The 115,110-nt window shown below is 70.4% G+C and carries 101 protein-coding genes and 1 tRNA gene (1 of these 102 only partly in view); 33 read left to right on the top strand and 69 right to left on the bottom strand.

Annotation, left to right across the window (positions count from 1 at the left end):
- Both LMI96_RS15470 and LMI96_RS15465 read left to right on the top strand, forming a co-directional pair.
- Positions 1-1,230, top strand: partial view of a molybdopterin-dependent oxidoreductase gene (locus LMI96_RS15470; RefSeq protein ID WP_228362118.1) — the 3' portion only. It extends 369 nt beyond the left edge of the window; only the last 1,230 of its 1,599 coding nucleotides appear in the window; its start codon lies off the left edge, out of view; the stop codon is at positions 1,228-1,230.
- Positions 1,231-1,375: 145 nt separating this feature from the next.
- Positions 1,376-3,487: a S9 family peptidase gene (locus tag LMI96_RS15465; protein ID WP_228362117.1), complete on the top strand. Its 2,112-nt coding sequence runs from the start codon at positions 1,376-1,378 to the stop codon at positions 3,485-3,487.
- Between the two features lie 178 nt (positions 3,488-3,665).
- Here the strand turns inward: LMI96_RS15465 and LMI96_RS15460 are convergent, their stop codons facing one another.
- The 5 genes from LMI96_RS15460 to LMI96_RS15440 form a co-directional block, all read right to left on the bottom strand.
- Positions 3,666-4,586, bottom strand: a complete 921-nt coding sequence (locus tag LMI96_RS15460; RefSeq protein ID WP_228362116.1) for a hypothetical protein — start codon at positions 4,584-4,586, stop codon at positions 3,666-3,668.
- Between the two features lie 491 nt (positions 4,587-5,077).
- Complete coding sequence (locus tag LMI96_RS15455) at positions 5,078-6,106, bottom strand: 6-phosphofructokinase (RefSeq protein ID WP_223723389.1); 1,029 nt, start codon at positions 6,104-6,106, stop codon at positions 5,078-5,080.
- 128 nt (positions 6,107-6,234) lie between these two features.
- A complete protein-coding gene (locus LMI96_RS15450) occupies positions 6,235-8,388 on the bottom strand; it encodes a DEAD/DEAH box helicase (protein ID WP_223723388.1) in 2,154 nt (717 codons plus the stop codon).
- Positions 8,389-8,555: 167 nt separating this feature from the next.
- The gene (locus LMI96_RS15445) at positions 8,556-9,197 is read right to left on the bottom strand and encodes a hypothetical protein (RefSeq protein WP_228362115.1); all 642 of its coding nucleotides are present in this window, start codon (positions 9,195-9,197) and stop codon (positions 8,556-8,558) included.
- A 71-nt stretch (positions 9,198-9,268) separates the two neighbouring features.
- Complete coding sequence (locus LMI96_RS15440; RefSeq protein WP_228362114.1) at positions 9,269-11,608, bottom strand: cation-translocating P-type ATPase; 2,340 nt, start codon at positions 11,606-11,608, stop codon at positions 9,269-9,271.
- A gap of 102 nt (positions 11,609-11,710) precedes the next feature.
- Here LMI96_RS15440 and LMI96_RS15435 point away from each other — a divergent pair, with 102 nt between their 5' ends.
- Positions 11,711-13,093, top strand: coding sequence for an MFS transporter (locus LMI96_RS15435; RefSeq protein ID WP_223723385.1), 1,383 nt, complete (start codon positions 11,711-11,713; stop codon positions 13,091-13,093).
- Positions 13,094-13,129: 36 nt separating this feature from the next.
- On the opposite strand, the gene LMI96_RS15430 is transcribed toward LMI96_RS15435, so the two are convergent.
- The 4 genes from LMI96_RS15430 to truB all read right to left on the bottom strand — a co-directional run bounded on the left by LMI96_RS15430 (position 13,130) and on the right by truB (position 15,853).
- Positions 13,130-14,089 (bottom strand): bifunctional riboflavin kinase/FAD synthetase, encoded by a 960-nt coding sequence (locus LMI96_RS15430; protein ID WP_223723490.1) that lies wholly within the window; start codon positions 14,087-14,089, stop codon positions 13,130-13,132.
- The gene (locus LMI96_RS15425; protein WP_228362113.1) at positions 14,086-14,514 is read right to left on the bottom strand and encodes a hypothetical protein; all 429 of its coding nucleotides are present in this window, start codon (positions 14,512-14,514) and stop codon (positions 14,086-14,088) included. Before LMI96_RS15425 ends, LMI96_RS15430 begins: the two co-directional genes overlap by 4 nt.
- A 62-nt stretch (positions 14,515-14,576) precedes the next feature.
- On the bottom strand, positions 14,577-14,945 hold the full coding sequence (locus LMI96_RS15420) for a hypothetical protein (protein ID WP_223723383.1): 369 nt from the start codon (positions 14,943-14,945) through the stop codon (positions 14,577-14,579).
- Positions 14,942-15,853 carry a tRNA pseudouridine(55) synthase TruB gene (truB, locus tag LMI96_RS15415; protein WP_228362112.1) on the bottom strand — a complete coding sequence of 304 codons (912 nt, stop codon included), beginning with the start codon at positions 15,851-15,853 and terminating at the stop codon, positions 14,942-14,944. The genes LMI96_RS15420 and truB overlap by 4 nt, the downstream gene beginning before the upstream one ends.
- Positions 15,854-15,906: 53 nt before the next feature.
- Here truB and LMI96_RS15410 point away from each other — a divergent pair, with 53 nt between their 5' ends.
- On the top strand, positions 15,907-16,773 hold the full coding sequence (locus LMI96_RS15410; protein WP_228362111.1) for an A/G-specific adenine glycosylase: 867 nt from the start codon (positions 15,907-15,909) through the stop codon (positions 16,771-16,773).
- Positions 16,774-16,858: 85 nt separating this feature from the next.
- Here the strand turns inward: LMI96_RS15410 and rbfA are convergent, their stop codons facing one another.
- The 5 genes from rbfA to LMI96_RS15385 all read right to left on the bottom strand — a co-directional run bounded on the left by rbfA (position 16,859) and on the right by LMI96_RS15385 (position 23,504).
- Positions 16,859-17,287 (bottom strand): 30S ribosome-binding factor RbfA, encoded by a 429-nt coding sequence (gene rbfA / locus LMI96_RS15405; RefSeq protein ID WP_223723380.1) that lies wholly within the window; start codon positions 17,285-17,287, stop codon positions 16,859-16,861.
- A gap of 146 nt (positions 17,288-17,433) precedes the next feature.
- Positions 17,434-20,226: a translation initiation factor IF-2 gene (gene infB, locus LMI96_RS15400; RefSeq protein ID WP_228362110.1), complete on the bottom strand. Its 2,793-nt coding sequence runs from the start codon at positions 20,224-20,226 to the stop codon at positions 17,434-17,436.
- Positions 20,227-20,285: 59 nt separating this feature from the next.
- Positions 20,286-20,558: a YlxR family protein gene (locus LMI96_RS15395; RefSeq protein WP_223723378.1), complete on the bottom strand. Its 273-nt coding sequence runs from the start codon at positions 20,556-20,558 to the stop codon at positions 20,286-20,288.
- Between the two features lie 28 nt (positions 20,559-20,586).
- Positions 20,587-21,573 carry a transcription termination factor NusA gene (gene nusA / locus LMI96_RS15390; protein ID WP_223723489.1) on the bottom strand — a complete coding sequence of 329 codons (987 nt, stop codon included), beginning with the start codon at positions 21,571-21,573 and terminating at the stop codon, positions 20,587-20,589.
- A gap of 92 nt (positions 21,574-21,665) precedes the next feature.
- Positions 21,666-23,504: an alpha/beta fold hydrolase gene (locus LMI96_RS15385; RefSeq protein ID WP_228362109.1), complete on the bottom strand. Its 1,839-nt coding sequence runs from the start codon at positions 23,502-23,504 to the stop codon at positions 21,666-21,668.
- A gap of 65 nt (positions 23,505-23,569) precedes the next feature.
- Between LMI96_RS15385 and LMI96_RS15380 the strand changes: the two genes are divergently transcribed.
- Both LMI96_RS15380 and LMI96_RS15375 read left to right on the top strand, forming a co-directional pair.
- A complete protein-coding gene (locus LMI96_RS15380; protein WP_228362108.1) occupies positions 23,570-24,370 on the top strand; it encodes a DUF1206 domain-containing protein in 801 nt (266 codons plus the stop codon).
- A 103-nt stretch (positions 24,371-24,473) separates the two neighbouring features.
- Positions 24,474-25,106: an acetate uptake transporter family protein gene (locus tag LMI96_RS15375; RefSeq protein ID WP_223723375.1), complete on the top strand. Its 633-nt coding sequence runs from the start codon at positions 24,474-24,476 to the stop codon at positions 25,104-25,106.
- A gap of 49 nt (positions 25,107-25,155) precedes the next feature.
- Here LMI96_RS15375 and LMI96_RS15370 read toward each other — a convergent pair whose 3' ends face one another.
- The 3 genes from LMI96_RS15370 to ispG form a co-directional block, all read right to left on the bottom strand.
- Positions 25,156-26,910, bottom strand: coding sequence for a proline--tRNA ligase (locus LMI96_RS15370; protein ID WP_228362107.1), 1,755 nt, complete (start codon positions 26,908-26,910; stop codon positions 25,156-25,158).
- A 417-nt stretch (positions 26,911-27,327) separates the two neighbouring features.
- Positions 27,328-28,503, bottom strand: a complete 1,176-nt coding sequence (locus LMI96_RS15365) for a benzoate/H(+) symporter BenE family transporter (RefSeq protein WP_228362106.1) — start codon at positions 28,501-28,503, stop codon at positions 27,328-27,330.
- A 201-nt stretch (positions 28,504-28,704) separates the two neighbouring features.
- Positions 28,705-29,835, bottom strand: a complete 1,131-nt coding sequence (gene ispG / locus LMI96_RS15360) for a flavodoxin-dependent (E)-4-hydroxy-3-methylbut-2-enyl-diphosphate synthase (RefSeq protein WP_223723488.1) — start codon at positions 29,833-29,835, stop codon at positions 28,705-28,707.
- Positions 29,836-30,058: 223 nt separating this feature from the next.
- On the opposite strand from ispG, the gene LMI96_RS15355 reads away from it, so the two are divergent.
- Positions 30,059-31,966: an anthranilate synthase family protein gene (locus tag LMI96_RS15355; protein WP_228362105.1), complete on the top strand. Its 1,908-nt coding sequence runs from the start codon at positions 30,059-30,061 to the stop codon at positions 31,964-31,966.
- A 24-nt stretch (positions 31,967-31,990) separates the two neighbouring features.
- Here the strand turns inward: LMI96_RS15355 and LMI96_RS15350 are convergent, their stop codons facing one another.
- Positions 31,991-33,355, bottom strand: coding sequence for a site-2 protease family protein (locus LMI96_RS15350; RefSeq protein ID WP_228362104.1), 1,365 nt, complete (start codon positions 33,353-33,355; stop codon positions 31,991-31,993).
- 86 nt (positions 33,356-33,441) lie between these two features.
- Here LMI96_RS15350 and LMI96_RS15345 point away from each other — a divergent pair, with 86 nt between their 5' ends.
- From LMI96_RS15345 to pflA, 3 genes are all read left to right on the top strand, one after another.
- Positions 33,442-35,055 (top strand): Mur ligase family protein, encoded by a 1,614-nt coding sequence (locus tag LMI96_RS15345; RefSeq protein ID WP_228362103.1) that lies wholly within the window; start codon positions 33,442-33,444, stop codon positions 35,053-35,055.
- 491 nt (positions 35,056-35,546) lie between these two features.
- Positions 35,547-37,823, top strand: coding sequence for a formate C-acetyltransferase (gene pflB / locus LMI96_RS15340; protein WP_228362102.1), 2,277 nt, complete (start codon positions 35,547-35,549; stop codon positions 37,821-37,823).
- Between the two features lie 31 nt (positions 37,824-37,854).
- On the top strand, positions 37,855-38,736 hold the full coding sequence (pflA, locus tag LMI96_RS15335; RefSeq protein WP_374197494.1) for a pyruvate formate-lyase-activating protein: 882 nt from the start codon (positions 37,855-37,857) through the stop codon (positions 38,734-38,736).
- A gap of 3 nt (positions 38,737-38,739) precedes the next feature.
- On the opposite strand, the gene dxr is transcribed toward pflA, so the two are convergent.
- Positions 38,740-39,825: a 1-deoxy-D-xylulose-5-phosphate reductoisomerase gene (gene dxr, locus LMI96_RS15330; protein ID WP_223723365.1), complete on the bottom strand. Its 1,086-nt coding sequence runs from the start codon at positions 39,823-39,825 to the stop codon at positions 38,740-38,742.
- Between the two features lie 16 nt (positions 39,826-39,841).
- Positions 39,842-40,786, bottom strand: a complete 945-nt coding sequence (locus tag LMI96_RS15325) for an FKBP-type peptidyl-prolyl cis-trans isomerase (protein WP_223723364.1) — start codon at positions 40,784-40,786, stop codon at positions 39,842-39,844.
- A 121-nt stretch (positions 40,787-40,907) separates the two neighbouring features.
- Here LMI96_RS15325 and LMI96_RS15320 point away from each other — a divergent pair, with 121 nt between their 5' ends.
- Entirely contained in the window at positions 40,908-41,732 is an 825-nt protein-coding gene (locus LMI96_RS15320; RefSeq protein ID WP_374197492.1) for a lysophospholipid acyltransferase family protein, read from the top strand.
- Between the two features lie 48 nt (positions 41,733-41,780).
- On the opposite strand, the gene LMI96_RS15315 is transcribed toward LMI96_RS15320, so the two are convergent.
- A complete protein-coding gene (locus tag LMI96_RS15315) occupies positions 41,781-42,254 on the bottom strand; it encodes an OsmC family protein (protein WP_223723363.1) in 474 nt (157 codons plus the stop codon).
- A gap of 72 nt (positions 42,255-42,326) precedes the next feature.
- Here LMI96_RS15315 and LMI96_RS15310 point away from each other — a divergent pair, with 72 nt between their 5' ends.
- Positions 42,327-43,313, top strand: coding sequence for an asparaginase (locus LMI96_RS15310; protein ID WP_223723362.1), 987 nt, complete (start codon positions 42,327-42,329; stop codon positions 43,311-43,313).
- A gap of 82 nt (positions 43,314-43,395) precedes the next feature.
- Here the strand turns inward: LMI96_RS15310 and LMI96_RS15305 are convergent, their stop codons facing one another.
- From LMI96_RS15305 to prmC, 17 genes are all read right to left on the bottom strand, one after another.
- On the bottom strand, positions 43,396-44,937 hold the full coding sequence (locus tag LMI96_RS15305; protein ID WP_228362101.1) for an APC family permease: 1,542 nt from the start codon (positions 44,935-44,937) through the stop codon (positions 43,396-43,398).
- Between the two features lie 62 nt (positions 44,938-44,999).
- Positions 45,000-47,837 carry an FtsK/SpoIIIE domain-containing protein gene (locus LMI96_RS15300; protein ID WP_228362100.1) on the bottom strand — a complete coding sequence of 946 codons (2,838 nt, stop codon included), beginning with the start codon at positions 47,835-47,837 and terminating at the stop codon, positions 45,000-45,002.
- Between the two features lie 91 nt (positions 47,838-47,928).
- Positions 47,929-48,699 (bottom strand): PP2C family serine/threonine-protein phosphatase, encoded by a 771-nt coding sequence (locus LMI96_RS15295; protein WP_228362099.1) that lies wholly within the window; start codon positions 48,697-48,699, stop codon positions 47,929-47,931.
- 154 nt (positions 48,700-48,853) lie between these two features.
- Entirely contained in the window at positions 48,854-49,576 is a 723-nt protein-coding gene (locus tag LMI96_RS15290; protein WP_228362098.1) for a large exoprotein, read from the bottom strand.
- Between the two features lie 99 nt (positions 49,577-49,675).
- On the bottom strand, positions 49,676-50,437 hold the full coding sequence (locus LMI96_RS15285; RefSeq protein ID WP_228362097.1) for a YaaA family protein: 762 nt from the start codon (positions 50,435-50,437) through the stop codon (positions 49,676-49,678).
- Positions 50,438-50,512: 75 nt separating this feature from the next.
- The gene (locus LMI96_RS15280) at positions 50,513-50,773 is read right to left on the bottom strand and encodes a F0F1 ATP synthase subunit epsilon (protein ID WP_223723356.1); all 261 of its coding nucleotides are present in this window, start codon (positions 50,771-50,773) and stop codon (positions 50,513-50,515) included.
- 2 nt (positions 50,774-50,775) lie between these two features.
- Positions 50,776-52,233, bottom strand: a complete 1,458-nt coding sequence (gene atpD / locus LMI96_RS15275; RefSeq protein ID WP_223723355.1) for a F0F1 ATP synthase subunit beta — start codon at positions 52,231-52,233, stop codon at positions 50,776-50,778.
- Between the two features lie 16 nt (positions 52,234-52,249).
- A complete protein-coding gene (locus tag LMI96_RS15270) occupies positions 52,250-53,149 on the bottom strand; it encodes a F0F1 ATP synthase subunit gamma (protein WP_223723354.1) in 900 nt (299 codons plus the stop codon).
- Positions 53,150-53,168: 19 nt separating this feature from the next.
- Positions 53,169-54,809, bottom strand: coding sequence for a F0F1 ATP synthase subunit alpha (atpA, locus tag LMI96_RS15265; protein WP_223723353.1), 1,641 nt, complete (start codon positions 54,807-54,809; stop codon positions 53,169-53,171).
- 76 nt (positions 54,810-54,885) lie between these two features.
- Entirely contained in the window at positions 54,886-55,677 is a 792-nt protein-coding gene (locus LMI96_RS15260) for a F0F1 ATP synthase subunit delta (protein WP_223723352.1), read from the bottom strand.
- Positions 55,677-56,234, bottom strand: a complete 558-nt coding sequence (locus LMI96_RS15255; protein ID WP_223723351.1) for a F0F1 ATP synthase subunit B — start codon at positions 56,232-56,234, stop codon at positions 55,677-55,679. Before LMI96_RS15255 ends, LMI96_RS15260 begins: the two co-directional genes overlap by 1 nt.
- Positions 56,235-56,260: 26 nt before the next feature.
- Complete coding sequence (gene atpE, locus LMI96_RS15250) at positions 56,261-56,497, bottom strand: F0F1 ATP synthase subunit C (RefSeq protein WP_077050257.1); 237 nt, start codon at positions 56,495-56,497, stop codon at positions 56,261-56,263.
- 41 nt (positions 56,498-56,538) lie between these two features.
- A complete protein-coding gene (gene atpB, locus LMI96_RS15245; protein ID WP_223723350.1) occupies positions 56,539-57,351 on the bottom strand; it encodes a F0F1 ATP synthase subunit A in 813 nt (270 codons plus the stop codon).
- A gap of 102 nt (positions 57,352-57,453) precedes the next feature.
- Positions 57,454-57,960 carry a hypothetical protein gene (locus tag LMI96_RS15240; protein WP_228362096.1) on the bottom strand — a complete coding sequence of 169 codons (507 nt, stop codon included), beginning with the start codon at positions 57,958-57,960 and terminating at the stop codon, positions 57,454-57,456.
- Positions 57,957-59,159: an MraY family glycosyltransferase gene (locus tag LMI96_RS15235; protein WP_228362095.1), complete on the bottom strand. Its 1,203-nt coding sequence runs from the start codon at positions 59,157-59,159 to the stop codon at positions 57,957-57,959. Before LMI96_RS15235 ends, LMI96_RS15240 begins: the two co-directional genes overlap by 4 nt.
- Positions 59,156-59,854, bottom strand: a complete 699-nt coding sequence (locus tag LMI96_RS15230) for an L-threonylcarbamoyladenylate synthase (protein WP_223723347.1) — start codon at positions 59,852-59,854, stop codon at positions 59,156-59,158. Before LMI96_RS15230 ends, LMI96_RS15235 begins: the two co-directional genes overlap by 4 nt.
- 39 nt (positions 59,855-59,893) lie before the next feature.
- Complete coding sequence (prmC, locus tag LMI96_RS15225; protein WP_228362094.1) at positions 59,894-60,790, bottom strand: peptide chain release factor N(5)-glutamine methyltransferase; 897 nt, start codon at positions 60,788-60,790, stop codon at positions 59,894-59,896.
- Positions 60,791-60,894: 104 nt separating this feature from the next.
- Between prmC and cysK the strand changes: the two genes are divergently transcribed.
- The 3 genes from cysK to LMI96_RS15210 are packed head-to-tail and all read left to right on the top strand — an operon-like array spanning position 60,895 to position 63,836.
- Positions 60,895-61,833, top strand: a complete 939-nt coding sequence (gene cysK, locus LMI96_RS15220) for a cysteine synthase A (RefSeq protein WP_223723345.1) — start codon at positions 60,895-60,897, stop codon at positions 61,831-61,833.
- The gene (gene epsC, locus LMI96_RS15215) at positions 61,833-62,411 is read left to right on the top strand and encodes a serine O-acetyltransferase EpsC (RefSeq protein WP_228362093.1); all 579 of its coding nucleotides are present in this window, start codon (positions 61,833-61,835) and stop codon (positions 62,409-62,411) included. Before cysK ends, epsC begins: the two co-directional genes overlap by 1 nt.
- Before the next feature lie 27 nt (positions 62,412-62,438).
- Positions 62,439-63,836 (top strand): amidase, encoded by a 1,398-nt coding sequence (locus tag LMI96_RS15210; protein ID WP_228362092.1) that lies wholly within the window; start codon positions 62,439-62,441, stop codon positions 63,834-63,836.
- Positions 63,837-63,943: 107 nt separating this feature from the next.
- On the opposite strand, the gene prfA is transcribed toward LMI96_RS15210, so the two are convergent.
- From prfA to LMI96_RS15160, 10 genes are all read right to left on the bottom strand, one after another.
- Positions 63,944-65,020 (bottom strand): peptide chain release factor 1, encoded by a 1,077-nt coding sequence (gene prfA, locus LMI96_RS15205; protein ID WP_223723486.1) that lies wholly within the window; start codon positions 65,018-65,020, stop codon positions 63,944-63,946.
- A 26-nt stretch (positions 65,021-65,046) separates the two neighbouring features.
- Complete coding sequence (rho, locus tag LMI96_RS15200; RefSeq protein WP_228362091.1) at positions 65,047-67,173, bottom strand: transcription termination factor Rho; 2,127 nt, start codon at positions 67,171-67,173, stop codon at positions 65,047-65,049.
- 185 nt (positions 67,174-67,358) lie between these two features.
- On the bottom strand, positions 67,359-68,294 hold the full coding sequence (thrB, locus tag LMI96_RS15195; RefSeq protein WP_228362090.1) for a homoserine kinase: 936 nt from the start codon (positions 68,292-68,294) through the stop codon (positions 67,359-67,361).
- Positions 68,291-69,376: a threonine synthase gene (gene thrC, locus LMI96_RS15190; RefSeq protein WP_223723340.1), complete on the bottom strand. Its 1,086-nt coding sequence runs from the start codon at positions 69,374-69,376 to the stop codon at positions 68,291-68,293. The genes thrB and thrC overlap by 4 nt, the downstream gene beginning before the upstream one ends.
- A gap of 1 nt (position 69,377) precedes the next feature.
- On the bottom strand, positions 69,378-70,700 hold the full coding sequence (locus LMI96_RS15185; protein WP_223723339.1) for a homoserine dehydrogenase: 1,323 nt from the start codon (positions 70,698-70,700) through the stop codon (positions 69,378-69,380).
- A complete protein-coding gene (gene lysA, locus LMI96_RS15180) occupies positions 70,697-72,109 on the bottom strand; it encodes a diaminopimelate decarboxylase (RefSeq protein WP_223723338.1) in 1,413 nt (470 codons plus the stop codon). The genes LMI96_RS15185 and lysA overlap by 4 nt, the downstream gene beginning before the upstream one ends.
- A 151-nt stretch (positions 72,110-72,260) precedes the next feature.
- Entirely contained in the window at positions 72,261-72,686 is a 426-nt protein-coding gene (locus LMI96_RS15175; RefSeq protein WP_228362089.1) for a GNAT family N-acetyltransferase, read from the bottom strand.
- Between the two features lie 23 nt (positions 72,687-72,709).
- Positions 72,710-73,528 carry a DUF2993 domain-containing protein gene (locus LMI96_RS15170; protein WP_228362088.1) on the bottom strand — a complete coding sequence of 273 codons (819 nt, stop codon included), beginning with the start codon at positions 73,526-73,528 and terminating at the stop codon, positions 72,710-72,712.
- A gap of 7 nt (positions 73,529-73,535) precedes the next feature.
- The gene (locus tag LMI96_RS15165; protein WP_228362087.1) at positions 73,536-75,218 is read right to left on the bottom strand and encodes an arginine--tRNA ligase; all 1,683 of its coding nucleotides are present in this window, start codon (positions 75,216-75,218) and stop codon (positions 73,536-73,538) included.
- Between the two features lie 210 nt (positions 75,219-75,428).
- A complete protein-coding gene (locus LMI96_RS15160) occupies positions 75,429-76,235 on the bottom strand; it encodes a transglutaminase family protein (RefSeq protein WP_223723499.1) in 807 nt (268 codons plus the stop codon).
- 91 nt (positions 76,236-76,326) lie between these two features.
- On the opposite strand from LMI96_RS15160, the gene LMI96_RS15155 reads away from it, so the two are divergent.
- Positions 76,327-77,097, top strand: a complete 771-nt coding sequence (locus LMI96_RS15155) for an SGNH/GDSL hydrolase family protein (RefSeq protein WP_223723500.1) — start codon at positions 76,327-76,329, stop codon at positions 77,095-77,097.
- A 15-nt stretch (positions 77,098-77,112) separates the two neighbouring features.
- On the opposite strand, the gene LMI96_RS15150 is transcribed toward LMI96_RS15155, so the two are convergent.
- The 5 genes from LMI96_RS15150 to LMI96_RS15130 form a co-directional block, all read right to left on the bottom strand.
- Positions 77,113-78,567: an NAD(P)/FAD-dependent oxidoreductase gene (locus LMI96_RS15150; protein WP_223723501.1), complete on the bottom strand. Its 1,455-nt coding sequence runs from the start codon at positions 78,565-78,567 to the stop codon at positions 77,113-77,115.
- A complete protein-coding gene (locus LMI96_RS15145; RefSeq protein ID WP_223723502.1) occupies positions 78,564-79,094 on the bottom strand; it encodes an SRPBCC domain-containing protein in 531 nt (176 codons plus the stop codon). The genes LMI96_RS15150 and LMI96_RS15145 overlap by 4 nt, the downstream gene beginning before the upstream one ends.
- 48 nt (positions 79,095-79,142) lie before the next feature.
- Positions 79,143-80,156, bottom strand: a complete 1,014-nt coding sequence (locus LMI96_RS15140; RefSeq protein ID WP_228362086.1) for an SDR family oxidoreductase — start codon at positions 80,154-80,156, stop codon at positions 79,143-79,145.
- A 201-nt stretch (positions 80,157-80,357) separates the two neighbouring features.
- Positions 80,358-80,430, bottom strand: a tRNA-Arg gene (locus tag LMI96_RS15135).
- Between the two features lie 62 nt (positions 80,431-80,492).
- Positions 80,493-81,842, bottom strand: a complete 1,350-nt coding sequence (locus LMI96_RS15130) for a hypothetical protein (protein ID WP_228362085.1) — start codon at positions 81,840-81,842, stop codon at positions 80,493-80,495.
- Positions 81,843-82,032: 190 nt separating this feature from the next.
- On the opposite strand from LMI96_RS15130, the gene LMI96_RS15125 reads away from it, so the two are divergent.
- The 3 genes from LMI96_RS15125 (at position 82,033) to LMI96_RS15115 (ending at position 84,677) form a co-directional block, all read left to right on the top strand.
- Positions 82,033-82,533 (top strand): SgcJ/EcaC family oxidoreductase, encoded by a 501-nt coding sequence (locus LMI96_RS15125; protein ID WP_228362084.1) that lies wholly within the window; start codon positions 82,033-82,035, stop codon positions 82,531-82,533.
- A 70-nt stretch (positions 82,534-82,603) separates the two neighbouring features.
- Complete coding sequence (locus LMI96_RS15120; protein ID WP_308015781.1) at positions 82,604-83,296, top strand: response regulator transcription factor; 693 nt, start codon at positions 82,604-82,606, stop codon at positions 83,294-83,296.
- Positions 83,286-84,677, top strand: a complete 1,392-nt coding sequence (locus tag LMI96_RS15115) for a HAMP domain-containing sensor histidine kinase (RefSeq protein ID WP_228362082.1) — start codon at positions 83,286-83,288, stop codon at positions 84,675-84,677. The genes LMI96_RS15120 and LMI96_RS15115 overlap by 11 nt, the downstream gene beginning before the upstream one ends.
- Positions 84,678-84,712: 35 nt before the next feature.
- Here LMI96_RS15115 and LMI96_RS15110 read toward each other — a convergent pair whose 3' ends face one another.
- From LMI96_RS15110 to LMI96_RS15100, 3 genes are all read right to left on the bottom strand, one after another.
- Complete coding sequence (locus LMI96_RS15110; RefSeq protein ID WP_223723508.1) at positions 84,713-85,582, bottom strand: CPBP family intramembrane glutamic endopeptidase; 870 nt, start codon at positions 85,580-85,582, stop codon at positions 84,713-84,715.
- 1 nt (position 85,583) lies between these two features.
- Entirely contained in the window at positions 85,584-86,246 is a 663-nt protein-coding gene (trmB, locus tag LMI96_RS15105; RefSeq protein ID WP_223723566.1) for a tRNA (guanosine(46)-N7)-methyltransferase TrmB, read from the bottom strand.
- 135 nt (positions 86,247-86,381) lie between these two features.
- Positions 86,382-87,215, bottom strand: a complete 834-nt coding sequence (locus tag LMI96_RS15100; protein WP_228362081.1) for a DUF3097 family protein — start codon at positions 87,213-87,215, stop codon at positions 86,382-86,384.
- 132 nt (positions 87,216-87,347) lie between these two features.
- Here LMI96_RS15100 and LMI96_RS15095 point away from each other — a divergent pair, with 132 nt between their 5' ends.
- The 4 genes from LMI96_RS15095 to LMI96_RS15080 are packed head-to-tail and all read left to right on the top strand — an operon-like array spanning position 87,348 to position 91,563.
- The gene (locus LMI96_RS15095; RefSeq protein ID WP_228362080.1) at positions 87,348-89,378 is read left to right on the top strand and encodes a TPM domain-containing protein; all 2,031 of its coding nucleotides are present in this window, start codon (positions 87,348-87,350) and stop codon (positions 89,376-89,378) included.
- 52 nt (positions 89,379-89,430) lie between these two features.
- Complete coding sequence (locus tag LMI96_RS15090) at positions 89,431-90,228, top strand: PspA/IM30 family protein (RefSeq protein WP_223723511.1); 798 nt, start codon at positions 89,431-89,433, stop codon at positions 90,226-90,228.
- A gap of 52 nt (positions 90,229-90,280) precedes the next feature.
- Positions 90,281-91,102, top strand: coding sequence for an arginase family protein (locus LMI96_RS15085; protein ID WP_228362079.1), 822 nt, complete (start codon positions 90,281-90,283; stop codon positions 91,100-91,102).
- Positions 91,099-91,563 carry a Fe-S oxidoreductase gene (locus tag LMI96_RS15080; protein ID WP_223723513.1) on the top strand — a complete coding sequence of 155 codons (465 nt, stop codon included), beginning with the start codon at positions 91,099-91,101 and terminating at the stop codon, positions 91,561-91,563. Before LMI96_RS15085 ends, LMI96_RS15080 begins: the two co-directional genes overlap by 4 nt.
- Before the next feature lie 717 nt (positions 91,564-92,280).
- Here the strand turns inward: LMI96_RS15080 and LMI96_RS15075 are convergent.
- The 3 genes from LMI96_RS15075 to LMI96_RS15065 all read right to left on the bottom strand — a co-directional run bounded on the left by LMI96_RS15075 (position 92,281) and on the right by LMI96_RS15065 (position 94,052).
- A complete protein-coding gene (locus tag LMI96_RS15075; RefSeq protein WP_228362078.1) occupies positions 92,281-92,748 on the bottom strand; it encodes an SIP domain-containing protein in 468 nt (155 codons plus the stop codon).
- 111 nt (positions 92,749-92,859) lie between these two features.
- Positions 92,860-93,585, bottom strand: a complete 726-nt coding sequence (locus LMI96_RS15070) for a tyrosine-protein phosphatase (RefSeq protein WP_228362077.1) — start codon at positions 93,583-93,585, stop codon at positions 92,860-92,862.
- Complete coding sequence (locus LMI96_RS15065) at positions 93,582-94,052, bottom strand: carboxymuconolactone decarboxylase family protein (protein ID WP_223723516.1); 471 nt, start codon at positions 94,050-94,052, stop codon at positions 93,582-93,584. The genes LMI96_RS15070 and LMI96_RS15065 overlap by 4 nt, the downstream gene beginning before the upstream one ends.
- An 84-nt stretch (positions 94,053-94,136) precedes the next feature.
- On the opposite strand from LMI96_RS15065, the gene LMI96_RS15060 reads away from it, so the two are divergent.
- The 6 genes from LMI96_RS15060 (at position 94,137) to LMI96_RS15035 (ending at position 100,221) form a co-directional block, all read left to right on the top strand.
- Positions 94,137-95,153 (top strand): alpha/beta fold hydrolase, encoded by a 1,017-nt coding sequence (locus LMI96_RS15060; protein ID WP_228362180.1) that lies wholly within the window; start codon positions 94,137-94,139, stop codon positions 95,151-95,153.
- Positions 95,154-95,266: 113 nt separating this feature from the next.
- Entirely contained in the window at positions 95,267-96,775 is a 1,509-nt protein-coding gene (locus LMI96_RS15055) for an ABC transporter substrate-binding protein (RefSeq protein WP_228362076.1), read from the top strand.
- Positions 96,772-97,722: an ABC transporter permease gene (locus tag LMI96_RS15050; RefSeq protein ID WP_228362075.1), complete on the top strand. Its 951-nt coding sequence runs from the start codon at positions 96,772-96,774 to the stop codon at positions 97,720-97,722. The genes LMI96_RS15055 and LMI96_RS15050 overlap by 4 nt, the downstream gene beginning before the upstream one ends.
- Entirely contained in the window at positions 97,719-98,621 is a 903-nt protein-coding gene (locus LMI96_RS15045) for an ABC transporter permease (protein WP_223723519.1), read from the top strand. Before LMI96_RS15050 ends, LMI96_RS15045 begins: the two co-directional genes overlap by 4 nt.
- Positions 98,618-99,421 (top strand): ABC transporter ATP-binding protein, encoded by an 804-nt coding sequence (locus LMI96_RS15040; protein WP_228362074.1) that lies wholly within the window; start codon positions 98,618-98,620, stop codon positions 99,419-99,421. The genes LMI96_RS15045 and LMI96_RS15040 overlap by 4 nt, the downstream gene beginning before the upstream one ends.
- Positions 99,418-100,221, top strand: coding sequence for an ABC transporter ATP-binding protein (locus tag LMI96_RS15035; RefSeq protein ID WP_228362073.1), 804 nt, complete (start codon positions 99,418-99,420; stop codon positions 100,219-100,221). Before LMI96_RS15040 ends, LMI96_RS15035 begins: the two co-directional genes overlap by 4 nt.
- 523 nt (positions 100,222-100,744) lie before the next feature.
- Here the strand turns inward: LMI96_RS15035 and LMI96_RS15030 are convergent.
- Genes LMI96_RS15030 through LMI96_RS15020 form a run of 3 tightly spaced genes read right to left on the bottom strand, consistent with a single transcriptional unit; the run spans position 100,745 to position 102,544 of the window.
- Positions 100,745-101,356, bottom strand: coding sequence for a GNAT family N-acetyltransferase (locus LMI96_RS15030; protein ID WP_228362072.1), 612 nt, complete (start codon positions 101,354-101,356; stop codon positions 100,745-100,747).
- Between the two features lie 10 nt (positions 101,357-101,366).
- The gene (locus LMI96_RS15025) at positions 101,367-102,080 is read right to left on the bottom strand and encodes a uracil-DNA glycosylase (RefSeq protein WP_228362179.1); all 714 of its coding nucleotides are present in this window, start codon (positions 102,078-102,080) and stop codon (positions 101,367-101,369) included.
- 20 nt (positions 102,081-102,100) lie between these two features.
- Complete coding sequence (locus LMI96_RS15020) at positions 102,101-102,544, bottom strand: phosphoribosyltransferase (RefSeq protein WP_374197946.1); 444 nt, start codon at positions 102,542-102,544, stop codon at positions 102,101-102,103.
- 188 nt (positions 102,545-102,732) lie between these two features.
- Here LMI96_RS15020 and LMI96_RS15015 point away from each other — a divergent pair, with 188 nt between their 5' ends.
- A complete protein-coding gene (locus LMI96_RS15015) occupies positions 102,733-104,223 on the top strand; it encodes an MFS transporter (RefSeq protein ID WP_223723523.1) in 1,491 nt (496 codons plus the stop codon).
- Positions 104,224-104,253: 30 nt separating this feature from the next.
- Here the strand turns inward: LMI96_RS15015 and LMI96_RS15010 are convergent, their stop codons facing one another.
- The gene (locus LMI96_RS15010; RefSeq protein WP_223723524.1) at positions 104,254-105,033 is read right to left on the bottom strand and encodes an SDR family oxidoreductase; all 780 of its coding nucleotides are present in this window, start codon (positions 105,031-105,033) and stop codon (positions 104,254-104,256) included.
- A gap of 137 nt (positions 105,034-105,170) precedes the next feature.
- Here LMI96_RS15010 and LMI96_RS15005 point away from each other — a divergent pair, with 137 nt between their 5' ends.
- Positions 105,171-106,493: a bifunctional o-acetylhomoserine/o-acetylserine sulfhydrylase gene (locus LMI96_RS15005; RefSeq protein ID WP_223723525.1), complete on the top strand. Its 1,323-nt coding sequence runs from the start codon at positions 105,171-105,173 to the stop codon at positions 106,491-106,493.
- Positions 106,494-106,548: 55 nt separating this feature from the next.
- Here the strand turns inward: LMI96_RS15005 and LMI96_RS15000 are convergent, their stop codons facing one another.
- Both LMI96_RS15000 and LMI96_RS14995 read right to left on the bottom strand, forming a co-directional pair.
- On the bottom strand, positions 106,549-108,102 hold the full coding sequence (locus LMI96_RS15000; RefSeq protein ID WP_267060066.1) for a glucose PTS transporter subunit IIA: 1,554 nt from the start codon (positions 108,100-108,102) through the stop codon (positions 106,549-106,551).
- A 45-nt stretch (positions 108,103-108,147) separates the two neighbouring features.
- Complete coding sequence (locus tag LMI96_RS14995) at positions 108,148-108,606, bottom strand: PTS transporter subunit EIIB (protein ID WP_228362069.1); 459 nt, start codon at positions 108,604-108,606, stop codon at positions 108,148-108,150.
- Positions 108,607-108,794: 188 nt separating this feature from the next.
- Here LMI96_RS14995 and LMI96_RS14990 point away from each other — a divergent pair, with 188 nt between their 5' ends.
- A complete protein-coding gene (locus LMI96_RS14990) occupies positions 108,795-109,997 on the top strand; it encodes a homoserine O-acetyltransferase (protein ID WP_228362068.1) in 1,203 nt (400 codons plus the stop codon).
- A 15-nt stretch (positions 109,998-110,012) separates the two neighbouring features.
- Here LMI96_RS14990 and LMI96_RS14985 read toward each other — a convergent pair whose 3' ends face one another.
- The 4 genes from LMI96_RS14985 to LMI96_RS14970 form a co-directional block, all read right to left on the bottom strand.
- On the bottom strand, positions 110,013-111,227 hold the full coding sequence (locus LMI96_RS14985) for an MFS transporter (RefSeq protein ID WP_267060064.1): 1,215 nt from the start codon (positions 111,225-111,227) through the stop codon (positions 110,013-110,015).
- Positions 111,228-111,306: 79 nt separating this feature from the next.
- A complete protein-coding gene (locus LMI96_RS14980; protein ID WP_223723529.1) occupies positions 111,307-111,621 on the bottom strand; it encodes a thiamine-binding protein in 315 nt (104 codons plus the stop codon).
- A gap of 23 nt (positions 111,622-111,644) precedes the next feature.
- Positions 111,645-112,913 carry a hypothetical protein gene (locus tag LMI96_RS14975; protein WP_228362066.1) on the bottom strand — a complete coding sequence of 423 codons (1,269 nt, stop codon included), beginning with the start codon at positions 112,911-112,913 and terminating at the stop codon, positions 111,645-111,647.
- Between the two features lie 117 nt (positions 112,914-113,030).
- The gene (locus LMI96_RS14970; RefSeq protein ID WP_228362065.1) at positions 113,031-113,897 is read right to left on the bottom strand and encodes an ADP/ATP-dependent (S)-NAD(P)H-hydrate dehydratase; all 867 of its coding nucleotides are present in this window, start codon (positions 113,895-113,897) and stop codon (positions 113,031-113,033) included.
- 35 nt (positions 113,898-113,932) lie between these two features.
- Here LMI96_RS14970 and LMI96_RS14965 point away from each other — a divergent pair, with 35 nt between their 5' ends.
- Positions 113,933-114,997 carry an NADH:flavin oxidoreductase/NADH oxidase gene (locus tag LMI96_RS14965; RefSeq protein ID WP_228362064.1) on the top strand — a complete coding sequence of 355 codons (1,065 nt, stop codon included), beginning with the start codon at positions 113,933-113,935 and terminating at the stop codon, positions 114,995-114,997.
- The last annotated feature ends 113 nt before the right edge of the window (positions 114,998-115,110 follow it).

Below are 115,110 nucleotides of genomic sequence, written 5' to 3'. Positions count from 1 at the left end.
AACGCCCTCCCCGCTCTCACCGGCGGGATCGCGGCCGTCGTCCTGCTGCGCTTCCTCGTTCGGGCGCTCCGCCGCTGGCGGGATGCCCGGGTGGCGCGCACGGCGGCGACCACTCCCGCAGCGGCGGGCGACGCCGCATCCGGAACCGCGCCGGGCGCACTGCCCGGTCGTCGCGCCTTCCTCACGCTCGCCCTGGTCAGCACGGTGGCCGCGGCGGTCGTGGGCACCGGCTCCCGCATCATCAACGGGGCCACCTCGTCGATCGCCTCCATCCGCGACGTGCTCCGGCTGCCGTCGCCGCGGTCGCGGGTCACGATCCCCGCCGGCGCCGAACTCGATGTTCCCGGCATCTCGCCGCTGTACACGCCCAACGCGGACTTCTACCGCGTCGACACCGCGCTGACGGTGCCGCAGATCGACCCGTCGACCTGGCGCCTCGTGATCGACGGGATGGTGGACCAACGCATCGAGCTCTCGTTCGACGATCTCGTCGCCCGTGGCCTCGACGAGTACTCCGTCACCCTGACCTGCGTCTCGAACGAGGTCGGCGGCGGACTGGTCGGCAACGCGATCTGGCAGGGCATCCCGGTGCGCGATCTGCTCGCGCTCGCCGGCCCCGCATCCGACGCCGACATGGTGCTCTCGCGGAGCTTCGACGGCTTCACCGCGAGCACACCGCTCGAGTCCCTCACCGACGACAACCTCGATGCGATTCTCGCCGTCGCGATGAACGGCGAGCCCCTCCCCCTGCAGCACGGATTCCCCGTGCGGATGGTGGTCCCGGGACTCTACGGTTACGTGTCGGCGACGAAGTGGCTGACCCAGCTGACCGTCACCCGGTTCGATCGGGACGAGGCCTACTGGACCCCGCGCGGCTACAGCGACAAGGCACCGATCAAGATGTCGTCGCGCATCGACACCCCGCGTGTCGACCAGCCCGCGACCGCCGGAACCCTCGCCCTCGCCGGCGTCGCCTGGGCTCAGCCCATCGGCATCGGCAAGGTCGAGGTCAAGATTGACGACGCCGACTGGCAGGAAGCGACCCTGTCGAGCCCCGTCAGCACGAACTCGTGGGTGCAGTGGATGCTGCCCTGGGAGGCGGCCGCGGGGGTCTACACCGTGACGGTCCGCGCATACGACCTCGACGGCAACCAGCAGGTCGAAGACCGTGCCGCCATCGCACCCAACGGCTCCAGCGGCTGGCAGCGATCGCTTATCACCGTGCGCTGACCCGCACGGCCGCGCACGGCGCTCGTCTGCTCGGCCTGGTCGGCCTGCTCGCCTGTTCGGCCTGCTGGCCCTTCGGCCTGCTGGCCCCTGCTCGCCCTGAGCGGAACGGCGGGCGGGCGGGCGTCATCGCCGTTAGCGTGGAACGGTGACCGACACTGCCGCATCCGCCCGTCCGCCCGTCGCCGCCCGAGACCCGCGTCCTCGCCGTCACCACGGTGACGAGTTCGCGGATCCGTACGAATGGATGCGGGCCAAGGATGACGCGCGCGTCACCGCGCACCTCGAGGCCGAGAACGCGTACACCGACGCACGCACCGCGCATCTGGAGCCGCTGCGCGAGCAGATCTTCCAGGAGATCAAGGGCCGCACCCGCGAGACCGATCTGTCGGTGCCGACCCGTCGCGGCGACTGGTGGTACTTCTCGCGCACGGTCGAGGGCCAGCAGTACGGCATCCACTGCCGCGCCCCCATCGCCGACCCGACGAACTGGACGCCGCCCGAGCCGACAGAGGGCGAGACGCTTCCCGGCGAGCAGGTCCTGCTCGACGGCAACCTCGAAGCCGACGGAGAGGAGTTCTTCTCCCTCGGCACGTTCGAGGTCTCGAACGACGCACGACTGCTGCTCTACGGCGTCGACACCGACGGCGACGAGCGGTACACCCTGCGCGTGCGGAACCTCGACACGGGTGAAACCCTCCCCGACGTGATCGATGGGACGTTCGCCGGGGCGTCGCTCTCCCCCGACGGCCGGTTCATCGTCTACTCGACCGTCGACGACGCGTGGCGGCCCGACACCGTGTGGCTGCACGAACTCGGCACACCCACCGCATCCGATCAGAAGCTCTTCCACGAACCCGACGAGAAGTACTGGGTCGGGGCGGGCTTCACCCGCAGCGATCGGTTCCTCGTCATCGGCCTCGGATCGTCGATCACGTCGGAGGAATGGCTCGTCCCCGCCGACGATCTGCGGGCCGAGCCCCGCGTCGTCTGGCCGCGCCAGGAGGGGGTGGAGTACGACTCGGAGCACGCGATCGTGGACGGCGAGGACGTGCTGTACATCCTGCACAACGACGGTGCCCTCGATTTCGAGCTCGTTCGCGTTCCGGCATCCGACCCCCGCGCGTCGCGCGAGATCGTCATCGCCCACCAGCCCGGTCAGCGCCTGCTCGGCGTCTCGACGTTCCGCGACTGGGGCGTCGTCGGGTACCGTCGCGACGGCATCGCGCGGATCGGGATGCTGGACTACGCGACCTCCGACGTGCGGGAGATCGCCTTCGACGAGCCGCTGTACTCGGTCGGCACGGCGGGCAATCCCGAGTGGGCCCCGCCCCTCCTGCGTCTCGGCTACGGGTCGTTCGTGACGCCCTCCACCGTGTACGACTACGACCCCGCCACGGGAGACCTGCAGCTGCGCAAGCAGCAGCCGGTGCTCGGCGGGTACGACGCCGCGGACTACGCCCAGGCCCGCGTCTGGGCCACCGCCCACGACGGCGTCCGCATCCCGATCTCGCTCGTCTGGAAGCGCTCGTTCGGCGAGATGGGCGAGAACCCCCGGCCCGTACACCTCTACGGATACGGCTCGTACGAGCACTCGATCGAACCCGCGTTCTCGATCGCGCGGTTGTCGGAACTCGATCGCGGTGTCGTCTTCGCCGTCGCTCACGTGCGCGGCGGGGGCGAAATGGGCCGCCAGTGGTACGAGGACGGCAAGCTGCTCGCCAAGCGCAACACGTTCACCGACTTCGTCGACTGCGCACGGCACCTCGTCGACGGCGGATACACGACGCCCGCGACGCTTGTCGCGGAGGGCGGATCGGCCGGCGGATTGCTCATGGGTGCGGTCGCGAACCTCGCCCCGGAGCTGTTCGCCGGGATCGTCGCCGACGTCCCCTTCGTCGACGCGCTGACCACGATCCTCGATCCGTCGCTGCCGCTGACGGTCATCGAGTGGGACGAGTGGGGCGACCCGCTGCACGACCCCGAGGTCTACGCGTACATGAAGTCGTACTCGCCGTACGAGAACGTGCGCGATGGCGTCGCCTACCCCCGCATCCTGGCCGTCACCTCGTTCAACGACACCCGCGTCCTCTACGTGGAACCGGCAAAGTGGGTCGCCCGCCTGCGCGACGTCGGCGCCGATGCGCTGCTCAAGTGCGAGATGGTCGCCGGTCACGGCGGCGTGAGCGGCCGGTACAACGCCTGGCGCGAGCGCGCATTCGAGCTGGCCTGGCTGCTGGACGTGCTCGACCTGGCCTGAGCCCGCCGCGGCGGGTGGGTGGGTGCGGGCGGGGGTGGGTGCGCTGCATCCGCCTCTCCCCCCCCCATGTCCCACTTTTTGCACTCCGTGTCCCACTTTTTGCCGTTACGAGCGGCTCATAGCGGCGAAAAGTGGGACATGGTGAGGCCGAGATCTCCTCCGCTCAGAGACATTCCGACTAGTGCCCGGGGCGCCATCCCGCATCGACGAGCGCGCGGCGCACCTTTGCGACGGCGAGCTGTGCGCCGCCGCTCATGTGGTGATTCATCACTCTCACGTGCTGCCAGCCTTGGGCGCGTACCCGATCCCATCTGTCGGAATCCTTCGCGAACTGCGACGAATCCATCTCGTGCACGCGGCCGTCGTACTCCGCCGCCACCCTCCAGCGAGGGAAGGCGAGGTCCAGCTCGGCCACGGCGCGCCCCGCCCGATCGCGGAGCACCCAATTGACTTCGGGGACAGGAAGGCCGCCGCGCACGAGAACGAGGCGCAATTTGGTCTCACGCGCTGACCGCACCCCGACCCTGATCTCTGACAACGCGCGCGAGAGAAGCCTCGACCGCAGGTCCCCCATGACCTCGATCTCCTCGGCGAGCTCTGCGATAGAAGCCAGGGGACGAGCGCCGGACACCAGATAGTCTCCGGCGGCGATCAAGTCATCGAGCCGCCACGTCGTACCGGCCTGGCGCCAGGCGCGAACGGGGTGTTCGACGGGGAGGCCTCTGATGCCTGCCTGAGTGGCCGGCTCGCGCAATTGAAGCCGATGGCCGCGGATGCCGGGCACCCGGGGCTCTCGGGTCGGTCGGTGTGCCGAGACGTGCAGCTCGGGGCGGTACGGCCACTCCGGCATCGGCGCACCGTGTAAACCCAGCGCCGTTTCATGGCTGAAGAACTGCCAGTCCGCGAGGCGCGGGGCATACTCGGCGCATCGCTCGGAAAGCGAGGTTCCCACAGGGTCGACGATCCGTGCGCGGATGCCCGAGTAGGGCGCTCTGAGGTCGCTCCGCCGCACCCGCGCCCACCCGAGCCCGCGTTCCCGCGCATCGGTGACGGAGAAGTACGACGGCAGGTCGGACGGCAGCTCTTCCGGAGTGCGCATCGACACACCGTGCCCGATGTGGGATCTCCGGCCGCGCGCGCGAGGCGGATCCGGGACGGATTCAGCGACCGGTTCGACTGTGGAGGATCAGTCAAACCACGGAGTCTTCTGCATCCGTGTCCCACTTTTTGCCGCTATGACGGTCACTTAGCGGCAAAAAGTGGGACATGAACAGCGAAAAGTGGGACATGCCACCGTTGGAGGGGAAGCGTCAGCACGCGGCAGCAGCAAGAGAGCCGGATGCGGACGCGCCCGGCGGATGCGGACGCGCCCGGCAGATGCGGACGCGCCCGGCAGATGCGGACGCGCCCGGCGGATGCGGTCGCGCTGCCGGGCGGCGCACGGCGGATTCGCCCGGCAGATGCGGATGCGGCCGGCGGACGCGCCCGGCAGATGCGGATGCGCACGGCAGATGCGGATGCGCCCGGCAGATGCGGATGCGGCCGCGGCCGCGCACGGCGGATGCCGCCAGCGCCGCCGGGCGGCGGGGCTCAGCCGAAGAGGGCCGCGGCTTCTTCGTAGCGGTACAGCGGCACGGTGTTGAGCTCGCCGAGCGCTTCGGCGAACGGCACCCGCACGATGTCGGTGCCGCGCATGGCGACCATCTGACCCCACGCGCCCTCGATGACCGCGTCCGCGGCGTGCAGCCCGAGCCGGGTGGCGAGCACGCGGTCGAAGCCGGACGGCGAACCGCCGCGCTGGATGTGACCGAGGACGGTCGCACGGGTCTCGATGCCGGTGATCCGCTCGATCTCGGGCGCCAGCACCTCGCTGATGCCGCCCAGACGCGGGCGGTTGAACGCATCCAGACCCTTGTCGCTGAACGCCTCGTCCATGCCGGTGAGCGTGAAGCCCTCCGAGACCACGACGAGCGGTGCGCGGCCACGATCGTGAGCGCGGGAGACCTGCGAGACGATCTCGTCGATCGACATCGGCACCTCGGGGATGCAGATCACGTGCGCGCCGGCGGCGACGCCCGCGTGCAGCGCGATCCAGCCGACGTGGCGGCCCATGACCTCGGCGACCATGCAGCGCTGGTGCGAGTCTCCGGTCGTGCGAAGCCGGTCCATCGCGTCGGTCGCGATGTTCACCGCGGTGTCGAACCCGAACGAGTAGTCGGTCGCGCGCAGATCGTTGTCGATCGTCTTCGGCACACCGAGCACGTTGATGCCGTCGTTCGCGAGACGGTTGGCGGCCGCGAGGGTGCCCTCACCGCCGATCGCGATGATGCCGTCGATCCGGTGCCGTTCGAGGGTCTTCGCGATGTTCTCGGCGCCGCCGCGGGGACCCTCGTAGGGGTTCGTGCGGCTGGTGCCGAGGATCGTGCCGCCGACCTTCGACAGACCCTTCACCTCGTGCCGGGTGAGCGGGAAGAAGTCGGCGTCGACGAGACCGCGCCATCCGTCGCGGATGCCCACGAATTCGAGGTCGTAGGTGGTCGTGCCCTTGAGGATCACACCGCGGATGACCGCGTTGAGTCCGGGGCAGTCGCCGCCGCTGGTGAGGATGCCGATCTTCATGCTGGAGTCCCTGCTTCCGGGTGTAGCTTCTCCGTGGAATGGGGCGACGCTGCCTCCCCGACACTATCGCGCCGGAGCGCTCCGGCGCACCCGGACCCTCCCGGAAGAAATACCGGGAGGGCGTCGGATCAGCCGCCGAGGGCGACGCGGGTGAGGTGCATGAGCGCCGACAGCTGCACGGAATCGCTCGTGCCCGGTTCGACGACCTGACCGTCCAGCGCGCGCAGCGAGAGTCCCTGCTTCGCGTCGATGAGCTCCGCGATCTTCGTGTCGATCGTGTGCGCGGCGATGATGCGCCACGCGGTCACCGGCTCACCCTGACCGATGCGGTGCACGCGGTCGATGGCCTGGGTCTGCTCGGCAGCCGTCCAGGAGAGCTCCGCGAGGACCACGTTCGACGCCGCTTGCATGTTGACGCCGACACCGGCCGCCGTGAGCGAGCACACCGCGATCGCCACGCTGGGATCCGAATTGAACGCGTCGATCGCGTCCTGCCTGACCGCCGTCGTCTGGTCTCCGCGCAGCGAAACGGTCTTCAGCCCGGATGCGGCGAAGTGCGCCTCCGCAGCATCCATGACGTCGATGTGCTTGGCGAAGAAGACGACCTTGCCCACCGAGCGCTGCAGCTGCACGGCGTAGTCGGCGGCGAGGTGCGCCTTCGCCTGACCGATGCGTCGCACCATTGAGAAGACGTTCTCGCTTCCGGATGCGGCGCTCTTGGACTCGTCGAGTTCGTGCTGCGAAACGAGGCGCACGATGTCTTCGTCGAGCTCGCCGGCAGCGAGCCCGCGGTCGCCGCGGGCCTCGAGGATGCGGCGGTACTTCGCGGCCAGCCGGTCGCCGAGCTCCCGCTCGGCCTGGCGGATCGATCGACCGAACTCGTCGTCGAGCTCCACCGGAAGGTCGGCGATGAGCTTATCGGGCAGGTCGGCGGCGACGTCGGTCTTGCGACGTCGCACGATTCCCATCGAGATGACCGCGCTGCGTGCTTCGGGGTAGAACGACTTGTCGGCCGGCGTGAGTCCGGTCGCGTCGAGCTTCTCCATCAGCTCGAGACCGGGCTTCTCGCCGTTCGTCCAGCCGAGGAAGCGCCAGATCGCGTCGAAGTCCTCGACGTCGTTGATCAGCGGCGTCCCGGTCAGCGCGAGCAGCAGCGGGTTCCGCAGGCGGTCGCGGATCTGCGCCGCCAGCGCCAGCACGTTGCGCGATCGCTGCGAGGTGAGGTTCTTGATGAAGTGCGCCTCGTCGACGACCATTCCGCGCAGCCCGAGTGAGCTCAGCCAGGTCAAATGCCGGTCGAGGACCTCGTAGTTCACGATGAACACGTCGGCGAACGCGTCGATGTTCTCGCCGTCGCCCTGGATGACCGTGGCACGTCGCTGGGGAGTCCACCGCTCGACCTCGCGCGCCCAGTTCATCTTCACGACGTTCGGCACGACGACCAGAAGCGGGTAGGCCCCGGCGACGGATGCGGCCAGCACCGACTCCGCGGTCTTTCCGAGGCCCGGCTCATCGGCGAGCAGGAAGCTCCGGTGCCCCTCGCGAACGGCTTCGAGGAACCGCGACTGGTGCGGCATGACCTCGAGCCCCTTGGGCGAGAGCCGGTCGTACTCGGGGACGGGCGGCAGCTCCATCGTGGCTGCGCCTCCGCCGGCACCGGTCTCGAACGCTTTGTACAGCGGCCCCATCAGCTCCCAGCCGTCGAGCCGACGCCGCGGCGTCTGAGCGGGAGCGTGCGGGCTGAGGTCGGGCGCGAGGAACGGGTTCGACAGCTGACGCGCCTCGAACTGCGGCGGGATCACCTGACGTGCGGAGCTGGAAGCAGAGACGACCGGCGCGGCGGCGGGAGCCGCATCCGTGATGATGAGCTCGTCCGGCGCCAGCTCGGCACCCGATTCGATCAGCCAGTCCCGGCGCATCCGCTTGGCCACGGGCGACGTCGCCTGATCGACCTCGAGCAGCTGGATGAGCGAGGTGTCGCGCGCCGCCGTCTTGGCGAGGATCGTCGCGACACCGTCGAGCCGCTTGAGCAGCTCGGCGCGGACGCCGTCGGTGAGCTCGGTGTCGGACTTCACCCGCGCGCGCTCCTCGCGCACGAGGAATGCGATCACCTGGAACTTCACCCGGTTGGTGGGGCCGAGCTTGCCGCGCTGCGACTTCGCCTCGACCTCGCGCACCTTGCGGGCGAGGATCGGGATGACGGGTGCATCCTCGTCACGGCGGGGGGACGAGGTCTTCCTGCGTCGCTGCGCGGAGTGCGCGGCGGAAGCCGTAGTCGGCATGCTCCTCCTGAGCGTCGGGTCCGAACGGACCAGCGACCGGTGGTCAGAGTCCCGCGGGCGGCTCGGTGCCGGAACGGACGCGGGGAGATCGATTTGCGTGCGACACGATGCACGACCGGAACGATCGAGTGCAGTTTACGCCATTCCCCGCCCCGTGGCGGCACGAGTCATCCCCAGAGCGTCGCGGCGATGTCTTCCGTGTATCCCTGCGGCGGCAGGCCCACCCAGGCCGTCGACACCCAGCCGTTGCCGCGCAGGAAGTGGGCTTCGCCCTCGGCTGCGGACTGCGACCCGGCAGCGGCCGAAGAGCAGAGGATGCCGCCGTCGACATCGGTGCACGGCAAACCGTTCGTGGCCAGCAGATCCTGCACACGCGGCACGTCCTCGGACGCGAGGATCGTCACCGTGGTCGACAGGCTGCTCGCGCCGCCGGTTCCCCACGTGCAGTGCAGGGTGGGGACGCCCGAATCGATGAGACCGCCTGCCGCCTCGATCCGCGTCGATGCGAACGTGACCGCGGAGTCGTTCAGCGGCGGGACGTCGGCGTCGAGCGTGGCGCGCATGGCATCGGAGTACAGCGCGTCACAGGAACCCGGCAGGGAGATCTCGAGTGCCTGCGGGCGGTCGCTCGCGGGCGCGGGCGGTTCGGGTGTCTCCGCCGGCGTGCTCGTCGCCGACGAACTCGGCGAGCTCGTTGGGGTCGCGGTGGTCGCCGACGGTTCGGGCACGCAGGCGGCGAGCGCGAAGGCCGCGGCGGCGACCGCGGTCACGGCCAGCAGGGTGCGGGTTCGGGGACGGAAGGTCGTCACGGATGCCTCCGGAAGTCGGTGTGATCCGACCCTAACCGCCGCCCCCGGCGTGGCGAGCCAGGCGCGCGGCGTCAGCCCGCGCGCCGCAACCGCAGGCTGTTCAGCACTACGAACACGCTCGAGAACGCCATCGCCGCGCCCGCGATCATCGGGTTCAGAAGCCCCAGCGCGGCCAGCGGCAACGCCGCGACGTTGTAAGCGAAGGCCCAGAACAGGTTCTGCCGGATCGTGCGCATGACGCGGCGGCTGAGCCGCACCGCGACGACCGCCTGGCCGGGCCGGGACCCCGTCAGGGTGATGTCGCTCGCGTGGCGCGCCGCATCCGTTCCCCCACCCATCGCGATCCCAAGATCCGCGGTCGCCAGCGCCGCGGAGTCGTTGACGCCGTCGCCGATCATCGCGACCCGGCGGCCCTCGCCGCGGAGCCGCTCGATCTCGGCCACCTTCCCTTCGGGGGTGACGCCGGCGACGACCTCGTCGATTCCCGCCTCGGCGGCGATGCGCTCGGCGATCGACGCGGTGTCGCCGGTGACCAGACGCACCCGGATGCCGGCGGCCCGGAGGCCGGCGACCGCATCCGCGGCATCCGGTCGCAGAGTGTCGGAGACGATGAACACGGCCCGGGCGCGCATCGGCTCGTCGGCGGCGTCCCAGCCCGCGATGACGGCGGTGCCGTCGGCCGCGTGGTCGCGGAGAGCGGCGGTCAACGCGAACGGCAGGATCACACCCTGCGCCGTCGCGAAGGCGAGGTTTCCCGCGAACGCGCGGCGCCCCTCCACCACGCCGGTGACGCCCCGTCCGGGCTCCGCGCGGAAGTCCTCGACGCGCGGAGCGTCGGCGACGGCGAGGGCACGGGCGACCGGATGCTCGGACCGCGCCTCCAGCGCTCCGACGATCCGGCGTGCCTGGTGCTCGTCTCCGCCCGGCGCCGTCACGACCGCGGCGAGCGCCATCCGGCCCTCGGTGAGGGTTCCCGTCTTGTCGAAGACGACCGTGTCGATGCGGTCCGCGTTCTCGAGCGCGTCGGGTCCGGTGATCAGGACGCCCAGTTGCGCACCGCGCCCCGTGCCGACCAGAACGGCGATCGGGGTGGCCAGTCCCAGAGCGCACGGGCAGGCGATGATGAGCACCGCGACCGCGGCGGTGAATCCGTCGGCCGGCGAGAACCCGAGGGCCATCCACCCGACGAACGTGAGGACGGCCAGCGCGATGACGATCGGCACGAAGACGCCCGAGATTCGATCGGCGAGCCGCTGCACGCGGCTCTTGCCGAGCTGGGCGTTCTCGACCAGACGCGCGATCGCCGCGAGACGGGTGTCCGCCCCGACGGCGGTCGCTCGCACCGTGATCGCGCCGTCGCGGGCGATCGTGCCGCCGGTCACGGTGGACCCCGGGCTCGCCTGCGAGGGCACGGACTCACCCGTCAGCATGCTCTCGTCGACGGCCGCGCGCCCCTCGATGACGACGCCGTCGGTGGCGATCGCCTCTCCCGGACGCGCGATGAACTCATCGCCGACGCGCAGCTCGGCCAGCGGCACGACGCGACCGTCGGCGCGCAGCACATCGGTCGCGACGAGCTCGCCGAGGGCACGCAGCGCGGCGCCGGCGCGGCGCCGGGAACGCTGCTCGATGAAGCGGCCGAGCAGGAGGAAGACGGTGACGGCCGCCGCCACTTCGAAGTAGACGAGGGACGTCGCATCGTGCACCCGGCCGAACAGGGCGACCTCGTGGGTCACCCCGATCGTTCCGGCCGAACCGAAGAGGAGCGCCCACAGGCTCCAGCCGAATGCCGCGCCGGTTCCGAGGGTGATGAGGGTGTCCATGGTCAGCGCGCCGTGGCGGAGATTCGCGAACGTGGCGCGATGGAACGGCCACCCGCCCCACGCGACGATCGGAGCGGTGAGCACGAGCGACACCCACTGCCATCCTGCGAACTGCCAGGCCGGCACCATCCCGAGCGCGACGACCGGCACGGCGAGGACGATACTCACGATCAGACGCGTCCGCAGACTCGTCGTTCCGGGCGCATCCTCGACATCGTGCACGTGACCGCCGTGGTCGTGCTGGCCGTCATCATCGGCCCGCACCGCGTGCTCGTGAGCGCTGTGGTCATGAGCGCTGTGGTCATGAGCGCTGTGGTCATGGGCGCCGTGGTCGCTGTGGTCGTGCGCCGGCGGCGTCGCCGATCGCACCCGCGCGGTGTATCCGGCCTCGGCGACCGCGGAGACGAGCCGGGCAGGTTCTACGTCGTCGGGGAACGACACCCGAGCGGTCTCGGTGGCGAGGTTCACCGCTGCCGAGACGCCGTCAACGGCCTGCAGCCGCTTCTCGACACGCGCCACACAGCTCGCGCACGTCATGCCCTGGATCTCGAGGACCGCCTCTCGGCCGCCCATCGGGTGTTCGCTCATCGACATCTCCTTCGTTCTGCTATCCCCAACCGTATACCCCCCTGGGGTATTCCGCAGGCTGTCGACCGAACGAATGTCGACGGGCAGGGATAGCGTGCAGACATGGACACCGCACGCCGCACCGACCGCGTCGTGCTGACGGTCGCCATCCTCGCCTCGTTCGTCTCGTTCCTCGATGCCACGGTAGTGAACGTCGCTCTTCCCGCCATCGAACGCGATGTCGGCGGCGGCCTGGCAACGCAGCAATGGGTCGTCGACGCGTATCTCCTGACCCTCGGCGCATTCATTCTCGTCGCCGGTTCCCTCAGCGACGTCTTCGGTCGCGTCCGCATCCTGCGGGTCGGGCTGGTGCTGTTCGGCGTCGCCTCTCTCGCCATCGCGGCGAGCTCCGATCCGCTGACCCTGAATCTGCTCCGCGGTGTGCAGGGCATCGGCGGGGCACTGCTCGTTCCGAGTTCGCTGGCGCTCATCACCGCCCAGTTCCAGGATGCGGCCCGCGCCCGCGCGATCGGCATCTGGACCGGGGCGACCACCGTCGCGACCCTGGTCGGCCCCGTCGCGGGCGGACTCTTCGTCGATCTGCTCTCCTGGCGCTGGGTGTTCGTGATCAACGCTCTGCCGATCGCGCTGACGCTCGTCCTGCTCGCGCGCGGGGGCCTTCGCGACGAGCGCGTCCCGGGAGCCCGGATCGACATCCCGGGCGCCGCGCTCTGCACGCTCGGGCTCGGCGGAACGGTCTTCGCACTCATCGAGCAGCCGCGGCTCGGCTGGTCCTCCCCCGCCGTCTGGCTCACCGCGGTCATCGGTATCGCCGCACTGATCGGGTTCGTGTTCCGGCAGCGAGTCGCCGCGTCGCCCCTCATGCCGCTCTCGCTGTTCCGTGCGCGAAACTTCTGGGCCGGAAACCTGACGACGTTCTTCGTCTACGGTGCGCTGTCGCTCAACGGACTCGTGCTCGCCCTCTACCTCCAGGAGGGTGCCGGGCTCTCCGCCACGGAGTCCGGGCTCGCGAGCCTGCCGGCCACCCTGCTCATGATCCTGTTCAGCTCCCGGATCGGCGGCCTCGCCGGCCGCTTCGGTCCTCGCCTCTTCATGACGCTCGGGCCCGTGATCATGTCGATGGGCATGCTGTACTTCCTCTTCGTGGGCGAGGACTTCAACTACCTCACGCAGGTGCTCCCCGGAATCCTGCTCTTCGGCGCCGGACTCACCCTGACGGTGGCTCCCCTCACGGCGGCCGTACTCGGGGCCGTGCCGACGGACCGGAGCGGCATCGCATCGGCCGTCAACAACGCGGTCTCCCGTGTCGCAGGTCTCGTCGCCGTGGCGCTGCTCGGCGTCGTCGTCGCCGGAGATCTGGATCTCGACGGCTTCCACGCGGTCGCCATCGTCACGGCCGCCCTGATGGCGGCGGGTGCCGTGGCATCCTTCTTCGGCATCCGCAACACCACCGCATCCGCCTCCCCCGCGCCCGCCCAGAGCTGAGCGACCGCCCGCCCGCGGAACCGACCGGCGGTCTGCCTACGCGCGGCTGAGGATCGCGCGGACCTCGTCGACGTCTTCGGCCATCCGAACCATGAGCGATTCGATGTCGGCGAACGCGACCATGCCCCGCACCCGGCGCACGAACTGCACCTCGACCTCGTGGCCGTACAGGTCGAGATCGGTCTCGTCCAGCACGTAGGCCTCGACCTGTCGGACGGCGACGTCGTCGAAGGTGGGGTTGGTTCCGACCGAGATGGCCGCCGGGTAGCGGATGCCGGAGCGGAGCCCCGGCGCCTCATCCACGAGCCATCCGGCGTAGACCCCGTCGGCCGGCACGAAGCCCTCCAGCGCGGGCGAGAGATTGGCCGTCGGGAACCCGAGCTCGCGTCCGCGCTTGAGCCCGTGCACGACCTCTCCCCACACCGATGTGGGCCGGCCGAGGAGCTTCGACGCCGATGCGACGTCGCCCGCCGCGAGCAGCTCGCGTACCCAGGTCGAGGACACGCGGCGCCCCTCGTGGATGCCGCGTACCTCGTCGATGACATCGACACGGAACCCGAACTCGTCGCCCAGCTCTCGGAGGGTGTCGGGTGTGCCGGCTCCGCCGCGCCCGAACCGGAAGTCCGCGCCGACGAGCACGGTCGACACGGCCAGCGGACGCACGAGCGTGTCGACCACGAAGTCGCGGGGAGCGAGCGCGGAGAGCTGCTCGTCGAAGGTGAGCACCAGAGTCGCGTCGATGCCGGTCTCGGCCAGGAGCCGCAGCTTCTGCGGGAGGCTCACGAGATCCGTCGGACAGCGGTCGGGGCGCAGCAGCGCAAGCGGATTGCGATCGAACGTCACGGCGACGACCTTCGCGCCGCGCGTTGCTGCGTCGACCTTCGCTCGTTCGAGGATCGCGCGATGACCGGCGTGCACGCCGTCGAACTTGCCGATCGCGACGACCGACGGCCCGAACCCCGCGGGAACGTCATCGGGCGAGCGGAAGACCATCATCGCGGTGACCCCGCGAGGGCGGCGCTCCGGTGCGCCCACAGCCACCAGAGTCCGAAGAACGGCAGGATGAGCGGGATGAAGAGGTAGCCGATGCCGTAGAGCGACCAGACCGTCGGATGCTGGAACAGCGCCGGATCGAGCAGGCTCAGGGTGCCGACCACGAGGACGCCGACCAGCTCGAACCCGATGGCGGCCCAGGCGATGCGGTACCAGATCGTGCGGCCGGCGAAGACGAGCGCCAGGGTGGCCACGATGTAGACCACCGCCGCGACGGCGGAGAGGGTGTAGGCGACGGGCGCTTCGTCGAACTCGCGCACGATCTGCACGAACGAGCGGCCGGTGGCGGCGAGGGCCATGATCGCGTAGACGACGACGAGAACGCGGCCGATGCCGCTCATGCGGCGGCGGGGAACGGGCTGTGACATGTCGCATCCATCCTAGTTCGGCGGCGACCGTGCGCCTCTCGAACCGTCGACGATCGCGGCGCTCAGGTCAGCTGAACCGTCCAGATGACGTGCATGCGCCACGTCATGACCGCGACGGCGAGGGCGGCGATCCCCATGATGACGGTGCTCCACCGGCTCCGCTCCAGCAGCGCCCATGCGACGCCGGCGGGCGGCAGCAGCACGGCCGACACCAGGTAGACCCAGTACTCGAGCAGACTGCCGCTGGCCGCGTTGCCGACCGCGGGAGCGATCAGTGCCGTCACGACCTGGGCGATGAGGAGAACCTCGACGAGCGCGAGAGATCCGACGCTCAGGTCGCTCGGTCGACGCCCGGCGAGGCCGAGCACGATGCAGAGCACACCTGCCCCGACCGCGACCGCGACCTGCACGAGGGTGAACCACAGGATCATGCGCGCTCCTCCGGCATGTTCATGGCGCTCTTCAGATCAGCGCCGCGACGTTCGAGGACGCCGATGAGGCGCCCCTCCGGATCGACCGCTGCCGCGCGCGATCCGCCCAGCCGCGCGACCGCCCCGATCAGACGCTTTCCGTGGCGCAGGTCTCGGGCTTCGTCCGCCGTGACGTCGAGGCGAGGCATCACCTGAGACGCGGCCGCGACGGGATCGAGCAGCTCGCCCTCCGCGATCGCAGACACGGCCGCCGCGTGCGCCACATCGAATGCACCGATCCGCGTGCGCCGCAGGGCGGTGAGGTGGCCGCCGGTGCCGAGCGCTGCACCCAGGTCGCGTGCGAGCGCCCGGATGTAGGTGCCGCTCGTGCAGTCCACGACCACGTCCAGGTCGATCGCGTCCGCGCTCCGGCGCGTCTCGAGCACATCGAAGCGCGCCACCGTGACGCGGCGTGCGGTCAGCTCGACCGCCTCCCCCGCCCGCGCGAGGTCGTAGGCTCGGCGCCCCGCGACCTTGATCGCCGACACGATGCTCGGCACCTGGTCGATCTCGCCCGTCAGGGGCCGGATGCGGTCGGCGATCTCCGCATCCGTCACCGCACCCAGACGCTGCGGATCCGCGCGCGAGGTTTCCTCGCCGTCGGCGTCGTCACTGTCGGTCGAGACCCCCAGCCGGATGGTCGCCGAGTAGGTCTTGTCGAGGCCGACGATGTAGGTGAGCAGGCGCGTCGCGGGCCCAACGCCCAGCACGAGCAGGCCCGTGGCCATGGGATCGAGCGTGCCGGCATGACCGATCTTCCGCGTCTGGAGTGCCCGCCGCGCGCGGGAGACCACGTCATGGCTCGTCATCGCGCCGTCCTTGTCGACGAGCAGGATCCCGTTCGGGGCGGCAGCCTTCTCGTCGCGCATCCTCCCAGCCTACGGCGGCCGGGCGACCGTCTTCGCGCGCATACGCTGTCGGGGTGTCCGATCTCGTCACCCCGTTGAACGCCTGGTTCCGTGCTCACTCGCGGCCGCTGCCCTGGCGGGCACCCGGGTACGGCGCGTGGGGTGTGCTGGTGAGCGAGTTCATGTTGCAGCAGACCCCGGTCGCCCGCGTCGTTCCACTGCTGGAGGCCTGGCTCTCGCGCTGGCCCACCCCCGCCGACCTCGCCAGCGCACCTCCGGCCGAGGCGGTGCAGCACTGGGCGAACCTCGGCTATCCGCGGCGCGCGCTCTGGTTGCACCGGGCGGCCGTCGAGATCCGGGACCGGCACGATAACGTCGTGCCCCGCGACGTCGAGGCGCTCCTCGCCCTCACCGGCGTCGGCGACTACACAGCGCGCGCGGTGGCGGTCTTCGCGTACGGCGACCACCACCCCGTGGTCGATACGAACACCCGGCGCGTCATCGCTCGCGTGATCGGCGGGCGGTCTCAGCCCGGTCCGGCGGCGCGCAGGGACCTCGACGAGATGGCGGCGCTCCTGCCATCGGATCGCACGGAGGCCGCGACCTTCAACGCCGCGACCATGGAGCTCGGGGCCGTCATCTGCACGGCGCGCACGCCACGCTGCGCGGAGTGTCCGATCGCGCAGTCCTGCGCGTGGCGGGCCGCGGGGTATCCCGACACGGGCGACACGCGCCGCCGACAGGCACGCTACGAGGGCAGCGATCGTCAGGCGCGGGGCGCAGTCCTGCGGGTGCTGCGGACGGCGAACGGCCATGCCGCCCCGATCGACGGGGTCGCCGCTGATTGGCCGGACCAGGCTCAGCGCGATCGGGCGATCGACTCGCTGATCGCCGATGGCCTGGCCGAGGCATCCGACGGCATTCTGCGCCTGCCCCGGTAACGCACGCTCACCTCGGTGATGCACAGCCGAGACGAAGAACGGGGACCGGCCGCAGCCGATCCCCGTTCTCGTTCGCGTTCGTCGCTCAGTCTTCGAGTTCGCGCGGCTTGACGTAGGGGTCTTCTTCTCCCGCGTAGTCGGCGGATGCGGCGAGCCCTGCAACGGACTTGTCGCGTTCGCGCGCCTCGCGGAGGAGGTGCTCGATGTGGCCCGCGTTCTCCGGGATGCCGTCGGCGATGAACTCGAGCGTCGGCGTGAGCCGGATCGCCAGCTGACGGCCGACCTCGCTTCGGAGCATGCCGGTGGCGGCGGTCAGCGCCGCGGCGGAGTCGTTCCGCTCCTGTTCGGTGCCGAGCACCGTGTAGAAGACCGACGCGTGCTGCAGGTCGCCGGTCACTCGCACATCGGTGATCGTGACGAACCCGAGCCGCGGGTCGCGGAGCCCTTTTTCGAGCCGCTCCGCGATGAGCACGCGGATGCGGTCCGCGAGGCGTGCCTGACGTTCGCTGGCCATACCTTTTCCTTTGTTTCTTTTCCGGATGAGAACGGAGGTCGCGGCGGAGGCGGAGGTGATGGACGCCTCTGAGGCAATCGGGGTAGGGGCCCCGCTCTTGCCGAAGAGGCGTCCATCACCGCAGCCGGAGCCGCGACCGGACGGTGTCAGCCGCGCGGCTTCTCGATGAGCTCGGTGGTCTCGATCTCGTCGCCGATCTGGATGTCGTTGAACTTACCGAGACCGATACCGGCCTCGAAGTCCGTCCGCACCTCGGTGACGTCGTCCTTGAAGCGACGCAGCGACTCGATGGCCAGACCATCGGCGAGCACGACGCCGTCTCGGATGACGCGCGCCTTGGCGTTGCGCGTGATCGTTCCGCTGCGGACGATGACACCGGCGATGTTGCCGAACTTCGAAGAACGGAACACCTCGCGGATCTCGGCCACACCCGACTGGATCTCTTCGTACTCCGGCTTGAGCAGGCCCTTGAGCGACTGCTCCACGTCGTCGATCGCGTTGTAGATGACCGAGTAGAACCGGACGTCCACACCCTCGCGGGCGGCACGCTCGCGTGCCTTCGTGTCGGGGCGGACGTTGAACCCGATGACGATCGCGTTGTCGATCGTTGCGAGGTTGATGTCGGACTCGGTGATCGCACCGACGCCGCGGTGGATGATCCGCAGCTGCACCGAATCGTCGACCTCGATCTTGAGGAGCGACTCCTCGAGCGCCTCGACGGCACCGGACACGTCGCCCTTGATGATGAGGTTGAGCGACTCGACCTTGCCCTCTTCGAGCGCACGGGTGAAGTCCTCGAGCGAGATGCGCTTGCGAGCCTTGGCCAGAGCGGCGTTGCGCTCTGCAGCTTCACGCTTCTCAGCGATCTGACGCGCCATGCGGTCCTCGTCGGTGACGATGAAGACGTCACCGGCACGGGGCACGGAGTTCAGACCCTGCACCTGCACGGGACGCGACGGGTAGGCCTCGTCGACGGCATCGCCGTTCTCATCGATCATGGCGCGGACGCGGCCGTAGGCCGTGCCGGCGACGATCGCGTCACCGACGCGCAGCGTTCCGGACTGGATCAGGACGGTCGCAACCGAACCGCGGCCCTTGTCGAGGCGCGCCTCGATGGCAACACCGCGAGCGGCCTTGTTCGGGTTCGCCGTGAGGTCGAGGCCGGCATCCGCCGTCAGCAGCACCGCATCCAGAAGTTCCTGGATGTTGATGTTGTTGCGCGCGGACACGTCGACGAACATGACGTCTCCGCCGTACTCCTCGGCGACCAGGCCGTACTCGGTCAGCTGCTGGCGCACCTTGGCCGGGTTGGCGTCGGGCTTGTCGATCTTGTTCACCGCGACAACGATCGGCACACCGGCGGCCTGGGCGTGGTTGAGCGCCTCGACCGTCTGCGGCATGATGCCGTCGTCTGCGGCGACCACGAGGATCGCCAGGTCGGTCACCTGGGCACCACGTGCACGCATGGCGGTGAACGCCTCGTGACCCGGGGTGTCGATGAAGGTGATCGCGCGGTCGATGCCCTCGTGCTCGGTCCACACCTGGTAGGCACCGATGTGCTGGGTGATGCCACCGGCCTCGCCCGCCACGACGTTCGTCTGACGGATCGCGTCGAGGAGCCTCGTTTTACCGTGGTCGACGTGACCCATGACGGTCACGACCGGCGGACGGATCTCGAGGTCGTCTTCGCTTTCGGCTTCCAGCTCGGCGTCGAGGTTCAGACCGAAGCCCTCGAGGAGCTCCTTGTCTTCGTCCTCAGGCGAGACCATCTGGATCTTGTAGCCGAGCTCCTCACCGAGGACCTCGAAGGTGGCCTCGTCGAGCGACTCGGTCGCCGTCGCCATCTCCCCCAGGTTGAAGAGGATGGTCACGAGCGTGCCGGGCTGCACCGTGTAACCGGCGATGGCCTCGATCTTGTCGGCGAAGTCCGCGATCGATGCGCCGCGGCGCATCCGAATGATCTGGCCGTTGCCCTTCTGGACGTTGACGCCACCGACGATCGGCGCCGACCGCATTTCGAATTCCTGCCGCTTCGCCCGCCGCGACTTGCGCTGCTTGGACTTGCCGCCGCCCTTACCGAAGGCACCCGCGGTGCCACCGCCGGGCCCACGACCACGACCGCCGCCGCCGCCGGGACGACCGGCGAATCCGCCGGCCGGGGCAGCACCGGGAGCACCGGGACGCTGGAAGCCACCGGCACCGCCGGGACGACCGGGACCGCCGGGACGCTGCTGGAACGGAGCGCCGGGACGACCGCCGCCACCGGGGCGACCTGCGCCACCGGGACGCGGAGCACCCGGACGCGGAGCGCCGGGACGCGGAGCCTGCGGACGCGGGATGTTGCCGGGGCTCGGGCGCTGGCCCATGCCCTGCGCGCTCGCGAACGGGTTGTTGCCCGGACGCGGACCGGCGGGACGCTGGCCCATGCCCTGCGCGCTGGCGAAGGGGTTGTTACCCGGACGCGGTGCGCCACCCGGACGCGGCGGTGCGGGGGTTGCCCCGCCCGGCTTCGGGGCGTCGCTCGCGGAGTCGGAGGCGGTCGGTGCGTCGACCGCGGGAGCAGTAGCTGCCGCGGGCTCTGCCGCGGGTGCGGGAGCAGGTGCCGCCGCTGCAGCGGGCTCGGGAGTCGCGACCGGCGCGGGCTCCGGGGCAGGAGCGGGGCTCGGCGCGGGCGCCTTGGGGCGGGCCGGGCCGGGACGCGCGGGACCCGGGCGTGCGCCCGAGGCCGGCTTCGGTGCCGACGAGGTCGCGGCGGGAGCGGACCCGCCGGATGCTGCGCCCTCCGCCTCGAGGGCGGCGCGGAGCTTGCGAGCCACGGGGGGCTCGATGGTGGATGAGGGGCTCTTGACGAATTCGCCGAGCTCCTTCAGCTTCGCGAGGGCGACTTTACTGTCGACGCCGAGCTCGGAAGCAATTTCGTGCACGCGTGGTTTTGCCACAATTCTCCTGTCTGAGGGCCTACCCCAAGACAGGGCAGACCGTTAGTCGCGGACGGGTCTCATTTCGAGCCGTTCACTTTTCGTCCATAGCCGTTCAGCCGTTTCTCGATGGTCTGGGTGTCAAGGGGACCTGACACGCGCAATGCCCGCACGAAGGCACGTCGCCGGATGGCGGCTTCCATGCACTCCCGCGTCTCGTGCACCCACGCGCCCCGCCCCGGCATCGACGCTCGCTCGTCGGGGACGAGGAGGGAATCGATGGCGATCACTCGAAGGAGATCGTTCCGGGAGGCACGCGTGCGGCATCCGACGCACGTTCGTACGGGTTCCATCCTACACCGGTCGTCGCGAGGACGCGGATCAGCCTTCGAGGATGCTGTCGGGCTGGATGTCGATCTTCGCGCCCGTGAGCTTCGCGGCGAGACGAGCGTTCTGCCCCTCTTTTCCGATCGCGAGCGACAGCTGATAGTCCGGCACGAGGGCGCGGACGGCCTTGGTGGACGCGTCGAGGATGAACGAGGAGGTGACCTTCGCGGGCGACAGCGCGTTGGCGACGAAGGCTGCCAGTTCACTGTTGTAGTCGACGATGTCGATCTTCTCGCCGCCGAGCTCTTCGGTCACGGCGCGCACGCGGCGCCCGAGCTCGCCGATGCAGGCGCCCTTGGCGTTGATGGAGCTGTCGTCGGTGCGCACGGCCATCTTGGTGCGGTGGCCGGCCTCGCGGGCCAGCGACACGATCTCCACGACGCCGGATGCGATCTCCGGCACCTCGAGCGCGAAGAGCTTCCGAACGAGGCCCGGGTGCGTGCGCGAGACGGTGATCTGCGGACCCTTGGTGCCCTTGGACACCGACGTGACGTACACGCGGATGCGGGTGCCGTGCGTGTAGTTCTCGCCCGGGACCTGCTCTTCGGGAGGCAGGATCGCCTCGACCGAACCGAGATCGACGTGCACCATCCGGGGGTTCGGACCCTGCTGGATCACGCCGGCGACGATGTCGCCCTCCTTGCCGCGGAACTCGCCCAGAACGGCGTCGTCGGCGATGTCGCGCAAACGCTGGTTGATGACCTGCTTCGCGGCGAACGCGGCGATCCGGCCGAAGTCGTCCGGGGCGCTCTCCTCCTCACCGACGACCGCACCCTCTTCGTCGAGAAGGGGCACGAACACGGCGACATGACCGGTCTTCCGGTCGAGGTGCGCACGCGCACCGGCCGGCAGTTCGCCGTCGGGCGAGGTGTGCTTGGCGTAGGCGGTCAGAATCGCCTGCTCGATGATCGAGACGAGTTCCTCGAAGGGGATCTCCCGCTCGCGTTCCACAGTGCGCAGCAGTCCGAGATCGATATCCACGGTGCCCTCCATATTCAGATCTTCGCGGGGCTCAGAGCGTCCGCATCCCGTCTACGTTACCCGATGCCGGCAGCACTCAGCTGGCGCTCCGCTCAGCGAGCGCAGTCGTCGACGACGGATGCGGGCGGCACTTCGGCGAGCAGCAGAGTGTTCGTCCAGCGGGCAAGATCGTGGAGCAGCGCCGACTTCGGCTGCAGCATGTCCTGGTGCCCCCGGCGCGGCACCGGAACCGCCCGCACCCGCTCGCCTTGGCTGCACAGTTCTTGCACGAGGCGCTGCTGAGCGGTGATCGGGATGACCTCGTCGCGGGTGCCCCAGGCGACCAGGATCGGCGTGCCCCACGGCCCCGTCGGCACGTTCTCCTCCAGCCGTCGCCCGAGCGCGCCGGTCGTCAGGTTGCCGGTGTCGAACGGGCTGTCCTCGCTCAGTCCCAGCGCGGTGAGGGCCGACACCATCACACCCGGTTCGCTCAGACAGCGTTGCGTCATCTCCCGCACGATCGGACGCGCACCCGTCGCGACGTAGTCGTTGAGCTCGACGTCGGGGTAGGTGTCGGCGTAGGGCACCAGCACCCACGCGACGAGCACCGTGAGCATGGCTCCGGCATCGCCGGACGTGAGCTCCTGGGCGAGCTCTGCAGGGTCGGCCGCCGGCGCGAGGGCCGCCGTGCCCAGGATGTCGATGCCGGGCGTGTACTCCGGGGCGATCTGCGTCGTCCAGAGCGCGGCGTGGCCTCCCTGGGAATGACCCCACACCACGGTCTGGGGTGAGAGCACGAGGTCGTCGATCTCGCCCGCCGCGAGCACCGCGTCGAGCGCCGACCGGGCCTCGCCCGTACCGATCAGGTACGGGAAGTCCCCCGGTGCGCCCTGGCCGCTGTAGTCGGGCGCGACGACGACCCACCCGCGCGCCAGCATCCGTTCGAGGTCCGGAATCGCCCACTTCGTCGCCGTGCCATCCGCGAGGCTCGGCGCACAGCCCCGTGCGACGCCCGTCGTGCCGTGGTTCCAGATCAGCACCGGACGCGGGCCGGGCGGCGGGTCCTTCGGGACGATCACCATGCCGCTGCCGGCGGCCGGGCGACCGCGCGCGTCCTCGGTCGTGTACAGGATGCGGCTCACCGTTCCGCGGGCGGGTTCACGCCCGAGGTAGTCGCCGGTGCGGATGAGGCGGCCGTGCCCGCTCGGCAGGGTGTCGGGCGGGTCGTAGAAGCCGTCGACGACCGGCGCGCCGTCGCTGAGCCAGTCATCGAGCCCGACGCCGCCGACGACGCCGAGCACGAGCACGAGCGACAGCGCGTAACGCCCGAGCGCGGTCCCCCAGCGCACACGGTCGGACGGGCGGTCCGGCGCATCCGTCGCCCCGGATCGCCCCGTGCGAATCGCCCCGATGCCGCGAACCAGAAGCGTCACGCCAAAGATCACGGTTCGCACCCCGAAGACCACGGCCACCACCAGCAGCGTCAGATCCGGCCAGGTCAGCGAGAGCGCGCCGAAAGCGATCTGCGCACCGCCCCACGCGACCGCGAGAACCCGCGCGCTCCGCACTCCGCCGGCCATCGCCTCGCCCAAGGAGGCCAGCCCACCCACGATCAGCAGAAGCGCGAGAGCGGGAGGCAGCAACTCGATGCTGCGTCCGAGCCAGACGAGGATGACGAGGCCTCCGGCGATCCACGCAATGGCCAACGCCCGCGCCCACCACGAGGGAGCGCGGCGGGGAGCGAGTTCGAGAACGCCCGACACGATCGCGCTGGCGCCGACGTAGACGCCGAGGAGGACGAGCGATGTCAGCGGCCGGATGACGATGAGCGCGCCGAGCGCCACGATGATGACGCCGAGCAGCACGGTCACGCGCGGCGGGGCGGCCGCGACGAGGCCCGGCAGGGCGCTCAACCGCAGCGAGCGCCGCGGGCGCGTCGGGCTCTCGGGCATCCGCACATTCTAGGCAGCACCGGCCGCCCGTCCGCGCCGTCCGGGGCCCGCCGTAGAGTGCCCCCATGACGGTGGCGAAGGGTGCGGCGCGAGCCGCGACAGACAGCACGGCGTTCCGCGCTCTCGCGCGGACGGGATATGCGGCCAACGGCGTCGTGCACGCGTTGATCGGGGTGATCGTCGTGGCGATCGCCGCGGGCGGAGACGGCGAGAGCGATCAGGCGGGCGCCTTCAAGGCGATCGCCGATGCGCCCGCAGGATTTCTCGCCCTCTGGGTTCTGGCGGTCGCGCTCGGCGCTCTGGGCGTGTGGCACGTGGCGGGGGCCGTGATCGCGCAGGGATCGAGCGACACGCGGCGGTGGGTCGCCCGGCTCTCCGAAGCGGGTCGGGCCGCGGTCTACCTCGCGCTCGCAGCCGTGTCGGTCACCGTGGCGCTCGGATCCCGCCCCGACAGCGAGAGCAGCGCGCAATCGGCCAGCGGCGGCGTCCTGTCGCTCCCCGGCGGGTCGTTCCTCCTGGGCGCCGCGGGGCTCGCGATCGGGGGTGCCGGAGTCGCGTTCGTCGTGATCGGCATCCGACGTAGCTTCCGCAAGAAGCTTGCGCTCCCCGCGGGTCCGGCCGGGCGCGCGATCATGATGCTCGGCAGCATCGGGTACGCCGCGAAGGGCGTCGCCCTCGCGGCGGTCGGTGTTCTCCTCGTCGTCGCTGCCGTCCGTGTCTCTCCGGAGGAGGCCGGGGGGCTCGACGGGGCCATCAGCGCTCTCCGCGAGCTTCCGTTCGGGCCGTGGATCATCGCGGGGGTGGGCGTCGGGTTCATCGCCTACGGCATCTTCTGCGGGTTCCGCGCGCGATTCGCGCGCCTGTAGGGTGCCTCGGTGACGGTTCCCCCACCCCCGCCCCGACGCCGCGTCGGAAATTTCACCGGCGTCCGATCGAGACAGTCGCGGCGGCATCGGCCAAGCTGGACGGGTGCCCCCCGAATCGAGTGAGACCTCCGCATCCGCCAGCCTGCGCGGGTACCCGTTCCAGCCCGCCGATCCCGGCCTCATCGGCCTGCTCGGCTTCGTCATCGCCACGGTGACGGCACAGCTCGCCCATCTCGGCCTGCAGGACGAGAGCGCCGTCTTCTGGATCGGCGCCGCGTTCGGCGGAATCGTGCAGGTGACGGCCGGGATGCTGTCGTACTTCGTCGGCGACGACTTCCACTTCATCGTCTACAACGCGTTCGGCTGGTACTGGATCGTCGTTCCCGGTTTCCTGCTCGGTGAGGAGCTGGGCTTCTTCGAGGTGACGGCGCAGGCCCGCGGCGTGTTCGCGCTGATCTTCGCGTTGCTCGCGCTCGGCTTCGCGCCGGCCGGGGCGATGCACAACTCGGTGCTCCCGGTGACGCTGCTGTGCGTCTCCGTCGGCCTCGGACTGCAGTCGGCGGCCGCTTTCACCGGTGTGGAGGCACTCGCCGTCGCCGGGTCGCTCACGCTTCTGGCCGCATCCGCGCTCGCGCTCTACCTGCTGGCCGAAAAATTCTGCTGGCGCACGATGCACCGCCGGGTGATTCCGATCGGCCCGCCGTGGATCTCGGGGAGCACCGACCCGGAGGCGTGAACCACCGGGTCGGGCACGCCGCGCACCGGCCAGGAGCGCGGCGCAGCGGTCAGCGGCGGAGGCGCTCCACGACGTCGGCGAGGGCGACCGTGTCGCGCTCACCCGAACGCCGGTCCCACAGCTCCACCTGGCCGTCGGCGGCACCGCGGCCGACGATGACGATCCAGGGCACGCCGACCAGCTCGGCGTCGCCGAACTTCACGCCCGGCGACACCTTGGGGCGGTCGTCGTAGAGCACGTCCAGGCCTGTGGCCTCCAGCTGCTCGCTGAGGGTCGCAGCCACCTCGAAGGCGACAGCATCCCGGCCCGCGGCGACCACGTGGACGTCGAAGGGGGTCACCGATTCCGGCCAGATGAGGCCCTTGGCGTCGTTGTTCAGCTCCGCGATGATCGCGAGGATGCGGGTCACGCCGATGCCGTACGAGCCCATCGTGACCGTGACAAGCTTGCCGTTCTCGTCGAGCACCTTCAGCCCCAGCGCTTCGGCGTACTTGCGTCCGAGCTGGAAGACGTGTCCGATCTCCATGCCCCGAGCAAGCGAGACCGGACCCGATCCGTCGGGCGCCGGGTCGCCGGGTCGCACGGTCGCGACCTCGACGAACCCGTCGGCGACGAAGTCCCGACCGGCAACGAGCGAGTGCACGTGCTTCTGGTCGATGTTCGCGCCGCTGATCCACGACGTGCCGTCGACCACGCGCGGGTCGAGGACGTAGCGGATGCCGGTCGCGGACTCTTCGCCGAGCACCGCGCCGGTCGGCGACCACGGACCGATGTAGCCCTTCACGAGCAGCGGGTTCTTCGCGAAGTCCGCTTCGGTCGCGGGCTCGACCGCGGCGGGTGCGAACGCGACTTCTACCCGCTTGTCGTCGACGTCCCGGTCGCCCGGGAGTCCGACGACGACGAGCTCCCGCGTGCCGTCGAGGTGGGTCAGGGCGAGCACGACGTTCTTCAACGTGTCGGCCGCGGTGTACTCCCCCTCGAGCACCTCATTGCTGTGCGCGACGAGACTGGCGATGGTGGGCGTGTTCGGCGAATCGAAGATGACCGGGTCAGGCAGGCCGTCGAACGGAACGGAATCCGGCACCAGGGTCGTGAACGCCTCGACGTTCGCGGCGTACCCGCCGTCGGAACGCACGAAGGTGTCTTCGCCGACCGCGGTGGGGTGCAGGAACTCCTCCGAACGCGAACCACCCATGGCGCCCGCATCCGCCTGCACGATCACGTACTCGAGGCCGAGTCGCTGGAAGATCCGCTCGTACGCGTCGCGCTGCGCCTGGTACGACGCCTCGAGTCCTGCGTCGCTCGCGTCGAAGGAGTACGCGTCCTTCATCGTGAACTCGCGCCCGCGCAGCAGGCCCGCGCGGGGACGCGCCTCGTCGCGGTACTTGTCCTGGATCTGGTAGATCGTGAGGGGCAGGTCCTTGTACGACGAGTACAGGTCCTTCACGAGCAGCGTGAAGACCTCTTCGTGGGTCGGCGCGAGGAGGTAGTCGGCGCCCTTGCGGTCCTGCAGGCGGAAGAGTGCGTCGCCGTACTCCTCCCAGCGCCCGGTGACCTCGTAGGGCTCCCGGGGCAGGAGCGCCGGGAAGTGCACTTCGAACGCACCCGCGTTCGCCATCTCCTCGCGGACGATCTGCTCGATCTTCCCCTTCACCCGCAGGCCCAGCGGTAGCCAGGCGAACACGCCCGGCGCCTGGCGGCGGATGTAGCCCGCGCGCACGAGCAGGCGATGGCTCGCCACCTCCGCGTCGGAGGGGTCTTCACGGAGCGTGCGGAGGAAGTACTGCGACAGACGAGTGACCACGATCGTCAAGTCTACGGATGCAGCGGGCGCCGCAGTGTCAGCCGCTGTTCGCCGCGGTCGCAGACACCGCCGCGGCGGCCGCTCGGTGTCCGCCGCAGCAGGCCGCCAATGCTCACCAGCCCGCGATCGCGTTCATCTGCTCCGCAGTCGTCGGAGCGGCAGAGCTTTCGCCACCTCACCCGCCCCACGCGTGCACATCAGCCCCAGCGATCCGACGACTGCGGAGCAGATCGGCGCTCCGGGCGGCGGGAGGGGACGGGCGAAGGGTCGGGGCGCCGGCAGCTGCAGCCGGGCGACCGGCGCCGGCAGCTGCAGCCGGGCGACCGGCGCCGGCAGCTGCGGCTGGGCGACGGGCGCCAGGCAGTTGCGGCCGGGCGGGGGCCGCCGGGGCAGGGTCCCGATCGACGGGAGGCAGCGTCAGGTGCGGCGGTGGGTCACGGCGCGCACGAGGAGTCCGGCCAGCAGAGCCCAGAACGCCGCGCCGACGCCGAACACGGCGATGCCCGATGCCGCCACCAGAAAGGTCACGACCGCCGGAAGCCGTTCGCCGGGGTCATCGATGGCCTGCTGCACGGCCGCACCGAACGCGCCGAACAGCGCGATTCCGGCGACAGCGGGGATGAGCGCCTCGGGCGCCACCACCACGAGCGCCACCAGCGCCGCCGACAGCCCGCCGAGCACGATCCCCGACACCCCCGTCGAGACGCCCGCGATCCAGCGCCGCCGCGGATCCGGTTCCGCATCGGGGGCGGCGGCCAGCGCAGCACTGATCGCGGCCAGGTTGATCGCGTGTCCGCCGGCGGATGCACCGAGCGCGGTCCCGATCCCGGTCGCGAGCATCGCGGGCCGCCACGGAACCTCGTAGCCGAAACTCCGCATGATCGCGACGCCGGGGACGTTCTGCGAGGCCATCGTCACAAGGAACAGCGGCAGCGCGATGCCGAGCACCGCACCCCACGACAGCGTCGGCGCGGTGAACTGCAGGCTCGGAACGAGAGACGTCGCCTCCGCGTGCCCGCCGGTCGACACCGCGTACACGCCGACGACGGTAGCCGCCGCGACGAAGGCCAACGGCACCGCCCAGCGCGGCGCCCAGCGGATGCAGGCGAGCCAGACGACCACGACCGGCGCCACGGCCCACGGCTGGGTCACGAGCCCGGTCACCGGGGCGACGCACAACGGCAGCAGCACGCCTGCCAGCATCGCCTGCGCGATCGACGGCGGGATGCGCGCGATCAACGCGCCGAGCCGCGGCCACAGGGCGGTCAGCAGGATGAGGCCCGCGCTGAGCAAGAACGCCCCGACGGCTGCCGACCAGCCACCGTCGACCAGCCCGGTCGTCGCGAGCACCGCGGCGCCCGGAGTCGACCAGGCCACGGTGATCGGCATCCGGTAACGCCAGGCGAGGAAGATCGAGGCGAGCCCCATCGTGAGGCACAGCACCAGCAGGCCGCTCGCCGCCTGCGCCGGAGTCGCCCCCACCGCCCCCAGACCCGTGAGCACGACCGCGAAGGTACTGGTGACGCCGACAAGCGCCGTCACGATTCCCGCGACGATCGGGCGGGTCGCGGAAGGACGAGGAGTGCCGGTCATGAGAACCCCGACGCTAGCGGATGCGGACACCGCGCCCCGCAGGCCACGTCGCTCCCCGTGGCACGATCACCCTCGCACCCCGCATCCGGCGCGCGCCTCTTTTCTGCTGCCGCGCCACAGATCGGAAGCGCGCGCACAGAAAAGTGGCGCGCGAGCCGGATGCGGCCGGAGAGCGCGCGGAGAAGTGGCGCGCGCCGCGGGTCAGGCGGTGACGACCTGCGCGGTGCCGAGGGGGGCATTCGGACCCATCTCGGCGGCGAGACGGTTCGCCTCCGCGATCAGAGTCGCGACGATATCGGCCTCGGGCACCGTCTTCACGACCTCGCCCTTGACGAAGATCTGCCCCTTGCCGTTGCCGCTCGCGACTCCGAGGTCGGCGTCGCGGGCCTCGCCCGGTCCGTTCACGACACAGCCCATGACGGCGACGCGCAGCGGGACGGTCATGTCCTTGAGCCCCTCGGTGACGTTGTCGGCCAGCGAGTACACGTCGACCTGCGCACGCCCGCACGACGGGCAGGAGACGATCTCGAGCTTGCGCTCGCGAAGGTTCAGCGACTGCAGGATCTGGTGGCCGACCTTCACCTCTTCCGCCGGCGGCGCCGACAGCGAGACGCGGATGGTGTCGCCGATCCCCTCGGAGAGCAGGATGCCGAACGCCGTCGCGGATTTGATCGTGCCCTGGAACGCGGGACCCGCCTCGGTCACACCGAGGTGCAGCGGCCAGTCCCCTCGTTCGGCGAGCAGCCGATATGCCTTCACCATGACGACGGGGTCGTTGTGCTTGACCGAGATCTTGAAGTCGTGGAAGTCGTGCTCCTCGAAGAGGGACGCCTCCCAGACGGCGCTTTCCGCGAGGGCCTCCGCGGTCGCCTTGCCGTACTTCTCCAGCAGACGTCGATCCAGCGAACCCGCGTTGACGCCGATGCGGAGCGAGACTCCGGCGGCCTTGGCGGCGGCGGCGATATCGCCGACCTTGTCGTCGAACTGGCGAATGTTGCCGGGGTTCACTCGCACGGCCGCGCAGCCCGCGTCGATCGCCTGGAAGACGTACTTCGGCTGGAAATGGATGTCGGCGATGACCGGGATCTGGCTCTTCTTCGCGATGATGTGCAGCACATCCGCGTCATCCTGGCTCGGTACCGCGACGCGCACGATCTCGCAGCCGCTGGCCGTCAGCTCGGCGATCTGCTGAAGGGTCGCGTTGATGTCGGTGGTCTTCGTCGTCGTCATCGACTGGACGCTGACCGGCGCATCGCCGCCCACCAGCACTTTGCCGACGCGGATCTGCCGACTCTTCCGGCGCGGGGCGAGGGTTTCCGGGATGCGCGGCATCCCGAGGTTCACGGCTGGCACGCACTCAGCCTACGCCGCCGCGTTCGGGCCGGGCCCGAATGCGCGGCGCCGGATGCTCGGCTCCGTGTGGTAATTTCAGCCCCATGCTCGCGAACCGCTCCTGGTGGCTCACCGTCTAGGCGGTGTGCGCGCGTGCGACACGGACCGCTGATGAGCGGTCCTTTTTTCGTGAGGCTGCCGCTCCCCCGATAAAGGATCGACCATGACCGCTACCGCTGCGGACCTCTTCTCCTCGCTGGCTGCCGCCGACGCGCCGTTCGCGCTGATCGCCCGCGACGACGCGTGGGTCGAAGTGCTCACCGGCGACGTCGTCGACGTCGAGCTGCTCGCCGACATCCCGTTGCTGGATGCGGACGGCACCGCTCGCGAGGTGCTCGCGCTCGTTCCGTACCGCCAGGTGCGCGAGCGCGGTTTCGTCTGCCACGACGACGGCGCCCCGCTCCGCTGCCTCGTCGTCACGGGGCACGAGCGCGTCTCCCGTGCGGACGCGCTCGAGGCGCTTCCGACCGCGCCGCTTCCGCTCGGCGACCCGGGCTTCGACATCAGCGACGACGAGTACGCCGACATCGTGCGCACCGTGATCGCCGATGAGATCGGGCGCGGCGAGGGCGCGAACTTCGTCATCCGGCGCGACTTCACCGCATCCGTCGCCGCAGACGAGCGGGTCGCGGCGCTCACCTGGTTCCGCGCACTTCTCGCGCAGGAGCGCGGCGCGTACTGGACGTTCGCGGTGGTCACCGAAGGACACGTCGCCGTCGGCGCGAGTCCCGAGGCGCACGTGAGCGCGCAGAGCGGCGTCGTCACGATGAACCCCATCTCCGGCACCTTCCGGCACCCGGCGGGCGGCGCAACCGTCGACACGCTGCGGACGTTCCTCGAGTCCACCAAGGAGACCGAGGAGCTCTTCATGGTCGTCGACGAGGAACTGAAAATGATGAGCGCCGTCTGCTCCGACGGCGGACGCATCACCGGCCCGCATCTGAAGGAGATGTCGCGCCTCACCCACACCGAGTACATGCTGCGCGGGCGGTCGCAGCTGGATCCCCGCGACATCCTGCGCGAGACGATGTTCGCGCCGACCGTCACGGGCTCGCCTATGCAGAACGCCTGCACCGTGATCGCCCGGCACGAGACCTCACCACGCGGGTACTACTCCGGCGTGGCCGCGCTCTTCACCCCGAACGGCGCCACCGAGGGCGTCACGCACGACCTGGACGCGCCGATCCTGATCCGCACGGCGTACCTGCAGGACGGTCGACTCCGTGTTCCGGTCGGCGCGACCCTCGTGCGCCACTCCGACCCCGCCGGCGAGGTCGGCGAGACGCACGGCAAGGCCGCGGGCGTGCTGGGCGCGATCGGGGCGGTCCCTCGCGACACCGTGCCCGCCGCCGACCCGGACGCTCCGGTCATCGAGCGCGCTCCGCTCGCGGACGATCCGGAGATCGCGGTGCTGCTGCAATCGCGGAACTCGCGCCTGGCCGCGTTCTGGCTCAACCCGCAGGGCGGCGACAGCGACGGCCCGTTCGCCGGTCGCACCGCGGTCGTGGTCGACGCCGAGGACCGGTTCACCACGATGCTGGCGCACCAGCTGCGTCACCTCGGGCTCGACGTCGCGATCGTGCCGTGGGCGGATGCGGACGCCGCCGTGCTCGACGCCGCCGACCTGGTGATCTCGGGCCCGGGTCCAGGTGACCCGCGCGACGACGCGAGCGCCCGCATCCGCCACATGCGCGGCGTCGTCGCGCAGCGGCTCACCGCGGGGCGGCCGCTGCTCGCGGTGTGCCTCAGCCATCAGATCCTCGCCGATCGGCTCGGAATCGATCTGGTTCCGCTCGACCGCCCCCACCAGGGAGTGCAGTTCGAGGTCGACGTATTCGGCGAACCGGCATCCATCGGCTTCTACAACACGTTCACCGCGCGGACGACCCCCGGAACCACTCGGGTCGGTGTCGCCGAAGTCGCGGCTTCACCCGTGTCGGGCGATGTCTACGCGCTGCGCGGCCCCGGCTTCGCGTCGGTGCAGGGTCATCTGGAGTCGATTCTGTCGCGCGACGGGATGCGCACCCTGGAGCGATTGGTCGCGCAGGCGCTCGAGCCCGTCACGGTCTGACGGCCCCACGCCCCGCGTCCCGCGTCAGAACAGCGAGATCGGGTTGATCAGGTCGACCAGGATCAGCGTGCCGCCCATGATGCCGAGGAGCGCCACGACCACGAACGTCACGGGCACGAGTCGGGTCGCATCGACCGGGGCGGGTGCCGGGCGCCTGCGCAGTCGCGCGAAGGCGCGCTTGATGCCGTCCCACAGGGCGACGATGACGTGCCCGCCGTCGAGCGGCAGCAGCGGCACGAGATTGAAGACGCCGAGAGCCAGGTTGAGCGAACCGAGGAGTCCGATGATCCCGGCGACCCGGTTCAGCACCGGAGCATCGGATGCGGCGACCTCGCCGGCGATCACGCTGGCACCGACAACGCTCAACGGTCCGTTCGGATCGCGTTCCGCGCCCGTGAAGAGGGTGGACGCCGCGTCGACGACCTTGACCGGGAGCTGGACGATCACCCCGGCGACGGCCCCGACGTTCTCGATCGCCGCGGCGGGCCCCGCCCACAGCGGCTGGCGCACGAATTCCGACGTCGGCCGCACGCCGATGAAACCGATCTGCTGCGTCACCGGGTTGCCGTCGGCATCCGTCTGCGCTTCGCCGGCGGCGTTCGTCGTCGCCGCTTCGATGGCGACCGGGGTCACTGCGAGCGTGCGCACGACACCGCCCCGGTCGACCACGACGCTGAGTTGGCGACCGGCCGAGGCCTGGATGATCGCCGTGGCGTCGGCGAAGTCGCCGATCGCGGTGCCGTCGATCGACACGATCCGGTCACCCGGTTCGAGCCCGGCCTGTTCCGCCGGGGTCGTCGCGCTGACGCACGACGTGCCGTTCGAGGCCGGGACGCAGTCGCTGAGCGCGGAGACCGTCGAGGTGGCCGTCTGCACGCCGATGCCGGTGAACAGGATGGCGAACAGCACGATCGCGAGAACGAAGTTCATCAGCGGCCCGCCGAGCATGATGATCACGCGCTTCCACACCGGCAGGCGGTAGAAGACGCGCTCGTCTGCGCCGACCAGGGTCTCCGCATTGACCTCGCGCGCGTCCTGCACGAGCGTCTGGAAGAAACGCGCCGAGACCCGACCGGTGGCTCGCCGCGTCGTGGCGGCGGTGGCGACACCGCTGCCGTCGGCGGGCGCGGTGTCCGCATCCGTCTGCGGGGCGGGCGGATACATGCCCGACATCGAGATGTAGCCCCCGAGCGGCAGCGCCTTCAGGCCGTACTCGGTCTCGCCTTTCCGGCGGGAGAAGAGCGTCGGCCCGAAGCCGATCATGTACTGGCCGACGCGTACGCCGAAGGCCTTGGCCGGGATGAGGTGTCCCAGCTCGTGGAGGGCGATCGAGATCGCGAGCCCGACAACGAGCAGCACGATGCCGACCACGAAGGCGATGATCGTCACTCGCCCACCGTAGCCGCGATCTCTTTGAGCGAGCCGAACACGACCAGACCCGGCGCGAGGGGTCGGGTCTGGTTGAATGGACCGCGATGTCGACACCCCCCTCGAACCTGCCCCCCGTGCTCCGCCCCGAGCAGCCCGCGACGCGATCGTTGGGAGATCTCGCCGATCGTTTCGGCGCCGAGGTGCGCGGTGAGATCGAGGGCATCTCGCTGCGCGGGATCACGCTCGCGACCGCCGACCTCCGACCCGGCGAGGCCTTCGTGGCGCTCCAGGGCGTCAACCGCCACGGGGCCGAGTTCGCGGCGTCGGCCGCCGAGAAGGGCGCGGTCGCCATCATCACGGATGCGGTCGGGGCCGATGCGGCCGCCGCATCCGGTCTGCCCGTCCTCGTCCTCGATTCCCCCCGTGCGCGGATGGGCGAACTGTCGGCCTGGGTCTACGGCACGGGTCCCGGTGACGACCTGCCGCTGCTGTTCGCGACGACCGGCACCAACGGCAAGACGAGCGTCTCGCACATCCTCGAGGGGATGCTGAGCCAGCTCGGCATCGTCACCGGGCTCTCGTCCACGGCGGAGCGCCACATCGCCGGACAGGTGATCGTGTCGCGGCTGACGACCCCCGAGGCATCCGAGTTCCACGCCTTGCTCGCCCTCATGCGCGAGCGCGGCGTCGAAGCGGTCGCCGTGGAGGTGAGCGCGCAGGCCCTCAGCCGGCATCGCGTCGACGGCATCGTGTTCGACGTCGCGGCCTTCACGAACCTGAGCCATGACCACCTCGACGACTACGCCGACATGCGCGAGTACCTCGAGGCCAAGCTGCCGCTCTTCCGCCCCGATCGCTCCCGGCGGGCGGTCATCTCGCTCGATTCCGCCGCGGCCGCCGAGGTGGCGGAGCGCGCCGAGGTTCCGTTCGTGACCGTGGGTACGCCCGCGATCGCCGCGGACCCCGCCTTCGCCGCATCCGCCGACTGGACCGTCGAGATCCAGGGCGAGAAACCCGACGGCACGCGCTTCGCCCTGCACGGACCGGACGGGCAGCATCTCGAGACGATCGTGCCGGTAATCGGCACGCACATGGCGGCGAACGCGGCGCTCGCGATGGTGATGATGTTCGAGGCGGGCTACGCCTGGGAGCGCATCGTCGCGGCCCTCGACGGCGGCCGTATCGAGGCCTATCTGCCCGGGCGCACCGAACGCGTGTCGGGCGACCGCGGCCCGACGGTCTACGTCGACTTCGGGCACTCCCCCGACGCATTCGAGAAGACTCTGGCCGCAGTCCGCCGGGTGACCCCGGGCCGGGTGCTGATGCTCTTCGGCGCCGACGGCGATCGGGATGCGACGAAGCGTCACGACATGGGCCGCACCGCGGTACAGGGATCGGACGTGCTGGTCATCACCGATCACCATCCGCGTTTCGAAGACCCTGCAGCGATCCGCGACACGCTCCTCGAGGGAGCACGCCAGGCGCGACCGGATGCGGAGATCCACGTCTCCTCGCCGCCCGAGCAGGCGATCGTCGACGCGGTCGCGCTCGTCGGCGAGGGCGACGCGATCCTCTGGGCGGGCCCCGGACACCAGGACTACCGCGACATCCGCGGGCAGCGCACGCCGTACTCGGCGCGCGAGCTCGCCCGTCGAGCCCTCCGCGACGCGGGCTGGCCGGTTCCCGAGCCGCACTGGCCGGTCCCCTACTCGGCCTGACTCCCGCGCGAGACCCCGCGCCGGGACCGTTGGGCCCGACGCAAGACCCGCGCCGGGGACCGCCGGGCCTGACACGAGGCTCCGAGTCTGAGCTGACGGCGCCCGGAGCGAGGAGATCTGCCCAAGCGAGGGCCGACACCCGGGTTTTCGTCCTCGCTTCGGCAGATCTCCTCTCTTCGGGCCCATCGCTCGCGCTCTTCGGGCCGACCGCTGGCCCCCCGACCCCACCGCGCCCCGAACCCGCCGCACCCACCGTCGCACCGGCCCCCGAGAGCCACCGCGCGGCGGGTGGATTATTCACGGCGGGTGTTGTGCGGGCACGCGTCCGGAGGCGGCGGATGCGGCCCCGCCGTTGTGCGCGGCGCGCAGGCGGTTCGGGCGCCGCTTCCCCCGGACGTACCGTCGATCGATGGCCCGCCGGGCCGGCACCCGCAGGGCGCCAGGCGACCCGACGCGACCGACTCCGCACCGGACGAAGGAAGCGAGTTCCCATGAGTACCGTCACCCCCGCAGGCACGGCCCCCGACGCCGCAGACGAGATCCCGACCGCGTGGCGCGGTTTCACATCCGGCCCCTGGCAGGACGGCATCGACGTGCGCGACTTCATCCAGCGCAACTACACGCCCTACGTCGGCGACGGTTCGTTCCTCGCCGGTCCGACCGCCCGCACGACGTCGGTCTGGAATACGCTCAGCGAGCTGTTCCCGACCGAGCGCGAGCGCGGTGTCTACGACATCGACCCGCACACCCCCGCCGGGATCACCGCGCACGGACCCGGCTACATCGCGAAGGACCACGAGCTGATCGTCGGACTGCAAACCGATGCTCCGCTGCGCCGGGCGATCATGCCCAACGGCGGCTGGCGGATGGTCGAGGGCGCACTGCGCACCTACGGCTACGAGGTCGACGACACCCTGAAGACGGTATACACGTCGTACCGGAAGACGCACAACCAGGCCGTCTTCGACGTGTACCCGCCGTCGGTGCGCGCCGCGCGCAGCTCGCACATCATCACCGGACTGCCGGATGCATACGGCCGCGGCCGCATCATCGGCGACTACCGCCGAGTCGCGCTCTACGGCATCGACGCGCTCGTCGCCGCGAAGAAGCTCGACAAGCTCGACCTCGAGACGAGCCCGTTCTCGGAGGAGAACGTGCGGATGCGGGAGGAGCACGCCGAGCAGATCCGGGCGCTCGGCGAGCTCGCGCAGATGGCCGCGACCTACGGGTACGACATCTCCGGCCCCGCGACGACGGCGCGCGAAGCCGTGCAGTGGCTGTACTTCGGGTACCTCGCGGCCGTGAAGGAGCAGAACGGCGCCGCGATGTCGCTGGGCCGCACCTCGACGTTCCTCGACGTGTACTTCGCGCGCGACATCGCCGCCGACATCCTGACGGAGTCCGACGCCCAGGAGATCATCGACGACTTCGTGATCAAACTGCGGATCGTGCGGTTCCTGCGCACCCCCGAGTACGACGACCTGTTCTCCGGTGACCCGACCTGGGTCACCGAGACGATCGGCGGTGTCGGCGAAGACGGTCGCCCGCTCGTCACCCGCACCTCGTTCCGCTACCTGCAGACGCTCTACAACCTCGGACCTGCCCCCGAGCCGAACATGACCGTGTTCTGGAGCCCCTCCCTCCCCCAGGGATTCAAGGAGTTCTGCGCGCAGGTGTCGATCGACACGTCGGCCGTCCAGTACGAGTCCGACGACCTCATCCGCGGCCGATGGGGAGATGACGCCGCGATCGCGTGCTGCGTCTCGCCGATGCGCGTCGGGTCGCAGATGCAGTTCTTCGGTGCACGGGTCAACCTGGCCAAGACGCTGCTGTACGCGATCAACGGCGGACGCGACGAGGTCTCCGGCGCGCAGATCGCGCCGTTCGAGGCACCGGTCGGCGACGGCCCCCTCGACTTCGACGATGTCAACGCGCGATTCGACCGGATGATGGACTGGCTCGCGGCGACGTACGTCGAGGCACTCAACTGCATCCACTGGTCGCACGATCGCTACGCGTATGAGCGCATCGAGATGGCGCTGCACGACAAGAACGTGGTTCGCACGATGGCGTTCGGCATCGCCGGGCTCTCCGTCGCGGCGGACTCGCTCTCAGCCATCCGGTACGCCCAGGTCACCCCGGTCCGCGATGAGCGCGGAGTGGTCGTGGACTACGTCATCGACGGCGACTACCCGGCGTACGGCAACGACGACGACCGGGTGGACGCGATCGCGGTCGACATCACCGACCGCTTCATGACGAAGCTCCGGAGCCACCCGATGTATCGCGACGCCATCCCCACCCAGTCGGTGCTCACGATCACCTCGAACGTCGTCTACGGCAAGGCGACCGGCAACACGCCGGACGGCCGCCGCGCCGGCCAGCCCTTCGCTCCGGGTGCCAACCCCATGAACGGACGTGACACGCACGGCATGCTCGCCTCGGCCCTGTCGGTCGCGAAGGTGCCCTACTCCCAGGCGGAGGATGGCATCTCGCTCACCAACACGGTCGTCCCGGCCGGCCTCGGCCGCACCGGCGAGGAGCGTCGCACGAACCTCGCCGGCCTGCTGGACGCCTCGTTCGGTGCGAACGGTTACCACATGAACGTCAACGTGCTGAACCGCGAGACGCTCCTGGACGCCATGGAGCATCCCGATGCCTACCCGCAGCTCACCATCCGGGTGTCCGGGTACGCGGTGAACTTCGTCCGGCTGACCCGCGAGCAGCAGCTCGACGTACTGTCCCGCACCTTCCACGGGGGGATGTGACGCGCTGATGGTCGCCTTCGTCGCATCCGGAATGCTGCCCCGCGCAGCCGGACGGCTCGACGCCCCCGACAGCACGACCGGCGCCGCGCGGGTGCGCGGCGCCGGTCTGCACGGACTCGCGGTGGCCGACATCGACCGCGCCGGCCGACTCGCTGCCATGCGCTCGGGCGAACTCGGATCCGTGCACTCGTGGGAGCTGGTCACGGCCGTCGACGGCCCGGGCACCCGCATGACGCTGTTCCTGAACGGCTGCCCGCTGCGCTGCGTGTACTGCCAGAATCCCGACACGCTCGCGATGAAGGACGGCGCTCCGGTACGGGCCGAGGCCGTGCTCGAGCGGCTGCGTCGCTACCTTCCCGTTTTCCGCGCGACCGGCGGGGGCATCACCCTCTCCGGTGGCGAGGCGCTCATGCAGCCCGCGTTCACCGCCCGCATCCTGCGCGGTGCGAAGGAGCTCGGCGTGCACACGGCTCTCGACACGTCCGGATACCTCGGCGCGCACGCGAGCGACGATCTGCTCGCCGACACGGACCTCGTTCTGCTGGATGTGAAATCCGGCGACGACGAGGTGTACCGCCGCGCGACCGGGCGCGAACTCGCCCCGACCCTCGAATTCGGCGAGCGACTCGCGCGCCGCGACGATGTGTCGATCTGGGTCAGGTTCGTGCTGGTACCCGGTCTCACCGACGACGTCAGGAACGTCGAGCTCGTCGCGGAGTACGCGGCATCCCTGAACGCGATCCGACCCGGTGCGGTCGCCCGGGTGGAGGTGCTGCCGTTCCACCAGATGGGGCGCGACAAGTGGCGGGATCTCGGCCGGGAGTACACCCTCGAGGGCACGCCCGCGCCGTCCGTCGACCTCATCGAGCGGGTGCGGAACCAGTTCCGCGCCGCGGGCCTCGTGACGTACTGAGCCTCAGGCGGATGCGGCGATCACCGCGTCCGCCGTGGCACGTGCCCAGCGCTCCGCCTCGGCGAGGCTCTCGCGGGTGAGGACGACCGGCGGGTCATTGCGATCGACGACCGCACGCACCGTGTCGAGGATGCCCGTGAACGTCACGCGTCCGTCGTGGAACGCATCCACGGCCTGCTCGTTCGCGGCGTTGAACACCGCGGGGTAGGTGGTTCCGGCGCGTCCGACCTGCTTCGCCAGCGCGACGGCCGGGAACGCGGCCTCATCGAGCGGCTCGAAGGTCCAGCTCGTCGCCGTCGTCCAGTCGAGCGGCCGACCGATCCCGCCGATGCGATGCGGCCAGTCCAGACCAAGCGAGATGGGCAGGCGCATGTCGGGCGGGGAGGCCTGCGCGATCGTCGACCCGTCGATGAACTCGACCATCGAGTGCACGATCGACTGCGGGTGCACCACCACGTCGATCCGGTCGTAGGGCACGTCGAAGAGCACGTGCGCCTCGATCACCTCGAGCCCCTTGTTCACGAGCGTCGCGGAGTTCGTCGTGACGACCCGCCCCATGTTCCAGGTGGGGTGGGCGAGCGCTTCGGCCGGTGTCACCGACGCGAGATCCGCGCGGGCGCGTCCGCGGAAGGGGCCGCCGGATGCGGTCAGCACGAGCCGGCGCACTTCCGCATCCGTGCCGGCGCGGAGCGCTTGCGCGATCGCGGAATGCTCCGAATCGACGGGCACGATCTGACCCGGACGCGCGACAGCAGCCACCAGGTCGGCGCCGACGATGAGCGATTCCTTGTTCGCCAGCGCGAGCGTCCGGCCGCACTCGAGCGCCGCGAGCGTCGGCCCGAGGCCGACGGATCCGGTGATCCCGTTCAGCACGACATCGGCCGGCACGTCCCGGACGAGCTGCTCCGCCTCCTCCGCGCCGAGCGCGATGTGCTCTACCCCGAACCGCTCGGCCTGCTCTTCGACGCCCGCCCGGTCGCTCCCGGCCGCGAGGCCCACGACCTCGAAGCGTTGCGGGTGCGCGCGGATGACGTCCAGCGCCTGGGTACCGATCGAGCCGGTGGACCCGAGGATGAGAACGCGACGCATCCGCTCGTCTCCCGCGTCAGCCGGCGATCGGGTGCTGCGTGGCGAGGATGTCGACGACGAACACGAGCGTCTCGTTCTGCAGCTCGTTGCCCTCGGCGGATCCGTAGCCGAATGCCGGAGGAACGACGACGACGACCTGCGAGCCGACGGTCTGGCCCTCGAGCGCCTGCCGGAAACCGTCGACGACCTGCGTCGTCTGGAACGAGACGGGGGCACCGTTCTGCCAGCTCGAGTCGAACACGGAGCCGTCCGACCACTTCACGCCGGTGTACTGCACGAGCACGGTGTCGCCCGTGAGGACCTCCGCGCCGTCGCCCTTCTTCAGAGTCTCGATCTGCACGTCGGTGGGGGCATCCGCATCCGGCACGGTGATCGTCGGGGCGCCGTCATCATCGAGCGCCACTTCGGGGAAGCCCGCGGTGGGGGCCTGGTCCTCGCCCCACGCGGCGGTCGGGGTGATGCTCAACAGGTCGATGACGTAGACCGCGGCCGCGCTCTGGTCGCTGGCCGGGAACGTCGCGGCGACGCGCGTGCCGATCGGGGCGCAGCCCAGCACCTGGCCGAGCACCGACCCCGCCGTGATCTGCTGCGGGAGGATCTGCTCGCTCTGGTACCCGGCGGCGTCTACCTGCGCGCCCGTCGACACGTCGTAGGCCGTGACGGCGTAGTTGATGTAGTCGCCGGAGGCGATCGCGGGGCCCGTGCCCTCGGTGATGACCGTGCTCTCGAGGTCGGTGACATCCAGCGGCGAGGTGAACGAGACGGTCGGCGCCTGGCCGACCTCTCCCGAGACCTGGATCGAGTCGGATGCGGCGCCCCCGCCCACGGCGACGTCGCAGAGGTCCGCAGCGGCGCTGGTCGGCGTCGGGGTGGCCGAGTCGCCTCCGGACGACGAGCAGCCGGCGAGCGCGAGCAGCGACACGGCGGTGACGGACAGGACGACGAGCGGGCGGACGCGCACGGATGACCTCAATCGATCGGGACGGGGTTGTGCCCATCATCGCGCATCGGCGTGGGTTCCGCCTGGGAGCGCGGCCTGCACGACCTATGCGCGGCGGGTTCCGCGGCCCGCGCACCACCCCATGCGCGGGTGGGAATGCGATCAGGAGTATCCTCTTGCGGTGCCTTCCGCGGAGAGTTCCGAGCCCGAGACGTCCGCCGATCCCGACGAGACCGAGGCTGTCGCCGACGTCGGAATGACCTATCTGCTCGGCCGCTATGTACTCGCGCCGCTCGCGCGCGCCGCCTACCGTCCCCGCATCGAGGGCCGTGCGAACGTCCCGCGGACGGGCGGCGTGATCTTCGCGAGCAACCACCTGTCGTTCATCGATTCCTTCGTCATCCCGATGTCGTCGCCCCGCCACGTCCAGTTCCTCGCGAAATCCAGCTACTTCGACGGCACGGGCCTGCGCGGCTGGTTGTCTCGGGAGTTCTTCACCGCGGTCGGAGCGAGCCCCGTCCAGCGTGGGGCCGGCCAGGCCGCTCTCGATGCGCTCGCGCAGCAGCGCCGCATGCTCGAGGCCGGCAAGGGCATCGCGCTCTACCCCGAGGGCACGCGCTCGCTCGACGGCCGGCTCTACAAGGGGCGCACGGGTGTCGCCTTCCTCGCACTCCAGTCGGGGGTGCCCGTCGTGCCGGTCGGCCTCATCAACACGAACGAGGCCATGCCGGTGGGCGCCAAGTTCCCGCGGGTACGACCGCGCATCACCGTCCGGTTCGGTGCGCCGCTGGATCTGTCACCGCATGGCCCGGCGACGTCGGGACGCGCGAGACGGCTGGCCACCGACGAGATCATGGCGGCGATCCACGCGCTCTCCGAGCAGGAACTGGCCGGGGTCTACAACGAGGTTCCCGCCCAGACCCCGATCGACCGCATCCGGCAGGTTCTTCCGCACGAACGGATGTGACCGTACGGGCGGATCTTCGCCATGCCTCCGAGTGCGGCGGGATCCGCGTCAGTCGGCCGCGGTCACCACGGCGTCGTGCCGAACCGGGAAGTTCACCGAGTTCGCGATGAAGCACCATTCGTGCGCCTGCTTGTGGGCCGCACGCGCCGCCTCCACCATGCTCTCCTCGGCCACGACGACCCGCGGATGCAGCAGCACGTCGGCGAAGCGGCCGGAACCCGCGCCGTCCTCGATCATGGTTCCTTCGGCGTCGTCCTCGTAGGAGACCACGACGACGCCCGCCGTCACGCACGCGTGCAGGTACGAGAGCAGGTGGCACTCGGAGAGCGCCGCGAGCAGCATGTCCTCCGGGTTCCATCGTTCCGCGTTGCCCCGGAAGGGCTTGTCGCTCGAGGCGAGCACATCGGGCTTGCCGTCCACAGACAGGGTCACGTCGCGGTCGTAGTCGCGGTACCCGCTGGTTCCCGACCCTCGGTTACCGGTCCAGGCCGCACGCAGACGGTAGTGATGCTCGCCGTTCATGACCTCAGTCTGACATCGCTCGCGCCTCCGACGCGCCGGGAACGGTGCGAGCGGCGGGGATAGGCTGGACGGATGCCGCAGACGTTCCCCGTGACCGCCGCCGTCGAACTCGCCGTGGTCGAACGCAGCGGGTTCATCGAGTCCCGCCACAGCGGCTCGGCGGTCGTCCTCTCCCCCGACGGCGGATCGACGACATTCGGCGACCCGGCCGCCCTGATCCTTCCGCGCTCGACGCTCAAGCCTCTCCAGGCTCTCGCGTGTCTGACCGCCGGTGCCGTGCTCGAGGGCGAGCGGCTCGGTCTGGCGACCGCGAGCCACACCGGCACCGACCGGCACGTCGCGGTCGTCCGCAGCATCCTCGAGGACGCCGGCGCCACAGAAGACGACCTCGGCTGCCCGGTCGCCTGGCCGACCGACACCGCAACCCGCGACGAGATGGTGCGCGATCACGCGGCACCGGCCCGGGTGCGCATGAACTGCTCGGGCAAACACGCCGCGATGCTGCTCGCGTGCCGCGCCGGCGGGTGGGACATCGCGGGGTACCTCGACCCGGCGCATCCGCTCCAGGCGCACATCCGGGAGGTCGTCGAGCGGCTCACGGGCGAGAAACCCACGACTTACGCGGTCGACGGATGCGGAGCCCCCGTCCCCGCGGTCAGCCTCATCGCGCTCGCCCGCGCCCTGCAGCGCATGGGCACGTCGTCGGAGCGGTCGCCGTTCGCCCTGCACCGGCACGCGGCCACCCTCATCGGCGCGGTCCGCGCGCATCCGTGGACGATCGACGGCCCGGGTCGCCCCGACACCGTCGTGATCGAACGCACCGGCGTGTTCGCGAAGACCGGCGCCGAGGGTGTGCTCGTGATGATCGCGCCGGACGGCACGACCGTGGCACTCAAGATGCTCGACGGAAGCTCCCGTGCGGCGAGCGCCGTGGGCCTTCGTCTCCTGGAGCGCGCCGGCGCCGTGTCGTCGTCGGATGCGGAGAAGGCGATCGGCGACCTTTCGCTCGCCCTGCACGGCGGCGCCGCCGTGGTCGGCAGCATCCGCCCCACCGTCTGACCCGGCCCGGCCCGCGCGAGGCGGTGCGCATCCTGCGACCCGGAGAACGGGCGGCTCGGAGTGCGCCGAGCCGCCCGTTCTCTCAGATGCCGCCGTCGACCGAGCGGGTGTAGACGCCCTCGTCGGGCACGAGCACCTCGGTGTCTCGGTTGAGGCTCTCGCCGCGGAAGAACCGCTTCGAGTTCGGGAACGCGAACCAGAGGAGCATGAGCAGGACGCCGACGGCGAGCGAACCGATGCCGAGGACGAAGGTGCCGCCGATTCCGAACAGCACCGTGTACCCGTAATCCACATCCCACATGTCGATCGCCGACTGGATGAACGCGTAGGCGAGCATCAGCCCACCGAGCAACGGCAGCAGGCCGCGCGTCAGGAAGCTCGAGAACCCCCGGGTGAAGAGTTCTCGGCGGAAATACCAGACGCAAGCGAACCCGGTGATGGCGTAGTAGAACGCGATCGCGAGACCGAGCGACAGGATCGAGTCCTGCAGGATGTTGTCGCTGATCAGGGTCATTCCGATGTAGTACAGGCTTGCGACCACACCCATCACGAGCGTCGAGAACGACGGCGTCTTGTAGACCGGGTGGACGGTGCGAAAACGCAGGGGCAGCGCCCGATAGGCCGCCATCGACAGCGTTCCGCGCGCGGTGGGCAGGATCGTGGTCTGCGTCGAGGAGACCGCGGAGATCAGCACCGAGACGACGAGTACCCAACCGAACGGCCCGAGGAGCCCGTCCTTCACGGCGAGGAAGAAGTCGTCGGCGATCGCCTCGTTCCCGAGCCCCGTGCCGCTCTCCCCCAGGCCCGCGTACATCATCGCCGCGACCGTCACTCCGACGTAGGTCACCAGCAGGATGACGGTCGTCAGCAGCGCCGCGCGGCCAGGGGTGTGGCGCGGGTCCTTCGTCTCTTCGTTGAGGGCGAGGCAGGTGTCCCAGCCCCAGTAGATGAACAGGGCGAGCAGGACCGCCTCGGTGAATCCGTGCCAGTCGGTGAATCCGAGCGGGTTGAACCACGCCCAGTCGAACGCGGTCGGGTCGGGGGCGGTGCCGTCGAAGTACTTCCAGAGCGCGACGATGACGAACAGGGCGAGCGCCCCGTACTGCACGGCGAGGAGCACGTTCTGGATCTTCTCGCCGATCTCGACACCGCGCCAGCTGATCCAGGTCATGGCCGCGATGAAGGCGACTCCGGTGCCGGTGACGAGGGGCACGTTCTCCGCGAGGGAGCCGTCGCCGAACAGCGACCAGAAGTAGATTCCGGCGACCTGCGCGAGGTTGGCGAGCACGACCATTCCCGCGACCGCCACACCCCAGCCGCCCATCCAGCCGACCCAGGGGCCGAACGCCTTGGTGCCCCAGGTGAACGTGGTGCCGCAGTCGGGAACCTCACGGTTCAGCTCACGGTAGGCGAAGGCGATGAAGAGCATCGGCACGAAGGCGACGACGAAGGCGATGGGGGCCTGCGCGCCGACCGCGAGCACCACGAAACCCAGCGTCGCGACGAGCGAGTACACGGGGGCGGTAGAGGCGAGGCCGATGACGGTGGATCCCCAGAGGCCGAGCGTCCCTGCAGCGAGCCCCTTCCCTTCGGATCGTTGAAGGTTGATCGGAGTGGTAGTCATCTGGGCACGATATGGCTCCGCCGAAGAACGGGTCAAGCGACAGGTTGTCGTCTGGAAACGTGTCACGCGACACGTTGTCGCAGGGGATGCTCCTGCCCGGGGAGTACCGTGCGCGCCGGGGGTTCGCCGTCGCGCAGGAGCCACGCACGGCCCCGGCCCGGGGCGCAGTACGGCGGCAGGATGCGGTCGCCGGTGAGCAGTCGATACTCGACCAGGCAGGCCGCGTCGACGACGAGTTCTCCCCGCGCGCGCACGGTCTGCAGCATCCGCCAGGCGCGTTGCCACTGCTCGGGCTCACCGAGGATCACGACGGGACGATCGGCCGTGTCGATGCGTCGCGTGAGCGCGTCGTGGTCGTCTCCGGCGTGGAGCACGTCGACGCCGTCCGCCGCGAGGGCCGCGGCCAGTCGGCGAGCCCCGCCGCCCGCCCGCATCACGAGTCCCGACAGGTCCTCGCCCGGCCGCCAGGGCTCGGGCACCGCGATCGCCGGCGGCGGGATGCGCTCGGCGCTCGCGATCTGCACGGTGCGTCCGTCGAGTTGCGCGCGCCCCGGGGGCAGGGCGGGATCGTAGGCCGCCGGATCGGCGCCCGCCGCCGCGTGTTCCACGCGCGTCGGAACACGCAGCACCGCACGTCGCGGCAGGAGCTCGGCGATGCGGGCGACCGGGCCCGCGAGTCGCGCCGTCGACAGGATGACCCGGCAGCCGAGCGATCGTGCGCTGCGGCACAGCTGCTCGACCATGGTCGCGACCGCGATCGCGTAGTCGGGCGGGAAAGAGGCGAGGGCGACGTCGAGATCGTCGGCGACCAGGAGCGTGTCCGGAGCCGGGCCCCGGTCGGTCAGCTCGCAGAGCAGATCCCACAACGGCTCGGGGTCGACCGGGAGTCGGACGACGCGAGCGGGGTCGATCTGGGCGGAGATCGCCGCCAGCGCGGTCGACTTACCGGTCCCGGGCCCGCCGATGACGGCCAGACCGGCGTCTCCTTCGTGAAGTCGCACCGGATGATGGCGTTGACGATCCGGCTCGTCGGCAAGACCGATCACCGGCTCCGCCGTCGTCTCGCCCGCGGGACGCAGGTCATCGAGCGACAGATGCGGCGGCAGCGCCGGCTGCCACGGGCGACGCGGGCGCGGCTCAGCCGCCCGGTCGTGCTGGATCCGCGAGATGTCCGCGGGCCGAGTGCGCACGATCCGCACGAGCGTCGGGGCGGCGTCAGCCGCACGACGGATCAGCGCGAGGCCGCGCGCTCCGGGATCACCGGGAAGCGCGGCCGCGGCATCCGAGCCGAGCACGAACGTGCTGTCGGCGCCGTCGACGACGCGCAGGCTGATGCGCAGCGGGCAGTTCGCCATCAGCGCCTCGCGGGCGACGCCCGTCGCGCGCTGCGTACCGAGGATGAGATGCATGCCCAGAGCGCGCCCCCGGGCGGCGACGTCTGCGAAGACCGCGCCGAGCTCCCGGTGACCGTCGAGGAGTGCGGCCAGCTCGTCGACGACGATGACCAGGCGGGGCAGATCCACAGCGGGGTCGAGGATGTCGCGCGCACCCGCACGAGCGATGATCTCCTCCCTGTGCCTGATCTCGGCACGCAGGCTGTCGAGCGCCCGCGAGGCGCCCGCGCCGTCCAGATCGGTGAGCACGCCCGTCACGTGCGGCACCTCGGCGAGGACGTCGAAGGCCGTGCCGCCCTTGAAGTCGGCGAGGAGGAAGACCACGTCTCGCGTCGAACGGGTGGCGCACAGTCGCGCGACCCAGCTCACGAGCAGCTCGCTCTTGCCGGCACCCGTCATGCCGGTCACGATCGCGTGCGGCCCGTCCGCGACGAGGTCGATCGCGACCGGCCCCGTGCCGTCGTGCCCGATCATGACGCGCAGGTCCGGTCGCTCCCCCGCGGGCGCTGCCGGCCCCTCGTCCAGGTCTTCGAACGCGACCGCATCCGGAACCCGATCGACGCCGCCGATGGTGTCCGCGCGTTCCGCGAGTGCCCCGGCGATCCGGGCGGCCTGCGCCTGCCCGAGTCCCTCGGTCCGCACCGCGATCGACCGCCCGGCGTAGTCCAGTCGCGCGGTCTCGATGCCATCGAGCGTGAGCACCGCTCCGCAGTGCGGAGGCGGAACAGCGCCCGGCGGCACCACCACGATGGCGGGGTCGCCCGCACGTCGCACCGCCGCATCCCGGGTATCGAGGTGGCACGCCGTGGCTGCCGGCGCGCGGTGCGGCAACGATGCCGCCCACGCCGGCGAACGGGCGGGGTTCAGCTGCATCCGGCCGGGCGGGCGCGTGCAGCACAGCTGGATGACGAGAGCGCGGGCGACGGCCTCGGCGAACACGGGAGGCCCGACGATGGCGACCCCCACGTGATCCGGGATCAGCACGGGCGCATCCGGCACGTGCGCCGCCCGCGCCCGCAGCGCTTGCACGACCTCATCGTCGTCGCCCTCGACCCGCACGGCGCTCTCGACCGGCCCCCGCCCGACGCGGAGCACCCCCTCCCTCGCCGGCACCACGCGCCAGATCTCGTGGGGAGCCCCGAGGTAGCCGACGACATCCGGATGCTGCGCCGCCATCGCGTCGCGCTCCTGCGCGTGACGACGATCGATCTCGGTCTCGATGCGCGTCCGGGCGCGCGCGCGATCACGGTCGGCGTCCCGACGGTCACGCCGCTGCGCACGGCGTCCGTCGAGCGCCGCGGCTCCGGCGATGACCGGGCCGAGGACGGCGAACCACAGGACGAACAGCGAGCCGGTGACCGCCCAGAGCCCCGCTGCTCCGAGCACCGGCACGAGCGAGGCGATCCACGGAATGGACGTGCGACGAACCGGGCCGGATGCGGGCGGCATGACGAGCGCGGGTGCGGGATGTGCGCGCGGCATACTCGCCGGAGGAACGATGAACACCGCTCCAGTCAATCCTTCGTGCCGCCGCGGTGTCGCGAGGAACGACCGACTGTGGACGCGCCGACCTGATCAGCGCCCTGGGGAGGAGCGGTCAGTCCTGGCGCGACACATTCAGCACGATGATCGTGACGTTGTCGCGGCCGCCGTTCTCGAGGGCGGCGTCCATCATGGCTTCCGCGGCGTCGCCCGGGTCTGCGTGCTCGCGCAGGAAATGCGCGATGCCGTAGTCGGTGAGCTCCTTGGTCAAGCCGTCCGAGCAGATCACGAAACGATCGGCATCGACGACCTCGAGCCGTACGTAATCGGGGCGCACGCTGTCGCTCGGTCCGACGGCACGGGTGATCACGTTGCCGTAGGGATGGTGTTCGGCCTCTTCCGGGCTCAATCGGCCGGCGGCGATCAGTTCTTGGACGACCGAGTGGTCGGTCGTGACCTGCACCAGTGTGTCGTCGCGGAGAAGGTAGACGCGAGAGTCGCCGATGTTGAGGCTGACCCAGTGCGGCTCCGGTCCGGTCGTATCGAGGTAGACCCCGGTCACGGTCGTACCCGTTCCGTCGTCCGTGGCTTCCGGGTGGGAGGCGATGTCTTTCACCGCGCGCGAGAGCGCCTTCTCGATCGTCTTCGGTGTGACGCTTCCCGCGGCCACGATGGCACCCAGCCGGGCGACGGTGTTGCCGCTGGCGATCTCACCGCCGATGTGTCCGCCCATACCGTCGGCGACGACGTAGAGCGGATAGTCCGCGAACAGGGCGTCCTGGTTGATCTCGCGGCGCTTTCCGACGTCGGTCACGGCCGCCCAAGTGAGATCGATCGAGCCCTGTGCCAGCGAAACGCTGTGCAGCCGGGTCGCTGCGTGCGGCACGCGGTGTCCTTCCGGTTGCGAGCGAACACCGGGCGCGAGGGCACCGCGGCGTCCTCACATCTTAACGGGAACCCCGACAACCGGACCGTGAGCGACCCGCCCCCTCTACGCACGAGAGCCCTCACCGTCGGTGAGGGCTCTCGTGCGGTTCGGATCAGACGCGGGGGGCGTCCGGGTCCTGCGGTGCGGGCGGCACGGGGCCGGCCGGAGGTGCGGGCGGAACGGTGCCGGCCGGAGGAGCGGGCGGGAACGTGCCCGCGGGGGGTGCCGGCGGAACGGTGCCGACGGGCGGCGCGTAGCCGCCCGGTGCGGGCTGGTAGCCAGGAGCCGGAGCGGCGTGACCGGGGGCGACGCCGGCGGAGGGCTGCACGGGGATGCCGTCCCAGACCGTCTTGTCGGCGAGGAAGCTGTTGGCCCACGGCGCGGGAGCGATCGCGGGGTTCCAGCGGTCCTTCGCGAAGGCGAGGATGCCGTACCAGATGTAGACACCGATGCCGAGGATCCAGAGCAGCAGGTAGTACCACTCCTTGTTGAGCTTCGCGCCCACGCGCCACGAGATCATCACCATAGCGGCGAGAGGCAGCAGGGCGAAGATGAAGCCCAGGACGGGGATGTTGCCGAGGATGCCGCCGGCGACGATCGTGCCGAGGAAGACCCAGGGCGAGAAGTCACCGAGCTTGGCGAAGACCAGGCTGTTGTAGACGGGCACCCAGGCACGCCACTTGCCCTGCACGCCCGCCTTTTCGAAGATCTTCATCAGGAAGAACGAGCTGATGACATAGCCGATGAGGGCGATGAAGAGGAAGATCGGGATCAGGATGAGAAAGAGCGCGGCGGCGGCTGCCGCGCTGCCCGAGTCGTCGTAGTACAGATGCATGGAAGCTTCCTGTCTCGAGGCCGAGTCCGGCCGGTCCGACGAGCACCTTGCTCGCGCCCTTCATCGTAGCGACAGGGTGACGAGTTTCCCAGCAATCGTTCAGGGTGCGCGTGGCGCCTCGAAGAGCAACCACTCCCCCGGGGTTTCCTCGACCCGATGCCCCCGCCCGCGCAGCCACTCGAGCAGCTCTCCGAGACTGCCCGGAGCCGGTTGCTCGTCCGCCAGCTCCCGCACGAGTGCGCCCTTGGCGTGCTTGTTGAAGTGGTTCAGCGCGCGGGTCGTGCCACCCGGGCCGTCCGCGACGACACGGACGAAGACGGAGGGAACCCCCGGGGGCACGGGCCCGAGACCGACATAGGCCTCCGAACGCAGGTCGACGATGAACGGCGGACCGACCTCGGCGAGAGCGGCGGTGACCGCATCCGCCCACAGTCGGCGGAGGGGCGGGAGTCCCGGAACGGATGCCGACGCCCCGAGGCGGTAGGCCGGCAGCGGATCGAGGGCGCCGACGGGCCCGAAGGGCGCGGAATGGATGAGCACGTGATCACCGAGCCAGCGACGAGCCTCCGCTCCTCGCGTCGGCGCCGAGAGCGCGTCGTAGAGCACGCCGGTGTAACGATCGACGGCCGGCATCGTCGGGGCGCCCCGCAGTGCCGCGTTCACCTCGATCTCGCCGCGCTGCTTCGGACCGAGCTTCAGTACTCGCGCGGCCACCTCGGGGTCTGCCGACAGGGCGACGAGCGCATCACGCGCCTGCGCGCGCCGAGCATCCAGTGCCGGAAGCGCAAGACGTCCGGCGGCCCACGGCGCCCCGGTCCCTCCCGGCCGCTTGGTCTCGGACGGGGGAAGAAGCAGCAGCATCCGGGTTCTCTTGCCCCCGGGACGGAAAAGGCGCGCGCCGCCCGTCGAAACGAGCGGCGCGCGCCGAAAGGTGGTTCAGGAGACGAGTGTCGCGTTTCCGGCGACGACCGTCACCACGTCGTGCTCGACGGAGACGAAGCCGTCCTGCGCGTCCGCGATGACCTTGTTCCCCGAGGTCTCGGTGATGCGCACCTGACCTGCGGCGAGGATCGCGAGCACGGGCTCGTGACCGACCATGAAGCCGATCTCGCCCTCGACGGTCTTGGCCACCACGAGCGATGCTTCGCCCGACCAGACCTCCGCGTCCGCGGAGACGACGCTGACCTTGAGCGGCATGATCAGCCGTTCTCCTTCTGGATCTGAGCCCACTTGGCCTCGACGTCGGCGATACCACCGACGTTGAAGAACGCCTGCTCGGCGACGTGGTCGAACTCGCCCTTGACGATGGCGTCGAACGACTCGATGGTCTCCTTGATCGGAACCGTGGAGCCCTCGACACCGGTGAACTTCTTCGCCATGTACGTGTTCTGCGAGAGGAACTGCTGGATGCGGCGTGCCCGGGAGACGACGATCTTGTCTTCTTCGGACAGTTCGTCGACACCGAGGATCGCGATGATCTCCTGGAGTTCCTTGTTCTTCTGCAGGATCTGCTTCACCGCGGTGGCGACCCGGTAGTGGTCTTCACCGATGTAACGCGGGTCGAGGATGCGGCTGGTCGAGGTCAGCGGGTCGACGGCCGGGTAGAGGCCCTTCGACGCGATCTCGCGCGAGAGCTCGGTCGTCGCGTCGAGGTGCGCGAAGGTCGTCGCCGGAGCCGGGTCGGTGTAGTCGTCGGCCGGGACGTAGATCGCCTGCAGTGAGGTGATCGAGTGACCGCGCGTCGAGGTGATGCGTTCCTGGAGCACACCCATCTCGTCGGCGAGGTTCGGCTGGTATCCCACCGCGGACGGCATGCGACCGAGCAGCGTCGAGACCTCGGAGCCGGCCTGCGTGAAGCGGAAGATGTTGTCGATGAACAACAGCACGTCCTGCTTCTGCACGTCACGGAAGTACTCCGCCATCGTCAGGGCCGACAGGGCGACGCGCAGACGCGTTCCCGGCGGCTCGTCCATCTGGCCGAACACGAGGGCGGTCTTCTCGAAGACGCCCGCCTCTTCCATCTCGTGGATGAGGTCGTTGCCCTCACGCGTGCGCTCGCCCACACCGGCGAACACCGACACACCACCGTGGTCCTGCGCAACGCGCTGGATCATCTCCTGGATGAGGACGGTCTTACCGACGCCGGCGCCGCCGAACAGGCCGATCTTCCCGCCGAGCACGTACGGCGTCAGCAGGTCGATGACCTTGATGCCGGTCTCGAACATCTGCGTCTTCGACTCGAGCTGATCGAAGTTCGGAGCCTTGCGGTGGATGCCCCAGCGCTCGGTGATCTCGGCCTGCTCGCCGGGAGCGGCGTTCAGGACCTCGCCGAGCACGTTGAAGACCTTGCCCTTGGTGACGTCGCCGACGGGAACCGTGATGGGGCCGCCGGTGTCGCGCACCTCCTGGCCGCGGACGAGACCGTCCGTCGGCTTCAGGGCGATCGCGCGAACGAGGTCGTCGCCGAGGTGCTGGGCGACCTCGAGGGTGAGCTCGCTGGACTCCGCGCCGGGGATGGCGACGGTGGTCTTCAGCGCGTTGTAGATGTCGGGGATGGCGTCGTGGGGGAACTCGATGTCGACGACGGGGCCGGTCACGCGCGCGATGCGCCCGACGACGACGGTCTCCGTCTTCTCGGCCGTGGCGGGGATGGTCATGTCTCTTCCTCGTTTTCTACTTGCCGGACGCCAGGGCGTCGGCGCCGCCGACGATCTCGGCGATCTGCTGCGTGATCTCCGCCTGGCGTGCGTTGTTGCGCAGGCGGGTGTAGTCGGTGATGAGCTTGTCGGCGTTGTCGCTGGCCGACTTCATCGCCTTCTGCGTCGCGGCGTGCTTGGCCGCCGACGACTGCAGGAGAGCGTTGAAGACGCGGCTCTGGATGTACACCGGCAGGAGCGCGTCGAGCACGGTCGCGGGATCGGGCTCGAACTCGTACAGCGGGTACACCGCCGAATCGGTCGAACTCTCGGCCGCCTCGACGACCTCCAGCGGAAGCAGTCGCACCGTCTCGGGCGTCTGCGTCATCATGCTGACGAAGCGGTTGAAGACGAGGTGGATCTCATCCACGCCGCCACCGTCGCCGCCGCGCGTGAACGCGTCGAGCAGGGTGTCGGCGATCTCCTCGGCCGTCGAGAAGTGCGGCGTATCGGTGTCGCCCGTCCACTCGGCGGCGGCCGCCATCCGACGGAACTGGAAGTATCCGACGGCCTTGCGCCCGACCAGGTAGAAGACGGGCTCGCGGCCGAGGCTGCGCACCAGCTCTGCCTGCTCGACTCCCGCACGCAGAACCTGCGAGTTGAACGCGCCCGCGAGTCCGCGGTCGGAGGAGAAGATGACCACAGCGGAACGACGGATCGTCTCCGGCTCCCGCGTGAGCGGGTGGTCGACGTTCGAGTAGGTCGCGACGGCCGACACGGCACCCGTCACGGCTCGCGCGAAGGGAGAGGACGCGCGCACGCGCGCCATCGCCTTCTGGATGCGCGAAGCCGCGATGAGCTCCATCGCCTTCGTGATCTTCTTAGTGGTCTGCGCAGAAGCGATCTTCTGCTTGTAGACCCGGAGTTGAGCGCCCATGATTTAGATCCTCAGGCGCTCAGCCGCGACGACCCTTGACGATCTTCTCCTGGTTGACGTCCGCAGCATCCGCCGCGTCGTGCTGTTCGCTGCCCGGTGCGTCGATGGCGACGCCATCGCCCGAGCGGAACTCCAGAATGAATGCGTCAGTGGCCTTCTCGAGCTCCGCGACGGTGTCGTCGTCGAGCACGTTGGTGGCACGCAGCGTGTCGAGCACCTGCGTGTTACGACGCAGGTAGTCGAGCAGGTCGCGCTCGAAACGGAGGACGTCCTCGACCGGGATCGAGTCCAGCTTGCCCTTGGTACCGGCCCAGATCGAGACGACCTGCTCCTCGACGGGGTACGGCGAGTACTGCGGCTGCTTGAGCAGTTCGGTCAGGCGTGCACCGCGATCCAGCTGACGGCGCGAGGCCGCATCCAGGTCGGAGGCGAACATCGCGAACGCCTCGAGCGAGCGGTACTGGGCGAGCTCGAGCTTGAGCGTTCCGGAGACCTTCTTGATCGACTTCACCTGCGCGTCGCCACCCACGCGAGACACCGAGATGCCCACGTCGACGGCGGGACGCTGGTTCGCGTTGAACAGGTCGGACTGCAGGAAGATCTGGCCATCGGTGATCGAGATCACGTTGGTCGGAATGTACGCCGAGACGTCGTTGGCCTTCGTCTCGATGATCGGCAGACCCGTCATCGAACCCGCGCCGAGCTCGTCGGACAGCTTCGCGCAACGCTCCAGCAGACGGGAGTGCAGGTAGAAGACGTCACCCGGGTACGCCTCGCGGCCCGGCGGGCGGCGGAGGAGGAGCGACACGGCACGGTAGGCCTCGGCCTGCTTCGACAGGTCATCGAAGATGATCAGGACGTGCTTGCCGCCGTACATCCAGTGCTGGCCGATCGCGGAGCCGGTGTAGGGCGCGAGGTACTTGAAGCCGGCGGGGTCGGATGCGGGGGCCGCGACGATGGTCGTGTACGCCATCGCGCCGGCGTCCTCGAGGGCGCCCTTGACCGAAGCGATCGTGGAGCCCTTCTGGCCGATCGCGACGTAGATGCAGCGCACCTGCTTGTCGACGTCGCCGGACTCCCAGTTCGCCTTCTGGTTGATGATCGTGTCGATCGCGATCGCCGTCTTGCCGGTCTGGCGGTCGCCGATGATCAGCTGGCGCTGGCCACGGCCGACCGGGATCATCGCGTCGATGGCCTTGATGCCGGTCTGCAGGGGCTCGTGCACGCTCTTGCGCTGCATGACGCCGGGCGCCTGGAGCTCGAGCGCACGACGACCCTCGGCCTCGATCGGGCCGAGGCCGTCGATCGGGGTTCCGAGCGGGTCGACCACGCGACCGAGGAAGCCGTCGCCGACGGGCGTGGAGAGCACCTCACCGGTACGGGAGACGGGCTGTCCGGCCTCGATGCCGGCGAACTCGCCGAGGACGACGACACCGATCTCGTGCTCGTCGAGGTTCTGCGCCAGGCCGAGCGTGCCGTCCTTGAACGTCAGCAACTCGTTCGCCATCACGCCGGGCAGTCCCTCGACGTGGGCGATGCCGTCTGCCGCGTCGACGACGGTGCCGACCTCGGCTGCCGCAGCCCCGGTGGGCTCGTACGCCGCGACGAAGTCCTTCAGGGCGTCACGGATGACGTCGGGGCTGATGGAGATGTCTGCCATTGTCTTCCTTCGGTTCATGGGGCCTCGGCCCCGAAGTCTCCGCCGTGCCGTCGGGCGACGGGCGGGAAGTCTGTAATCAGCCGGCGAGACGCTGGCGGAGGTCGGCGAGCCTCGCGGAGATGCTCGCGTCGATGACGTCGTCCGCGATCTGCACGCGCAGTCCGCCCACGATCGTCGGGTCGATGACGGTGTTCAGCGAGATCTCGCTGCCGTAACGCTGGGCGAGCGCGCTCTTCAGGCGATCGATCTGCGCACCGTCGAGCGGCTTAGCCGTGATGACCGTCGCGACCGTGCGCGAACGCTGGTCGGCAACGATCGACATGGCGCGGGTCAGCAGCTGACGGACCCGGCGGTCCCGAAGATCGCGCACGATCGAGGAGACGACGAGAATCGCCGCGTCGCTCGCGCGTCCGGCGAGCAGGGTGGTGACCAGCGAGCCCTTCGCCGACTCATCGCCCAGCCGACTGCCGAGCGCGAGTTCGAGCTCGTGGTTGTCGGCGATGGTGCGCGAGAACCGGAAGAGTTCACCCTCGAGGTCGACATCGGCGGCGGCGACCGAGGCGGCGCGCAGGGCGAGCTCCTCGATGCCGTCGATCATGTCGGACGCCGACGACCACCGCTCGGCGGTGACCGCCGAGAGCAGCGCCACGCTCGTCGAGGAGAGCACGGGGCCGAATACGGCCGCCACGACCTGCGCGCGCGCCGTCGACGGCGCCGCGGCATCCGCGAGCGCCGACGACAGGTGCAGCGAGCCGCTGACCGCGCGAGCGGCCTGGAAGAGCTCGCTCGCGACGGTCAGATCGACACCGGATGCGGCATTGAGCGCCGCAGTCGTCGCGCCGAGTGCGTGCGTGGTCGCACTGCCCATTACTTGGTCGCCTTCTCGGAGGCTTCGAGGTCGGCCAGGAACCGGTCGACGACACCCTGAGCGGTCGCGTCGTCGTTCAGCTTCTCGCCGATGACTCCGCCGGCGAGGTCGAGGGCCAGAGTGCCCACCTCGCTCCGCAGCGACACCAGAGCGGTCTGACGCTCGGCCTCGATCTGGGTGTGCGCCTGCGCGGTGATGCGAGCGGCTTCGGCCGCGGCCGCATCCTTCGCTTCGCCGACGATCTTCTTGCCGTCCTCACGGGCGGCCTCACGGATCTCACCGGCTTCCTTGCGGGCCTCGGAAAGCTGCGCCGTATACTCCTCGAGCGCGGCCTCAGCCTGTCGCTGTGCTTCATCCGCCTTCGCGATGTTGCCCTCGATGGCCGCAGCGCGCTCGTCGAGCAGCTTCTGCATCCGGGGCAGCACGACGCGCCAGAAGACGAACAGGATGACGACGAAGCACACCGCCGACCAGACGATGTCGTACACAGCGGGGATGAGCGGGCTCGGGGCCGTTTCTTCCTCCGCGTGCGCGAGAGTGACAAGAGCGTTCAGCATCCTGTCTCCTTACTGGTTGCGTCTGATTAGAAGCCGAAGATGAAGCCGGTGGCGATACCGATGAAGGCGAGCGCCTCGGTGAAGGCGATACCGATGAACATCAGCACCTGAAGGCGGCCGGCGAGCTCGGGCTGACGAGCAACACCCTCGATCGTCTTGCCGACGACGATGCCCACGCCGATGGCGGGGCCGATGGCGGCGAGGCCGTAGCCGACGGTCGCGATCGAGCCGGTCACCTGGGCGAGAACCGTAGTTGCGTCCACGGGGGTTTTCCTTTCGTAGTGGGCGGCGGATGCCGTCCCGATCAGTGCTCTTCCGCCACCGCGAGCTGGATGTAGACCGCGGTAAGGATGGCGAAGACGTATGCCTGGAGGAAGGCCACCAGGAGTTCGAAGAGGGTGAAGACGAAGCCGAACGCGAGCGTTCCGGCCCCGAGGGCCGTCCAGAGTCCGCCCATCGAGAAGATGAAGAACTGCGTGGCGGCGAAGAACAGCACCAGCATGAGGTGCCCGACGATCATGTTCATCAGCAGACGCAGCGTCAGAGTGACGGGGCGGATGATGAAGGTCGAGAGGAACTCGAGCGGGATGATGATGATGTAGAGCGGCCACGGCACGCCCGACGGCATCAGCGAGTTCTTGAAGAAGGCACCCGGGTTCTTCTTGATGCCGGCGTAGATGAAGGTGACGTACGCGACGACCGCCAGCAGCAACGGAACCGCGATGACGCTCGTTCCGGCGATGTTCAGGAACGGGATGATGCCCGTCACGTTCATGAACAGGATCATGAAGAACAGCGTCGTGAGGATCGGCAGGAAGCGGTTGCCGTCCTTGCGCCCCAGCAGGTCGTGCGCGATGTTGACGCGGACGAAGTCCAGACCCATCTCGATGACGCTCTGGAAGCGGGTCGGCACGAGTCGCATGCGACGCGTTCCCACCACGAAGAGGATGATCAGTGCCGCCGCAGCGAGCATCTGGATGAGGTTGATTCGCGTGATCGCGAATGGACTGCCCTCGAACAGGAGAGCGTCGGGGAAGAACTCCCAGATGGACGGAGCGTGGAACTCGTCCGAGGACTCGGCGTTGGCGATCAGTGTCGCAGCGTGACTAAACAGCACAGGCTCCAGCTTCGGGGCATCGGTGTGGACCGTTGCGACGATGGTCGGTTTTCACCGCACGCTGGCACTCAGGCGCTCGCGGTCGGGTGCGGGACAACACTATCAAACTCCTGAGGCTGCGTCGCCCGCCTCCGGGTTCGGAGTGCGCCGCTCCCCCTCTTCGACGTCGGTGGGGAGCCTCGTGTCGCTGACGTTGGGCAGCCGCATCCGCATCATCACGACGACGTCGATCACGAGCGAGGCGACCACGCTGACGACGAGCGCCAGCAGGAACACCATCGGAACGATCCAGGACTGACCCCGGAGCAGCACGAGAGCGACGATGAACAGGACCAGCTTCAGAATCCAGCCGCCGAGCACGATGCCGAAGAAGATCGGCACGTACAGCTCATCGCCGAACCAGCGATTGGCGATCAGGATGCTGGCGGCCGTGATGCCAAGGAAGATCGCCGCCACCAGCACTCCCGACAGTGCACTCCACAGCCCGGGGGTGCCCGCCGTCAGGAACCCGACGATCCCACCGATCACGACGAGCGCCGCCGTCATCACTCCCGACCACACCAGGGCGGTGCGCAGGATCGGGGTACTGGACACGGTGGGGGTCGTCATGGGGTCTCCTGCGGTGAGGGGCCGTCGGCGGCCGGAGCGGCGGCCGGAGGGACTCCGGCCGGAGCGGATGCGGGGAGGCGTCGGCGCGCCGGCAGCAGCGTGACGACGAGACAGGCCGAGACGCCCACCACGCCGAAGGCGACGCCGATCCAGTACTGGCCGAACCAGTCCTCACGGGTCGCGATGTACATGAGAAGCACCGCGATGCCGATCACGGCGGTCCACGCGTAGAAGATGAGCACCGCGGCACGGTCGCTGTGGCCCATGTCGAGCATCCGGTGATGGAGGTGCTTCCGATCGGGCGAGAACGGGGACTTGCCCGCGCGCATCCGTCGGAGGACCGCCGAGCCGAAGTCGAGGAGCGGCAGAGTGACGACCGCGATCGGCAGCAGGATCGGGATGAACGCGCCGAGCAGCTGCGAGCGGCCGAACTGCTCGGGGTCGAGGGTTGCGGGGTTCAGCTGGCCGGTGATCGCGATGGCGGACGTCGCCATCAGCAGGCCCAGCATGAGCGCCCCCGAATCGCCCATGAACATCTTCGCGCGGTTCCAGTTGAACGGGAGGAACCCGGCGCAGGCCCCGACCAGCACGACCGCGATGAACGAGGCCAGGTTGAAGTACGTGCTGGAGCCGATGTCGCGGGTGAGGACGTAGGAGTAGACGAAGAAGATCCCGTTCGAGATCAGACAGACGCCCGCGACCAGGCCGTCCAGACCGTCGATGAAGTTGACGGCGTTCATCACGACGACGATCGCGAACACCGTGAGCACGAAGCTCATGGCGCTCGACCCGATCGTCAGCCCGCCGATCGGCAGCGCGTAGATCTGCATCTCGCCGAACCACGCGATGATGCCGGCGGCGAGGAACTGCGCGCCGAGCTTGATCATCCAGTCGAGGTCCCAGAGGTCATCGGCGATACCGACCAGCACGATCAGGAGCGTCGCCCCGAGGATCGAGAGGACGGGCATCGGATCGGCCCAGAAAATGGAGAAGAACGGATTCTGCGACGAGATCGCGAAGGCCGCCAGTACGCCGAGGAACATCGCGATTCCGCCGAGTCGCGGCGTCGGACGCGTGTGCACATCGCGATCGCGGATCGGCGGATGCAGCTCGTACCGGATGGCGATCCGCCACACGGCCCACGACAGACCGAAAGTGACGAGCGCCGTGACGGCGGTGATCAGCAGGTACTGCTTCACGCGGGACCGTCCGCGCCCGCGCTTTCGTCGTGTTCCGGTTCGAGGACGTCTCCGAGCACGCGGTGGAGTTCGTCGTAGGAGATGATGCCGCGGCGGAGCAGGCGCACGCGCCCCTCTCCCCCGTGCGCGATGGCGGTGGCGTCGATGATCGTGGACGGCACGCCGTTCGCGCTGGAACCGCCGTCGAGGTACACCTGCACGCTGTCACCCAGCATGTCGCGGGCGGAATACGCGTCGACCGCCGCGGGCTGGCCCGTGAGGTTGGCGCTCGAGACCGCGAGCGGACCCGTCTCTTCCAGGAGCTCGAGGGCGAGGCGGTGGGCCGGCATCCGCACAGCGACCGTGCCGCGCGTCTCGCCGAGGTCCCAGGAGAGGGACTGCTGCGCCGGGAGCACGATGGTGAGTCCTCCGGGCCAGGCGGACTCGATCAGCCGTTCGATGGGTGCCGGCACGTCGCTGACGAGCGCACGGACCGTCGTCAGTCCCGCGACCAGCACCGGTGGCGGCTGCTGCCGACCGCGGCCCTTCGCCGCGAGGAGTGCGGCGACGGCGGAGGGGTTGAAGGCGTCGGCGGCGACGCCGTAGACCGTGTCGGTGGGCATGACGATGAGCTCGCCACGGCCGATCGCGTGGCGCGCCTGACGCATGCCGGCGAGCAGCTGTGCCTCGTCCTGGCAGTCGAAGAATGTGGACATGACCGGGTCAGTCTACGCGGAGGAGAGCTCCGGCTCCCCTCACGCCCGCAGCGCGGTCGTGGCGCGGTCGCGCATCGTCAGGTCGGGATGGGTCGCCGCGGCGAGCCATCCCGCCGCGGTGAGCACACCGCGCACCGACGGTCCCTGCAGTTCGCCGTGCTCGATCACGATCGTGCCGCCCGGGTGCACCAGTCGGCGGCCGACCTCCGCGAGCACGCGCACGACATCGAGGCCATCGGCCCCGCCGTACAGCGCGTGCGGCGGATCGTAGCGACGCACCTCGGGATCGCGCGGCACGGCCGCATCCGGAACATACGGGGGGTTCGACACGAGCACAGAGACGGTCCCGTCGAGCTCGGGGAACGCGTCGGCGAGGTCGATGAAGGCCAGCCGCGCGTTGTCGGCGCCGACCCGCGCGAAGTTCTCCTTCGTCCAGACGAAGGCGTTGACCGAGTTCTCGGCGGCGTGCACCCGCGCGTGCGGCACTTCGGTCGCCAGCGCCAGGGCGATCGCGCCCGAACCCGTGCCGAGATCGACCGCGACGGGAGCAGGGGAGGCGCTGGCCCGGAGGGCGTCGATCGCGATCTGCGCGACCATCTCGGTCTCGGGGCGGGGGACGAAGACACCCGGGCCCACGGCGAGCGAGAGGTGACGGAAGTACGCGACACCGGTCAGGTGCTGGAGCGGCTCCCGCGCCGCGCGGCGGGCCGCGAGGTCGGCCAGGCGACCATCCAGGTCGGCGTCGAGCACGTCGCCACGAATCGCGGCGGCCTGCACTTCTCCGCGCCCGGCGCCGAGCAGGTGCCCGAGCAGCAGCTCCGCATCCACCTGCGGATCGACGATGCCCGCGCGCGCGAACAGCGCGACGGTCTCGGCGAGTGCGGACGAGAGCGACCGCGTCCCGCCGGGGCAGGGGGAAAGAACGGATGCAGACATGGCTCCGTCCAGAATAGTCGCCCGGCCGTCACAGACGGCCCACTCCCCTGCCGCTCCCCTAGGCTGGCAGGGCTCGTACGCACGTTTCCGAAAGGCAGGCGCACATGCCCGGGATCCATTCCGACATCACTTCGGCGTTCGGCAATACGCCGCTCGTCCGACTCAATCGCATCGCCGCGGGCGTCGATGCCCAGATCCTCGCGAAGCTCGAGTTCTACAACCCGGTGTCGAGCGTCAAGGACCGCCTCGGCATCGCCATCGTCGATGCCGCGGAAGCCTCCGGGCAGCTGGCCGCCGGCGGCACGATCGTCGAATCCACCAGCGGCAACACCGGGATCGCGCTGGCGATGGTGGGTGCGGCACGCGGTTACCGCGTGATTCTCACGATGCCCGCCTCGATGTCGAAGGAGCGTCGGACGCTCCTCAAGGCGTTCGGCGCCGAGCTGGTGCTCACCGACCCGACCAAGGGCATGTCCTACGCCGTCGACGAGGCGAAGCGCATCGTCGCCGAGACCCCGGGCGCCGTGTGGGCCCGGCAGTTCGAGAACGAGGCGAATCCGGCCATCCACCGGGCGACGACCGCCGAGGAGATCCTGCGCGACACCGACGGCAAGGTCGACTACTTCGTCGCGGGCATCGGAACCGGCGGCACGATCACGGGTGTCGGCGAAGTGCTGAAGGAGAAGGTTCCGGGCGTCAAGATCGTCGCCGTCGAACCCGCCGACTCCCCCATCCTGACCAAGGGTCACCCCGGACCGCACAAGATCCAGGGCATCGGCCCGAACTTCGTGCCCGCGATCCTCAACCGCGACATCATCGACGAGGTCATCGACGTCGAGTTCGACGACGCGATCCGCGTGGCGCGCGAGACTGCCACCCAGGACGGGATCCTCGTCGGCATGTCGAGCGGCGCGGCGATCTGGGCGGCGCTGCAGATCGCGGCGCGTCCCGAGGCGGCCGGCAAGAACATCGTCGTGATCATCCCGTCGGCGGGCGAGCGCTATCTGTCGACGGCGCTCTACGAGCACCTCCGCGACGAGTGATGGCGATCCGGGCCGCCGCATCCCGCATCCGAGAAGACCTGGCGGCGGCGCGACTGCGTGATCCCGCCGCGCGCGGCTCGCTCGAGATCGCCCTGCTGTACCCGGGACTCCACGCGATCTGGGCGCACCGGGTGTGGCACGCGCTGTGGCGGCGCGGATTCCGGTTCGCGGCGCGGGCGGGCTCGCAGATCACGCGCTGGCTGACCGGCATCGAGATCCACCCCGGCGCGCAGATTGGTCGCCGATTCTTCATCGACCACGGGATGGGCGTCGTGATCGGCGAGACCGCCGAGGTCGGCGACGACGTCATGCTCTACCACGGGGTGACCCTCGGCGGACGTCAGCGCGAGGGCGGCAAACGCCACCCGACGCTCGGCGACGGCGTGGCCGTCGGTGCGGGCGCCAAGGTCCTCGGACCGATCCTCATCGGCGCGCACAGCGTGATCGGAGCGAATGCCGTCGTTACGAAGGATGCGGCGCCCGACAGCGTGCTCGTGGGTGTGCCCGCGAGATCGCGCCAGCGCCGTGCGGGCGAAGACACCCGCGCGCTGCTGATGGCGCCCGAGTACAGCATCTGACCCGCCCGCCGCGGATACGCTCGGAGCATGACGGCGCTGCACGATCTTCCCGCGATCGAGCTGTCCCGGATGCTGCGCGACCGCGAGGTCGATCCGGTCGCGCTCACGGCCCATTACCTGCAACGCATCGCCGCGCTCGATGACCGCGTAGGTGCGTTCGTGGAGGTCACGGCGGATCGCGCACTCGCCCAGGCCGCGCAGGCCGATGCCGCGGTCGCCGGGCCGCTCCGGGGAATGCCGCTCGCCGATAAAGACCTGGTCGCCCGCGCGGGGGTGCCGACGCGGTACGGCTCGCGGGCGCGACGCGACTTCGTCCCGGAGCGCTCCGACGAGCTCGCTGCGGCACTCGACACCGCGGGAGCGGTGAATCTCGGGAAGACGGCGACGCCCGAGTTCGGCCTCACGGGCTATACCGAGACCTCGTTCACTCCCCCGACACGCGATCCGTGGAACACCGCCCACGGCGCCGGAGGGTCGAGCGGCGGCGCAGCCGCGGCCGTCGCGGCCGGCCTCCTCCCCCTGGCCGTGGGTTCGGACGGCGGCGGTTCGATCCGCATCCCGGCCGCGACGGTCGGGATCGTCGGACTGAAGCCCTCCCGCGGACGGATGCCGATCGGTTCTGGCATCGACTCGCTCGCCGGCCTCGCTGTCACCGGCCCGCTGGCGCGGACGGTGGCGGATGCGGCGTTCCTCGCGGACGCGCTCCACACGCTGCGGCCGCATCCGTTCGCCCTCACCGCCCCGGATCCGGGGCCTCTGCTGCCCGCCGCGCTCGCGCCGCGCGAAGGATTGCGCGTCGGCGTGACCACGGTCTCGCCGTGGGACGACGACGAGCAGATCGAGCTCGACCCCGCCGCGCGCGCCGCGGTGGAGCACGCCGCGGCCGTGCTGTCTGCGGCAGGGACGGGCGTCGACGAGTTCCGGTGGGCGCCCGTCGGCTACGCCGAGATGTTCCGCACGATCTGGCGCGCGAGCGCCGCCCGCCTCCCACTGTCGGAGGCGGACCTCGCGCTCGTCGAACCCATCACGGCGTGGTTGGTGCAGGAGGGCCGTGCCCTGCTCGCCACCCGGCTCCTCGACGCGTTGGCGTCCGCGGCGGCGTTCGAACGTCAGACGATCGCCGCATTCGCGCCGTTCGATGCGGTCCTGACCCCGGCGCTGGCGCAGAGTCCGCGCCCGATCGGCTGGTACGACCGCGAGAACGCCGAGCGCAATTTCGCGCAGCAGGTGCAGTACGCGCCGTACAGCAGCTTCGTCAACGTCGCGGGGCTGCCGGCGATCACGGTTCCGGTGACGACGGATGGCGCCGGCCACCCCGTCTCGGTGCAGCTCGTGGGTCGACCGGGCGGCGAAGCGGCGATCGTGTCGCTCGCGGCCGTGCTCGAGGCGCACCGGGGCGCGCTTCCGCATCCGCCGCTCTGGTAGCCCCGCGCCCCGTCCCCGTTGCGCCGTTCCTCACCCTCGTCGAGCCGCGTTCGCTTGCGATGGAGAGCGGCGCGGCGCGCGAGGGGCGCAGCGACGCGCGAGGGGGGTCAGTCGCCGGCGAGGGCGGCGAGCCGCGCCTCTTCGTCGGCGACGATCGCCGATTCGATGATCGGCTCGAGCGCGCCGTCCATCACCTGATCGAGGTTGTAGGCCTTGTACCCGGTGCGGTGGTCGGCGATGCGGTTCTCCGGGAAGTTGTAGGTACGGATGCGTTCCGACCGGTCCATCCCGCGGATCTGCGAGCGGCGGGCATCGGATGCGGCCGCATCCCGCTCCTCCTGCTGACGCGCCAGCAGACGCGCGCGGAGGACCCGCATGCCGGCCTCGCGGTTCTGCAGCTGAGACTTCTCGTTCTGCATCGACACGACGATCCCGGTGGGGACGTGCGTGATGCGGACGGCGGAGTCCGTGGTGTTGACCGACTGTCCGCCCGGACCCGAGGAGCGGAAGACGTCGATCTTCAGGTCGTTCGGGCTGATCGCGACCTCGTCGGGTTCGTCGACCTCGGGGAAGACGAGCACGCCGGTCGTCGAGGTGTGGATGCGCCCCTGCGACTCGGTGGCCGGCACCCGCTGCACGCGGTGCACGCCGCCCTCGTACTTGAGGTGCGCCCAGACCCCCTGAGCCGGGTCCGCGGACGAGCCCTTGATGGCGACCTGCACGTCCTTGTAGCCGCCGAGGTCTGATTCGGTGCGCTCGAGGAGCTCCGTCTTCCAGCCTTTGGCGGCGGCGTACTGCAGGTACATGCGCAGCAGATCCGCGGCGAACAGGGCGCTTTCCGCGCCGCCCTCGCCACCCTTGATCTCCATGATCACGTCACGCGCGTCATCCGGGTCCCGCGGGATGAGGAGTCGCCGGAGCTTCTCCTGCGTCGCATCGACCTTCTGCTCGAGCGCGGGGACCTCCTCGGCGAACGCGGCGTCCTCGCCCGCGAGCTCGCGCGCGGCCTCGAGGTCATCCGCTGCCGCCACCCAGGCCTCGTACGCGTGCACGATCTTGGAGAGCTCCGCGTACCGGCGGTTGACCCGCTTTGCGCGCGCAGCATCCGCGTGGACGGCCGGGTCGGAGAGTTCCTCCTGGACGGCTTTGTGCTCGTCCAGGAGGCCCTTCACGGACTCGAACATGCCGGTGTCGGACACGACGGGACCGGTCAGCGGATGCTGTTCTCGTGCCCGTGCGAGTGACCACCGGCGGTGGGCGCCGGCATCGACTTCTGCATCTGCACGAGGAACTCGACGTTCGACTGCGTCTCCTTGAGCTTGCCGAGCACGACTTCCAGCGCCTGCTGGGGGTCGAGGCCCGCGAGCGCGCGGCGGAGCTTCCAGGTGATCTTGACCTCGTCGGCCGAGAGCAGCATCTCTTCGCGTCGGGTGCTCGACGCGTTCACGTCGACCGCCGGGAAGATGCGCTTGTCGGCCAGCTGGCGCGACAGACGCAGTTCACTGTTGCCGGTGCCCTTGAACTCCTCGAAGATGACGTCGTCCATCTTGGACCCGGTCTCCACGAGCGCGGTCGCGAGGATCGTGAGCGATCCGCCGTTCTCGATGTTGCGCGCCGCGCCGAAGAACCGCTTGGGCGGGTACAGCGCCGACGCGTCAACGCCGCCCGAGAGCACGCGGCCGCTGGTGGGCGCGGTGACGTTGTACGCGCGGCCGAGGCGGGTGATCGAGTCGAGCAGCACGACGACGTCGCGACCGAGCTCGACGAGACGCTTGGCGCGCTCGATGGCGAGTTCGGCGACCGTGGTGTGGTCTTCTGCGGGGCGGTCGAAGGTCGAGGCGATGACCTCGCCCTTGACGGTGCGCTGCATGTCGGTGACCTCTTCGGGCCGCTCGTCGACGAGCACGACCATGAGGTGGACCTCGGGGTTGTTCGTCGCGATCGCGTTGGCGATCTGCTGCAGCACGATGGTCTTGCCCGCCTTCGGCGGGGCGACGATCAGGCCGCGCTGTCCCTTGCCGATCGGGGCGACGAGATCGATGATGCGCTGCGTGAGCTTCTCGTGACCCGTCTCGAGACGCAGACGCTCCTGCGGGTAGAGGGGCGTCAGCTGGCCGAACTCGACGCGCTCGGCAGCGTCTTCGACGGAGAGCCCGTTGATCGAGTCGACCTTCACGAGCGCGTTGTACTTCTGGCGCCCGGACTGCTCGCCCTCACGCGGCTGCTTGATCGCGCCCACGACGGCGTCACCCTTGCGGAGGTTGTACTTCTTGACCTGACCGAGCGAGACGTAGACGTCGCTCTGGCCGGGCAGGTAGCCCGTCGTGCGCACGAAGGCGTAGTTGTCGAGCACGTCGAGCACACCCGCGATCGGGATGAGGACGTCGTCCTCGCCGATCTCGGTGTCGAACTCGTCGTTCTGGGCCTGGCCGCGACGCTTGTTGCGCTGACGTCCGCGGCCACCGGCCTGCGAGTCGTCGTCGTCGGATGCGGCGGCCGCCGGCGCGTTCTGCACCTGAGGAGCCTGGCGGGCCTCGCGGGCCGGAGCGGCCTCGCCGTTCTGGCGCGCCTCTCCGCTCTCACGGCGGTTGCGGTTCCGGTTGCGGCTACGGCTACGGCTGCGACTGGGCTGCTCCGTGTCGTCGCCGTTGTCGTTGGCGCTGTCGCTGTCGTTGGTGTTCTCACCGGCGACGTCGGACGCGGCGGCCGGAGCCTGCGCGGTCGGCGCCTCTGCCGTGGCAGCGTCCGCTGCATCGGCGACCGGGGCCTCCGAGACGGGCGCGTCGGCCGCGACGGACGATGCCGCGTCGGACGCGGGGGTCTCGTCGGCGGCCGGCTCAGCGGCGACCTTCGGCTTGCGGGTGCGGCGAGGGGGCTTGCGGGCAGCAGGCGCCTCGACGGCCTCGTCGGACGCGGCGTCGGCCGGCGCGCTGTCGACCGGTGCGTCGGCACCGGCTTCGGCGACGGCGGCTTCTGCGACGACTGGCTCGGCAGCGTCGGCCGCGTTCCCCTCTGCGGGAGCGACCGCGGTGGCGTCGGTTTCGGCCGCAGCATCGGCGGCGGCTTCCGCGTCGGCCGCTGCCGCAGCTTCGGCCTCGGCGGCAGCAGCCTCGGCGGCAGCTGCATCCGCGGCTGCCTTCTCGGCGACGTCGGCGCTCTTCGCGCGGCGCGGCGCACGCTTGCGCGGCGCCTTCACCGGCTCGGCAGCGGCCGGCTCGGTCGCGACGTCGGCCGTGGCCGGAGCCTCAGCCGAGGCGGTGACCGTGTCGACGGCGTCCGAGGCGGATGCGGTGTCGGTGTTCGGTTCGGTGGACTGGATCTCGGAGACAGACTCCACGAGTACTCCCTTGTGATACGAGTCGATGCACGTGACCACTCAAAACGTCCGATGGACAGACGTCCGCCCGCGTCCGGCGCTCACTCGGAGCTGTCTTCGACACGGTCGTAAGGACGCGTCTCAGGACGGATGCAGGGGATCACGCGGTGGTTCGCAGATTGCGACGGAGGCCAGATACACGCTGGTTACGTGGCACCCTCCGCGTTGTCCCTCACTGTACCACCCTTGAAGTCGACGGCGAGCATGAGCGCCTCCCACGGAGTGTCCGTGATCGAGGCCGCCAGCTCGGCCGCTTCGAGACGCCGGCCGGGCCCGTCGGCGAGCACCAGCACGCTGGGTCCGGCTCCCGAGACGACCGCGGCGAAGCCCGCGCGACGCAGCGCCTGCACGAGCCGGTCGGTCTCCGGCATGGCCGCCGCCCGGTAGCTCTGATGCAGCTTGTCTTCCGTTGCGGCCATCAGGAGTTCAGGACTCTGGGTGAGTGCGGCGATCAGCAGAGCCGACCGCGACACGTTGAAGACGGCGTCCTCGCGCGAGAACTGTGCGGGCTGCAGCCCGCGCGCAACCGAGGTCGACATCGTGAACTCGGGCACGAACACGATCGGGGAGACGCCGCGGTGCACGAGGAGCTTCTTGTGCTGCGGTCCGCCTTCGTCGACCCAGGCGATCGTGAGACCGCCGAAGAGTGCCGGGGCGACGTTGTCGGGGTGCCCTTCGAGCTCGGTCGCGAGGCGCAGCAGTGTGTCCGGGCCGAAGTCGACGTCACCGGCGAGCAGCCCCTGCGCCGCCAGCAGTCCCGAGACGACGGCCGCACCGGAGGAGCCCATCCCCCGCCCGTGCGGAATGACGTTCCGCGCCCGCAGGATGAGTCCGGGAAGCGGACGGTCGGCGGCCTCGAACGCGTACGCGATCGCTCGGACGACCAGGTGCGACGCATCGCGCGGCACCGCCTCGGCGCCCGCACCCTCGACCTCGATCTCGAGCACCGCCTCGGGCGCAGCGGTCACCTCGAGCTCGTCGTACACGCTGAGTGCGAGGCCCAGCGTGTCGAATCCCGGGCCGAGATTGGCGCTCGTGGCGGGAACCCGCACCGAGACGCTGCGGCCCAGGGTTGTGGTCACGCCCCGGTCTCCGGGGCGAGTTCGAGCACGGATGCGACCTCGGAGACCTCGGCGTCGACGACCGTCGGGGTCACGTCCGAGCCGTCGGGCTGGCGGAGTGCCCACTGCGGGTCCTTTAGGCCGTGGCCGGTGACGGTCAGAACGACGCGCGCACCGGCGGGGATGAGACCCGCCTCGGCCCGGTCGAGCAGCCCGGCGACCGAGATGGCGGATGCCGGTTCCACGAAGATGCCGACCTGCTCCGAGAGCAGCTTCTGCGCGGCGAGGATGCGGTCGTCTTCGATGGCACCGAACCACCCGTCCGTCGCGTCGCGCGCTTCCAGAGCGAGGTGCCAGGAGGCGGGGTTGCCGATCCGGATGGCGCTGGCCACCGTCTCCGGGTTCTTCACGATCTCGCCGCGGACGAGAGGCGCGGAACCGGCGGCCTGGAGGCCGAACATCCGCGGGATCGTCGTGGAGACGCCGCGCTCGAGCTCTTCGCGGTAGCCGCGCGTGTACGCGGTGTAGTTGCCCGCGTTGCCGACCGGGATGAAGTGGAAGTCGGGCGCGTCGCCGAGCTGCTCGACGATCTCGTACGCGGCGGTCTTCTGCCCGTCGATCCGGTCGGGGTTCACCGAGTTCACCAGGTGCACCGGGTAGTGGTCGGCGAGCTCACGGGCGATCTCGAGGCAGTCGTCGAAGTTTCCACGGATCTGGATCAGCCGACCGCCGTGCGCGACGGCCTGGCTCAGCTTGCCCATCGCGATCTTGCCCTCGGGCACGAGGACCGCCGCGGTGATTCCGGCGTGGGCGGCGTACGCGGCGGCGGATGCGGACGTGTTGCCCGTCGACGCGCAGATCACGGCCTTCGCTCCGTGCTCGACGGCCCGCGAGAGGGCGACCGTCATCCCGCGGTCCTTGAAGGATCCGGTCGGGTTCATTCCCTCGAACTTGACCCAGACGTCGGCACCCGTCAGGCGCGACAGGGCGGGGGCGGGCAGGAGCGGCGTGCCGCCCTCGCCGAGGGTGACGACCGTCGAGTTCTCGGTCACACCGAGACGGTCCGCGTATTCACGGAGGACTCCGCGCCAGACGTGTGCCATGTCAGTTCCCTTCCACGCGCAGCACCGACACGACCCGTTCGACGACGTCGCTCTGAGCGAGTCGCGCCACGGTGTCGCTGAGGTCCTGCTCGCGTGCTTTGTGCGTTCCGATGACCAGTCGCGCGCGCGCCCCGGCCTCTCCGTCATCGGCGATGACGGTCTGCTCCACGGTCGCGATGGATACGCGACCCTCGCTCAGCGTGGTCGCGATGGTCGCGAGCACACCCTGCTTGTCGTCGACCTCGAGCGTGATCTGGTACTGCGTCACCGCGTGCCCGATCTCGAGCACGGGCAGGTTCGCCCGCGTCGACTCTCCGACGCCCACGCCGCCCGCGATGTGCCGGCGCGCGGCCGAGACGACATCGCCGAGAACGGCGGATGCGGTCTGCACTCCCCCGGCGCCCGCGCCGTAGAACATCAGGCTGCCGGCGGCCTCGGCTTCGACGAAGACCGCGTTGTTCGCGCCGTGCACGCTCGCCAGCGGGTGCTCGCGGGGAACCAGGGCCGGGTAGACGCGCACCGAGATGGCCTCGCCCGTCGGGGATTCGTGCCCGCTGAGGCGTTCGCAGACGGCCAGGAGCTTGATGACGTAGCCGGCACGGCGGGCCGCATCCATCATCGTCGTCGTGATCTCGGTGATGCCCTCGCGGTGCACGGCCTCGAGCGGGACGGCCGTGTGGAAGGCCAGAGACGCGAGAATCGCGGCCTTCTGCGCGGCGTCGTACCCCTCGACGTCGGCCGTCGGGTCGGATTCGGCGTAGCCGAGCGCCTGCGCCTGCGCGAGCACCTCGTCGAACGCAGCGCCCTCGGTGTCCATCCGGTCGAGGATGTAGTTCGTCGTGCCGTTGACGATGCCCATGATCCGCTGCACGCGGTCCCCGGCGAGCGAGTCGCGGAGCGGGCGGATGATCGGGATGGCGCCGGCGGCGGCTGCCTCGTAGTAGACCTGCGCGCCCACCTGGTCGGCGGCGTCGAAGATCTCCGGGCCGTGGGTCGCCAGCAGTGCCTTGTTCGCCGTCACGACATCGGCGCCCGAGTTGATGGCCTGAAGGAGGTGGGTGCGGGCGGGCTCGATGCCGCCGATCAACTCGATCACGATGTCGGCGCCGACGATGAGGGACTCCGCGTCCGTCGTGAACAGCTCTTCCGGGAGGTCGGTATCGCGGGGTGCGTCGAGATTCCGGACGGCGATGCCGGCCAGTTGCAGGCTCGCGCCCGCGCGGTCGGCGAGCTCGTCGCCGTGCTTGAGCAGCAGCGCGGCGACCTGCGAGCCGACGGCTCCGGCGCCCAGGAGCGCGACGCGCAGATGGCGGTAGTCGGTCATGCCTCACCTTTCGTGACGGTCGCGCCGGCGTCGCGGGCGAGGAGGTCATCGACCGTCTCGCCGCGGACGATGACCCGTGCGCGTCCTTCGCGCACCGCGACCACAGCGGGCCTCGGTGCGTAGTTGTAGTTGCTGGAGAGCGAGAAGCAGTAGGCGCCCGTGGCGGGAACGGCCAGCAGATCGCCGGGGGCGACATCACCCGGGAGGTACTCGGCGTCGACCACGATGTCGCCGGATTCGCAGTGCGACCCCACGACGCGGACGAGCTCCGGGTCCCCGGCTCCCGCACGCGATGCCAGGCGCGCGGAGTACTGCGCGCCGTACAGGGCCGGGCGCGCGTTGTCGCTCATTCCGCCGTCGACGCTCACGTAGGTGCGCGTGGTGTCGCCGCCGAGCGCGACCGGCTTGACCGTTCCGATCTCGTACAGCGTCACCCCCGCCGGCCCGACGATCGAGCGACCGGGCTCGAACGCGAGGCGCGGAAGCGCGATGCCGTGCGCCGCGCAGGCGGCGGCGACCGCATCCACGATCGCGTCGGCGAGCTCTTCGATGACCGCCGGCTCGTCGACCCGCGTGTACGCGATGCCGAAGCCGCCGCCGAGGTTCAGCACGGGAAGGTCTCCGCCGGCCAGAAGCTCAGCGTGCAGCGCGACGAGTCGCTCGGCGGATGCGGCGAAGCCCGCGGCGCCGAAGATCTGCGACCCGATGTGGCAGTGCAGGCCGATCAGCTCGAGCCCCGGCACCTCGCGCACGCGCGCAGCGGCCACGCGCGCCGCATCCGGGGAGAACCCGAACTTCTGGTCTTCGTGGGCGGTCGCGAGGAAGTCGTGGGTCTCGGCGTGGATGCCGGTGTTGACCCGGATGAGGACGGGCTGACCGCTCTGGCGACCTGCCGTGATCTGCGCGAGCCGGGAGATCTCGTCGAGGCTGTCGACGACGATCGATCCGATGCCGATGTCGACGGCGCGGCGCAGCTGCGCGGCACTCTTGTTGTTGCCGTGGTAGCCGAGCCGGTCGGGGGACGCACCGCCGGCGAGCGCGACGGCCAGTTCGCCGGCACTGCAGACGTCGACCGTCAATCCCTCGCCCATGACCCAACGCACGACCTCGGTCGAGAGGAACGCCTTGCCCGCGTAGTAGACGCGAGCCTCCGTGCCGTGCCGCGCGGCCGCGGCCTCGAACGCGGCACGCGTGCGCCGGGCGCGGGTGCGCACCTCGTCCTCGTCGAGCACATATAGGGGCGTGCCGTAGGTCGCTGCGAGCTCCCCCACGGAAACGCCCGCGATCTCCAGTTCGCCCTCCGGACGACGCCGCGACGAGTGCGGCCAGACGCCCGCCGCGAGGTCGTTCGGGTCGGTCGGGACTTCGAGCCACGCCGGCACAACGGGCCGGGACGACGAAGCGGACACGGGGATACCCAATCGGTGGTGGCTGCAGAGACGACGTGATCGGGTCCGGCCACGGGTGCCGCCGCGACACGCCGTCGCGAGTGAGTCGAGTCTAGGGCACGGCCTATGCCGCACCCGTCATGCGGGCACGCATCGCGGCCGTCCGCATCGGTCAGAGACCGATGCGTCGCTCCATCATCCGATCGGGAGCGGCGAGCGCCGTGAACCCGTTGGCGGCGTAGAGGCCGTGCGCGTCGGCGGTCGCGAGCAATGTGCGGCGAAGGTGCAGGGGCTCGATGTCGGCCAGCGCTCCGCGAACCAGCATCTTGCCCACGCCGTTGCCCCGTTCCGCCGGGTCGACGAACACGTCGCAGAGCCACGCGAAGGTCGCGTTGTCGGTGACGATCCGCGCGAACGCGACCTGCGCGCCCGTGTCGCGTCGACGCACCCCGTAGTTGCGCGATGCATCCATCGCCGCGTCCTGCATCTCCCGCGGACGCCCGAGCGCCCAGTAGGCCTGCTCGCTCAGCCAGCGGTGCACGAGATCGCGATCGAGGTCGGCCGGGTCAGCGGTGAAGACGTAGAGGTCGGAACTCATCCGGCCGACGCTACCAGCGTCGCTCAGGCGCAGGTGCCCTTGGCGCGTTGACCCGCATCCGTCAGCAGAGTGCCGTCGACCGCGAAGTCCGCCACGAGTACGGAACCCTCCACCCGCACCGCCTGCAACGGCACGCCCGCGGGCAGATACTGCGCGATGCACACCCGCCATCCCTGCAGGAGGGGGTCGGCGAGCGCGCCGAACCGTTCGCGCACACCGTCGGCGGTGATGTCGGCGCCCGCGAGCTGCAGCGCGGCGGGGCTGAGCACCAGGTCGCCGTCGGCCGCGGAGGGAGTGAGTGCGATCTGCAGCGGGATCGCCGCACCGAAGAGCGACAGCTCGGTCGAGGCGGTGACGTTCGGAGCGGCCAGACCCACGGATTCCGCGGGCAGCCCGTCGACCGTCGCGAGGAGCGAGCGCACCTGCTGCTCGTCGAGAGTGACGGTCGCGGCACCATCCGCCATCGTGGGCCCGTCCCAGATCTTCACCTGGCGAAGATCCACCGAGATGTCACCGCTCACGTCGCCGACCGTGACGTCGTCGGAAGACAGCCGCACCTCGTCGATCGTGCCCGCGGCGAGCTGGAAGAGCACGGAACCGGGGATGTCGACATCCACCTCCTGATCCGCCGGCAGAGCGAGGCGCGAGACCACCTGCTGCTGCACGCCCTTCGTGATGAGGTCGCGGGCGATCCACTCCCCCGCGAAGAACGCGGCGACGATCAGGGCGAGCACGACGAGGATCGCGACGAGCCACGGCCACCGGCGATGACGACGACGAGCGACCGGCTGCTCGCGCCACTCCGAGGGGAACGGTTCGGTGGGCTGCGTGTCGGCGCTCATCGCCCGCTCACATCCGTTCGGGCGCGCTCACGCCGAGCAGGTCGAGACCGTTGCGCAGCACCTGACCGGTGGCGTCGTTGAGCCAGAGCCGCGTGCGGTGCAGATCGGTCGGCTGCTCGTCGCCGAGGGGGATCACCCGGCAGCTGTCGTACCAGCGGTGGTACAGGCCGGCGAGCTCCTCGAGGTAGCGGGCGATGCGGTGCGGCTCGCGCACGTCGGCGGCGAACGCCACCAGACGCGGGAACTCCTGCAGCGCGCCGAGCAGCGCGGATTCGGTCTCGTGCGTGAGCGCCTCGGGAGCGAAGGCGCTCCGATCGATCCCGGATGCGGCGGCGTTCCGGGCGACGTTGTGCGTACGGGCGTGGGCGTACTGCACGTAGAAGACCGGATTGTCGTTCGTGCGCTTCTGCAGGATCTCGGGATCGAGCGTGAGCGGCGAATCGGCCGGATAGCGGCCCAGCGAGTAGCGGAGGGCGTCGGTGCCGAGCCAAGACTGCAGGTCATCGAGCTCGATGATGTTGCCCGCGCGCTTGGACAGCTTCGCGCCGTTGATCGAGACGAGCTGGCCGATCAGCACCTCGATGTCCTTTTCGGGGTCATCTCCCGCCGCGCCCGCGAGCGCCTTGAGGCGGTGCACGTAGCCGTGGTGGTCGGCTCCGAGCAGGTAGATCTTGTGCGCGAAGCCGCGGTCTCCCTTATTCAGGTAGTACGCCGCATCGGCGGCGAAGTAGGTGTACTCGCCGTTCGAGCGGCGGATGACACGGTCCTTGTCGTCGCCGAAGTCGGTGGTGCGCACCCACACGGCACCCTCGTCGTCGAACACGTGGCCCTGGACGCGGAGTCGCTCGACCGCCTCGTCGACGAGGCTCGGTTCTCCGGCCGCTCCCGCCGCGTGCAGCACGCGCTCGGAGAACCAGACGTCGAAGTGCACGTTGAACCGCTCGAGCGAGGCCTGGATCTCACCGAGCTGCAGCTCGTACGCGCGCTCGGTGACGAAGGCGAGCTGCGCGGCCGGGTCGAGCTCGACGAGTCCGCCCGGGGTTCCCTCGACGGGCAGATCGCGCACCCGTGCGCCCAGCGTCTGGATGTACTCGCCCGCGTAGCCGTCCTCGGGGATGGGCTGCCCGAGCGCGGCGGCGAGCACGGAGCGCCCGAAGCGCTCCATCTGCGCGCCCGCGTCGTTGATGTAGAACTCCCGCACGAGGGTCGCGCCGCTCGCGAGCAGCAGCCGAGCGATCGCATCGCCGAGCGCCGCCCAGCGCGTGTGGCCGATGTGCAGCGGTCCCGTGGGGTTCGCGCTCACGAACTCGAGGTTGATGGTGTTGCCCCGCTGCGACGAGTTCGTGCCGAACGCAGCGCCCGCCTCGACGATGACCTTCGCGAGCGCACCGGCGGCCGCCGCATCCAGACGGATGTTGATGAATCCGGGACCGGCGACGTCGACCGCCGCGATGCCGGCGACGTCCGCGAGGGGCCCGGCGATCTCGGCTGCGAACTCACGCGGGTTCGCGCCGAGGGACTTCGCGAGCTTCAGCGCGATGTTCGAGGACCAGTCGCCGTGGTCCCGGTTCTTCGGACGATCGAGGACGATGTCGGAGACCGACAGCTCGGCGGCGGCGCCGGGGCGTCGCGCCTCGGCGAGCGGGGCGACGACGGCGAGCAGGGCGGCGGAGAGCTGTTCGGGATCCATAGCCCGCCCATTCTACGTTCGCGCCGCCGCCCTCCCCTTCCCCGCGAGACGGGATCTTCGCGCCGAGCAACCAGGGGGCCCACCCCCCGCACGCCCCGCCCCCCCCGCACCACCTCCCCCGCGAGCCGGGATCTCCGCGCCGAGACCGTGGGGTAACCCCCCGGTCTCGGCGCCCCGATCCCGTCTCGCGGTCACAAAGGGACGCGCGGGTCAGGTGAGCTGGACGGGCGCGTGCGGGTCGTCGGAGACGGATGCGGTGACCGCATCCGTCTGCCAGGCGTCGACGTGCAGACGCTCGAGGCCCACGTTTCCACCGTGGTAGCTGAGGAACGCGCAGTCCGCCGCGTCGCGGCCGGTGGCGATGCGCACGAGCGAGTCGCGGGGCGCGAGACGGGTGGCATCGATGACGTACCAGGCGCCGTCGAGGTAGGCCTCGGCCACCGCGTGGAAGTCCATCGGGTCGAGTCCGGGGGCGAAGCATGCGGCGTAGCGCGCGGGCACGTCCATCGCCCGGAGCAGCGCGATGACGACGTGCGCGTAGTCGCGGCAGACGCCCTGCCCGGTCATGAGAGTGGTGACCGCGCTGTCGGTGCCGAGACTCAGCCCCGGCGTGTAGGTCACACTCGTCGCGACGAAGTCGGAGACGGCATCGAGCAGCGCAAAGCCCTCGAGCCCCCGGAACTGGCGCCGCGCCTGCGCGAACACCTCATCGGACTGGCAGTACCTGCTCGGCCGCAGGTAGGTGATGGTCTCCAGATCGCTCCCCCGAGCCGGCGCAGCACGCCCCGACACGGTCGCGTCGTAGCGGACCTCGAGCAGGCCCGGCTCCGCCGTGAAGCGGTGCAGCCGGCTTCCGGACTGGTCGACGATCTCGGTCGGCGTGTAGATGCGCTCGCCCTGACGGAAGGTCAACTGCTCGCTCGTCACGGGCATGGTCTGGGCCGCCGTGATCTGGAAGATGAGGTCGACCGACGACCCGAGTTCGAGATCCATTTCAGCGGTCACAGCGCGTTCCACCGAGTCATCCTCGCACGCCGAGAAGTCGGTTCGGAGTCGAGGCGTGACGGACGCGTGACGCCGGGCGCGCCGCACGTCGTACGCTCGTCGCATGGCCCGCCCCTCCCGCGCCCGCGCTCGACGTTCCCTCGTCGCGCTGAGCGGGTTCGCGGCGGCCATCGCCGTCGTGTGCGCCCTCGCGCTCTGGCACCCGTGGGCGGCGAGCGACGCGACGGTCGGCCGCGCCGAAGCCGTTCCCGCCGAGGCCCTCGCGGTGGCCCCGCTGGTGCTTCCGGAGAACCCCCGCGTGCTCGTGTTCGGCGACTCCTGGACCTACGGTTCGGCAGCGACCGTACCCACCGACGGCTACGCCTACGTCGTGGCCGGGCTCATCCGCGGCGAGACGATCGTCGACGGGGTGCGCGGCAGCGGCTACCTCGTGCCGGGACTCGAGGGCATCGGCACGTTCGGCGAGCGCATCGCGCGGCTCGACCCGGACCTGGATCCCGACCTGATCGTCGTGCAGGGTTCGATCAACGACCGCCGCGAGCCGGCGGAGGGCTACGCGGATGCGGTCGGCGCCGCCTGGGACGCCCTGACCGCGCGGTACCCGTCGACTCCGATCGTGATCCTCGGGCCCGCCCCGCAGGTGCTGCCGGTGGAAGACGCGACCGCCCGCATCGACCGCACCCTGGCGGGGCTCGCGGCATCGCGCGGGTGGGCGTACATCTCACCCGTCACGGAGCAGTGGATCAGCCCGGCCGACTACGGGTGGATCATCGACACCGGCGAGATCGGCCGCAACCACCCGACGACGGCCGGACACGCGTATCTCGCCGAGCGCCTCGCGCGTGCCCTGGCGAGCCTCGCCCCCGCATCCTGAGCCCTGCGCAGGGCGTCAGACCGGTGAGAGGTCGGGCAGGAATCGGGTGCCGAACTCGTGCCGGAGCGCACTCCGCGCCGCCCACCAACCCCCTAGTCCGTGCACACCCGGCCCGGGACTCGTCGACGCCGAGCAGAGGTAGACGCCCTTCATGGGGGTGCGCCACGGGTCCGGGCTCAGCGTCGGCCGGCGCAGCAGTTGGAGCAGGCTGGGGGCGCCCGCGGAGATGTCGCCGCCCGGGTAGTTGGGGTTGTCGCGAGATATCTCGACGGCGTTGCGCGAGTGCGACGCGAGGATCGTGTCGCGGAATCCGGGCGCGAACCGCTCGATCTGACGGACGATGGCCTCCTCGCGATCGGCGGGGGACCCTGCCGGCACGTGCGTGTAGGCCCACAGCGTGTGGGCATCTCCCGGGGCCCGCCCGGAATCGAAAAGGGACGGCTGCGTGACGAGCACGTAAGGGGCCTCGCTCAGGCGCCCCGCCGAGACCGCGTTCTCGGATGCGGCGACCTCCGCCCGCGTACCGCCGACGTGCACCGTCGCGGTGCGGCGGAGCGACGCATTCGCCCACGGCACGGGGTCGGAGAGCGCGAAGTCGACCTTCGCGACCCCGCCGCCGTAGCGGAAGCGTTCGAGCGCGGCCCGATAGGGGGTCGGGATCGCGTCGCCCGCCATCCGGATCAGTGCGTCGGGAGTGACGTCGAGCAGCACCGCGCGCGCGGGCGGCAGCTCGGCGAGCGACCGCACCTCGTGCCCCGTGACGATCTCGCCGCCGTGGGCGCGCAGGTCGTCGGCCATCGCGTCGATGATGGCCCCACTGCCGCCGATGGGCACCGGCCATCCGCGCGCGTGTCCGTAGGCGGCGAGCGCCAGACCGCCGCCCGCCCCGGCGATGCTCGGCTGGCGCAGAATCGTGTGCGCCGCAACGCCGGTCATCAGCGCGGGCGCGTTCTCTTCGCGGAAGCGCAGGTTCCACAGCGGCGAGCCCTGCTCGAGCGCGCGCAGGCCGAAGCGGAGGGCGGTGACCGGGTCGCCGGGCACGCGCAGCAGCGAACCGCCGGTGAAGTCGGCGACGGATGCGGAGTGCCGGGCCAGCGGCGCCATCACGCGCGCATAGGCGGGCCCGTCGACGCCGAGCTCGGCCGCCGTCCGGCCGAGATCACGGTAGGCGACGACCGCGCGGCCGCCGTCCAACGGGTGCGCGTAGGAGATGTCGGGCACGGCGAACTCGACGCGCGAGGCCAGCGCGAACTCCCGGAAGAACCGCGACTCGAACGCCAGCGGATGCACCGCGGAGCACACGTCGTGCAGGAATCCGGGCAGGGTCAGCTCCCGGGTGGCCGCGCCCCCGCCCGCGTGGTCCGACCGTTCGTACACGCGCACCTGGAGCCCCGCGCGGGCGAGGGTCACGGCGGCGGCCATCCCGTTCGGCCCGCTGCCGACGACCACGACATCGAGTTCCGCCGTCACGACGTCGACGCGCCTTCCCCGCGGGGTGCGGGCGAGTCGTCTTCCGCCGTCTCCGAGATCTCTCGGTCGGCGGTGCTCGCCCCGACCGAATGGGCGGGGATGCCCTCGGCCAGGTAGGCGAGTCGGTGCAGCGTCTCGGCGTTGCGCCAGCGGAGCGGGATGTCGAGCAGCGGCCCGGGGATCCACGCCCCCGGCCCCGCCACCGCTTCCTCCTGGATGCGGACGAGGGTCTTCTCGCCGTGCGCCTTCACGTCGATCGCGACGCGCGCCTCCCCCATCGGCCACCCCTTGGCGCGGAGCACGAAGCGTCGTCCGGCCTCGTACTCGAGCACCTCGGTGACGTCATCGATGAGAGCCGGCCAGACCCCGAACGAATGGTGAAGCCGGGAACCGACGGCCGGCCAGTCGCCGGAAACGTCCCGCATCCGGGACGCGCCGACCACCCACACCGGGAACAACCACCCGTTGTCGAAGACCCGGAAGACATCCTCCGGGGTGCAGGCCAGGATCCTCACGTTGCGAGCCATACGTCATCCTTTCTCGGAAGGGGGCGGGTGTCGAAATCTGCGGATGCCTCAGCGGCGGGCCGCGAGAACCCGCCATCCGGTCGCCGCCCCGAGGGCGGCGGCCGCCGCTCCCGTGACGCTCAGGGCCCGGCGGTGGCGGATCGCCCACGTCTGCACGCTGCCGCCTCGCGCTTCGGCCGAGAAGACGCCGTGCGCGCCATGATCTCCGGGAACCGGCTCGTAGAGGTTCGGCGCCATCATGGGTTCGTGGTGATCGGGGGCCAGCTGACCCTCGTAGGCGTTCTTGGCGAGGTACCAGTCCATGAAGCGGCCGGCGAAGCGCGTGCCGAGCACGAGGCCGACGGTCGACTCGCCCACCCAGGTGCGCCGCCGCGGGGTATCGGCCACGTCCGCGATCGCGCGCGCACCGACCTCGGGCTGGTAGATCGGCGGGACGGGCTGCGGGTGGTCGGAGAACGTCGACTTGACCCACCCGAACTGCACGGTGTTCAGGGCCGGCATGTCGACGATCGAGACGGCGACGGGGACCTTGCCGTGCGTGAGTTCGGCGACAACCGAGTCGGTGAACCCGTGGATGGCGTGCTTCGCGCCGCAGTACGCCGACTGCAGGGGGATGCCGCGGTGCGCCAGGGCCGAACCGATCTGGATGACCTGCCCGCGCTGGCGGGGCACCATCCGGCGGAGCGCGGCGCGGGTGCCGTTGACGACGCCGAAGTACGTGACGGCTGTAGCCCGTTCGAAGTCGGCCCGATCGGTGTCGAGGAACTCCGAGATCGTGCCGGTCATCGCGTTGTTGACCCACAGGTCGATGGGCCCGAGTTCGCGCTCGATCTCTTCCGCGGCGGCCTCGACCGCCGTGGCGTCGGCCACGTCGACCGATACGCCGTAGCCGCGCTGGCCGATCTTCTCGATGTCGGCGACGGTTCCGTCGATGCCGTCCTGCCCGCGAGCGAGCACGGCGACGTTCCACCCCCGGCCGGCGAGTTCGCGTGCGGTGGCGCGGCCGAGGCCCGCCGTTCCGCCGGTGACGACCGCGACTCCGCGGGAGGATGTGGATGGCACGGCGAACCTCTTCCAATGGGGGCTGTGCCAGCCACCCTACGAACGCGGCCCATCTGCCATCGGCGCTTGCCAGACCGCTCCGCGCAGAGTAGGTCGGATGCGGTTCCTCACGCCCCGCGGAACGCCCGCGCGCCCCGCCTGTGCGCGCAAGCACGGGGCAGAATGCAGAAAATCCCAGGCATGACCTGGGATTTTCGCGTGTGCCCCCGACTGGAGTCGAACCAGCGACCTACGGTACCGGAAACCGGCGCTCTATCCACTGAGCTACGGAGGCGTACCGATCGAGATTAGCATCCGCGAGCGGCCGCCGAGCACGCGGGGCGGGTCGGGGCCGCGTTACGGATAGCCGACGGTCCAGAGGACGAGGGTCGCCAGGAGCTGGGATCCGATGGCGGTGCCGAGCGTCACCCGCCGCCAGGCCCGCGACGAGCTGAGCTTCTCGTGGCCGAGGAGCGGCGCCACCGGCAGGAGGAGCCGGAACAGGCTCTGCTGCGGCAGGAACACCGCGAAGAGGTACAGCCCGTAGCTCACGGTGTAGACGCCGATCACGAGCCCCAGGCGCCGGAACGGCTTCGACCAGACGAACAGGGCGAACGCGGCGATGACGGCCAGCACGATCAGGATGCCGAAGACCCCGAGGAAGTTCCAGGCGAACAGGAACCAGGGCGTCAGCGGAACGAATTGCACCGGCCCGAGGAACGGACGCCACCAGGACGTCTCGGTCAGCACGTATGCGTGCGGCAGATCGGTCGTGATCTCCACGATCCACGACCACGACAGGCCCGCGGCGGCGATCGAGACACCGGCGACGATCAGGCCGATGACCTGGCCGCGTGGGAACGGATCGATACGGTGGCGTGCCCAGCGCACGAGGAACACGATGCCGAGCGCCAGGGCGAGCACCAGCGCGCCCGGGCGGGTGTACGCGGCGAGCACCCCGACCGGGGCGATCCAGGCGTAACGGCGACGCACCGCGAGCCACAGTCCCAGGAAGAGCAGGAAGAGGAACAGCGACTCGGCGTAGGCCACCATGAAGATGAACGACAGCGGACCGAAGCTGAACAGGATGACCGCCCACCGCGCCTGGCTCGGCGCCGTCACGGCGCGAAGCAGCAGGAAGAGCATGATCGTGGCACCGGCGCTGAACAGGATGCCGAGCAGCACCCCGCTGAGCTGCCACCCCCACCCCGTCGCATCCGAGACCCACCGTTCGAGCACCGGGAAGATCGGCATGAACGCCCAGTCGTTCGGGAACACGGCGCCGGTCGTGTCGACCGGGAGCTCCGCCGGGTACCCGATCCGGGAGATCCGTCCGTAGCGATCCGCATCCCACGCGGTGAGGAACGACAGGAAGTCGCCCACGGGCAGCCCCTGCGCGCCGAAACTCCACGAGAACGCTTTCGAGAATCCGTACCAGATCGCGAGCATCGCGAGGCTCAGCACCCGACCGATCACCCAGATCCACGTCACGCCGACGAGATCGCGTCGAGTGACGGGGCGGACCCGGGGGTCGGGGCGGATCACATCGTCGAACCAGGTGACGACTCCCGCGCGCGCCCGGGACAGGGCGGCGGGGAGGCGGCCGGTGCGTGCGTCCGTCGTCGGGCGGGACGAGCCGGTGGCGGTCACGGGATCCTTTCCGCGCCAGCGGCGCTCACGAAGCGTGCGGATGCGGCGATCCGTCACTGGAGGATCATGCCATGCCCCGCCCCGCCGCCCGGTGAACGCGGCCCGCACGAGACGCACCGGAGGCGCGTGAACGGGATGCTGACCAACCCTTGACGTTCTCCTGACCGGGTGATGACGGTCGATTCACGAGGCTGGATTCACGCTCACCGTCGGCCGGAGAACCGGCCCTTACGCGAAGGAACGAATCATGCCTCGACGACACCGCTCCGCACTCCCCCTGCTCGCTCTGCCCGTCGCCGGAGTGTTCGCGTTGACGGGCTGCGCCGCCACCGCGGCGGAGGCCGCTCCCGCCGCGACGGCCGCGACGGCGCCGACCGACTCCGAGGTGCAGGCGCTGTTCGAGGAGTGGAACACCGCGCTCGCCACGGGAGACCCGGAACAGGTGAACGAGTATTACGCCGAGGATGCGGTGCTTCTGCCGACGGTGGCCCCCGGCATCCACGACACCCCCGAGGAACGCCTCGAGTACTTCGAGGGGTTCCTTCAGAACGAACCTTCCGGGGAGATCACCGAGGGTGTGGTTCGCGATCTCGGGGACGGATTCGTCTCCCACTCCGGCCTCTACACCTTCACGATGGGCGCGACCGGGGACGTCGTGCCGGCCCGGTTCACGTTCGTCTACCAGGAGGTCGACGGCGAGTGGTTGATCGTCGAACACCACTCGTCGAAAGAGCCGTCCGCGGAGTAGGCGCTCGTCGTCCCCTCTCCTCGATCCGCCCCGTCCGCCGCACGCCCAGAAGAGGGTGAGACCATCTGTCGTGCTTGTTCTGATCGTGGAAGACGATCCATCCATCGCCGACTCGCTTCGCGAGGGTCTCACGCGGTACGGCTACGAGGTCGAGTGGGTGATGACCGGGAGGGAGGCGCTCGCCGCCGCTCCTCCCGACCTCATCCTGCTCGACCTCGGGCTGCCCGATATGGACGGACTCGACGTGTGCCGCCAGCTTCGCGCCGTGTCGAACGTGCCCATCATCGTGATCACCGCACGGGGCGATGAGGTCGACACGGTCGCGGGACTCGAAGTAGGCGCCGACGACTACGTCGCCAAGCCGTTCGGCGTGCGCGAGATCGTGGCACGGATCCGTGCGGTGACCCGCCGCCACGCGGGCGATGCCCCGGCGATGGGCGGCACACGCGACGAGGTCGCACCCCCGCCCATCGACGTGGGCACCGTATCGATCGACGTCGCTGCGCGACGAGTGCGACGAGGCGACGGCGAGGTGGCACTCGCCCCCAAGGAGTTCGACCTCCTCGTCGCGCTCACCCGCCGCGCGGGTTCGGTGCTCACCCGCGAGTCACTCATCGACGAGGTATGGGACAGCCACTGGTTCGGCTCGACACGCACCCTTGACGTGCACGTGTCGGCGCTCCGCCAGAAGCTCGGACCGGACGTCGTGATCACGACCGTTCGGGGGGTCGGTTTCCGAGTGGAGCGCGCCGATGCGCCGTAGGCTCGTCACGTCGTACCTGGTGATCGTCACGATCGCCCTCATCGCGTTCACGTTGCCGGTCGGGCTGAATCTCAGTCAACTGCTGCGCGACGGCCAGCGCGAGGTCGCCCTGAGAGAAGCACGCACGATCGCGGTGCTCCTCGCGACGGCGACAGAAGCTGACGAGGCCACCGCGCGCGGCGCGCGACTGGCGCTGGTACAGCTCCGCGACGAGGTCGAAGACCAGACCGCCGGACGGGTCGAACTCATCGGCACCGACCGCGAACCCGCCCTCGGGCGCGCGGTCGTCGGCGCCCAGGACGTGGACTTCGACGCGGCCCTGGCAGGCGAGGAGAGCGTCCGATCCCTCGACGAATCCGTGCTGGGTGAGAAGGGGCTCCAGGTCACCGTTCCCGCCACAACCGACGAGGGCCGTGTCGACGGTGCCGTGCGGGTGACCGTACCGAGTGCGCCGGTGGATGCTCAGGTGCAGAGCATCTGGCTCTTCCGGCTCGGCGTGGGTTCGATCGTCCTCGTGCTGTCGGTGATCGTGAGCGCGGTTGTCGCGACGTCGATCCTGCGCCCGCTCCGGCTTCTGGACGCGATGGCCGGCCGCATCTCCGACGGCGACGTGAAGGTCCGCGCGAACCTCGACGAGATGGGTCCCCCGGAGATGCGACGCCTCGCCGACACCCTCAACGAAGCCGCCCGGCGGATCGACGTCCTCCTTTCCGCTCAGCAGGCGTTCACGGCGGACGCGTCGCACCAGCTGCGAACGCCGCTCACCGCGCTCCGCCTGGGACTTGAGAACCTGCACGATCGCCTGCACGATCCGGACGACAAGGCCGCCGTCGATCGCGCCCTGCGCGAATCCGGTCGCCTCAGTCGACTCGTCTCCGACTTGCTCGCGCTGGCGCGAAGCCAAGCACCGTCGGGCGCACCCGCCGCGATCGACGTCGGTGCGGTGCTCGGCGAGCGCGGTCGCTTCTGGGCGGAATCCGCCGAGGACGCGGGTGTCCGGATCGTCGTCGAGATGGCGTCCGCAGAGCGACACGTCCGCGCGACGACCGGCCATCTCGAGCAGGCGCTCGACAACCTCATCGACAACGCGCTCCGGGCAAGTCCCGCCGGCGGCATCGTGACCATCCGCGAGTCGACTCTGTCCTCGGGGGCGCTCATCGAGGTGATCGACCACGGGCCGGGGATGTCGGCGGAGGACCGGGCGCGGGCGTTCGATCGCTTCTGGAGCACGACGGTCGGGGGTTCCGGATTGGGGCTGGCGATCGCCCGCGAACTCGTGGAGCACGACGGCGGAGCAATCACCCTCGTCGACACACCGGGGGGCGGGCTGACAGCTCGGCTTCTGCTGACCCGTATCCTCACCGAGCACGTGCCCGGCTGATTCCCCCGCCGCAGCATCCGCCGGCGGACCGCACCTCAGACCAGGAACCAGCCGTCCAGCAGGCCCGGGTTGTGCGCGTGCACGAGCACCGCGAAGACGACCGCGTCGAACAGCAGGTGCACGGTCACGACATAGCCGAGCGACCGGGTGCGCAAGAACACGAAGCCTTGCAGCAATGCGAAGGGGATGGTGAGCACCGGACCCCACGCGCGGTAGCCGAGCTCCCAGAGGAAGGAGACGAAGACGATCGTCTGCAGAACGTTCGCGGCCGGCATCGGCAGGTGCCGACGCAGGAGGGCGAAGACCGTGCAGATGAAGAACAGTTCGTCCCAGATCCCGACCGCTCCCACCCCGACGAACAGCCGCGCGATGAGTTCGGGCGAGTCGACGACGGGCCAGTTCTGGTAGACGCCCGAGGTGATGAAGTAGAACGGCAGAATCGCCCATCCCAGCACCAGCACCGCCGCGAGCCACGCCCACTGGAAGCGCGTCCACGTCCCGCCTCCTCGCCAAGGGAAGCGGATGGCGCGATCGCGGTACACGAACCGCGAGATCGCATAGGGCACCACCACGGCGCCGCCGAGCGCGAGCGTGAATCGCAGCATCGCGACGTTGTCGAGCTCGGCCGCGAGCGGGATGGCGCTCACGATCAGCATCCCGGCCGCGATGAGCGACAGGTCGCGAAGAAGCGACGGCGCCCGAGGCCCGTCGGGCACGAGCGGGTTCTGCGGCCTGCGTCGATCCCACGCCCACGCGGTGAGCAGCCCCGCGGCGAGCAGCAGCCAGCCGAGCCAGGGGGTGAGCAGCACGAAGAACGCCGGAGCGGCGAGGCAGGTGAGGAGGGCGGGAACGACGGCGCCGACCCGGAGCTCTCGGACGGCGATCTGCTCGCGTTCGGCGATCACCTCAGGCCCCCGGCCGCACGTACGCGAGGTCTCGGATGGCGCGCCCGACACGTTCGCCCTTGCGCTCGAACGCCGTCCGCACTCGCCCCTCGAACCGGGGCGCCCAGTCCCCCTCGAAACCGCGGGTCAGATCGTCCGCCCGGTCGAGGACGTCGCGCATCTGCACCGCGTAGTCCTCCCAGTCCGTCGCGAGTCGCAGCGTTCCCCCGGGGCGCAGGACGCGCGCGGCCAGCGGGGCGAACTCCGGCTGCACGAGGCGCCGCTTGGTGTGCTTGTTCTTGTGCCACGGGTCGGGGAAGAAGATCCACAGCTCATCGACGGATGCCGCCGGCAGCAGGTGTGCGAGCACCTCGGGCGCGTTCGCCTCGACCAGGCGCAGGTTCCGCACGTCCGCGCGCTCGGCGTCGAGCATCGTGCGGGCAAGACCGGCGCGGAACACCTCGACCGCGAGGAAGTCCGCATCCGGTCGCGTGGTCGCGGCGTGCATGATCGCGTGCCCCTGACCCGATCCGATCTCCACGATGAGCGGCGCCCGGCGCCCCCACACCGCCTCCGGATCGATCTCGGCCCCGGGCGCGATGCTCGTCACCGCCTCCCCGCGCACAACGTCGAGCACGAGGGCGGGCGCGAGCTCGCTCCACGCGCGATCCTGCGCTTCGGTCATCCGTCCGCTCCGCCGAACGAAGGAGACGGGACGGTCGCGGAAGGAGCCGGATGCGGGGTCGGTCACCCTCCGAGCGTAATCAGCGCGCGGGCTGCGCGTGATCACGCGGCCCCCGAACGCCCTTTCGGCGCCCGCTCAGGCCGTGACGAAGTCGATGAGTTCCTCGACGCGTCCGAGCAGCGCGGGCTCCAGGTCACGGTAGGAGTGCACCGACGCGAGGATCCGCTGCCAGGCCCGGGCGAAGTCCGCCTGGTCTCGCGCCGGCCAGCCGAGCGCGCGGCAGACGCCGGTCTTCCAGTCGGTGCCGCGGGGCACCTCGGGCCACGCCCGGATGCCGACCGCCTGCGGAGTCACGCACTGCCACACGTCGATGTACGGGTGGCCGACGATCCGCACGTGCGCGCCGTGCCGGCCGCGCTCCACCGCCTGCGCGATGCGGGCCTCCTTCGACCCCGTCACCAGGTGGTCGACCAGTACCCCGTACCGGCGCTCGGCGTTCGGCGGCTCCGCATCCAGTAGGTCCGAGAGCAGATCGACGCCCTGCAGATACTCCACCACCACGCCTTCGACCCGCAGGTCGTCGCCCCACACCTTCTCCACGAGTTCGGCGTCATGCCGCCCCTCGACCAGGATCCGGCTCGGTCGCGCGACGCGGGCGCGCGCATCGGCGACGGCGAAGGATCCGGATGCGGTCCGCTTCGGGGCGCCAGCGGCGGCGGGCGGCGCCGCCACGAGCACGACAGGGGCGCCGTCGACGAGGAAACCAGGCCCGAGCGGGAACATCCGTCGGCGCCCGTGCCGGTCTTCGAGCTCCACCAGCCCGCCCGTCACCGACATCACCGCGCCGCAGTAGCCGTCCTCCGCCACCTCGACCAGGAGATCGCGCGAGGCCGGGATCCGCGCGAGCTCGCGCTGGTGCTTCGCGCGCCATCCCGCGGCGAGAACATCGTGTCCGTATCGGTCGTCCATCGGGGGGTCAGCGTACCCACGCGAAGCGCCCGAGGACGGCAGCGACCCGCGTGCGTGCCATCCCGGGCAGAACACAAGATCCACTGCATAGACTTCACGCGGGGGCGCGTTCGTGCCCGGAGGAGGCAACGGATGCGCGCGCGCGGGAGTCTCGCCCTGGCCGCCGTCTGCGCGGTGGTCCTCCTCGGTGCGGCGCCCGCATCCGCCGCCGATCCGGTCACGCTCGAATCGGGCTACGTCCTCGACGAAGCCGCCGTGCTCGGCTCGGACGAGATCGACGCCGCCGAGGTGCGCCTCGACCAGCTCGCCGACGACACGGGCCTGGACCTCTGGGTCGTCTTCGTCGACCGGTTCAGCAATCCCGCAGATGCGGAGGGCTGGGCGAACGCCGCGGCCCAGCAGAACGGTCTCGGGACCAACCAGTATCTGCTGGCGATCGCGGTCGACGCGGGTCAGTACTACCTCTCCGGCGACGCCGCCGGCCCCCTCGACGAGAACCAACTGTCGACCATCGAGCAGCAGAACGTGCTGCCGGAGCTGCGTGACCAAGACTGGAACGGCGCGATCGCCGCCGCCGCCGACGGCATCACGGATGCGGCCACCGGCGGCTCGGGTGCCGGTGACGGATCCTCCGGGGTCGATGCGGGAGTCGTGATCGCGGTCATCGCCGGTGTCGCAATCGTGGCCGTGGTCATCTTCTTCGTGGTGCGCAGCCGCCGTCGCCGGCCGGGCTCGGCGGGTGCGACTTCGGGTTCGGGTTCGGCCTCGGGTTCGGCTCCGGCCGAGAGCACCGCCGACCTCGCCCGACGCGCGTCCGCAGCGCTCGTCGAAACCGACGACGCGATCCGCACCGGTGAGCAAGAGCTCGGCTTCGCGACCGCCGAGTTCCCCGCATCCGCCACCGCCGATTTCACGGCGGCCCTCAGCGCCTCCCGCGCCGAGCTCGACCGCGCGTTCTCTCTGCGCCAGAAGCTCGATGACGAGGTCGCCGACTCCGACGAACAGGTGCGGGCGTGGCACTCCGAGGTGCTCGCGCTCTGCGCGCAGGCGACCGGCCGGCTCGAAGAGCAGTCCGAACGGTTCGCCGCGCTTCGCCGGCTCGGCGCCGACGCGCCCGCCGCGATCGAGCGACTCGGCGCGCTCCGCACGGCCGCCGGCGACGCCCTTCCCGCGGCGGCCGACCGGTTGGCGCGGCTCGAGGCGACCTATGCCGGGTCGGCGCTCGTCACCGTCGCCGACAACGTCGCACAGGCGCAGCACCGGCTCGGCTTCGCCGACGAACAGCTCACCGCGGCCCGTGCGGCCCTCGCTACGGGCGACACCGGATCCGCGGCACTCGCGCTGCGCGCCACGGAAGACGCGCTGTCGCAGGCGCAGGGTCTCGCGCAGGCCGTGCGGACGCTCGACGAACAGCTCACCGCAGCGGCGGCGCAGGTGCCCGTCCTCCGCGCCGAGATCGAGCGGGAGATCGCCGCATCCGCCGCGCTGCCCGACCCGGACGGGCGCCTCGCGGCGGCCGTTGCCGGGGCGCGCGCGGAGACCGACGCCGACCGCGCCGCGAGCGACCCCGTCGCGGCGCTGCAGCGCCTGCAGACGGCCGACGCCGAACTGGACGCGCTGCTTGCCGCCGCGCAAGACTCCGCCGCCCGCACCGAACGCGCCCGGCAGCTGCTCGGACCTGCCCTGACCCAGGCGCAGGCGCAGATCTCGGCCGCGGAGGACTTCATCGCGGCGCGGCGCGGCGCCGTCGGCGCGACCGCCCGCACGCGGCTCGCCGAGGCGGGAGCGAGCTTCGCCCAGGCACGGCAGGAGCAGTCGGCGGATGCCGAGCGCGCCCTGCAATCGGCGCAGCGGGCCAGCCAGCTCGCAGCATCCGCCATCGACTCGGCCCGCGGCGACGTCGACGGTTTCGCCCCGACCGGAGGCGGCTCGGACATGGGCGCCATGCTGGGCGGCCTGCTCGTCGGCTCGATCCTCGGCGGGGGCCGCCGCAGCAGCGGGTTCGGCGGCGGATTCGGCGGGGGCGGATTCGGCGGTGGGTCACTCGGCGGCGGATCGCTCGGCGGCGGGTCGCGGAGCGGATTCGGCGGCGGGCGCTCACGCAGCGGCGGCGGAAGTTTCGGCGGGGGCGGCCGCTCCCGCCGCGGTGGCGGCAGATTCTGATCCGGACCGGCACCCGCCGCATCCGGAATCGACCTCAAGGAAAGGAAACACGATGGCCAAGCAGTCCATCTTCGGACGCATCTCGACCCTCGTCCGGGCGAACGTCAACGCGATGATCGATTCTGCGGAAGACCCGCAGAAGATGCTCGACCAGCTCGTGCGCGACTACAGCAACAACATCGCCGACGCCGAGTCGGCGATCGCCGAAACGATCGGCAACCTGCGCCTCCTCGAGCGCGACCACCAGGAAGACGTCCAGGCGGCAGCCGAGTGGGGCAGCAAGGCGCTCGCGGCGAGCCGCCGCGCCGACGAGATGCGGAACGCCGGCAACGGGGCGGATGCCGACAAGTTCGACAACCTCGCCAAGATCGCTCTGCAGCGCCAGATCTCCGAGGAGAGCCAGGCCAAGGCCGCCGCACCTCAGATCGCTGCGCAGACCGAGGTCGTCGACAAGCTCAAGGACGGCCTCAACGGCATGAAGACGAAGCTCGAGCAGCTGCGCACCAAGCGCAGCGAACTGCTCGCGCGGGCCAAGGTCGCCGAGGCGCAGAACAAGGTGCACGACGCGATCAAGAGCGTCAACGTGCTCGACCCGACGAGCGACATCGGCCGGTTCGAAGACAAGATCCGCCGCCAGGAGGCGCTCGCGCAGGGCAAGGCGGAGCTCGCCGCCTCGAGCCTCGACGCCCAGTTCGAGAGCCTCGACGACATCGGTGAACTGACCGAGGTCGAGGCCCGGCTCGCCGCGCTCAAGGCCGGCGGGTCGACGCAGGGCGCTCTCGGCGCCGGCGCCGAACCGCAGGCCGCGCCGCAGCAGCAGATCTCGCAGCAGCTGCCGCACCAGCAGTGATCTCCGACGGGGCCGCGTTCGCGCGGCCCCGTCGCTCCCCCGAGGAGTCCCCGTGACCCGTTTTCTCATCGTTCCGCAGTGGCAGGGCTCTCCCTCCGCGCGGGCCATGAATCTCATCGACGGCGCCGACGCCATCGCCGGAGACCTGCCGCGCAGTGCGTGCGAGCGCGTCCCCGTGCCGCTGGAAGCGGGCGACGAGCTCGGCACGGGCGTGCACCGTTACAGCGCACTCCGCCAGGTGCGGTTGGCGCTGGATGCGGCGTTCGCCCCGCTCACGGAACGCGCGTTGACGATCGGCGGTGACTGCAGCGTGGCCGTCGCGGGCGTCGGGCACTCTGCCGCGGACCACGGTCGGGTGGCCGTCGTCTGGGCCGACGCTCACCCCGATCTGCATTCCCCCGAAACCTCGACCTCGCAAGCGTTCGGGGGCATGGCTCTCCGCGCCGTCCTGGGTGACGGCGCTCCCGAACTGACTCTCCCGTCCGGCACCGTGCGGCCGAGCGATGTTATCCTCGTCGGTGCCCGCGCCCTCGATGACGCCGAGGTCGACTACATCGCGGCGCACGGCATCCGGATCATCGATTCCGAGGCGCTCCGCGATCCCGCCGCGCTGGCGACTGCTGTGGCCGAACTCGGCGTCGACGCGGTCCACGTGCACGTGGACGTGGATGTGCTCGACCCCGCCGAGATGCCCGGGGTCAAGGCGTCCGAACCGTTCGGTGCGGGGCTTGCCGACCTGATCGCCGCGATCAAGGAACTGCGCGCGGCGACCCCGCTGGCCGGCGCGTCGCTGGCCGGCTTCGCGCCGGCTTCGGCGGCGAGCGCGCCGGATGACATGGGAACCCTGCTGCGACTGATCGGAGCCCTCGCATGAACGCTCGTCCCGCACCGGCCGGATGGCGCGAGCGCGCCGCAGCGGCCGTCGAACGCGGCCGTAGGATCGACCGCTTCATCCCCGCGGCGCTCCTCGACTCCCCGATCAGCCGCGCCGGTTACCTCTACGGCTGCGCCGTCGGGTGGGTCTGGGGAACCATCTGGAGCCGCGGACGCATCGAACGGCACGGATCGCTCTTCGTCTTCCGCGGCCTCCCCGAGTGGGCGTTCCCCCGCGGGGGCGTCTGCGTCGGGCACTGCTTCCTGACCGGTGACGCGCCGGTCGACGACCGGCTCCTCGCCCACGAGAGCACGCACGAACGGCAGTGGCGGCGGTACGGCTTCCTCATGCCGGTGCTGTACCGGTTCGCCGGGCGCGATCCGCTGCGCAACAGGTTCGAGATCGAAGCCGGGCTCGAGGACGGCAACTACCTCCCCCGCACCCGCCGCCCCGCGGCCTGACCCCTCCGCCGCCCGGCGTCCCCGCCGCTCGGCGTCCCCGCCGCTCGGCGTCCCCTCGGCCTGACTCCCCCGCCGCATCCGGCGCCCTGCGCCCGCCGCCCGTCCGGATGCCCTGCGTGCGACGCCCGGCATCCGGCGGTCCGGGATCCGGCCGGCGTACGACGCTGGACGCCCGGCGGTCCGGCATCCGCCGGCATTCCTCGCTCACATGGCGCAATCCGCCGGGCCCGGCGACCGATCGCGACACGTGAGCCCGCGAGGGCCTCGCTCACGTGGCGCAATGCGCGTGGGCCGGCGGCAGATCGCGACACGTGAGCCAGCGAGGCGCTCACGCCACCCGGGCACCCCACCTCACTCGGGCACCCCACCTCGCTCACGTGGCGCAATCCGCCGCCCCACGCGACCAATCGCGACACCTGAGCCCGCACGGGCCTCGCTCACGTGGCGCAATCCGCGTAGGCGGGCGGCAGATCGCGACACGTGAGCCAGCGAGGCGCTCACGCCACCCGGGCACCCCACCTCACTCGGGAACCCCACGCCACCCGAGCACCCCACCTCGCTCACATGGCGCAATCCGCCGCCCCACGCGACCAATCGCGACACCTGAGCCCGCACGGGCCTCGCTCACGTGGCGCAATGCGCGTGGGCGGGCGGCAGATCGCGACACGCGAACGCGAACGCGCGCGAACGTGCACGGCGTGGCAGCGCGGGCGGAGCTCAGCGGTGGATGACGGCCGCGAAGCGCTCGGGGGTGCGGATGCGGTCGGCAGGGATGCCGTGGGCCTCGGTGAGGTGGTCGACGATATCGGCCGTGCCGAGGTATCCCCCGAGCAGAGTCACCGAGGTGCCGCACGCCTCTTCGGTGCACAGCATCTCGTCGGCCCACGCGATGACCGCACGGCTGAGCGCACTGCCGGGGGCGCACGCGCGCCCGGTGCCCGGAGCGCCACTGCGCTGCGAGCGGGCAAGCCAGGTGATCGTCATGCGCGCCGGAACCGTGATGTCGACGATGTCGCTCTCGTCCGGAACCTCGACGAACACGCGGCCGGTCGAGCAGAGCGGCAACGTCGTCAGGAGCATCTCCAGGTCGGAGAGCGACGACTCGTCGGCCGTCACCAGATGCTGCGCACGCACGTGCTTGGATGCACGGCAGGCGCTGGCGCTGTGGGTGAGGTTCTCGGACATGACTCGTTCATCCTACCCCTCTGAAGGCAAGGCTCGCCTAACTCGGTCACGATCTCCCGACGACGCTCGGCGACGAGCGACCCACCCGGCGCGAGCGACCCAGCGAGCGACTCAGCGGGGAGCGATCAGGATGCGGCGCAGCTCGGCGAGTTCGTCATCCGAGACACCGGCGGCACGAAGGTAATCCGCCGGATCGCCGTGCGAGCCGCGCAGCCGCTCGAGCAGACCCCGCATGGCGGGTTCGGGTGATCCGGTGACGAGTTCTTCCAGGTGGACCGCATCCGGATGCGCCCGGCGCAGCCACGAGACGATCCGCCTCGCGCGTTCCGGGTCGAGGTTCGCCGCCGTGCGTGCGTAGTCAGCCACCACGGCGTCCTCCTCGACGCCCGCGGCCGACAGGATGAGCGCGACCGACACCCCCGTGCGGTCCTTACCCGCCGTGCAGTGCACCAGCACCGGCTGCGTTTCGATCACCGCACGCACGACCTCCACCAGGCGCGGCGCGCTCTCGTCGACGATATGCGCGTAGAGCTCGTCGAGGCTCATGTCGTTCTCGAAGAAGGAGGCGACCGAGCCCAGCACGAGCGGCACGCGCACCGTGTCGGCCACCGCGAGGTCACCGAGCGTCGGCTCGAGCGCCACCTCGTCGTCATCGCGCAGGTCGACGATCCGGCGCAGGCCGATCCCCGCGATCTGCGTGCGAGCCGGCTCGTCGATCCGCGCGAGCGATCCGGAGCGGAACAGCACCCCGGAGCGCGTCGTGCCGGTCGCCGCGGGCAGTCCCCCGACGTCGCGGAAGTTGACGGCGCCCGCCAGCGCCGGCGTCAGCGTACTCACGATGCCGAGCGCGGCGGAACCGGGTACCGGCCCGCGATGGCGACGCGGTTGAACGCGTTGATCGACACGAGGATCCAGCTGAGGGCCACGTACTCGGGTTCGGTCAGGATGGCGCCGACCCGGTCGTAGACGTCATCTGCGACGCCACCCTCATCGATGAAGGTGATGGCCTCGGCGAGCTCCAGACCGGCGCGCTCGCGCTCGGAGAAGACGCCCGATTCGCGCCAGGTCGGGATCTGCGCGATGACATCGGCGTCGAGCCCCGCGGTGAGACCGCGATCGACGTGCACCCGCACGCAGAAGGCGCATCCGTTCAGTTGCGAGGCGTGCAACTGAACGAGTTCTTTCAGGCGATCGTCGATGCCGCCGTCGGTCGCGACCTGTCCGACCGACTTCGCGAACGCCTCCAGCGCGCGGTAGGCGGACGGGGCGGACTTGGCGAGATGGACCCGGCGCTCTTCGCTCATAACGCCAGGGTAACCGCGTGTGACACCGAACGGACGGGTGGTCGGAACGGCGCGTAGCATTCTGCCGTGACCGACGACGCCGCGATTTCGACAGCCCTCCCCGATGACACCGCGGAGCGGGGTGCGGACTCCTTCGACGAGTTCTCGTTCCTGCCGGTGCAGGCCGCCGAGATCGGTCGCGTCGAGCCGCCCCCAAGGGTTCGGCGCGTTCGCCTGGGCCTGCCCGACGGGCGCACTCTGTCGGCGCTCCGCTATGGCGACAGTCCGCCGGTCGCGACGTTCCTCCATGGCGCGGGCCTGAACGCGCACACCTGGGACACGACGGTTCTCGCGCTCGGCCTTCCCGCGCTCGCGATCGATCTCGCCGGGCACGGCGACTCCTCGTGGCGGGATGACCTCGACTACTCCCCTGCCACGCTCGCACAGGACGTCGTGGCCGCCGTCGACGCGTGGACCGACCGACCGCAACTGCTCGTCGGCCACTCGCTCGGCGGACTCACGGCCGCGGCGGTCACCGCCGCGCGTGCGGACCTCGTCGACCGGCTCGTGATCGTCGACATCACCCCCGGCGTGAATCCGGATGCGGGCCCCCGCCAGGTGCGCGAGTTCTTCGCCGGCCCCACCGACTGGGCGTCCCGGGACGAGTTGGTGGACCGCGCGCTCGCCTTCGGTCTCGGCGGCAGCCGCGACGCGGCGGCGCGCGGTGTGTACCTGAACTCTCGCGTCCGCGCCGACGGACGGGTGGAGTGGAAGCACCACTTCGCGCACCTCGCTGCGGCGGCGGCCGCCGCATCCGCCTCTTCCGTTCCGACGCCGGGTGCCGGCGACCCGGTGCGGAACGTGCTCTCGCACTCCGGTTGGGACGATCTGGCCGCCGTCCACTCCCCTGTGCTGCTGATCCGCGGCGCCGAGGGATACGTCACGGAGGCGGATGCCGAAGAGTTCGGCGACCGTCATCCGACCGCCGCGATCGTCGTCGTCGACTCGCACCACAACGTGCACGAGGAGATCCCGGTCCGCCTCGCCGAACTGCTGCGGGACGAGGCCGCGCTCCTCTCCTCTTCCGGTGCGCCGACGCCGGAAGAGGTCGCCCGACCCTAACGGCTACGCCGCATTACGCCCGGGCGGCGCCCCTCCCGGGCACCCCGCTCTAGGCTGGTACACCGCACCGACCTCCCGCCATCACCCGCCCGCGCCCCGGGCGAAAGGACCTCATGTTCCGCCGCACATCTCTGGCCGCCGCCGCCCTGCTGGCCGCCGCCGCGCTCACCCTCACGGCATGCGCGGGCCCGTCCTCGCCCGTGGCCTCGACCGCCGGCCCCGCTGACCCCGCTGCGACCGTCTCGGTCCGTCTCGTCCTCGAGCCGACGAACCTCGACATCCGCGAGACGTCGGGCGCCGCGCTCGACCAGATCCTGATCGACAACGTGTACCAGGGGCTCGTGTCCCGGACGCCTCAGCAGGAGATCGTCCCCGCGCTCGCGAGCGACTGGACCGTGTCAGACGACGGACTCACCTACCAGTTCACGCTGCGCGACGGAGTCACGTTCCACGACGGCCAGGAACTCACGGCGCAGGATGTCGTCTGGTCGCTCACCCAGCACCGCGACACGGCGTCGTGGATCGATGCCAGCACGCTGGCGGGTCTCACCGGCATCACCGCCGACGGGCAGACGATCACCCTGACGCTCGCCGCCCCCGACTCGCAGCTGCTGTGGAACCTCACCGGCCGCGCGGGCGTCGTGCTGAAGGAAGGCGACACGGTCGACTACAAGACCGCCGCGAACGGCACCGGGCCCTTCACGCTCGACAACTGGACGCAGGGCGCGAGTATCACGCTGGCGCGGAGCGACAGCTACTGGGGCGAGCCCGCCGCGGCCGCCGAGGTCGCGTTCGAGTACATCCCCGACAACCAGGCCGCGCTGAACGCCGCGCAGGCGGGCGAACTCGACGTCGTCACCGGGTTCGACGCGAACCTGAAGGACCAGATCGAATCGAACGGCGACTTCGCCCTGTCGATCGGCGCCTCCACCGACAAGGGCACGCTGGCGTTCAACCAGACCTCGGGCCCGCTCGCCGACAAGCGCGTGCGCCAGGCCATCCGCCAGGCGATCGATCACGACGCGATCGTCGAGGCGCTCGGCGCCGGAGAGACCCTCTACGGACCGATCCCGTCGCTCGACCCCGGCTACGAGGACCTCTCCGACGTCGCCCCGTACGACCCGGATGCGGCCACCCAGCTGCTGGCGGATGCGGGCGCCGAGGACACCGAGCTGACCCTCACCATCCCGAACTTCTACCCGACGACGATCGCGCAGCTGCTGGTCTCCGACCTGAATGCGGTCGGCGTCACCCTCACGGTCAACTCGGTGGACTTCTCGACCTGGCTGCAGGACGTCTACACCAACCGCGATTTCGACCTGAGCTTCGTGCTGCACACCGAGGCGCGCGACTTCCAGAACTGGGCAAACCCCGACTACTACTTCACGTACGCGAACCCCGAGGTGACCGACCTGTACGCGCAGTCGCGGGCCGCGACGAGCGACGACGAGGCCGACTCGCTCCTCGCCGAAGCCGCGCGGATCGTGTCCGAGGACGCCGCCGCCGACTGGCTCTACAACGGCGCATCCGTCGCCGCCGTCTCCACCCAGGTCAGCGGCATGCCCGCCGACAACCTCAACGAGCGCCTGAACGTCGCCGAGTTGAGCAAGAGCGCCGGGTGATCCGATACGCGCTGACACGGCTGGCCCTGCTCATCGTGGGGCTCGCCGTCGCCAGCGCGATCATCTTCCTCGCGCTTCGGGTTCTGCCCGGTGACATCGCGCAGATGATCGCCGGAACCCAGTCGACGCCCGAGCAGGTCGCGGCCCTCCGCGACCTGCTCGGGCTCGACCAGCCGCTCCTCTCCCAGTACCTCGAGTGGATCGGCGGCGTCCTGCGGGGCGACCTCGGTACATCGCTCGTGACCGGCACGCCCGTGGCGAGCGAACTCTGGCAGAAGGCGCAGGTCACGGTGCCGCTCGGCGCACTCGGTCTGCTCATCGCCCTCGCGGTCGCCGGGCCGCTCGGCGTCGTCTCTGCGCTTCGCCGCGGGCGCGCGGGCGGCACCGCGATCGGCGTCACCGCGCAGGCCCTCGCCGCGGTGCCGACCGTATGGGCCGGCATGATGCTGGTCGTCGTCTTCGCGGTCTGGCTGGGCTGGTTGCCCGCGCAGGGCTTCCCGCGCGCGGGCTGGAGCGATCCCGCCGCGGCGTTCCGATCCCTTCTCCTGCCCGCCCTCACGATCGGCGTCGTCGAAGGCGCCATGCTGCTGCGCTTCGTGCGCTCTGCCACCCTCCAGGCCGTCGGCCAGGACTACGTCCGCACAGCCGCCGCCACCGGGCTCACCCGCACGAAAGCCCTCATCCGGCACGGCCTGCCGAACGTCGGGCTCTCGGTCGTGTCAGTGCTGGGCCTGCAGATCGCCGGCATCATCGTGGGCGCGGTCGTGATCGAGCAGCTCTTCGCGCTTCCCGGAATCGGCCGCATGCTGGTCGAGGACGTCGGCAGGCGCGACCTGCCGAAGGTGCAGGGCGAGCTTCTGGCGCTCACCGGGTTCGTGCTCATCATCGGCTTCGTCGTCGATCTCGTCCATCGCGCGATCGACCCGCGCCAGAGGGAGTCGTCATGACGCGAACGGATGCGGAACGCCGCTCGTGGCTGCGGCGCCTGTGGGCCTTGCCGACCGGCGTCTTCGGCTCGGTGGTCGTGCTCGTCATCGTCGCCACCGCGCTCGTGTCGCTGGTCTGGACGCCGTTCGACCCGCAGCTCACCAATGTCGCGGGCCGCTGGGCCGCACCGGGATGGCCGCACCTGCTCGGCACCGATGCGACCGGCCGCGACATCCTGAGCCTGCTGATGGCCGGATCCCGGACGACCGTCTTCGTCGCCGTCGGCGCGGGCGTGATCGCCACCGCGCTCGGTCTGACCCTCGCCACGATCGGCGCGCTCAGCGCCCGGTGGGTACGCGAATCGATCGCGGTGCTCGTCGACATCCTGATCGCCTTCCCCGTGCTCCTGATCGCCATGATGATCTCGGCGGTCTTCGGCGGGTCGCTCTGGGTCGTGGTGTGGGCCGTCGGCATCGGCTTCGGCGTCAACATCGCCCGAGTGAGCCGCCCGGAACTCCGCCGCGTGCTGCACAGCGACTTCATCGTCGCCGGACGCGCGGCCGGACTCACCCCCGCGCAGATCCTGTTCCGGCACCTGCTCCCCAACGTCGCCCCGGTCTTCATCGTGCAACTCTCGTGGGGGATGGCCGTCGCGGTGCTCGCCGAGGCGGGGCTGTCGTACCTGGGCTTCGGTGCCCCGGTGACGGAGGCGTCCTGGGGCGTGCTCCTGTCACAGCTGCAGCAGTACCTGTCGGTGCATCCGCTGTCGGTCGTCTGGCCGGGACTCGCCATCACCCTCACCGTGCTCGGATTCAACCTGCTGGGCGACGGCCTGCGGGACGCCACCGACCCGACCCTCTCGCACCGCGGCGGCAGCGCGCGCCGGGCACGCACGCACCTCCCGGGAGTGGTCGCATGAGTCTCGACGTACGCAATCTTTCGATCGACATAGACGGTCGACGGGTCGTCGACGATGTCTCCTTCCAGGTGCCCGACGGTGCGCGGGTCGGCATCATCGGCGAGTCCGGGTCGGGCAAGTCGCTCACTGCCCTCGCGATCCTCGGCCTCCTGCCCTACGGCGCGCACGCCGACGGCAGCATCCGCTGGAACGGTCGCGAGCTCCTGGGACTCCCCGACCGCGACCTGGCGGCCGTCCGGGGCGCCGAGATCGGCATCGTCTTCCAGGAGCCACAGACGGCGCTGAACCCCATCCGCACGGTCGGTCGGCAGATCAGCGATCCCGTCCGCATCCGCGAGCGCCTCTCCCGCGGCGACCGGCGCGCCCGCGCCATCGCCGACGCCGAGCGCGTGCGGCTGCACGACCCGGCCCGCATCGTCGATCGCTACCCGCACCAGCTCTCCGGCGGTCAGCGCCAACGGGTCGCGATCGCCGTGGCGCTCGCGTGCCGCCCGCAGTTGCTACTCGCCGACGAACCGACGACGGCGCTGGACGTCACCATCCAGGCCGAGATCCTCGACTTGCTGCAGGGTCTCGTCTCGGATGCGGGCATGTCGCTCGTCTTCATCACCCACGACCTCGCCGTGCTCTCGCAGATCGCCACGCACGCGATCGTGCTCGAACACGGTCGGATCGCCGAGTCCGCCCCCGTGCACGAACTTCTCACCGCTCCGCGATCGCGCGTCGCGCAGGGGCTTCTGCGCGACGCGACCGCAACCGTGTGGCGTCCCGCGCCCGGCACCGAGGAGGAGAGCGCATGAGCGTCCTGGTCAGCGGACGCGGACTCAGCCGCGCCTACCGCGCGCCGCGCCGAGGCGTGTTCGGTCCGCGACCCCTCACCCACGCGCTCCGAGATGTCGATCTGGACGTCGAGGAGGGTTCCGCGCTCGGGATCATCGGCGAATCGGGGTCGGGCAAGTCGACGCTCGTTCGCCTGCTGCTCGGCCTCGACTCCCCCACCTCCGGCACGGTCTCCTTTGACGGACGCCCGGTGGACGCGACCGCATCCGCCCGGAGCCTGCACTGGCTGCGCCGGCAGACCGGCATCGTCTTCCAGGACCCGTACGCGTCTCTCGACCCGCGGATGAGCGTCGGCGCGATCGTGGCCGAGCCGCTCTGGGCGCTCCGGATCCCGGGCGACCACCGGGCGCGGGTTGAAGAGGTGCTGGGCGATGTCGGCCTGGATGCAGATGCCGCGGCCCGGTACCCGCACGAGTTCTCAGGTGGTCAGCGGCAACGCATCGCGCTCGCGCGGGCGATCGCGCATCGACCGCGGCTCCTCATCGGCGACGAGCCGTTGTCGGCGCTCGATGTCACCGTGCGCGCGCAGATCCTCGAACTGCTGACCGAGCTCCGCACCCGCGATGCGCTGACGCTCATCATGGTCTCGCACGACATCGGCGTGGTGCAGAGCCTCTGCGATCAGGTCGTCGTGATGAAGGACGGCGTCGTGGCCGAGCGGGGTGCCACCGAGCAGGTGCTGCTGCATCCGCAGGCCGCCTACACGCGCCGGCTGCTCGCCGCCATCCCGACGATCGCCCCGCGCGACCCCACGCCCTGACCCGCGCACTGGCCCCCACGCCCCGATCCGCCCACGCGCGCGCCCGCCAGCCCGGCCGCTTCCGGCCGTGAGACTGCAGCTGAGCCACGAGACGTGTGCTCCGAGCCGACGTCTCGCGCCGCAACTGCAGTCTCGCGGGTGGAGCGAGTCGGTCCGGGCGGGCGGGGCGTGCGGGTCAGGCGGGTCGGGCGGGTGCCCCCGGGTCTGACACGGGCGAACGCGCGTCGGGCCGCCCGCGCCAACTCCTCCATATCCGCACGGGACGGCGGCTTCGACGCCCGAAACGCGCATTCTGGAGGAGTTAGCGGCGGCGGACACCGAGCATCGGCCGCCCGTCGGAATCAGCATCCCGGGCGGGGCAAGCGGGCGAACGCGCCGCGGGCCCGCGCCAACTCCTCCACATCCGCACGAGACGGCGGCTTCGACGCCCGAAACGCGCATTCTGGAGGAGTTAGCCAGCGAGACGGCGGCGTGAGGCGCGGGTCAGCGGCCTCGGGCGCGGGGCAGCGGCCTCCGGCGCGGGTCAGCGGCGGAAGAGGCCGCGCTTCTTCACCGGCTTCAGCGACTTCTGCAGGTAGATCGTGCCGAGCCAGCGGCCGAACTTGAAACCGACGCGGCCCATCCGCCCGACCTCGACGAAGCCGAGCCGTTCGTGCAGCGCGATCGAGCCTTCGGCGCCCTTGTCGCTGATCACGGCGACGAGTTCGCGGATGCCCTTCGCCTCGCAGGCCGCGATCAGCGCCTCGAGCAGCGCACGACCGAGGCCTTTTCCGGATGCCGCCTGGCCGAGGTAGATCGAATCCTCGACCGTGTAGCGAAACGCCGACTTGCCCGCCCACGGCTGCACGAGGGCGTAGCCGAGGATCTGTCCGGACGGAGATTGCGCGACGAGGAAGGGCAGCTCGAGCTTGGCCAGGAGGTCGTACTTCTCGCGCCACTTCGCGAGCGACCACCGCTTCTCGTCGAACGTCACGACCGAGTTCGTGACGTAGTAGTTGTAGATCTCGCGGATGTCGGGAAGGTCCCGCGGCTGCACCGGCCGGATCTCGTACTCGAAGGGCCGTTCGTCGTCTGCCCAACGACGAAGGTGACGGGGCATGCGCCGCCGACTGCGGTCGTATTCCTCCTCGAGCATGGCGCTCAGCCTACGCGGAGACGTCGTCCGGCGACGGTCGCTCGACCCGCCAGTCCACCTCGCGCGCACCCTGCTCGACCAGGAGTGCGTTGGCCCGTGAGAAGGGTCGCGATCCGAAGAACCCGCGACGGGCCGAAAGCGGCGACGGATGCGGTGACTCGATCACCGGCGTCGTCCCGAGCAGCGGGCGGAGCGCGGCGGCATCCTTCCCCCAGAGGATCGCGACGAGCGGTGCGTCCCGCTCGGCGAGCACCCGGATGGCGTGCGCCGTGACCGCTTCCCATCCCCATCCGCGGTGCGATCCCGGCGCGCCGGGCGCCACGGTCAGCACCCGATTGAGCAGGAGCACCCCCCGGTCGCTCCATGCCGAGAGGTCGCCGTGCCGGGCGGGCGGGATCGCGAGGTCGTCCTCGAGTTCGCGGTAGATGTTGCCGAGGCTCCGCGGCAGCGGTCGCACATCCGCGTCCACCGCGAACGACAGACCGATCGGGTGCCCGGGGGTCGGATAGGGGTCCTGGCCGACGATCAGCACACGGACGTCCTCGAGCGGTCGCTGGAACCCCCGCAGCACCCGGTCACCGGCCGGGAGGTACGGCCGGCCGGCCGCGACCTCTGCGCGGAGACGGTCGCCGAGCGCGGCGATCTCGGGCGCCACCGGTGCGAGGGCCTCGGCCCAGCCCGGATCCAGGCGACCGGATGCGGCGAGCTCCGCCAGCGACGACATGTCGGGGTGCGCGGGGGCGGTCACGCGGATGCCGGCAGGCCCGCGTCCTCTTCGTGCACCGAGCCCTGCCACGACCACGGGAAGTCGATCCAGAGATCCGTGTCCTTCCAGCTGAAGTCGGGCTGGATGATCGTGGTGGGCTTCGTGTAGATCACGGCGGAGCGGACGTCGGCGCCGCGTTCGGTCAGCAGCCGCACGGCGAGGTCGAGCGTCCGACCGCTGTCGGCCACGTCGTCCACGAGCAGCACTCGGCGCCCGTCCAGGTAGGTCATGTCGAGCTCGGGGGGCAACAGCTCCGGGGCATCGAGCACGGTGCCGATTCCGGTGTAGAACTCGACGTTGATCGCGCCGCAGTTCTTGATGCCCAGCCCGTAGGCGATGGCGCCCGCCGGCAGCAGTCCGCCGCGCGCGATCGCGACGACGACCTCGGGCACGAATCCCGCGGCCAAAACCTTCCGGGCCATATCGCGACTCGCGTCACCGAAGCCGTCCCACGTCAGTACTTCCCGCTCCGGCACGCCCGCATCCTGTTCGCTCACCCGCCCAGCCTACGACCGGTGGGCACCCCCGCCCGTCCGTCGTGCGCACCGGCGGACACTCCCGCCCACCCGTCGTGCGCACGGGCGGCCGCCGGAACCACTAGCGTGTCGCCATGACCCGTCCGCTCACCGGTGATCGCCTCCGCGCCTCCGCGCTCGGCATCACCGCATCCCTCATCGGCTGGTTCGTGCTCGTCGAGATCACGAGCGGGATCCTGCAGGGGTACTACGTGCCGCTGTTCAGCGACATCGTGACGCATCTCGGGGTGCACGACTCCGATGTGAACTGGTTCGAGGCGGCGCAGCTGCTGCTCTCGGCGCTGGTCGTGCCGGTGCTCGCGAAGCTCGGTGACATGTACGGCCACAAGCGCATCCTGCTGATCGCGACGGTGCTCACGGCCGGCGCGACCTGGTGGATCGCCTTCGCCGGAACGTTCTGGAGCTTCCTGATCGCGTGGGCGCTGCAGGGCTTCTACGTCGTGTGGCTCCCGCTGGAGATCGCGCTGATCTTCGAGCGCGGCCGCCGTCAGGGCCGCGGAGTGTCGGCGACGCGGCGAGCGGCGGGGCTCCTGGTCGTGGGGCTGCAGGCCGGCGCCATCGTCGGCGCTCTCGCCGCCGGCCGCATCTTCGCCGCGACCGCGGAGAACCTGTCGCTCACGCTCATGTTCCCCGCGATCGCCGTCACCCTCGTCGGCTTCGTGATCTGGTTCGGCGTGCCGGAGTCCACGCCCGTCCGCGGCCGACGCCTGGATGGCGGGGGTTTCGTGCTGCTCGCGCTGGCGCTGCTGCTGGTGACGAGCGCGCTCACCTTCCTGCGCCTGAACGGACCGGGATCGGTGTGGACGTGGCTGCTGTTGGCCGCCGGACTCGCCCTGTTCGCCTGGTTCGTGCGGTTCGAGCTGCGACAGGACGATCCCGCCGTCGACATCCGCGTTCTCCGCAGGCCCGAGATGTGGCCCGTGCAGGCGACCGCGGCGCTGGTCGGCATCAGTCTGCTCGGGGCGCAGGGACCGCTCTCGACCTACGCCGGCACGGATTCGTCGCTCGGATACGGACTCGGGCTCGACGCGACCGGCCGCTCGAACGTGATCGGCGTCTACCTCGTCTCGCTGATCGTCGGCGCCGTGCTGTTCGCGGTGACGTCTCGTCGCGCGCGCCCCCGTGTCGTCCTGATCGGGGCGGCGCTGCTCGTCGGGATCGGCTACCTGCTGTTCCTGCCGTTCCATCTGGAGCTCTGGCAGGTGCTCCTGAACCTCTCCATCGCCGGGCTCGGATCCGGCGCTCTGGTCGCGGCTCTTCCCGCCGCCGCGGCGGCTGCCGCTCCGCGTGGGCAGACGGGCATCGCGTCGGCGCTCACGAACACCACGAAGACGATCGGCGGCACGTTCGCCTCGGCGGTCTTCGGGGTCGTCCTCGCCGCGGGGGTCGGCGCGATCGCCGCCGAGACGGCCGCGTCGCTCGGCGGCTACCTCGCGGTGTGGACGATCTGCGCGATCGGCGGTTTCGTCGCCGCCGCCGTCCTCTTCGTCGTCCCGAAGGTCGCCTTCGCCGACAGCGACGAGGATGCGGCAGGCGCGACCGCCGCTGAGTCCCCGATCATCTGACCGCCGGGCCGGGAGGCCATCGGTACCGGATCAGCCCTGCCGCACCCGCAGCGGACCGCGGGCGAGCACGTGCTGCGCGGACTGCGCCACCGGACGCACCGTCACGAGGTCGAGGTTGACGTGCCCCGGCGCGCCGAGCGCGTAGGCGATGACGTCGGCGACGTCGTCGGCCGACAGCGGGTTCTCGACGCCCTCGTAGACCCCCTCGGCGGCCGCGGCGTCGCCGCCCAGCCGGTTCAGGGAGAACTCCTCGGTGCGCACCATCCCGGGCGCGATCTCGATGACGCGGATCGGCTCGCCGTTCAGTTCGAGACGCAGTGCCCGCACCAGCATCTCCTCCGCCGCCTTCGCGGCGTTGTAGCCCGCGCCGCCGGGGTACGCGACCTGCGCCGCGGTCGAGGTCACGAAGAGCGTGTCGGCGTGACCGTCGGATGCGGCCGCCCGCCGCAGCAGCGGCAGCAGGTGCGCCACGAGCCGCTGCGAGGAGAGGACGTTCGTCTCGTACATCCAGCGCCAATCCTCGACCGCGCCGTCCTCCACCCGGTCGGTGCCGCGGGCGCCCCCGGCGACCTGCACGAGTGCGTGCACGGGGCCGGAGTCGGCCAACCATCCGGCGAGCGCATCGATGTCGGACTCGACCGTGAGATCGGCAGCGTACGCGACCGCGCCCGTCTCGGCTTCGAGCGCTTCGAGGCGGTCGGCGCGCCGCGCGACGGCGACCACGTCCCATCCTCGGGAGCGCAGCATCCGTGCCGTCGCCTCCCCGATCCCCGAGCTCGCTCCGGTCACCACTGCACGCCTGTTCGTCATACCACCCACGCTACGGGCTGCCCGAGGCGGTGGTGTTACGTCACGTGTCCCGCGCGTTGTCGCCCACCCCGGGCGGTTCTACGCTCGAGGAGTCCGCGACGCCCGCCGCGACATCACCGAATCTTCAGGAGCATGCGATGTCCGCACCCGAGAACTGGCGCTTCGAGACCAAGCAGGTCCACTCCGGCGCCGCGCCCGACCCGACCACGAACGCCCGGGCCACCCCGATCTACCAGACCACGTCGTACGTGTTCGACAACGCCGACCACGCCGCGAACCTCTTCTCGCTCGCTGAGCCGGGCAACGTGTACACGCGCATCATCAACCCGACCACCAGCGTCGTCGAAGAGCGCATCGCCGCGCTCGAGGGCGGCACCGGCGCGCTGCTCGTGGCCTCCGGCCAGGCCGCCTCGACCTTCGCCGTGCTGAACGTCGCCGAAGCCGGCGACCACATCGTGTCGTCGAGCTCGATCTACGGCGGCACGTACAACCTGTTCAAGTACACGCTGGCGAAGCTCGGTATCGAGACCACGTTCGTGGAGAACCAGGATGACGCCGACGAGTGGCGTCGCGCGGTCCGGCCGAACACGAAGCTCTTCTTCGCGGAGACCATCGGAAACCCGAAGATCAACGTCCTCGACATCCGCCTCGTCGCCGACGTCGCGCACGAGTCGGGCGTGCCGCTGATCGTCGACAACACGATCGCGACCCCGTTCCTCATCCGCCCGTTCGAGTTCGGTGCCGACGTCGTCGTGCACTCGGCGACCAAGTTCCTCGGCGGCCACGGCACGACCATCGGCGGGGTCATCGTCGACGGCGGTGCGTTCCCGTGGTCTGAGAACGTCGAGCGCTTCCCGGGTCTCACCGAGCCCGACCCGTCGTACCACGGGCTCAGCTACACCGGCGCCCTCGGCGACGGCGTCGCATACATCACCAAGGCCCGCGTGCAGCTGCTCCGCGACCTCGGCTCCTCCATCGCCCCCCTCAGCGCCTGGCTGCTGCTGCAGGGCATCGAGACCCTGTCGCTGCGCATCGAGCGTCACGTGCAGAACGCGCAGGAGATCGCGGAGTGGCTCGAGAACCAGGACGACGTCGCGTCGGTGAACTACTCGGGTCTGCCGACCTCGCCCTGGTACGCCGCGGCGAACCAGTACGCCCCGCGCGGTGTCGGAGCGGTGCTGTCGTTCGAGCTCAAGGGCGGCGTCGGCGCTGGCCGCGAGTTCGTGAACAGCCTCGACCTGTTCAGCCACCTCGCCAACATCGGCGACGTGCGCTCGCTCGTCATCCACCCGGCATCCACGACGCACGCGCAGCTCACGCCCGAGCAGCAGCTCACGGCCGGTGTCACGCCGGGTCTCGTGCGCCTGTCGGTCGGTATCGAGAACGTCGACGACCTGAAGGCAGACCTGGAGCAGGCTCTCGCCTCCGCACGTCGGAGCGTCGAGGCCGCCCGCGCCTGATCACGGCACACACGAAAGGAGCCCCGGACCGACAGGTCCGGGGCTCCTTTCGTCGTTATGCGCGGGACTCCGCCGTCGCGGCGGCACGCACCTCGATCACGGGCTCACCGACCACCACGGCACCGGATGCGGCCGGGCTGACCTCTCCGAGATCATCCGCGTTCAGCACCACGACGGGGGTGATGAGCGGGTAGCCGGCCTTCTCGATGAGGGCGCGATCGAACGTGACAAGCGGCTGACCGGCAACGACCCGGTCGCCCGTCTTCACCTTCACGTCGAACCCCTCGCCCTTCAGGTTGACCGTGTCGATGCCCACATGGATGAGCAGTTCGACGCCTCCGTCGATGACCAGACCGAACGCGTGGCCGGTCGGTTGCGCCGCCGCGACGGTGCCGTCGCCGGGCGAGTAGACGGTGTCGCTCGACGGGATGATCGCGATGCCTGGCCCCATGACCCCCGCGGCGAAGACCGGGTCCGGAACCTCGGACAACGGCACCAGGTCGCCATCCAGCGGCGAGGCGATCGTGACGGCGGAACCGACCGCGGCGGAGCGTGTACCCGCGGCGCCGGATGCGGCCGACTGTGCGCCCACGGCGCCGGATGCGGCCAACATCGGCGCATCCGTCGTCGTCGCGGGAACGGAACCGGCAGCCTCGGCCTTCGGCTCCTTGTCGCGGTACCCGAAGAAGATCACCAGCAGCATCGCGGTCAGGAACGCCGCGCCCACGGCCGTCGCGTACAGCGGCATGTTGTCGAAGGCGGGGATCGTGAGCAGCGAGGTGAAGACGAACGCCTTGGTCGTGACGCCACCACCGATGCCGATGATGACACCGCCGACCAGACAGCCGACGAGCATCAGCGGGTAGATCCGCTTGAAGCGCAGGTGGATGCCGTACAGCGACGGTTCGGAGATTCCGCCCAGCAGGCCGGCGGCGAGCGCACCCGTGGCCGTCTGCTTCATCTGGGCGTCGCGCTCCCGCCAGGCGAGGAAGAGCACACCGGCGGTCGCGCCGAAGCACGCGAAGTTCCATGCCCCCATGGGTCCCTGGATGTAGTCGAACCCGAGGGTCTGGATGTTCAGGAGCATGATCGCGTTGATGGGCCAGTGCAGCCCGAGCGGCACCATGAAGGGGTACGCGAGCGGGATGACGACCGCGAAGATGAAGGGCGAGAAGTCGTTGACCGCGCGGAGGCCGTCAGCGAGGGCCGCGCCCGCGTAGACGCCCATCGGGCCGATGAGGAACGCGGTCAGCGGGATCATGATGAGCATGCTGAGGAACGGCAGGAAGATCAGCTGCACGTTCTCCGGGATGATCTTGCGCAGCAGCTTGTACAGCGAGCCGAGGGCGGCCGCCATCAACAGCGGCGGGAAGACCTGCGAGCTGTAGTTGAAGATCGTCAGCGGCACACCGAAGATCGGGATCGTCGTCACATCGGAGCCGAGGAACGACATCTGCGACGCCTCGGGCGAGGAGCCGAGGGCGCTGAACCCGGGCAGCATGACGACGGCCATGATCGCGAAGCCGACCCAGGGGTCCGCACCGAGCTTCTTCGACGCGTTGTAGGCGACGAGGAGCGGCAGGAAGACGAAGACGCACTGCCACATCAGGTTGACGAACTGCCAGGACGGCGGCAGGTCGGTGCGCGGGTCGGCTCAGTTGCCGATGACACCGAGCGTGCCCATCAGGGCCATGAAGGTGATGAACAGCGACGCGCCGAGGAGCGCCCCGAGAATCGGGCGGAAGGAATCGGAGAGGAACTCGAAGAGCGAGTCCAGCCAGGCGATCTTTCCGCGCGGTCCCTTCGCGCGCTCGCGCGCCTTGACCGCGGCGGCGTCGTCGTCGTCGCTGGCCGATCCGACCGAGGCCATCGCCGGCAGCGCCATGATGTCGTTGTAGACCGTCTGCACCGCGCCGCCGATGACGACCTGATAGCGGTCGCCGGACTGAGGGACGGCGCCCATAACGCCGGGGATCGCCTCGACGGCCGCGCCGTCGACGACCGATGCGTCGCGCAACTGGAATCTGAGACGGGTGGCGCAATGGGTGAGACCCACCACGTTCTCCGCCCCGCCGACCCGGGTGAGGATGTCGGATGCCGCGCTCTGAGCCATGGCTCACTCCGTCTTATTCGGCCGCCGGGATAGCCCGTTCGTCGCGGTCCCCGTGGGCACGGCCTCTTCGTCTCCTGACGCTAGGCCGATCGCCCTCACCGTGCGTCCGCTCGCGCCGTGTTAAAGCCCGTCCCCCGCGATGACGTAACACGGCCCGACGGAGCAACCCCGCTTGGGACAATGGGGGCATGGACTGGCAGACCTCCGAAGACACGGTGCCGAGCGCACTCGTGACGGAGGCCGACGCGCGCCTGCTCCGCGGCAGACCGCCCGCCACCGGTGCGTGGCGCGACGGAGACCCGAGCGGTGAACGCCATTTCGCGGCCTTCGGCGAGTTCCGCACGGAAGGCGGCGAGACCCTTCCCGCCTACCGGATCGCCTACGAGACGTGGGGCGCGCTCAACGCGCGGCGCGACAACGCGATCCTCATCCTGCACGCCCTCACGGGCGACAGCCACGTGCGCGGGCCCGCGGGGGCGGGGCACGCGACCGCCGGATGGTGGGACGGCATCGTGGGGCCGGGTGCGGCGATCGACACCGACCGGTGGTTCGTCGTGGCGCCGAACATGCTCGGCGGCTGCCAGGGTTCCACCGGCCCCGCGAGCGTCGCTCCGGACGGGTACGAGTGGGCGGCCCGCTTCCCGTACCTCACCATCCGCGACCAGGTCGCCGCTCAGGCCGAGCTCGCCGATCTCCTCGGCATCGACCGCTGGGGCGCCGTCGTCGGCGGGTCCATGGGCGGGATGCACGCTCTCGAGTGGGGCATCACTCGCCCGGACCGCGTCGCGCGTCTGGCGATCCTCGCCGCTCCCCCGGTGACGACCGCCGACCAGGTCGCGCTGAACTCGGTGCAGACCGAGGCGATCCGGATGGATCCGCGCTTCACCGGCGGCGAGTACTACGACGCCCAGGCCGGCGACGGCCCGCACCGCGGCCTCGCCCTCGCTCGGCGCATGGCGCTTCTGAACTATCGCAGCCCCACTGAGCTGAACCTGCGCTTCCAGCGCTCCTGGCAGTCCGGCGTCAGCCCGCTCGGGCACGGCGGCCGGTTCGCCGTCGAGTCGTACCTGGACTTCCACGGCAACAAGTTCACTCGCCGTTTCGACGCGAACAGCTACATCACGCTCGTGGAGGCGATGAACTCGCACGACGTCGGGCGCGACCGCGGGGGCGTCGAAGACGCGCTGCGCGAGATCAGCGCGACGACCCTGGTGCTCGGCATCGACAGCGACCGCCTGTTCCCGGTCGAAGGACAGCACCGCATCAGCCGCGGCATCCGGAACACGATCGACGACGACACGGTCGTGATCGCGAGCGATTTCGGCCACGACGGCTTCCTCATCGAGACGGATGCGGTCGCGCGACACCTTCGCCGCCTGCTGTCGGCCTGAGGCAGGCCGCGCCGATCAGCCCGCGGCGGTGTCGTGCGGCCGGAGCATCGGCGCGGGAGTGGACGACCGCGACTCGACGGCATACCCCACGACGGCCACGAGAAGACCCGCGGCGGCCAGGCCCACCCCGACCCACGTCGGAGCCAGGAAGCCCCAGCCCGCCGCGATCACGACGCCGCCGAGGTACGCGCCGAGGCTGTTGCCGATGTTGAGGGCCGAGTGGTTGAGTGCCGCCGCGATCGACTGGTTGTCTGCGGAGACATCCATCAGCCGGGACTGGATCGCGGGGCTCAGCGCGGACGACACCAGCCCCACGAGGAAGACCATCGCGGCGAGCACGAAGATCCACTGCGCGGTCACGGCGAGAAGCGCGAGCACCGCCACGAGGGCCGCGAGCCCGCCGAGCAGCGTGCGCCGCAGATCCACATCGGCCAGGTGCCCGCCGAGAAGGTTCCCGACCGTCATCCCGAGTCCCATGACCACGAGGATCAGCGGCACCGTCCACGCCGGCGAGCCGGCCACATCCGTCACGACCGGAGAAATGTAGCTGTAGACGGCGAAGAACCCGCCGAAGCCGATCGACCCGGTGCCGAGCGCGAACCACACCTGCCGGATGCGGAACACTCCGAGCTCCGCGCGCAGTGTGCGGCCGGGCTGGCCGGGCAGAGCCGGCACGAACACCGCGATCGCCACGGTCGCGAGAGCGAGGATGCCCGCGACCACCGCGAACGCCACGCGCCAGCCGAACTGCTGCCCGAGGAACGTGCCGAACGGAACGCCCACCACGTTCGCGACGGTGAGCCCGGTGAGCACGAACGCCACACCCTTCGCCCGCATCCCCGGTCCGAGCATCTCGGCGGCGACGAGCGCGCCGATGCCGAAGTACGCACCGTGGGGCAGACCCGCCAGGAAGCGGGAGGCGGCGACGAGTTCGAAGGTCGGCGCGATCACCGTGAGGGCGTTGAACACCGTGAGCGCGAGCGCCAGCACGATCATCACCCGGTGACGGGGGAACCGCGCGACCGACCCGGCGATCGTCGGGGCCCCGACGACGACGCCGAGGGCATAGAGGCTGATCAGCCAGCCCGCCTGAGCGATCGCATCGTCGGGATTCGCCGCCCACTGGGCGGGAAGCAGCTGCTGGCCGATCTCGGGCAGCAAACCCATCATGGTGAATTCGGTCATGCCGATACCGAAGCTGCCGATGGCGAGAGAGAGGAGCGCCCACATCGCCGCCCCCTTCGTTCGAGTCGAAGAGGTCACCGGCCCATCGTAGTGAACCCGCCGGAATGCGACGAATCGATTCGAATCAGCCCTCGTCGACGGCGGAAATCGCCTCTTCCAGGCGCTCCACCTTCGCGTCGAGCTCTCCCGAGTAGCCCGGCCGGATGTCGGCCTTCAGCACGAGGGAGACTCGGGATCCGAACGGCAGCACCGCATCCGTCGCCGCCTTCACGACGGCGAAGACCTCGTCCCACTCCCCCTCGATCTCGGTGAACATCGAGGTCGTGCGGTGCGGAAGGCCCGACGCTCGGACCACGCGGACAGCCGCGGCGACCGCGTCGTGCACGGAGCCATCGGCACGGCCGGTGCCGCTCGGGGCGACGGAGAAGGCGACGAGCATGGCGGGGTCCTTTCGAGGAGCGGTCAGGTGGCGAGCGCCGCGGCCCGGGGGACGGCGCGACGCTGCCCCCGTACCTTCGCGATGAGCACGACCGACCAGATCGCCAGGGCGATCAGGAGAGCGTTTCGCACCGTGATGACGATGACGGGGAAGGGAAGCGCGACCAGGAGATCGAAGTAGGTCAGCGGGTAGATGATCTGGGTGCACGCGGCGATGACGAGCACGAGGATCCCCGGCCCCCACCAGCGCCGTCGATCCAGCACGAGACCGATGACCAGGGGCACGACCAGCCACACGATGTACTGCGGCGACCCGACCTTGTTCAGAGCGATGAACGCCGTCACGAGGGCGAGGGCGAGCGGGGGGAACAGCGCGGCGAACGAGGCGCCGCGCCAGGCCTTGTACGCGCCGAGCAGCGCCACGGCGCCCACCCCGATCGCGAGGATCGGCGTCATGATGTCGATCACCGGGTCGACGAACGGTCCGAGCACCTCGAACGTCAGCAGATCTGGGTTGTAGAAGACCTGCGAGGACCCGCCGAGCATGGCGTCCCACAGGTAGAACGTGCTCACCGGCGACTCCACCTGCAGCCCGCGACCGGTCTGATCCCCGATAAAACCGAAGGCGTACCGGCCGCCGCCGGCGACGAACACCACGGCGAGGGTGGCGACGCTCACCAGCAGCGCTCCCCCGATGACCACCATCCGGCGGCGGACGGCGATCAGGGCGGCAGCGAGAAGAGCGGCGGGCCACACCTTGATCCAGGTCGCCACCGCCAGAAGGATCGAACCGAGCCACGGCCGCCCGACGAGCCAGAGGCAGCCCATGATGCCCAGCGGCACGGTGATCGCGTCCAGCCGGTACAGCGCCACCGGCCCCATCAGCGCGATGAACACGAGCCAGAACCACGCACCGACGTTCCGCCCGGTCGAGCGGCCCCGGCCGACGAGCACCGCGAAAGCGACCGCATCCAGGAGCGCGACCGTGATGGCCCATGCCGGCGTGTACGACACGGCCCACGCGAACAGCCACGTGAACAGCATCGGCAGGAGCGCGAGCTGCGGGTACACCCACGAATCCGTGATGCCGACGAACCCGTAGTAGGTGCTGACCTGCTGACCGGTCGCCGAGTCCAGTTGCAGAAAGTAGCCGCCGTTCAGGAACGCGCCCGACCACGGTTCGTACACGCGGTAGACGTCGCCCATCGGCTCGTTCGGCATGATCCACCCGAGGACGGAGACCCCGAGGTGGACGATGAGGAACGCTACCCACAGAACCGCCCGTTTTGACACGCAGGACATCCTACGTGGACGGCCCCTGCGCCCCCGGACGCGAACGCCTCCCGCGGCGGACTCGACGCGCGCGAGCCGGGCTCGCGTGGCCGGTCCGGTGGACGACGGGCGGGCGAGTCAGTCGGACGCTGACGCGAGCAGGGCGCCGACCACGCCCGGGAGCGCTTCTGCGACGTCGAGGGCCGTGATCGGACCGCCCGACCCGCCGAGGCGTTCCGCGGCGGCGTTTCCGGCGCGGCCGTGCAGCCAGCTCGCCGAGGCGACCGCATCCGCGAGCCAGCGCCCCGGATCACCCGACTCGTCGCGTGCGACCCCGCCGGCGATCACCGCGCCGAGCACTCCGCCGAGCACGTCTCCCGTGCCGGCCGTCGCGAGCCACGGTGTGCCCGCGCGCACGATCCGCACGTCGCCGCCCGGATCGGCGACGAGGGTCGCCGATCCCTTCAGCAGCACCACACCGCCCAGGGCCGTGGCCGTGTCACGGGCGGCATCCGTGCGTTCCGCGTCGTCCGCGTCCGGGCGGAGCGCCGGGAGTCCGAGGACGGCCCGCAGCCGGTCGAACTCGCGCGCGTGCGGCGTGACGATGACCGGCGCGGTCGCATCCGCGGCGAGATCGAGGGCCCCGGCGTCGACGACGACCGGCACCGTGCCCGACAGGATGCGGACGAGTGCCGACGTCTCGAGCGCCGAGCGGCTGGCCGCATCCGTTCCCGATCCGATGACCCACGCCTGCACGCGGCCCGACGAGGTGACGGTTTCGGGGCGGCGGGACAGCACGAACGCCGTCGGGCGCGGGGGGCCGATGTAGCGCACCATGCCCGTGCCGGTTCGCCACGCCGCCTCGACGCCGAGGAGCGCGGCGCCCGGATACGCCTCCGAACCCGTGCGCATCCCGACGACGCCGCGGGAATACTTGTCATCGGCGGCCGTTGGCTCACGCAACGACCGTCGCGTGCAGGCCGCGTTCCACTCCGTCACCACCATAGCGTCACCCTATCCGCGAACCTCGAGGAGCCCCGTTGTCCCAGCTGTTCTCTGCGCTGACCATCCGTTCCGCGCACATGCGCAATCGTCTGTGGGTGGCACCGATGTGCCAGTACAGCGCCCAGAACGGGATGCCCGGCGAGTGGCACCACGTGCACCTCGCCCAGTTCGCGAGCGGCGGGGCGGGTCTCGTGATCAGCGAGGCGACTGCCGTGTCTCCCGAGGGGCGCATCTCGCCCGAGGACACCGGCATCTGGAACGACGAGCAGCGGGATGCGTGGAAGCCGATCGTCGCCGCCATCCACAGCCGCGGCGCGGTCGCCGGCATCCAGCTCGCGCACGCGGGGCGCAAGGGGTCGACCTGGTCGCCGTTCTCCGGACACCACGGGACCGTGCCGCCCGCCGACGGGGGCTGGGAACCCGTAGCCCCGTCCGCGATCGCGTACGAGGGCTACGCCGTGCCGCGGGAGCTCACGGCGTTCGAGATCGACCAGGTCGTCGCCGACTTCGGCGCGGCGGCGCGCCGTGCGGTCGAGGCCGGTTTCGTCGTCCTCGAGGTGCACGCCGCCCACGGATACCTGCTGCACCAGTTCCTCTCACCCCTCGCCAACACGCGCACCGACGAGTACGGCGGTCCGTTGTCGGGACGCGCGCACCTCCTGCTGCGCGTGGTCGACGCCGTCCGCCGAGAAGTGCCCGAGGCTGCGCTGTTCGTGCGCTTCTCCGGCACGGACTGGGCCGAGGGCGGATGGACGATCGAGGAGACCGTGCAGGTCGCGCAGTGGGCCGCGGAGCACGGTGCCGACTTCTTCGACATCTCCTCTGGCGGCCTCGTCGCCCACCAGCAGATCTCGGCCGGCCCCGGCTACCAGGTGCCGCTGGCGCGGCGCCTGCACGAGGCGGGCCTGCCCGTCAGCGCGGTCGGGCTGATCGATTCGGGGGCACAGGCCGAGCAGGTGCTGGTCGACGGCGATGCGGATGCGGTCATGGCCGCGCGCGAGTGGCTCCGCGACCCCCACTTCGCTCTCCGTGCCGCCGGCGAGCTCGGCGTCTCGGCCCCGTGGCCGCCCCAGTACGAGCGGGCCGCCCGCCGCCACTGACCGCATCCCGCCGCCGTCCCGCCTCGCTCCCGGTGCCGTTTGGTCGGGTCCGCGAGACGGGATCTTCGCGCCGAGACAGTGGGGTAACCCCGCTGTCTCGGCGCCCCGATCCC

This window comes from Microbacterium sp. cx-59 (genome assembly GCF_020805625.1).
Lineage (GTDB): Bacteria > Actinomycetota > Actinomycetes > Actinomycetales > Microbacteriaceae > Microbacterium.
This window is presented reverse-complemented; position numbering and strand designations above follow the sequence as displayed.

Bases quoted from the DNA above. Each gene is read 5' to 3' on its own strand.
- LMI96_RS15270 (WP_223723354.1), bottom strand. From the start codon at position 53,149: ATGGGCGCTCAACTCCGGGTCTACAAGCAGAAGATCGCTTCTGCGCAG.
- LMI96_RS15155 (WP_223723500.1), top strand. From the start codon at position 76,327: ATGGCCCGCCCCTCCCGCGCCCGCGCTCGACGTTCCCTCGTCGCGCTG.
- LMI96_RS15430 (WP_223723490.1), bottom strand. From the start codon at position 14,089: ATGATGGTCTTCCGCTCGCCCGATGACGTTCCCGCGGGGTTCGGGCCG.
- LMI96_RS15025 (WP_228362179.1), bottom strand. From the start codon at position 102,080: ATGTCGTCGCTGGCGGAGCTCGCCGCATCCGGTCGCCTGGATCCGGGC.
- pflA (WP_374197494.1), top strand. From the start codon at position 37,855: ATGCTGCCCCGCGCAGCCGGACGGCTCGACGCCCCCGACAGCACGACC.
- LMI96_RS14970 (WP_228362065.1), bottom strand. From the start codon at position 113,897: ATGGTGGTGACGGAGTGGAACGCGGCCTGCACGCGACGGTCGTTGCGT.
- LMI96_RS15080 (WP_223723513.1), top strand. From the start codon at position 91,099: ATGAACGCTCGTCCCGCACCGGCCGGATGGCGCGAGCGCGCCGCAGCG.
- atpA (WP_223723353.1), bottom strand. From the start codon at position 54,809: ATGGCAGACATCTCCATCAGCCCCGACGTCATCCGTGACGCCCTGAAG.
- LMI96_RS15185 (WP_223723339.1), bottom strand. From the start codon at position 70,700: ATGACCGACTACCGCCATCTGCGCGTCGCGCTCCTGGGCGCCGGAGCC.
- LMI96_RS15240 (WP_228362096.1), bottom strand. From the start codon at position 57,960: ATGACGACCCCCACCGTGTCCAGTACCCCGATCCTGCGCACCGCCCTG.
- ispG (WP_223723488.1), bottom strand. From the start codon at position 29,835: ATGCCGCGCATCCCGGAAACCCTCGCCCCGCGCCGGAAGAGTCGGCAG.
- LMI96_RS15010 (WP_223723524.1), bottom strand. From the start codon at position 105,033: ATGACGAACAGGCGTGCAGTGGTGACCGGAGCGAGCTCGGGGATCGGG.
- LMI96_RS15095 (WP_228362080.1), top strand. From the start codon at position 87,348: ATGCGCGCGCGCGGGAGTCTCGCCCTGGCCGCCGTCTGCGCGGTGGTC.
- LMI96_RS15365 (WP_228362106.1), bottom strand. From the start codon at position 28,503: ATGACCGGCACTCCTCGTCCTTCCGCGACCCGCCCGATCGTCGCGGGA.
- LMI96_RS14990 (WP_228362068.1), top strand. From the start codon at position 108,795: ATGGACTGGCAGACCTCCGAAGACACGGTGCCGAGCGCACTCGTGACG.
- LMI96_RS15260 (WP_223723352.1), bottom strand. From the start codon at position 55,677: ATGGGCAGTGCGACCACGCACGCACTCGGCGCGACGACTGCGGCGCTC.
- LMI96_RS15065 (WP_223723516.1), bottom strand. From the start codon at position 94,052: ATGAGCGAAGAGCGCCGGGTCCATCTCGCCAAGTCCGCCCCGTCCGCC.
- LMI96_RS15385 (WP_228362109.1), bottom strand. From the start codon at position 23,504: ATGCCCGAGAGCCCGACGCGCCCGCGGCGCTCGCTGCGGTTGAGCGCC.
- LMI96_RS15435 (WP_223723385.1), top strand. From the start codon at position 11,711: ATGGACACCGCACGCCGCACCGACCGCGTCGTGCTGACGGTCGCCATC.
- LMI96_RS15005 (WP_223723525.1), top strand. From the start codon at position 105,171: ATGTCCGCACCCGAGAACTGGCGCTTCGAGACCAAGCAGGTCCACTCC.
- LMI96_RS15090 (WP_223723511.1), top strand. From the start codon at position 89,431: ATGGCCAAGCAGTCCATCTTCGGACGCATCTCGACCCTCGTCCGGGCG.
- LMI96_RS15170 (WP_228362088.1), bottom strand. From the start codon at position 73,528: ATGAGCGCCGACACGCAGCCCACCGAACCGTTCCCCTCGGAGTGGCGC.
- LMI96_RS15020 (WP_374197946.1), bottom strand. From the start codon at position 102,544: ATGGCCCGGAAGGTTTTGGCCGCGGGATTCGTGCCCGAGGTCGTCGTC.
- trmB (WP_223723566.1), bottom strand. From the start codon at position 86,246: ATGACCGAAGCGCAGGATCGCGCGTGGAGCGAGCTCGCGCCCGCCCTC.
- LMI96_RS15100 (WP_228362081.1), bottom strand. From the start codon at position 87,215: ATGGACGACCGATACGGACACGATGTTCTCGCCGCGGGATGGCGCGCG.
- LMI96_RS15255 (WP_223723351.1), bottom strand. From the start codon at position 56,234: ATGCTGAACGCTCTTGTCACTCTCGCGCACGCGGAGGAAGAAACGGCC.
- LMI96_RS15045 (WP_223723519.1), top strand. From the start codon at position 97,719: ATGACGCGAACGGATGCGGAACGCCGCTCGTGGCTGCGGCGCCTGTGG.
- LMI96_RS15315 (WP_223723363.1), bottom strand. From the start codon at position 42,254: ATGAACGGCGAGCATCACTACCGTCTGCGTGCGGCCTGGACCGGTAAC.
- atpD (WP_223723355.1), bottom strand. From the start codon at position 52,233: ATGACCATCCCCGCCACGGCCGAGAAGACGGAGACCGTCGTCGTCGGG.
- LMI96_RS15310 (WP_223723362.1), top strand. From the start codon at position 42,327: ATGCCGCAGACGTTCCCCGTGACCGCCGCCGTCGAACTCGCCGTGGTC.
- LMI96_RS15035 (WP_228362073.1), top strand. From the start codon at position 99,418: ATGAGCGTCCTGGTCAGCGGACGCGGACTCAGCCGCGCCTACCGCGCG.
- prmC (WP_228362094.1), bottom strand. From the start codon at position 60,790: ATGTCTGCATCCGTTCTTTCCCCCTGCCCCGGCGGGACGCGGTCGCTC.
- LMI96_RS15290 (WP_228362098.1), bottom strand. From the start codon at position 49,576: ATGCATCTGTACTACGACGACTCGGGCAGCGCGGCAGCCGCCGCCGCG.
- epsC (WP_228362093.1), top strand. From the start codon at position 61,833: ATGGCGATCCGGGCCGCCGCATCCCGCATCCGAGAAGACCTGGCGGCG.
- LMI96_RS15285 (WP_228362097.1), bottom strand. From the start codon at position 50,437: ATGCTGCTGCTTCTTCCCCCGTCCGAGACCAAGCGGCCGGGAGGGACC.
- prfA (WP_223723486.1), bottom strand. From the start codon at position 65,020: ATGTTCGAGTCCGTGAAGGGCCTCCTGGACGAGCACAAAGCCGTCCAG.
- rbfA (WP_223723380.1), bottom strand. From the start codon at position 17,287: ATGGCCAGCGAACGTCAGGCACGCCTCGCGGACCGCATCCGCGTGCTC.
- LMI96_RS15115 (WP_228362082.1), top strand. From the start codon at position 83,286: ATGCGCCGTAGGCTCGTCACGTCGTACCTGGTGATCGTCACGATCGCC.
- LMI96_RS15075 (WP_228362078.1), bottom strand. From the start codon at position 92,748: ATGTCCGAGAACCTCACCCACAGCGCCAGCGCCTGCCGTGCATCCAAG.
- LMI96_RS15425 (WP_228362113.1), bottom strand. From the start codon at position 14,514: ATGTCACAGCCCGTTCCCCGCCGCCGCATGAGCGGCATCGGCCGCGTT.
- LMI96_RS15125 (WP_228362084.1), top strand. From the start codon at position 82,033: ATGCCTCGACGACACCGCTCCGCACTCCCCCTGCTCGCTCTGCCCGTC.
- LMI96_RS15145 (WP_223723502.1), bottom strand. From the start codon at position 79,094: ATGGCTCGCAACGTGAGGATCCTGGCCTGCACCCCGGAGGATGTCTTC.
- LMI96_RS15355 (WP_228362105.1), top strand. From the start codon at position 30,059: ATGACCGCTACCGCTGCGGACCTCTTCTCCTCGCTGGCTGCCGCCGAC.
- LMI96_RS15175 (WP_228362089.1), bottom strand. From the start codon at position 72,686: ATGAGTTCCGACCTCTACGTCTTCACCGCTGACCCGGCCGACCTCGAT.
- dxr (WP_223723365.1), bottom strand. From the start codon at position 39,825: ATGCGTCGCGTTCTCATCCTCGGGTCCACCGGCTCGATCGGTACCCAG.
- LMI96_RS15165 (WP_228362087.1), bottom strand. From the start codon at position 75,218: ATGGATCCCGAACAGCTCTCCGCCGCCCTGCTCGCCGTCGTCGCCCCG.
- pflB (WP_228362102.1), top strand. From the start codon at position 35,547: ATGAGTACCGTCACCCCCGCAGGCACGGCCCCCGACGCCGCAGACGAG.
- LMI96_RS14980 (WP_223723529.1), bottom strand. From the start codon at position 111,621: ATGCTCGTCGCCTTCTCCGTCGCCCCGAGCGGCACCGGCCGTGCCGAT.
- LMI96_RS14985 (WP_267060064.1), bottom strand. From the start codon at position 111,227: ATGTGGGCGCTCCTCTCTCTCGCCATCGGCAGCTTCGGTATCGGCATG.
- LMI96_RS15345 (WP_228362103.1), top strand. From the start codon at position 33,442: ATGTCGACACCCCCCTCGAACCTGCCCCCCGTGCTCCGCCCCGAGCAG.
- truB (WP_228362112.1), bottom strand. From the start codon at position 15,853: ATGCGCGACGAGAAGGCTGCCGCCCCGAACGGGATCCTGCTCGTCGAC.
- LMI96_RS15015 (WP_223723523.1), top strand. From the start codon at position 102,733: ATGACCCGTCCGCTCACCGGTGATCGCCTCCGCGCCTCCGCGCTCGGC.
- LMI96_RS15210 (WP_228362092.1), top strand. From the start codon at position 62,439: ATGACGGCGCTGCACGATCTTCCCGCGATCGAGCTGTCCCGGATGCTG.
- LMI96_RS15280 (WP_223723356.1), bottom strand. From the start codon at position 50,773: ATGCCGCTCAAGGTCAGCGTCGTCTCCGCGGACGCGGAGGTCTGGTCG.
- LMI96_RS15040 (WP_228362074.1), top strand. From the start codon at position 98,618: ATGAGTCTCGACGTACGCAATCTTTCGATCGACATAGACGGTCGACGG.
- LMI96_RS15230 (WP_223723347.1), bottom strand. From the start codon at position 59,854: ATGTCCACATTCTTCGACTGCCAGGACGAGGCACAGCTGCTCGCCGGC.
- LMI96_RS15320 (WP_374197492.1), top strand. From the start codon at position 40,908: ATGCGCGGGTGGGAATGCGATCAGGAGTATCCTCTTGCGGTGCCTTCC.
- cysK (WP_223723345.1), top strand. From the start codon at position 60,895: ATGCCCGGGATCCATTCCGACATCACTTCGGCGTTCGGCAATACGCCG.
- LMI96_RS15380 (WP_228362108.1), top strand. From the start codon at position 23,570: ATGACGGTGGCGAAGGGTGCGGCGCGAGCCGCGACAGACAGCACGGCG.
- LMI96_RS14995 (WP_228362069.1), bottom strand. From the start codon at position 108,606: ATGGCTCAGAGCGCGGCATCCGACATCCTCACCCGGGTCGGCGGGGCG.
- LMI96_RS15055 (WP_228362076.1), top strand. From the start codon at position 95,267: ATGTTCCGCCGCACATCTCTGGCCGCCGCCGCCCTGCTGGCCGCCGCC.
- LMI96_RS15460 (WP_228362116.1), bottom strand. From the start codon at position 4,586: ATGCGCACTCCGGAAGAGCTGCCGTCCGACCTGCCGTCGTACTTCTCC.
- LMI96_RS15395 (WP_223723378.1), bottom strand. From the start codon at position 20,558: ATGGAACCCGTACGAACGTGCGTCGGATGCCGCACGCGTGCCTCCCGG.
- LMI96_RS15450 (WP_223723388.1), bottom strand. From the start codon at position 8,388: ATGCCGACTACGGCTTCCGCCGCGCACTCCGCGCAGCGACGCAGGAAG.
- LMI96_RS15455 (WP_223723389.1), bottom strand. From the start codon at position 6,106: ATGAAGATCGGCATCCTCACCAGCGGCGGCGACTGCCCCGGACTCAAC.
- LMI96_RS15305 (WP_228362101.1), bottom strand. From the start codon at position 44,937: ATGACTACCACTCCGATCAACCTTCAACGATCCGAAGGGAAGGGGCTC.
- thrC (WP_223723340.1), bottom strand. From the start codon at position 69,376: ATGGCACACGTCTGGCGCGGAGTCCTCCGTGAATACGCGGACCGTCTC.
- LMI96_RS15420 (WP_223723383.1), bottom strand. From the start codon at position 14,945: ATGATCCTGTGGTTCACCCTCGTGCAGGTCGCGGTCGCGGTCGGGGCA.
- LMI96_RS15030 (WP_228362072.1), bottom strand. From the start codon at position 101,356: ATGCTCGAGGAGGAATACGACCGCAGTCGGCGGCGCATGCCCCGTCAC.
- LMI96_RS15440 (WP_228362114.1), bottom strand. From the start codon at position 11,608: ATGAGCGAACACCCGATGGGCGGCCGAGAGGCGGTCCTCGAGATCCAG.